We start from the raw sequence: 113,404 nt of genomic DNA on the forward strand, positions 1-113,404 counted from the left end.
TCCCGCAGCCGCGCTCGGTGCTGATCGGGCTTTGGACAAGGGCTTCGGCCTTCCTCAAGCGCGCGGGCACGACGATCTTCACCATGACCGTGGTGATCTGGGTTCTGGCAAGCTTCCCGCAACCGCCCGAGGGCGCCACCGAACCGGCGATCCTTTACAGCTTCGCCGCCGGGATCGGCAAACTGCTGGAGCCGATCCTGTCGCCGATCGGCTTCAACTGGCAGATGGCGGTGGCGATCGTGCCCGCCATGGCCGCGCGCGAGATCGCCGTGGCCGGGCTGGCCACCGTCTATGCGGTCTCCGAGGGCGGCGGCGAGGCGGTTCTGGGCACGCTTTTGTCGGCGCAATGGAGCCTGGCGACGGCGCTGTCCTTCCTCGTCTGGTTCATCTTCGCGCCGCAATGCCTCTCGACGCTCGCGGTGATCCGGCGCGAGACCGGATCGGGCAAATGGATGTGGGTGACGGTTGCCTACATGTTTGCGCTGGCCTGGGTGGCGTGCTTTCTGACCTATCACCTGGCGGTGGCGCTCGGCTGGGGCTGAGCCCTGATCTGACCGAGGCCATCGCCGAGGTCACGCGCGCCCTGTCCCCTTGTCCGGCCGCGGCCCAAAGGCCGCCGGCCAGCGCCCGCCCCGCCCTCGGCGGGCGCTTCTCGCCCGCCGGGTCAGGCGCTGGCCTCTGGCGCGCTTGCGGCAAGCGGTCCTGCCGCAGCCGGATCGCAACGGGCGGGGAAAGGCGGTGCCTTTCCTGATCCGCCCGAGACCGGCAGTCAGCCCTCGACCAGAAGCGGCACCGGCAACGGATATTCCTGCAAATTCGCCCCCGGCCCGATCCGGTCCACCACCGCATAGCGCCCCGGCGCACCGATCGGCGCCAGAACCCCGTGCCAGCAGTTGCGCAGGATGTTCACCCCCTGCCCCGGCGCGGTCAGAAACGCCCGAAACCGCACCGGCACGCCATCCGCATCCTCGGCCACGCAGACCAGAAACGGCACGCCATCAAGCGGCAAAAACGCCTGTGAGCCCAGCGGATGCCGTTCGACCAGATCCAGAACATGGGGCAGCGTCCGCGCCTGCGCGTCAAAGAGCGAAATCCCCGCCCGCCCCTCGGCGTCGAAATCAAGCCGCGCCAGATCGTGATGGCGCCCGCAAAGCCCCGCATTGATCAGCCGGTCAGGCGGGCCAAGCACGTCGATCAGATCGCCGAAGGGGGCAAAGGCCTCGGCCGTCAGAGGCTCTATCATCAGCCGTTCCATTCCATCCTCCGCAACCCGTCCCGCCCAGAAAAGACGCAAAATCAGGCAAGTGCAAGGGCGCGACACCGCCCCGTCGCTTTTGCGCTGGAGGCGGCGTCCCCGCCCCGCTAGCCTGAGCCCAAAGGAGACGATGGATGGATGCTGCACTGATCTGGGACTGGGCCACTTTTGCGATGCGCTGGCTGCATGTCGTGACCGCCATCGCCTGGATCGGCTCGTCCTTTTACTTCATCGCGCTCGATCTGGGGCTGCGGGCCGCCCCCGACCTGCCCAAGGGCGCGGCGGGCGAGGAATGGCAGGTGCATGGCGGCGGCTTTTATCACATCCGCAAATATCTGGTCGCGCCCGAACGCATGCCCGAGCATCTGACCTGGTTCAAATGGGAAAGCTATGCGACCTGGCTTTCGGGCGCGGCGATGCTGATCCTGGTCTATTGGCACCGCGCGGATCTGTTTCTGATCGATCCCGCCAAGATCGCCTGGGAGCCCTGGCAGGGCATGGCGCTTTCGGCGGCCTCGCTGACCCTGGGCTGGCTGATCTATGATGCCGCCTGCAAGTCGCCTCTGGGCAATTATCCGGCGGCTTTCATGGCGCTCTTGCTGGTCGCGCTGACAGCCATGGCCTGGGGCTATGGGCAGATCTTCACCGACCGGGCGGCCTTCCTGCATCTGGGCGCCTATACCGCCACGATCATGACGGCGAATGTGTTTCTGATCATCATTCCGAACCAGAAGATCGTCGTGGCCGACCTGCGCGCGGGGCGGGCGCCCGATCCGAAATACGGCAAGATCGCCAAGCTGCGCTCGATGCACAACAATTACCTGACGCTGCCGGTGGTGTTCTTCATGCTGTCGAACCATGCGCCGCTTGCTTTTGCGACGACCTGGGCCTGGGTCATCGCGGCGCTGGTTTTCCTGATGGGGGTGACGATCCGGCACTGGTTCAACAGCCGCCATGCGCGCAAGCCCGCGCCGTATTGGACGATCCCGGCGACGGTGCTGCTCTTTGGCCTCTGCGTCTGGCTCTCGATGCTGGGGCCGCGCGATGCGCCCGAGGAAGAGGCGGCGCTCTCCGGCACGGCGTTGCAGTTTGCGCAGGCCCCGGGGTTTGACGAGGTCGCAAGCCTTGTCACCGCGCATTGCGCCATGTGCCACACCCGCGACCCGGCCTACGAGGGGATCCTGGCCGCGCCGAAGGGGCTCCTTCTTGACACGCCCGAAGCGGTGGCGCGGGCGGCGGAACCGGTCTTCATCTTTGCCGGGCTGACGGCGGCGATGCCGCCCGGGGCGGCGAATTTCATGACGCCCGAGGACCGCGCGGCGATCCGCGCCTGGTATCGCGCCGGGGCGGAAGCGGAACTGGCACGGAACTGACGGGGTTTCGGGCGGCATTGCCTTGACCGAGGCCATCGCCGAGGTCATGCGGAGCATGTCCCCTTGTCCGGCCGCGGCCCAAAGGCCGTCGGCCAGCGCCCGCCCCGCCCCCGGCGGGCGCTTCTCGCCCGCCAGGACGGGCGCCGGCCTCTGTCACGCTTGCAGCAGGCGGTCTTTGCAACGCAGTGGCGACCCGGGCGGGCAAAGGCAGTGCCTTTGCCTCTCCGCCCGAAACCGGCCTATCCCGCGATCAGATGGAAGAAGCTGCCCGTCACATGGCCCCGCACGGAGCCCGTTTCCGCCACCGGAGCGCCCGCCGCATCGCAGACCTTTGCCAAGGGCGCATCGGGTTGCTCAAGGATCGTCGAATAATGGAACTCGTGCCCGTAAAGCCTTGATCCCGCACCATATCCCGGCAAAGGTGCCAGCAGATCGGCCGACCGGTAGCCCAGATGCAGCCGCCGCTTTTCATAGCTGGTGACCAGTCCCAGCAGCCCCGCCATCGCATGCGCCCGACCCTCGGCATCGACAAGCCTTGCCCCCAGAACCATGTAGCCGCCGCATTCGCCATGGACCGAGCGGGTTTCGGCAAAGGCGCGCAAGCCCGCCTTGAAGCGCGTGGCCGCGGCAATCCGCCCCGCGTGCAATTCGGGATAGCCGCCCGGCAGCCAGACCAGATCGGCCGACGGATCGGGCGCCTGATCGGCCAAGGGCGAGAACGGCAAGACCGTCACCCCCGCCCGCCGCCAGGCCTCCAGCATATGCGGATAGACGAAGGAAAAGGCGGCGTCGCGGGCGAGCGCAATCCGCCCCGCGGGCGGCACCGCCCAGGCCCCGGCCCCGGGCGCGGGGCCAGCGCCCGCAACGGACAAAAGCGCCTCCAGATCCACATGCGCGGCGACGAAATCGGCGAGCGCCTCCAGCGTCGCCTCAAGCCCCGCCTGTTCCTCGGCCTGCACCAGCCCCAGATGCCGCTCGGGCAGGCTCAGATCCGACCGGCGCGGCAGCGCGCCCAGAACGCGCAGGCCGAGCCGGTCCATCTCGGCGCGGATCATCGCCTCGTGCCGGGGGCTGGCGACATGGTTCAGGATCACCCCCGCCAGGGGCGGCGCCTCGGGGTGGCGGGCAAAGCCAAGCGCGGTTGCCGCCGCCGATTGCCCCTGCCCCTTGACATCGAGCACCAGAACGACGGGCCAGCCAAACATCCGCGCGATCTCGGCACTGGTGCCGCGCCCCGACCGGCCCGGATCGGCGGGCCCGTCATAAAGCCCCATCGCGCCTTCGAAAATCACCAGATCGGCGCCCGCCGCCTGGCCCGCCAGCGCATGCAGCTGCGGCCGGTCCATCGCCCAGCCATCCAGGTTGAAACTGGCCCGCCCGGCGGCGGCGGCGTGAAAGGCGGGGTCGATGTAATCGGGCCCGTTCTTGAACGGCTGCACGCGCAGCCCCCGCCGGGTCAGCGCCCGCAACAGCCCCAGCGTCAGCGTCGTCTTGCCCGAGCCCGAGGCCGGTGCGGCAATCGCAAGACCCTTCGGTCCCTCGCTCATCTTTCCCCTCCCGCCCGGTCGGGCCCTGATGCGGTCTTGCTGCGGGCCCTGTCAAGCCGGGCCCTGTCACGCTGCCGCGCCCGCGCCTCGGCCGCGGCGCGGATCAGCGAGATCAGCCGCCAGCCGCCATGGGACAGCTTGCTAAAGGGCAGGCCCAGCACCGCCCCCGCGACCGCCCCCAGATGCAGCGCCAGCAAAAGCCCCATCGCCGGGGTGTCGCGCAGCGCCAGAAGCGCCAGCCCCGTGCCTGCAAGCAAGGCCAGCTGCCCCCGCAAGAAACGGTCGGAGCGCGCCATCGCGGGCGTCTTCAGCGGATCGGGGCGCAAGGACATCAGCGCCAGCCCCGCCAGCATGGCCACGCCGCCCGAGGTGCCCAGGATCACCGGCGCGCTGAGCAGCGGATAGGGCGCGGGCTGGCCCAACTTGTGCAACACGAACCCGGCCACGGTGGCCAGAAAGGTCAGCCCGAAGCCGCCCGCCAAAAGATGATGCGCAATCCGGCGCAGCCGCCCGGCGGGGCCCGCGCGATCCTCGCAATCGGCAAGGTTGCGCAGGGTCAGCGCGTCGACAATCCCGGCCCGCAAGGCGGGCGCATCGACCGGCACCGGCCCGCGCCCGGCCCGCCAGAAGAGCGCCAGCCGCAGCGCCAGCCCCAGCGCGGCAAGGCCCATCACCGCCCCCGTCGCCCCGGCCATCACCGGATGCGGGATCAGCGCGTAAAAGGCGCCGGGGCCGGTGTGACTAGCGAAAACCCGTTCGAGCGGTTGCAGGGTCAGCAGCAGAAGCGGCGGCAGCACACAGCAAAGCGCAAACAGCGCCTGCGCCGGGCGCAAGGGCTCACGATACTCGGCGCGGCGCACGTCGGCCAGCGTCGCGGGCAGGTTGATGCCGAAGGCGTGCGGGGCGGCATATTGGCAATCATGCAGGCAGGACCGGCAATCGTGGCACAGATGCGCCAGATGGCGCAGATCGCCCCGGGTCAGATCGGGGCGGCCCTGCGCGGCGGGAAAGACGGCGCAAAGCCCGGTGCAAAAGCCGCAGCTGTTGCACAGGTTCAGCGCCCGTTTCGCCTCGGCGAAGGGGTCGGGCACGGGGTCGATGACAACGGGACGGGACGGCAACGGCTGCGACAGGGAACGGACCTTTGGCGCAAGCCTGGCCGCCGCGCGCCCGGCGATGCGGCCAAAGACGGCGGCGATGGTCAGCCCCGCGCCCGACAGATAGCCCTGTCCCAGAATCGCCCCGCACATATTTGTTCCGGCTGCGAAAAGTCTGGGGGCGACGGCATCGTTCAGACGCACCCGGGCAAAGGCGTCCACCACCAGCCCGTAGCGGGTGAAGCCGATGCCGGGGATCATCGGGATGGCGTGCAAGGGCACAACCAGCGGCATGATTTCGCCCGTGCGCGGCGGATCCGGCGGGCGGTTCAGCGTCTCGGCCAGCCCCCCGGGGTCGATGCCACAAAGCCCGGCCAAAGCCTCGGGCGTGTCGGCCGAAAGCGGCGGGCAGGCCATCGGCGGCAGCGTCTTTGCGGCGTCAGCCCCCAGAAGGATCCAGGCGCGCGGATCGGGGCGGGAAAGCAGCTGGCGCGCCCAGACCGAATGGCGCTCGGGGCCCCGGATCGCGCCTTCATCGGCAAAGCGGCGGCCATCGGCGCCGACGACGATCCCGTGCTGCATCCCGTCCACCCGGCTGACGATGCCCGCATCGTGAAAGGGTGCGCGCGGATCGACGGCGACGACATGGCCATCGCCGGGCAGCCCCGCCGCCTGCGCGCCCTCTGCCAGCGCCTGCAACAGCAGACCGCCCAGCTGTTCGGGCGTGCCGCGGTTGGCGATGTGATCGGCTCGGGGGCCGTGCGTCTTTGCCAGCCAGTCGCGGTTCGCCCCAAGACCGCCCGAGGCCAGAACCAGCGCCTGCGTGGTGATCCGATGCGTGCCGACCGTGACCGTCAGCGGGCCGTCATGCGCCGGATCGAAGGCCTCGGGCGGCAGGCGGTCGACGGCGATCCCGGCGCGGATCTCGACGCCCAGACGCCGCGCCCGGGACAGAAGCGCATTCGTCAGCGCCTGACCGCCGCCGCGCAAAAACACCGTGCGGCGGGAATAGGGCAGATTGCCCGCGGCCCAGGGTTCCAGCCGCACGCCCTGCGCCAAAAGCCAGTCCGCCAGATCGCGCGAGCCCTCGGCCAGCACCCGGGCGAGATCCGGATCGCCCGCGCCGACGCGGAGCAGATCGCGCTCGAACTCCTCGGCCGGGTAGCTGTCGCGCTGAAACGGCGTCTCGATGTCCGAAGCGACGCGGATGTTGCGCCCGTGCCGGGCATTGCCGCCCAGCCGCGCCGGGGGGGCGGCGTCGAGCACCAGCACCGAGGCGCCCGCCCGCGCCGCCTCGATCGCAGCGCAAAGCCCGGCCAGCCCCGCGCCGATGACAAGGACGCCGACCGAGGCGGGCAAAGGGGGTTGGGGGGCGGGCGTCTGATCCATGGCGGCAAGGTAACGCAAGGCGCGGGCAAGGAAAACCGGGCTAACGCCGGGTCCAGCCCGCCATCTGCGCCGCAAGCGCGTCGCGGGTCCGCGGCAGCGCGCTTCGGGGGCCAAAAGGCCGTGATCGCGCGCGCGAAAGCGCCAGATCGATCACCAGGGGCGGGCGCAGCCCACCCTGTGCCAGCGTCGCGCGGTCGGAGAGCACCGCCGCGGCCGCCCCCTCGGCCAGAACGCGGCCGGTGCGAAAGAGCGCCACCCGGTCCGCCAGAGCGGCGGCGAGTTCGACATCATGGGTGGAAAAGACCAGCGTCATGCCCGCGGCGCGCAGCCCGTGCAACAGGGTCAGAAGCTGCTCGGTCCCGGCCAGATCAAGCCCGGCGGTGGGTTCATCGAGCAACAGCACCTCGGGGCGCATCGCCACCGCGCCCGCAATCGCCACGCGCCGCTTCTGCCCGCCCGAGAGCATATGCGTGGGCCGGTCGCGCAGATCGGAAATCGAGAGCGCCGCAAGGGCCTCTTCAACCCGGGCGCGGGCCTCGGCCTCGGAGAGGCCAAGGTTCAAGGGCCCGAAAGAGACATCCTCGAAAACCGTCGCGGCGAAAAGCTGGTCGTCGGCATCCTGCAACACAAGACCGACGCGGCGGCGCCAGTCGGTCAGATCCTTGCGGGAATGGCCGGTGGCGGTGCCCCCCAGCAGCACCCGGCCCGATTGCGGGCGCAACGTGCCGTTCAGATGCAAAAGCAGCGTCGATTTTCCGGCGCCATTCGGGCCAAGGATGGCCAGGCTTTCGCCCTGCGGCACGGCAAGCGAGAGATCATCAAGCGCTTTCACGCCGCCCGGGAAAGCGTAAGTCAGGGCCTCGGCGGCCAGGATCGGGGTCACAGCAACACTCCGGCCGCAAGGATCGCGGCTTGCAAGGTCAGGATCAGGCCAAGCACAAGCGGCGAGGCCGCGGGCCGGGTCGAAAGTACCCGCATCTCGCCCTGCCAGTTGCGCGCCGCAAGCCCGGTTTCAAGACGCCGGGCGCGGTCGAGCGCGCGCGGCAGCAGCGCCGCGATCACCTGTGCGGTCGAGCGCAGCCAGCGCCGCCGGGTGGCATGGCCCAGACGCGCGCGCTGCGCGGTGGTCATCGCCGCCGCTTCCTCGGCCAGAATGAAAACAAAGCGATAGGTCAAAAGTGCAATCTCGATCAGTTCGGCGGGCACGCGCCAGCGGCGCAGACCGGAGAGCAGATCGGCGGCGGGCGTGGTGGTGGCGAGAAACAGAAGGCAGCAGGTCGCGGCGCTGGCCCGCATCACCAGCGCGGCGGCCTTGGCCGGGCCCTGAGGCGCAAGGCCGATGCCGTCGGGTCCGATCTGGATCAGCAGCACCGCGGCCCCGGTGGTCAGAAAGCCCAGCGGCAGCACCGCGACCGCGGCCCAGAAGCGCAAAGGCACCCGAGCGCCCAGAAAGGTGAAGGCCAGGATCGCGACCGTGACCAGAACCGCGCCCGGAAACGGCGGCACGGTCACGGCAAGCGCCAGAAAACCAAGACCGATCAGGCACTTCTCGGCCAGCGGGCGGTTGCGCCAGCGGCCTTGCGCGGCGACCCGATCGATCGAGGCGATACTCATTCCGCGGGGAAGGACCGGGGCGCGGGGGCGTTCTGCTCGCGGGTCTTTGCGGCACCCTGACGGCGGCCGATCACCAGCCCCACGACAAAGGCGCCAAGGGCCGCCTGCAGCGCGAAGAACAGGCTTTCAACCTCGCCGCTCGGCGGCTCCCAGAGCGGATCGGCCCAGGGGGCAAAGCCCGGCACGGTCGCCTCGATCAGCTCGGCCGCCTGCCCGTCGGCACCGCCGAATTCCCCGCCCATCAGAAGCGGCACCACCACCAGCGCCACGGTTCCGGCCAGCAGCCACAATGTCCGTTTGCTGCTCATCAGCGTGCCTCCCCGGCCAGAATGCGCAATTTGTCCTTGTCATCGACCTTGCCCGCCAGCGCATCGACGACGATCACGGTCAGGAAGCCCTCGGCAATCGCCAGCGGGATCTGCGTCAGCGCGAAGACCGAGCCGAATTTCAGCGCCGCGCCGAGGAAGCCCGAAACCGGATCGGGGTAAGCCAGCGCCAGCTGCAGCGAGGTGGTCACATAGGTCGCCAGATCGCCGAGGAAAGCGGCCAGAAACACCGCCACCGCCATCGAGGCCCCGGCCTTGCCCGCCAGTTTATAGACGCCCCAGGCCACCCAGGGCCCGACGATCGCCATCGAGAAGGCATTGGCGCCAAGCGTCGTCAGACCGCCATGCGCCAGCAAAAGCGCCTGAAACAGCAGCACGATCACCCCAAGCACTGCCATGACCGAGGGGCCGAAGACGACCGCGCCCAGCCCGGTGCCGGTCGGATGCGAGCACGAGCCGGTGACGGACGGAATTTTCAGCGCCGAGAGCACGAAGGCAAAGGCCCCCGAGGCGGCAAGGGTCATCCGGGCCTCGGGACGCTCGGCGACGATCTTGCGGATCTTCACCGCGCCCGCGACGACAAAGGGGCCGGCGGCAAGGGACCAGCCAATGGCATGGGTGACGGGCAGATAGCCCTCCATGATATGCATGCGAACAACTCCACATCGAACGCGCCGCTTTCGGATTGACCGGAGACACCCCGCCCCGGGAAGGCTTGCGACGCCAGAGCGATGGCAGGTCTCCTGACTTGCGGTTCGATCAACTCGGGTCACCTTCCCGGCCGTTCTCCCCGGTGGATCGGGGGGGCCAGTGGTCTTCGACCGTCGTCTCGCCGCTCACAGTTGCGGGGGCAGCCACGGATTAGGCCCCTGATGGGTAATCCTCACCGTGTTCCCTATTAATCCCGTCCAGTTGGGAACCATCGCCTGTTGGAGTAGCCGCGCCGCGGGGCGAGGTCAAGGCCGGGAAGCGTCACGCCGCGGGCACATTGCGACGCAGCAGGTAGATGTCCATCACCCAGCCGTGCCGGGCGCGCAGATCGGCGCGGGCCTGCAGGATTTCATCGGTGACCTCGGCCACGGGCCCCCTGATCAGCACCTCTTCGGGCATGGCCACACAGGCGCCCCAGAAGATCGTCAGCCCGTCGGGCGGCAGGCTTTGAAACGAGCATTCACCGTCCAGCATCGCCACCACCGTCTCGGTGCCCGCGGGCCAGCCGTGATCGCGCAATTGCCGCCCCGTCGTGATGACGACCGGCGCGCCGATGTCATTCAACGGAATCGCATGGGCGGCGCAAAGCGCCTGAATCGCGGTGATGCCGGGGATGACTTTCGTCGTGAGCGGCAGGCGGGATTTCAGCCGTTCGGCGATGCGCAAGGTGCTGTCATAAAGCGAGGGATCGCCCCAGACGAGCAGCGCCACCCGCCCCTCAAGCCCCGGAACATGCGCGGTGATTTCCGAAAGCCAGGTCTCGGCGATGGCATCGTGCCAGTCGTCCACCCCCTTGCGATAGGAGGGGTTCGACGCGTCGCGGACGGGCAGCGCGAAGTCGATGACCTTGGTGGCCGGGTTCGTCAGATGCGCGGCACAGATCTGGCGCCGCAGCCCGGCCAGATCGGATTTGTCGGCGCCCTTGAGCGGGATCAGGATCAGATCGGCGGCATTCATCGCATCGACCGCCTGCCCGGTGATGTGGCGCGGATTGCCGGTGCCGATGCCGATCAGGGAAAGCTCGATCATCTCAGGCCTCCGGCGCGTAAAGCGGACCATAAAGAATGAGCGCGGGCTTGTCGGAGCGTTCCGCGGCAAGGCTTGCGGCAAGATCGGTCACGGTCGAGCGGGTGACGCTTTGCCCGGGGTGGCCCACGGCCTCGGCCAGAAGCGCGGGCGTATCGGGGGCCAGCCCATGCGCGATCAGATCGGCGGCCAGTTTCGGAAAGGTGCGCTTGCCCATGAAGACGACGGTCGTCGCCCCCTTGTCGGCCAGCGCCGCCCAGTTCAGCCCCTCGGGCAGATCGCCCGTCACATCGGCGCCGGTGACGAATTGCACCCGCCGCGCGGTCAGACGGCGGGTCAGCGGCAGCCCGGACGCGGCGGCGGCGGCGCAGGCCGAGGGCACGCCGGGGATGATCTCGTAGCCGATGCCCGCGCCGGTCAGCGCGTCCAGTTCTTCCTCAAGCCGGCCGAAAAGCCCGGAATCGCCCGATTTCAGCCGCACCACCCGTTGCCCGGTCAGCGCATGATCGACGAGCAAGCGGCTCACATGATCCTGCTTCGGCGAGGGCCGCCCGGCCCGCTTGCCGACCGCGATGAGTTCGGCCCCCCGGGCGGGCATGGCCCCAGGATCGGCCCCGGCGGAAAGATCGTCGAACAGCACCACATCGGCCTTGGCGAGCCGGTCGGCAGCTTTCAGCGTCAGAAGCTCCGGATCGCCCGGGCCCGAGGAGACGAAAGAAACGAAACCGCTCATTCGCTGCCCTCCGGAAAGCGCGGATGCGTGCCAAGCGGCCGGTAGCGGCGGTCGTAATCGCCCGCGTAAAGACGGCTTTCGTCGAAATCCTCGGTCGCCAGCGACCGGCCGACCAGGATCAGCGCCGTGCGCTCCAGCTCGGCGCCAAGGCTGGTCTGCAGCGTGGCCAGCGTCGCCCGGACGACGCGCTGATCGGGCCAGCTTGCGCGCCAGACGATGGCGACCGGACAATCTTCGCCGTAATGCGGCACCAGTTTTTGCACAACCTCGTCAAGCACATGCACGGAGAGGTGAATGGCCAGAACCGCCCCGGTGCGGGCGAAATTCTCCAGCGTCTCGCCCGCGGGCATGGCCGAGGCCCGCCCCGAGGTGCGGGTCAGAATGACCGATTGCGCCACGCCCGGAAGCGTCAGCTCGGCCCCAAGGGTCGCGGCGGCGGCGGCAAAGGACGGCACACCGGGCGTCACATCATAGGGAATGTTCAGGGCGCGCAGGCGGCGCAGCTGCTCGCCCATCGCCGACCAGATCGACAGATCCCCCGAATGCAGCCGGGCGACATCCTGGCCCGCGGCATGGGCCTCGGCGATCGTGTCGATGATCGCATCAAGGCTCATCGGCGCGGTGTTGACGATCTTCGCGCCGGGCGGGCAATGGGCCAGCAGCGCTTCGGGCACCAGCGATCCGGCGTAAAGGCAGACCGGACAGGACGCGATCAGATCGCGGCCGCGGATCGTGATCAGATCCGCCGCCCCCGGCCCCGCGCCGATGAAATGCACCGTCATTCGTCCTCTCCCTCCGCCACGGCAAGGACCACCCCGCCGATCACCTGTCGGGGCAGCACCAGCCGCGCCCCCTTGCCCGCCGCGACCAAGGCCGCCGCCTCTGCGACCGAGCCGGTGCCTTTCAGCGCCCGGACCCGCTCCGATTGCGCGGGCGTGTCCACCCCCGCGACCATGACGCCGATCACCCGATACTCGGGCAGAGCGGCGGCAAGCTCTTCGGCTTTTTCGCGCGCCGTGGCAAGGGCATCCACCTCTCCCACGGTGGCGACCGCCTGACGCAGCGGTTTTGACCCGGTTCCCGGCCGAAAACCGACACCGGCCACCCTCATCTTTGCCCGCTCCATTGCAGCTGCGGACGGCTGGCCGACCAGCCGCGCATCCGGCCCAAGGGTTCGGCCTGCGCGATGTCGATGCGCAAAAGCTGACCGCCATGCCGGGCGTGGAGTTGCGTCAGCAGCGTTTCCGATTCCAGCGTCACCGCATTCGCCACGATCCGCGTTCCGGGGGCGAGCCACTCCCAAAGCCGGTCATAAAGTGCCTGCGACCCGCCGCCGCCGATGAAGACGGCCTCAGGCAGGGGCAGATCCGCCAGCGCCGCGGGGGCCGTGCCCTGCACCGCCCGCATCCGGGGCGAGAGCCCGTAAGTGTCTATGTTCTTTTGGATATTCTCGATCCGGTCGGCCCGCGGCTCGATCGTGATCGCGCGTCCCCCCGCCAGACACCATTCGACCGAGACCGAGCCCGAGCCGCCGCCGATATCCCACAACAACTCGCCGCGGCGCGGGGCGAGCGCGGCCAAGGTCAGCGCCCGCATCGGCGATTTGGTGATCTGCCCGTCATGGGCAAAGGCGCTTTCGGGCCGCCCGGGCACCTGCGAAAGCCCCGTGCCGGAGGCAAGATCCGCGCCATCCAGCGCCACCGCGACCAAAGCAGAAACATCAGTAAAATCATAGTCTTCCGCGGCAATGCTGCGCAGCATTTCGGCCGGACCGCCCAGCCGCTCGGCCACCGCCATCCGCACCGCGCCAAAGCCGTTTGCGACCAGCCAGCCCGCCAGATCCGCCACGGCGGCGCCGTCGCGCAGCGTCACGACCGCGCGTTGCCCGCGGCCGAGCACCGGCAGCAACCGCCCGAAAGGCGCGGCATGCAGGCCAAGCGCGGCGGTCTCCTCGACCCGCCAGCTCAGCCGCGCGCAGAGCAGCGACACCACCCCGGGCACCGGAAAGGCTTGCCATTCCCCGGGCGCCAAACGCTCTGCCAGCATGGACCCCGCCCCGAACCAGAACGGATCGCCCGAGGCCAGAACCACCGTCGCCCGGCCGCGGCAGTCCAAAACCGGAGCAATCTCAAAGGGAACGGGCCAGGCCCGACCGCGCCCGCCCGCCGCCACAAGGTCAAGATGCCGCGGCCCGCCAAAGATCACCTCGGCTGTTTCCAGCGCCCGACGGCTTGCCAAGGACAGCCCATCAAGGCCATCTTCGCCCAGACCCAGAATGCTCAACCACGGATCAGACATGACGCGCCTCCTTGTGCTTGGCGGCACCACCGAAGCCAGCCGCCTGGCGAAAACCCTTGCAGATCAGGGCTTTGAGGCGGTCTTTTCCTATGCGGGCCGCACCGGTGCCCCCGTCGCCCAGCCCTTGCCCACCCGCATCGGCGGCTTTGGCGGCGTCGCGGGGCTGGTCGATTACCTGACGCGCGAGGGCGTGAGCCATGTGATCGACGCCACCCATCCTTTCGCCGCGCAGATGAGCGCGAACGCGGTCGCCGCCTGCGCGCAAACCGGCGTGGCGCTGTGCGCTTTCGAACGTGCGCCCTGGACCGCGCAAGCGGGGGACCGCTGGACCCATGTGCCCGACCTTGCCGCCGCCGTCGCAGCCCTGCCGCAGGCGCCCGCGCGGGTGTTTCTGGCAATCGGCAAGCAGCACTTGCGCGACTTTTCCGCTGCACCGCAGCATCACTATTTGCTGCGCCTGGTGGACCCGCCCGAGGGGCCGCTGCCCCTGCCCGATGCGCGCGCGGTGATCGCCCGCGGACCCTTTACTGTTCAAGGGGATACGGAATTGCTGCGCAGCGAAACCATCACCCATGTCGTCGCCAAGAACGCCGGTGGCGCGGGGGCCGAGGCGAAATTGATCGCCGCCCGCAGCCTTGGCCTGCCGGTCATTCTGATCGACCGGCCCGCCGTCCCCGCGCGCGACATATGCGCCACGCTCGAGGGGGTGATGGGCTGGCTTGCCGATCACGGCGCGACGCCGCGCGGGGTATAGACCCAGGGCCCCACCCGGCGCGTCGCGGCATTGCCGACCAGAACCACGGTGCGCATGTCGGCCATCTCGGGCGTCGCGTCCCGCAGTTCGACCACGGAAATCGCCTGCTCGGGCGTCGTCACGGCGCGGGCGAACAGGATCAGCCGCCCGGGCTCGCATTCCTCGCGCAGGATCTCCAGCACGCGGGTGAACTGATGCGGGCGCGATTTCGAGCGCGGATTATAGAACGCCATCGCGAAGTCGCCGCGCGCCGCGTGCCGCAGCCGCTTTTCGAGAATTTCGAAAGGTTTGAGATTGTCCGAAAGATTGATGGCGCAGAAGTCGTGCCCCAAGGGCGCCCCGGCCGCCGCCGCCGCCGCCAGCATCGCGGTGATGCCGGGCAGGATGCGGATTTCCGTTCCGGCATGTTCGGGATGGGCCTCCAGCGCCTCGAACAGCGCCGAAGCCATGGCAAAGACCCCCGGATCGCCCGAAGACACCACCACCACGCGCCGACCTTCTGCCGCCATTTCAAGGGCATGGGTGGCGCGGTCCAGCTCCACCCGGTTGTCGGTCGGATGCAGGGTCAGGCCCTCGCGCGGGGCGATGCGGGCGACGTAAGGGATGTAGCCGACGATGTCGGTCGCCTCGGCCAGCGCCGCGGTGACTTCGGGCGTCACCAGATCTTCGCGCCCGGGCCCAAGCCCGGCAACCGTGACCCAACCGCTCATGCCTCGTCCCCCAGTTCCGGCCGCCGCCCCTGCCCGTGCACCAGCACGATGGCGAAATAGGGGCAATCTTCCGCGGCCACATCGACCAGACGCGCGATGCGTTGCGTCGGCATCGTGCCGCGCTCGACCAGCCAGGCGGCGTCAAGCCGCCCCGCAACCGCAAGCGCGCGCTTGATTTTCGGCAGGTTGCGCCCGGTCTTCATCACCACGATCGCATCCGACCGTTCCATATGCGCGACCAGATCCGCCTCGGGAAGCGTGCCTGCCATCACGGTCAGCACATCGTCGCCCCAGGTGATCGGCGTGCCCGTCGCCCACCAGCAGCCGACCATGCCGGGAATGCCGGGGATCACCTCGACCTCGGCGCGGCCCTGCAGGCGGGTGTAGAGATGCATGAACGAGCCATAAAGAAAGGGATCGCCCTCGCAAAGCACCACCACATCGCGGGTTTTCGAAAGTTCCGAAAGCCGCGACGCCCACTCGTCATAGAACCGCGCGAGCGCCTCGATATAGTCGGGACTGTCGAACGGAAGTTCGGTGGTGACCGGATATTCCATCGCATGTTCGACGACATCGGGGCGCAGCATCCCCTCGACGATCCGCCGCGCCTGACCGGCCCGCCCGGCCTTGCGGAAATGCGCAATGTCGGTGGCGGCACGAATGGCGCGATCGGATCGCACCGAAATCAGATCGGGGTCGCCCGGCCCAAGCCCGGCGCAAAGGATGCGTCCCATTGCCTATTCCTTCCGGCAGGCCAGCGCATTCACCGCGGCCACGGTGATCGCCGAGCCGCCCAGCCGTCCCTCGACAATCACCCAGGGCACCGGATTGGCCACGGCCAGCGCGGCTTTCGATTCCGCCGCGCCGATGAAGCCCACCGGACAGCCGATGATCGCCGCCGGGCGCGGGCAGGCCGGGTCTTCGAGCATGTTGAGAAGATGGAACAAAGCCGTCGGCGCATTGCCGATCGCCACCACCGCGCCTTCCAGCTTCGGCCGCCACAGCTCCAGCGCCGCGGCAGAGCGGGTGTTCCCCATCTCCTGCGCCAGCGCAGGCACGCGCGGGTCTTGCAGCGTGCAGATCACCTCGTTCTTCGCGGGCAGACGCGCGCGGGTGATGCCTTCGGAGACCATCCGCGCATCGCAGAGGATCGGCGCCCCCGCCTCCAGCGCCGCGCGGGCGGCAATCGCCATGCCGGGCGCGAAGCGGACGTGGTTTTCCAGCCCGACCATCCCGGCGGCATGGATCATGCGGACCACCACCACCTCTTCCTCGGGGGTGAAGCGGGCCAGATCGGCCTCGGCGCGGATCGTGGCAAAGGATTGCACGTAGATCTTCGCGCCGTCCTTTTCATACTCATGGGGCATCGGGGGTCATCCTTCGGGTTGGCGCGCTTCTAGCCTTTCCTCGAGGCTTGCCGCAATCGAATTGCGCCGCGTCAGCCAGAGGCCCGCCTCGGCCAGGCGTTGAAACAGATCGCGCATCGCCGCCAGCGCCTCGGGGTTTTCGCGGGCCAGAAAGTCGCGCACCTCGTCGCGGCCCAGCGTCGCCTCGTGGTAAAGGTCGAACAGATGCGCGGGCACGACTTGGGCCAGATGCGCGAAAGCCGCCATGTGGTCGAGCGTCGCGGCGATTTCCGCCCCGCCGCGGAAGCCGTGCCGCATCATCCCATCGGCCCAGGCCGGGTTCGCGGCGCGCGCGCGCACGACGCGGGCGATCTCCTCGGGCAGCGAGCGGGCGCGGGGCCGGGTCGGGTCGGTGGCGTCCAGATGATAAAGCGCCGGGGCCTCGGCGCCCAGACGCGCAAGGGCGGCGGCAAACCCGGCCTCATGCGCGGCGTAATCCGAGGCCAGCAGGATATCGCTTTCGGGCAGATCCTGGGCATGCACGAAACTGTCGGCCCCCATCAGGCGGGCTTCCAGCCCCGCCCGGTCGGAGCGGATTTCGCCTTTCTTGTCAATCGTGTAGGAGGAGGCCGCCAGCCAGGCCTCGCCGGCCCTTGCGCGGGCTTCGGGGGTAAAGGCCTCCAGCGCCGGGCCCATGTTCAGCCCGTATTGGCCGGGACGCGGCCCGAAGACGCGCGGGGCCGCAGCCCGGTAGGGGTTGTCCTCGGGCGTTTCCTCGCGCGTGGCCAGCGCCTCGGCGCCGGTCTCGAAGAGCTGCGCAAGGCCGGGGAAGATATCGCGGAAAAGGCCCGAAACGCGCAGGGTCACGTCGATGCGTGGGCGGCCCAGAAGCGCAAGCGCGATCACCTCGACCCCCGAAACCCGGGCGGCGCCCTCGTCCCAGACCGGTTTCAGACCGGCCAGATGCAGCGCCATGGCGAATTCCTCGCCCGCGGTGCGCATCGTGGCCGAGCCCCAAAGATCGACGACCAGACCGCGCGGCCAGTCGCCATGATCCTGCAGATGTTTTCGAAGCAGCTCCTCGGCCAGCTTCACGCCTTGGGCATGGGCGGCACGGCTGGGCACCGCCCGGGGATCGACGGAGAACAGGTTGCGCCCGGTCGGCAGCACGTCCGCGCGCCCGCGCGCCGGGCTGCCCGAGGGGCCGGGGGGCACGCGTTTGCCCGCCAAGGCCGCCGAAAGCCCCGCCTGTTCGGCAGCCCCGCAGGCGCCCTGCCCCAGCACATGCAGCCCGTCGCCAAACAGGCTTTCCTTGATATCGCAGACAAAACGGTCGATGCGGGTGATCGCTTCCGCGGCCGAGGCGGTGGCGGGAATGCCCAGATCGTCTTCGACGCCGCTCGCGCGGGCCTCGTCGCGGATGTCGGCGATCAGCCGGTCGCGCCGGGCCGGGTCCAACCCGTCGGCGGTGGAATATTCGTCCAAAAGCCGTTCGAGCCGCGCCATCCCCTCGGGCACGGCGGCTTGCGACAGGGGCGGCGGCAGATGGCCCAAAGTCACGGCCGAAAGGCGCCGTTTCGCCTGCGCCGCCTCGCCCGGGTCATTGACGATAAAGGGATAAATGACGGGCAGCGGGCAAAGCGCCTCAGGCCAGCAGCTTTCCGACAGCGCAACGGCCTTGCCCGGCAGCCATTCGAGCGTGCCATGCGCGCCCATATGCACCAGCGCGTCGAGGCCCAAGGCCCGCAGCCAGAGATAAAAGGCGACATAGCCATGCCGCGGCACGCGGGACAGGTCGTGATACTCGCCGTCGCGGGTTTGCACATCGCCGCGTTCGGGCTGCAGCGCGATCAGCGCGGCGCCGCGGCGCAGGGCGGCGAAGTGAAAGGCACCGTCGGCGCAGGCGGGGTCAGCCTCGGGCGGCCCCCAGGCCGCGGTCAGATCGGCGCGCAGCTTTTCAGGCAGGGTGTCCAGCGCGGTGAGATAATCCGAAAGCGGCCAGGTCAGACGCGCGGTCGTCAGTGTCTCAAGTGCGGCACCGGGGGCAATCGCATAGCCCTCGGTCGCAAGCTGGGCCAGCAAAGCCTCGGTCGAGGCGAGCGCATCCAGCCCCACCGCATGGGCCATCTGCCAGGACCGGCCGGGATAGGTGGACAGCACCACCGCCAGCTTGCGATCCGCCGCCGGGGTTTGCCGCAAGCGGTGCCAGCCGCAGATCCGGTCCAGCGCGGCCTCGACCCGCGCCGGATCGGGGCGATGGGCGAAGCGGGAAAATTCCAGATCGGGGTCGCGCGGCTCGGGCGCCTTGAAGGAGACGACACCGGCGAACAGACGGCCATCGACCTCGGGCAGCACGACATGCATGGCCAGATCGGCAGGCGAAAGGCCGCGGTCGGCCAAGGCCCAGTCGCGCTTGCGGGCGGTGGAGAGCGCGACCTGAAACACCGGCACATCATAGCGGTCAAAGGGCGTCGTGCCATCCGCGCCCTGCGCCGAAAAGGCGGTCGCGTTGACGACGAGCGCGGGGGCGCGGCCGTCCAGCCGGGCTTGCAGCGCATCGCCCAGCCCCTCGGATTTGAGCGAGGGCGCAAAGAGGCCGCAAGCCGCGAAACCGCGCGCGCGCAGGCCATGGATCAGCGCATCGATCGGCGCGGTATCGGCGGCGGTCAGATAAGAGCGGTAGAAGCTGACCAGCGCCAGGGGGCCGTCCCCCTCGGGCGCGGGGATCACGCCCGCGGCCGGGTCGTAAAACCCCCAGTCGGGCAGGCGCTTGTCGCCCGGCACCGGGGGGGCGTAAAGGCCGGAGGCCAGGGCCAGCTGCGCCAAGGCCGCCTGCGCCGCCACCGCGCCGCCCGCATCGCAAAGCTCCTTGAGCCGCCGCAGCGTCGAAACCGGCAGGGTCGAGAGCGCATCGAGCCGGTCATCGGCGCGGCCATCGGCGGGAAGGACGGCCAAGGCAATCCCCTTGCGGCGGCACAGATCCTGCACCGAGGCCAGACCATAGGGCCAGTAAGCCTCGCCGCCGATCAGCCGGATCAGGATCCCCTTCGCCCCCGACAGCGTGTTTTCAACGTAAGTATCGACCGAAATCGGATGTTTCAGCGCCACCAGATTGGCCAGCCGCAGCGAGGGCAGCCGCCCGCCCGCGCGTTTCCAGCCCGCCGCGAAAGCCCCCAGATCGCTGTCAGAGAGCGACAGCACCACAAGATCCGCCGGGCGCTGACCCAGATCGGTCGGCACCGCGGTTTCCTCGAGCCCGTGGCTTTCGCGGAAGACGACATGCATCAGGCGGCGACCCCACCCAGCAGCACGGCGCGGATCGCCGCCTCGTCGACATCGTGATGTTCCGCGATCACCACCAGCGCCGAGCGGCGGGCCTCCGTGCCCCAGGGCCGGTCATATTGATGCCGCACGCGTTCCCCCACGGCCTGCACCAAAAGCCGCATCGGCTTGCCCGCAACGGCGATGTGCCCCTTGACGCGCAGGATGTTCTGCTCGCGCGCCAGCCGTTCGATCGCGGCCACCAGCGCCGCCGGATCGGCGATTTCCGGGAGTTCGATCACCACCGTGTCGAAATCGTCATGCTCGTGATCGTCGTGATCGTCGTGATGGCTGGGCCGGGCAGCCAGATCATCCTCGGCGGCGGCGCCAAGGCCCAGGATCACCTTCGGATCGATCACGCCTTCGGTCAGCGGCAGGATCGGCAGCTTGCGCGGCAGTTCCGCCTCGATCAGCGCGCGGGCCGTGGCCAGACCCTCGGCCCCGGCCAGATCAGCTTTCGACAAAAGCACGATATCGGCGCAGGCGATCTGATCCTCGAAGACCTCGGAAAGGGGCGTTTCATGGTCGATGATGTCATCGGCCTGACGCTGGGCATCGACGGCGGCGACATCGGGGGCAAAGCGGCCCGCGGCGACGGCCTCGGCATCGGCCACAGCAATCACCCCGTCCACCGTGATCTTCGAGCGGATCGCGGGCCAGTCGAAGGCCTTCAGAAGCGGCTTCGGCAAAGCCAGCCCCGAGGTCTCGATCAGGATGTGATCGGGGCGGACGGGCCGGGCCATCAGCGCCTCGATCGTCGGGATGAATTCATCGGCGACGGTGCAGCAGATGCAGCCATTCGCCAGTTCGACGATGTTTTCATCGGGGCAGTTTTCATCGGCGCATTGGCGCAAGATCTCGCCATCGACGCCGACGGTGCCGAATTCATTGACCAGAACGGCGAGCTTGCGGCCCTCGGGATTGGCCATCAGATGGCGGATGAGCGTGGTCTTGCCCGCGCCCAGAAAGCCGGTGATCACGGTGACGGGGATTTTGGTCAGATCGGACATGGCTCACTCCTGAGACGGGACGATTTGCGGGGGGATACGGGCAAGGCATTGCTTGCGAAAGATTTCCGGGCGTTCGCGCCAGGGGATCAGGCCCTTCTCGGCGGCCTCGAACTGGGCGGCGCCGGTCAGGATCGTGTCGGCGTCGCGCGGATCGAGACGGCCATAGACATAGGACCATTTGCCCGGGCCCGAGAGCGCGACGGCGCAGCCCTGGGTGCAGGCGGAAAGGCATTCGACCGGCACCACCGTCACCCCCTCGGGCACGGGCAGCGCGGAAAGCGCATGGGCCAGAAGTTCGCCCGGACGGGGCCCGGCCTCCTCGGCCAGCGGCGCCGCGGCGGTGCCGCGACAGGTGGTGCAGACATGCAGCGTGGTGGCCATCGCCCCTCCTCTTGGGGTTGGGGGAACGGCCAGAGTGAGAGCGCAGCGCCCTGCCCCCGGTCGCGGAACACCCCGTCCGCCCGAAATCCATGCGCTGGCAGGTCTCCCGGCTTGCGGATGCGAGGGGGGGTCCCCTCACGGTCGCCCCGCCTTCCCGGCTGGTGCCAGTGGCCTCGGGGCGCCCTCTCCGGTCACGGTCGCGGGGGCGGCTGCGGTCGGGTTTCGCGGCAAAGCCGTCGCAATTCCCTTCACATTCCCTCTTCGCCTGTCATAGGACAGAAACCAGCGCCCGCCCTGAGTGGCCAAGACGCGATCTATTGTCAAGCGCGAGGACCGCCCCGATGACGCCCGAAAACGACAGCCCCGAGACCGGACCGGACGAACTGGCCCGGCATGCGGTGAAGATGGCGAAGAAGAAAGCCGCCCGCGACAAGATCATGGCGGGGAAATCGGGGGAAAAGGGGCTGATCATCGTTCATACCGGCTCGGGCAAGGGCAAAAGCTCGGCCGGGTTCGGGATGATTCTGCGCTGCATCGCGCATCAGATGCCCTGCGCGGTGGTGCAGTTCATCAAGGGCGCCTGGGACACCGGCGAGCGGCGGCTTCTGACCACGCATTTCGGCGATCTGTGCCAGTTCCATGCGATGGGCGAGGGCTTCACCTGGGAAACCCAGGACCGCGAGCGCGACATCGCGGCGGCCGTCGCGGGCTGGGAAAAGGCGAAGGAGCTGATCCGTGATCCCGAAATCCGGCTGGTGCTTCTGGACGAGATCAACATCGCGCTGCGCTATGGCTATCTCGATGTCGAGGAGGTGCTGGCGTTTTTGCGCGACGAGCGGCCCGAGAGGACGCATGTCGTGCTGACCGGCCGCAATGCCGCCGAAGCGCTGATCGAGGCGGCCGATCTAGTGACCGAGATGGGTCAGGTGAAGCACCCGTTCCGGGCAGGCATCAAGGGCCAGCCGGGGGTCGAGTTCTGATCTCAAAGGCCGGGCGCTGCCCCCGGACCCCCGGGATATTTGTGGCAAGATGAAACAGAGCGTTAGGGATTTGGTAACCATGATCGGGCAAGCTGGCAACACGGTACAGGGAGGGATCCCGATGACCGTGCAAGGTGAAAGCGGCGCGTCTTCCCCGCGCAAGCGGCCCAAGGCGCGTCGCCCACTTTCTTGCGACTGCGCTTTCATCTTGCCAATAAATATCCCCGCCGGAGGCTCCTGCAGGGTCCCCATGCGCGCCGGGAGGGTGTCATGACCGCCTTGATGATCCAGGGCGCGGGCTCGAATGTCGGCAAGTCGATGCTGGTCGCCGGTCTGTGCCGGGCGGCGCGGCGGCGGGGGCTGACGGTGGCGCCCTTCAAGCCGCAGAACATGTCGAACAATGCCGCCGTCACCGCAGATGGCGGCGAGATCGGCCGCGCGCAGGCGCTGCAGGCGCTGGCCTGCGGGCTGGAGCCCGTGACCGACATGAACCCGATCCTCTTGAAGCCCGAAAGTGACGTTGGTGCGCAGGTCGTGGTGCAGGGCAAGCGGCTCACCACCACCCGGGCGCGCGTTTATGCGACGCTGAAACCGCAGCTGATGGGGGCGGTTCTGGAAAGTTTCAACCGGCTCAAGGCGACCCATGATCTGGTGATCGTCGAGGGCGCGGGCAGCCCGGCCGAGGTCAATCTGCGCGCGGGCGACATTGCCAACATGGGCTTTGCGCGGGCGGCCGATGTGCCTGTGGTGCTGGTCGGCGACATCGACCGCGGCGGCGTCATCGCGCAGATCGTCGGCACGCAAGCGGTGCTTGACCCCGCTGATGCCGAGATGATTTCCGGCTTTCTGATCAACAAGTTCCGCGGCGATGTTACGCTTTTCGACGACGGCTACCGGCTGATCGGGGCCCGCACCGGCTGGCGCGGTTTCGGCACGCTGCCGTGGTTTCCGCTTGCCCACAAGCTGCCCGCCGAAGATGCGCTTGACATCGCCTCGGGCCCCGCGACCGGGGGAACGGTGATCGCCTGCCTGACGCTGTCGCGCATTGCCAATTTCGACGATCTCGACCCGCTTGCGGCCGAGCCCGGGGTGCGGATGGTGATGGTGCAGCCCGGCCAGCCGATCCCGGCCGAGGCGCGGCTGGTGATCCTTCCGGGGTCAAAATCCACCCGCGGCGATCTGGCCTTTCTGCGCGAACAGGGCTGGGACATCGACCTTGCCGCCCATGTCCGGCGCGGCGGCCATGTGCTCGGCATCTGCGGCGGCTATCAGATGCTGGGCCGGAGCGTCGCCGATCCCGAGGGGATCGAGGGGCCTGCGGGCACCACCCCCGGTCTGGGCCTGCTCGACGTCGAGACGGTGATGACGCCCGACAAGCGGCTGACGCGGGTGCGGGCCACCCATGCCGGGTCGGGGCTCGCGGTCGAAGGCTATGAAATCCACATCGGCCGCACCGAGGGGGCCGACCGCGCCCGGCCCTTTGCCATCGTCGAGGGCCAGAACGAAGGCGCGATGTCGGCCGATGGCCGGGTCATCGGCAGCTATCTGCACGGGCTTTTCGGCGCCGATGCGTTCCGCGCGGCCTTTCTGCGCGGGCTTGGCATCCGCGCCTCGGGGCAGAGCCATGCCGCGGGGGTCGAAGCGGCGCTCGACGCGCTCGCCGATCACCTCGAGACGCATCTCGACGTGACCGGGATTCTGGCCTTGGCGCGTTAGCGCCGCTCCCATTCGGTCGGCAGGTTTTCCTGCCAGCCCGCCCGGTGCAAAAGCGGCGTGTCATCGGTGAATTCGGGCACCCCGATGCAGAGCCAGGCGACGAAGTCCCAATCGGGCGGCGCATTCAGAAGCCGCTCGACCGCCTTCGGGTCCAGCACCGAGACCATGCCGAGGCCAAGGTTTTCCGCCCGCGCGGCAAGCCAGAGCGTGTGAATGGCCATCGCCGTCGATTGCTGCAGCGTCACCGGCATCGAGGCGCGGCCCAGCCCATGCCCCGCGGCCGGATCGCGATGGGTGAAGACGGCCAGCTGCAACGGCGCCTGATCGATGCCCTGCAGTTTCAAGGTCGCATAGGCCTCGGCCTGTTCGCCCGCGTAGGCAGATCCCGCCGCCGCGCGCGCGGCGTTGAAATTCGCCAGCACCTCGGCCCGCAGCGCCGGGCTGTCCACCCGGATCACCCGCCAGGGCCGCGCATTGCCGACCGAGGGGGCCATGTCCATCACCGCGCGCAGCCGGTCGATCACCGCCTCGTCGATCGGATCGGGGCGGAAATGGCGCACGTCGCGGCGCCAGCGCAACACCTCGGTCAACGCGTCGCGGTGGGTCTGTTCAAAGTTCATTCGTCAGGGCCTTTTCCAGTCGCATCCATTCGCTCTCGTTGCCGGGCAGACCCAGGCGCAGCCAGTCCGCCGCATAGGGAAAGACCCGCGACCAGATCCGGGCCCGGGCCAGATGGTCCTGGGCCGCTGCCGCATCGGGCGTGGCATAGGTGCGAAAGAGCGCCGTGCCCCCGACCAGCCGCCAGCCCGCCCGCGCCGCCAGCGCATCCATCCGCATCGTTTCCGCCCCCAGCCGCAGCGCCGTCGCCATCGCCCAGTTGCGGTCGAGAAGCGCCCGGCGGCCGATCTCCAGCGCCGGACCCGAGACCGGCCAGGGGCCCGCCATCTCGGACAGCGCCGCCACCGTCGCCGCATCGGCAAAGACAAAGCCCAGCCGCAGCCCGGCCAGCCCGTAGAACTTGCCGAACGAGCGCAGAACCAGCATCCGGCGGCTGGCCTTGGCGGTCACCGAAGCCGCGGGCGAGGCATCGGCGAAGCTTTCATCCACCACCAGCCGCCCGACCTGCAGCGACAGCGCCCGCAGCGCCGCCGCCGGATGGCGCTGGCCATCGGGGTTGTTGGGGTTCACCACCACCGCCAGATCGGCCCCCGCCAGCGCGCCAAGGGTGGACACTTCCTCGACCTGCCAGCCCGCCGCCCGCAGCGCCGCCGCATGTTCGTTGTAAGTCGGGCCCAGCACCCGCGCCCGCCCCGGGGCCCACAGACGCGGGATCAGCTGGATCGCCTGTTGCGCCCCGGCCAGCGCCACCCCGGGCGCCGGGGTGCCAAAGGCCGCAGCCGCGGCGTCCAGAAGCGCCGCCTTGGCCGTGGCGGTGGGCAGATCGGTCCAGACATGGGCGGGCAGATCGGGCACCGGCCAGGGCTGGCGGTTGATGCCGGTGGACAGATCGATCCAGTCCTCGCCGCCATATTGCGCCCGGGCCGCGTCGCTGTTGCCACCATGATCGCGCATCAAGAAACACTCCACAAAACGGCCACAAGGCCGATGACCAGCGTCATCCCTGCCATCGCGCGGCGGTAAAGCGCAAGCCCGCGGGCCAGGTCTGCGGGCCGCGGATCGGGGGCGGTGCCGTTCAGCCACGGTTCGTTTGCGACCCGGTCGGCATAGATGCGCGGCCCGGACAGGCGGACCGCCAGCGCGCCCGCCATCGCGGCTTCGGGCCAGCCCGCATTGGGCGAACGATGCGACCTTGCATCGCGCGCCATCACCGCCAGCGCCCGCGCCCGGCAGGGCGAGGCAAGCGCGAAGAAGAGCCCGGTCAGACGCGCCGGGATCAGGTTCACCAGATCGTCGATCCGCGCCGAGGCCCAGCCGAATTCCTCGTAGCGGTCGGTGCGGTGGCCGATCATCGAATCAAGCGTGTTGATCGCCTTGTACCCGGCAATGCCGGGCAGCCCCGCGACGCAGCCCCAGAACAGGGGCGCGACGATCCCGTCCGAGCTGTTCTCGGCCAGGCTTTCCAGCGCGGCACGGGCGACGCCCGGTTGATCCAGCTGGCTCGGATCGCGCCCGACGATCATCGAGACCGCCTGTCGCGCGCCGGGCAGATCACCCGCGATCAGCGGTTTCGCCACGGCAGCAACGTGATCATGCATCGAGCGCAGCGCGACGAAGGGCCAGGCAAGGATGCCGCCGATCAGCACCCCCGGCCAGCCCGCGGGCAGCCAGAGCTGGACCGCCAGTGCGATGACCACCGTGGTGCCGATCACCGCAAGCGCCACCAGCACCCCGCGCAGACGGCGCAGGCGGCCCTTGAAATTCCAGCCCTTTTCCAGCCGCGCGATCAGCGCGCCGATCCAGGTCACCGGATGGCCGATGCGCTTGTAAAGCGCGTCGGGCCAGCCAAGCGCCAGATCGATCCCGATCGCCACCACCATCATCGCGGCAAAGTTCATCGCCCGCCCCCCCTGATCCGCACAAGGCCCCGCCAGCCCGCCGCGCGCAAGACCGCCTCTGCCCCCGCGGGCACCTGCCCGGGCGCAAAGATCAGCCCGCGCGCCGCCCCGGTATGTGCCCGCAACCAGCCAAGCGCGCCCAGATCGGCGGCCAGCTGCGGCGCAACCTCGCCCGCGGGGCCGCGCAGCGCACTGCAGCGCGCGGCGCTTTCCGTGGCGATTGCGGCAAATTCGGCCAGCCCCTGCGCCCGCTGCCAGCGCGCCACAAGGTCGCCCACCTCGGGAAAGGCGCTGTCGGCGGCCTCGGTCCGGGCCGGGGCGCCCTGAAATCCGCCCAGGATCTCGTAGCGCGGCAGCGCTTGCAGCGCCGCCAGCGCCCGCCCCTGCCGCGAGGCCCAGAGCATCCGTTCCGGCGCCGCAAACATCAGCGGATCAGAGGCCCCCTCGGCCGCCACACAGGCCCGCGCCAGAAGCCCGGGCGCCCCGTCCCACCCGGCCAGCCGCGCCAAAGCCACCAGCGAAGCGGTGGAAACCCCGGTGCCAAGCCCCGGCGCCACCGCGGGACAAAGCACGATCCGCCCGCGCAAGGAAAGCCCGAGCAGCGCCAGAAACCGCCGCGCCCGCGCGGGAGTCAGCCCCGCCCCCCGCAGCGACAGCCCCGGGCCGGGCCGATAGCGCAGATCCAGCCCCAGAAGTGGCGCGGGCAGCGTCACCAGCACCACCGGACCCTCGGCCCCCAGCCGCCCCTGCAGCCACTCGCCGAAATGGCCGGGAATGTGCAGCGCGGGTCTCATCCGAAAACCCGGTTCACGCCCGCGATCGACCAAAGCCCGCCCGGCACCGCAACAAGCCGCGTCACCGAGAGCGGCGCCACCTGAAAGGCCAGCCCCGCAGGCACCGATCCAAGCGCCAGCGACAACGCCGCCCGCACAACCCCCGCATGGGCGACAACGGCGATCCGCCCGCCCTGCCCCGCCAGCTCGCGCAGCACCGGCGCGACGCGGGCGCATTGCTCGGCGTAGCTTTCGCCGCCGGGCGGGCGATGCGTGGCCACCTCGGCCAAAGGCATCAGCCCGATATCGGGCAATTCCGCAAAGGGGCGGTTTTCCCAGGCGCCGAAATCCTGCTCCCAGAGCCGCGCATCCAGCCGCGGCTCGACCCCGGGCCACAGCGCCGCCGCCGTCTGCTGACAGCGCGCCGCGGGCGAGCACACAAGGCTTGCCATCCCCACCGCGGCGCGAAGCGAGGCCAGCACCTCTTCGCCGGGCAGATCGCAGGGCACATCGCGCCGCCCCGCCAGCCGCCCCTCGTGACGCGCGGGCGCATGGCGGATCAGCCAAAGCTCGGTCGTGACATCCGCCTGCCCAGTTGCCTGCATCCTTGCATTTCTCCTTTCGGTCCGCCGCCGTTTCTGCTTTTTTCCGCCGCAAGGAACAAGAGGCAACGCGGCATGGCTTTCACCCTTCTCGTCACCGGCGGCGCCCGTTCGGGCAAAAGCAGCTATGCCGAGGCCCGCACGCTGGCGCTGGGTCAGCCCGCGCATTACATCGCCACCTCGGAAATCTGGGATGACGAAATGGCCGAGCGGATCGCCGCGCATCAGGCCCGGCGCGGCCCGGAATGGGTGACGCGGGCGGAACCTCTCGATCTTGTGACGGCCTTGCGCGAGACCGACGATGCGCCGCGGCTCATCGATTGCCTGACGCTGTGGCTGACCAATCTGATGCTGGGCGATCACGACTGGGAGGCTGCGGCAAAGCGGCTTCTTGCGGTCCTGCCCGAACTGACGGCACCGGTCGTCTTTGTCACCAACGAGGTGGGTCTGGGCATCGTGCCCGACAACCGTCTCGCCCGTGCGTTCCGCGACAATGCGGGCCATCTCAACCAATGGGTCGCAGCGGCGGCGGACGAAGTCGTCTTCACCGTCGCGGGCCTGCCAATGAAGGTGAAATAGGTATGCTGCAGCTCAATTCCTTTGCCGAGATTTCCACCCTGGCCGACCGGCTGCCCGTGGCCGACGAGGCCGCCCGTGCGGCGGCGCTTGCGCGGCAGAACAGCCTGACGAAGCCGGTGGGCTCGCTCGGCCGTCTGGAGGAGCTGGCGCTGCATTGGGCGGCCTGGCGGGCGACCGAACGCCCGACCATCACCAAGGCGCAGGCTTTGTGCTTTGCGGGCAATCACGGCGTCTGCGCGCAGGGCGTGAACGTCTTCCCGCAAGAAGTCACGCATCTGATGGTGAAGAATTTCGAGATGGGCGGCGCGGCGATCAACCAGCTGTGCCGGGCGGCGGGCGCCGATCTGCAGGTGATCTCGCTCGATCTGGACCGGCCGACGCAGGATTTCACCCAAGGCCCGGCGATGACCGAGGCCGAGACGGTGGCGGCGCTGAACGTGGGCGCGGGCGCGGTGGATGTGACGGCCGATGCGCTGATCATCGGCGAGATGGGGATCGGCAATTCGACCATCGCGGCGGCGCTGGCGGCCGCGATTTACGGCGGCACGGCCAAGGATTTCGTCGGCCCGGGCACCGGGTCCGATGCGGCCGGGATCGCGCGCAAGATTGCCGCGATCGACAAGGGGCTGGCGCTGCATGGCGGGCTTGGCGGGATGGAGACGCTCGCCGCGCTTGGCGGGCGCGAGATCGCCGCGATGTGCGGGGCTGTTCTGGGGGCGCGGGCGGCACGGATCCCGGTGATCCTCGACGGGTTCATCTCGACCGCGGCGGTTTCCACCCTCTTCAAGGTCGATCCGCGGCTTCTGGATCACTGCGTCGTCGGCCATACCTCGGCCGAGCCGGGACATCAGAAGGTGCTGACCACGATGGGCAAGCGCGCGCTGTTGCAAATGGAGATGCGGCTTGGCGAAGGCACCGGCGCGGCGCTGGCGCTGGGTGTGGTGCGCGCGGCGCTGGAATGTCACAACGGCATGGTGACCTATGCCGAAGCGGGCATCACCGCCTGATGGCGCGGGGCTGGATCAGGGCGCGGCTGAGCGAGGCGCATCTGGCGGTGCTTTTGCTCACCCGCCTGCCGATGCCGCGTCTGGCCGATCCGGCGCCGACGCTGGCGCAATCGGTCTGGGCCTATCCCTTGGCCGGGCTGGTGGTGGGGGCGATCTCCGCCCTTGCCCTTTTCGCCATGCTGGCGCTTGGCCTGCCGCCCGCTTTGGCGGCGGGTCTGGCGGTGACGCTGCAGGTCGTCATCACCGGCGCGCTGCATGAGGACGGTCTGGCCGATGTGGCGGACGGCTTCTGGGGCGGGCGCGAGGTGGCGCGCAGGCTCGAGATCATGCGCGACAGCCGGATCGGGTCCTATGGCGTCACGGCGCTGGTGCTCTCGCTCGGTCTGCGCTGGCAGGGGGTGGCGGCGCTGGCTGCGGCTTCGCCCGCGCTGGCGATGGCGGGGCTGATCGGGCTCGCGATCCTGTCGCGGGCGGCTTGCGGGGTGCTGATGGCGGGGCTGCCCGCGGCGCGGCCGGACGGGATGGGCCGCTATGCCTCGGGCGCGGCGTGGCAACGGGTGATCGCGGGCGGGGCGGTGGCGATCGGCGCCGCTTTCGGGCTGGGCCTGCCGGTCGTGCCGCTGCTGATCGTGCAGGGCGCGCTGGTGGCCGGTCTTGCGCTGGTGGCGCGGGCAAAGATCGGCGGGCAGACCGGCGACGTTCTGGGCACGGCGCAGCAGCTGGCCGAGATCGGCGGCTGGCTGGTGCTGGCGGCGGCGCTGAGCTGAGGCTCAGGCGACGCGCCGACGCGGCAGCGCCCCCGGATCGAGCAGCCGCAGGCCGCGCCGCAAGGCCAGCGGCCGCGCGGTCGGGCCATAGACCGCGGCGGCGTCCTCGGTCCCCAGCACCACCCCGGCCAGCCAGGGCTGCGCCAGCGCGATCGAGATCCGCGCCGCAGGCCCCAGCGCCGCCAGCGCCATCGGCCCGGGATAAAGCGACTCGCAGGCGAGCCCGTTTGCCGTGACGATGCCGTGCCGCTCCAGCAGGATATGGTGATAGCTGACGCGACGCTTGCCGCGCGCGATGCGAAAGCGCGGGTCGTTCAGCCCGGCCAGATGCCGCGCCCGCACCAGACGCTCGCCCTGATCGGTCAGCGCCAGCACCGCATGCTGCGGCGACAGAAGCAACGCCCCGTGCCGCCCCAGCGCATTTTCGCGGATCGCCACCGGCAGCAAGCCCGGTTCCGCCGCCAGATCGGCCGCCTCAAGCGACCGCCCCCCGGACCAGAGCACCGGCACCGCGCCGCGATCGCGCGTCACCACCAGATCGCCCGCGCGCAGGCTTTCGACCGGAACCGGGCCGCGCGGCGTCTCGATCAGGGTTCCGGCGGTGAAACAGGGCACCCCCATCGCATGCAGAAGCGGCCGGCTGATCTGGTCGAACGGGGTCCCGACAAGGGTGATCACCGGCCCGCCGGTCACCGTCGGAAAGGTGATCACCGCATTGCCATTGGCGTCCGAGCCGATCACCGCATCGTCCCAGTTCACCGGATTGCCCTGATCGTCGCGCAGCCCCGAGACGTCGATCTGGTCGCGGGTCTTGCCGCCGACCATCGTGAACTCGAAATCGGTGATGCTGTCGGCGCCGCTTTGCGCGTCCAGAACGAAAGTGTCGGCCCCGGCGCCGCCGCTCAGCGTGTCGGCGCCCGCGCCACCCGCAAGCGTGTCGTTGCCCGCATCGCCAAACAGCGAGTCGTCGCCGCTGCCGCCCAGAATCAGATCGTTGTCGTCGCCGCCGTAAAGGATGTCATTGCCGCCGCGCCCGTCGATCGTGTCGTCGCCGCCGCCGCCGTAAAAGATGTTCGTATAGACGTCGGAACCGCTGTAGACGGCATCGTCGAAGCCGATCAGACTGTCGCCGTAAGCCGAGCCGATCACCCCGTCGACACTGGTCAGCGTGTCCCCCGCCGCGTCGCCCCCCGCCGCGCTCCAGCGCGACAGATCGATCGTCACCGCCCCGGAACTGGCGGAATAATCGGCATAATCCATGCCCGAGCCGCCGGTGATGCTGTCCGCCCCGGCGCCGCCCGCCAGCGTGTCATCGCCCGCGCCGCCGTCCAGCGTGTCATTGCCCGCGCCGCCCAGGATCAGGTCGTTGCCGTCATTGCCCGACAGCCGGTCATTGCCCGCGCCGCCGTCGATCGTGTCGTTGCCCGCATTGCCGGTGACCGTGTCATTGCCCGCCCCGGCCCGGATCGAATCATTGCCCGCCCCCCCCACCAGCGCCGAGGACACCGTCGAGGCATAGCTCGTGCTGGCCAGGCCGCTGTAGGTTTGCCCGGTCGAGGTCGCCGAGGCGCTGCCGGTGACCGTCATCACCACGCCCGGCGTCAGCGCCGAGGTCGAGACATAGCCGACCAGCGTGTTGCCGACATAGACGTCATAGATCCGCGCCGTCGTGCCCGAAGCGGTGGTGAAACTGGTCGCCGTGCCCAGCCGCACCGCCCCCGAGGCCAGCACCGCGCCGCTGGCCGAGGTCACCACCGCGGTCTGGTTGCCGTCAAGCTGGCTGGTCGCCGAGCCGCTGAAATAGGCGTCATTGTCGGTGACGGTGATCGTCACTGCCTGGCTGGCCGATTCGTAGCCCGGATCCAGCGAGAAGCCCGAAGTGCCGTTCGAAGTGATCGACGCGGCGCTGTAACCACCGATCGTGTAAGTCGCCATTGCTCTGCCCGTGTGCAGGTCTGCGCCTGCCCTGCCTGTTGCGGGGCTTCGCCCCCCCGGGCCGTCCGCTGCTGCCGACCTGCCCGCCTTCAAGGTTAACAGGAACGCAAGAAATATGGCGAAAGTGCGGCAAAGACATGCAACGCCTTAGACAGGCGGGAAAATTCGCACAAACCCTGGTCAGGCGGGGTCAGACCGGCAGCGGGCGGCTCATCACCACGGCGGTGATCGGACAGACCGAACTGGCCTGTTTCGTCGCCAGAACCGGCGGCGGCACTTCGTAGCGGGCGCGGGCGCGGAAGCCGCGATGCGAAAAGAACGGCGCGGCATGTTTGGTGAAAAGCCAGGCCTCGCGCGCGCCGGCGGCCGTGACCTTGTCGAGCAGCGCCGCCAGAATCGCCGAACCAAGGCCGCGCCCGCGCGCCGTCTCGGGCACGACCATCGAGCGGATCAGCGCGTGACCGCCCGGCAACTCATAGCCGCCAAAACCGCAGATCGCCCCGGAAGCATCGGAAAAGACAAAGAAATACCGCCCGGGATCGGCCAGATCCTCGGTCGGAAGATGGGCCGCGGCCAGCGCCTCGGCCAGGGCCGGATCGGACCCGGCAATCGGTGTGGCAGTCAGTTCGGGCAGGACCATGACCTCGGGCATCGGGCGGCTCCTGTGAAAGGGGGGATGACGGCAACGGGGGTCGCGGCAAGGGGACGACTGGCGATGACACGAAGGCTTCGGTCGGGATCCATTTCGCAACACCCGTTCAGATTGTGCGATTGTGCGACCAGCCGCGGGCGCGGTCAAGCGGTCAAAAACTCACGCGCCCGCGGCGGTCAGCGCCAGCCCGTCCACCACCGCGGTAAAGGCATCGCCCTGTTCCTGCCGGGCCTGCGGAAAGGTCGCGGCGACGGCCTGCCCGACCAGCCCCATCAGGCTGGAGCCGCCGACCAGAACGGCGGTCTCGACCGAGGCCGGGGCGATGCCCGCCAGACGGCAGGTCTCCGCCAGCGCCGCCCCGAGATCCGCGCGCGCCCGCGCCAGCGCCGCCGCCATCGAGACCGCGTCGATCTCGGCGTAAAGGCCGCGTTCGATCTTGCCCATGCGGATCATCGCGCCGGGCTTGCCCGCATTCGCCTCGATCTTGCCGCGCTCGACCGCGAAGGCGAGATCATGGCCCAGCTCGTCCTCGATCACCCGCGCCAGACGCGCGATCGGCTGCGGCGCGACGGCGAATTTCGCCAGATGCGCCACGGCTTTGCGGGTGTCTTGCGTGTAAAGAAAGGGGATCTTCGCCCAGGTCGCCAGATCGACGAAGATCTCGTTCGGCATCGGCAGCAGACCGGGGCCGAATTCGCGCCTGAGCTGCCCGCCCTGCCCCAGCAGCGGCATGACGTGATCGAGCGCGATGGCGCGGTCGAAATCGGTGCCGCCCAGCCGGATGCCGTGGCTGGCAACGATCTCGACCCGGCCGCCGACCACCCGAAACAGCGAGAAATCCGAGGTGCCGCCGCCGATATCGACGATCAGACCAAGCCGCGTGCCGGTCAGATCGGCCGAGGCGCGGGCGGCGGCCTCGGGTTCGGGGCAAAAGCCGATCTCGGTGAAGCCCGCCGCCGAAAGGCAGCCGGTCAGATCGGCCAGCGCCCGGGCATCGCGGCCGGGATCGGCGTGGAAATGCACCGGACGGCCCGCCAGGACGCGGGAAAAGCGCAGGCCGGTCTGCGCCTCGGCGCGGGTTTTCGTTTCCGCAAGGAAGGCGGTGACGACCTCGGCCAGAGTGCGGCGGCGCCCGCCGATCGGGCGGGGTTCATGGAAAAGGGGCGTGCCCAGAACGCTTTTGAGCGCGCGCATGAAGCGCCCCTCCTCGCCCGCGACCAGCGCCGAAACGGCGGCGGAACCGATCCGCATCGGCCCCGGCTCGGCCGGAAAGAAGACCGCGGTGGGCAGGGTGTCGGCGGTGCCGTCCAGCGTCAGGCGGCGCAACCGGCCGTCCTGCACGAGGGCGGCGGCGGAATTCGACGTGCCAAAGTCGATCGCAAGCGCAAGGTCGGTCATCGCGGGCCCCTTCAGGAAAGACAGGCCCGCTACAGGGTTTCGGCGGCTCTGGCAAGAGGCTGCCTGGGGGGCGCCCGCCGTCCGGGTTAAAGCAGGAAATCCCCCGCCGACAAAGCGCCCAGCGTGACATTGTCGAGCGTGATCATCAGCCCGTCGACCTGGATCACCACGGCGCGGCCCGATTGCGTCATGTGGCCGGACAGATCGGCGAAACTGTCCAGCCCCGCCACCCCGCGCAGGTCGATGTCATCCACGCCGATGCGGAAATCGGTGATCCGGTCGGCGCCGTCGCCGGTCGCGAAGATGAAGACATCGTTGCCCAGCCCCCCGGTCATCAGGTCGTTGCCCGTGCCCGCCGTCAGCCGGTCGTTGCCCGCGCCCGCGGTCAGGCTGTCATTGCCCGCCTCGCCCAGCAGCAGGTCGTTGCCCGCCCCGGCCGAGATCCGGTCATTGCCCGCCCCGGCCGAGATCGTGTCGGCGCTTGCGGCACTGTCGCCGGTGGCGGTGAAGCTGTCGTCGCCCGCGCCCAGGCTGACCAGATCATTGCCGCCGGTGTCGGTCACGGCGTCGATCCCGGCGCCGCCCTGCAGCGTGTCATTGCCCAGCCCGCCCGCCAGCCGCGATCCCGCATCCGAGGCGGTCAGCCGGTCATTGCCCGCGCCGCCGTCCAGCGTGTCAAGGCCGCCAAGGCTGGTCAGCACCTCGTTGCCGAGCCCGCCCAGAACCGCATCGGCGCCCGCATCGGCGGTATCGGTGAAAATGTCGTCGCCCGCGCCCAGATCGATGCGGTCGGCACCGGCGCCGCCGCTGACATTGTCATTGCCCGCGCCCGCGGTGATCGAATCCTGCCCGGCACCGCCCAGGATCGTGTCATTGCCGTCATTGCCCGTCAGCCGGTCGTCGCCATTGCCGCCGTCCAGACTGTCGGCCCCCGCCGCACCGGAAAGCGCATCATTGCCCTCGCCGCCGCGCACGGTATCGGCATTTCCGGCGCTGTCGCCGCTGGCGATGTAGCTGTCGTTGCCCGCCCCCAGATCGACCAGATCGTTGCCGCCGCTGTCCGCCGCAACGTCGGCCCCGGCACCGCCCTGCAGCGTGTCATTGCCCAGACCGCCCTGCAGCGCGCCCCCCGCCGCCGAGGCGGTCAGGCTGTCATTGCCCTCGCCGCCATCCAGACTGTCGCGCCCGCCCAGGCTGGTCAGCACCTCGTTGCCAAGCCCGCCCAGAACCGTGTCGGCGCCCGTGTCGGCGGTGTCGGTGAAGATGTCGTCGCCCGCGCCCAGATCGATGCGGTCGGCATCGGCGCCGCCGGTCACGCTGTCATTGCCCGCCCCCGCGCTGATCGTGTCGCGCCCGGCCCCGCCAAGGATCGTGTCGACGCCCGCGCCGGTCTCGATCCGGTCGTTGCCGTCGCCGCCCGAGACGCTGTCGCCCCCGGTCGCCGCATCGCCGGTGCCGGTGTAGCTGTCGTTGCCCGCGCCGAGGCTGACCACATCGGCGCCGGCCGCTGTCGCTGACCCGGTCGGCGCGATCCCGCCTTGCAGCGTGTCATCGCCCAGCCCGCCCGAGAGGACGCAGCCCGACGGCCCGGCCACAAGAAGATCGTCGCCCGCCTCGCCATGCAGCGCGTCGGCGCCGCCGCGGCTGGTCAGCGTGTCATCGCCCGCCCCGCCCCAGACGACATCGGCGCCGCTGTCGCTGCCATCGGCGAAGATGTCGTCGCCCTCCTGCAGCGAGATCGTGTCATTGCCCGCGCCGCCGCTGACGCTGTCATTGCCCGCCCCGGCGGTGATGCTGTCATTGCCCGCGCCGCCGTCGATCGTGTCGGCGCCCTGCCCGCCCAGAAGCGTGTCGCGGCCGGCGGTGCCCGCCAGCGACAGCCCGTCGCCGCCGGACCCGCCCCCGCCCCCGGTTCCGCTGCCGCCCGCAAACAGGAAATGCGTCGGATCCAGCATCGAGATCGCAAGCCCCGAAAGCAGGATCGTGCCCTCGGCGGTGGCGATGCGCACGCCCGTAGCCGTGTCGGCCATCAGCGCCAGAAGCGCGCTCCAGTCGGCGATCGCGGCGATCGCGGTCAGATCGACGTAATCGATGCTGGCGACCAGATCCTCGATCGTGTCGGAGCCAAAGCCGGTGCCGAAAGCGAAGATGTCCGCCCCCGCGCCGCCGGTCAGCAGATCGTTGCCGCCCTCGCCCGCAAGCCGGTCGTCGCCTGCTTCGCCCGCAAGCGTGTCATCGCCCGCCCCGCCCGCAAGCGTGTCGTTGCCCGCCCCCGCGGCCAGCCGGTTGGCGGCGGTGTTGCCGGTGATCCGGTCCGCCCCGGCGCCGCTGCGGACATGTTCGATCACCGTTCCGGCATAGATCACCATGTTGCCGCGCTGCCCGAACAGATCCGAGATCGCCCCCGGCGTCAGGTCGATCCGCGCCGCCTCGGCGCGGGCGGAAAAATCAAGCGTGTCGATGCCGTCCGTGTCCATCAGGGTGAAGGCGACATTGGCGCGGTGGCTTGCGGTGGCCAGATAATCCAGCCCGTCGCCCGCGGTCGAGCCGCTGCCATAGGTGGTGTTGCCGCCATGCACCGCGGCGGGGGCGCCGTAAAGCGCCCGCATCGCCGCGATGTCAAAGGCCATCGGGGTCAGCAGATAGGCATGGGTTGCGCCGGTGTTCGGGTTGTCGGTCTGCGCGAAATAGGACATGACCGAGGTCTGCCAGCTGTCATTGGCATAAAGCGCATCGGTGGCGAAACGGGCGGAGCCGTTGTAATTGCCGGTATGGCCCAGCCCCAGCGCATGGCCGATCTCGTGGACATAGGTCTGGTAGCTGTAGCTGCCCAGCGTACCGCCGTAATTGCTGAACCAGGAGGAGGCCACATTGACCGTGGCCGAAACCATGTTCGTGCCGGTGCCGCTCATCGCGCAATAGGCCCCGGCGGCGCTGTTCTGAAAGCCGATCTGGCCGCCGCTGGCGACGCGGACAAAGGTGATGCCCGCGACCGCGGACCAGCTGTCCAGCGCGGTCTCGATCAGCGCGCGCTCGGCCGTGGTGACCGCGGCGGCGAAGGAATAGGTCAGCGTGCGGCTGGCATCGAGCGCCCAGCCATAGGTGTAGCCGCCGAAATAGCCGCGGATCAGCTGCTGGACCGCCTGGTCCTCGGTGAAGGTCGAAAGGGGCATCCGGGCACTCCTGAGCGGGCGCGTGCGGCACGCGGCACAAGGCGGACCGGCGGGCCGGTCGGCGACACGAGAACGGGAAAGCAGGGGCGCCTTTGGCACCGCGGGAAAGCAAGGGCGCCTTTGGCGCTGGGGGAAAGCAGAAACGCCTTTGGCGCCGGGGGGGAAGAACGGGCCTTCATGGCCACCGGAGGATCCGCTTCCCGGGATCGAAACTACCCGGTCCCCGGGCGCTGCGGCAAGCCGGAGCGCCCCGGGATTGCGGGTCAAGTTCGGCTCTATGGTGAACAAATCCTTGGCGCGGCCCGGCCCGGACCCGGCTTTGTTAATCGCTGCGGCGGCGGGGTGGCGCGGGCGCGTCGGGGCGGCGGCGGGGCGGCGGCGGAACCGTGCCCGGGGCCGGGCGGGCCCGCCGGGACGAGATCCGGGACAAGATCGGACGAGGTCGGGGCAGCACAGCGCGGGCCGGGCGCCGAATCAGCGGCGGGGCTCAGCCCCGGGCCTTGCGGATCGGGTCGGCCAGCAGCCGCAGCCCGTTGAGCACCACCAGCACCGTGCCGCCCTCGTGACCGATCACCGCCACCGGCAGCGGCAGCTCGAAGAACAGCCCCGAGAGCACCAGAACCGCCATCGCCCCCATGGCGAAGACAAGGTTCTGCCGGATGATCCGCGCCGTGCGGCCCGCCAGCCGGTGCGCTTCGGACAGCCGCGAGATGTCATCGGCCAGAAGCGCGACATCGGCGGCCTGCAGCGCCACCTCGGAGCCCGCAACCCCCATCGCGATGCCGACATCGGCGCGGGCCAGCGCGGCGGCGTCGTTCACCCCGTCGCCGACGAAGGCGACCCGGCCCCGCGCGGTCAGATCGGCAACGATCTTCACCTTGTCCTCGGGGCGCAGATCGGCGTGGATTTCATCCGCGCCGATGCCAAGTTCGGCGCCGATCCGCTCTGCCACCGCGCGCCGGTCGCCGGTCAGCATCGCGATCTGCCCGACCCCGCCCGCCCGCAGCGCCGCCAGCCCGGCCGGGGTGCTGTCGCGCGGGCGGTCCTCGCAGGTCACCCCGCCAAGGATCTTCGCGCCCCGCCCCAAAAGCACCAGCGTCCGCGGCGCGTTTTCCAAAACCGCAGGCAGCGCCAGCGTCTCGGCCGCCCGCGCGCCCATCCGCTGCGCCAGCCGCGCATTGCCCGCCCAGATCACCCCCTCGTCATCGACCGCCACCATGCCCTCGCCCGGCACGGCCCGCGCCTCGCGCACGGGCAGCGGAACGATGCCGCGGGCGGCGACGTGCTGGCGGATCGCCGTGGCGATCGGATGTTCGGATTGCGCCTCGATCCCGGCCAGACGGGCCAGAAACAGCGCCTCGTCGCCCTCGCAGTGGATATCGACGATCTCCTGCTTGCCGGTGGTCAGCGTGCCGGTCTTGTCAAAGGCAAAGGTCTCGACCTTGGCCAGCGTCTCCAAGGCCGCGCCGCCCTTGAACAGAACGCCCCCCCGCGCCGCCACCGACAGCGCCGAGAGGATCGCGGCGGGAACCGAAATCACGATGGCGCAGGGGCTGGCCGCCACCAGCAGCGTGGCGGCCTTGTAAAGCGCCGCGTTCCAGCCGTGCCCGATCGCCCAGAAGGCGGCAAAGGCCGAGACCGCGGCCAGCAGAACCGCCACGGTGTAGCGCTGCCCGAACCAGGCCGAGAACCGCTCCGAGGGCGAACGGGCCGCCTGCGCCTCGGTCACCAGCGCGATCATCCGCGCCACGGTGCTTTCGCCCAGTTCGCGCCGGACCTCGATTTCCAGCACGCCATGCAGGTTCACCGTGGCTTCAAAGACCTGCGCGCCGGGGGCCTTGTGCACCGGCACGGATTCGCCGGTGATCGTGCTTTCGTCGATCGCCCCCTCGCCCGCGACGATGACACCATCGACCGGCACCCGCGCGCCCGGACGCAAGATCACCACATCGCCCGGCACCAGCGTTTCCACCGCCACCTCGACCGTGTCCCCGCCCTGCCGTTTCAGCGCCCGGTCGGGGCGCAGCTCCATCAGCGCCTCGATCGCCCGGCGTGCCCGCCCCATCGCCCGGTGTTCAAGCGTGGTCGACAGGCTGAACAGCGTCAGCAGGACGGCCCCTTCCAGCGCCGCCCCCACGGCCGCCGCCGCCAGCGCCGCGACCACCATCAGCAGGTCGATGTCCAGCTGACGCTCCTCGATCAGCGCGCCAACCGCCCGATAGGCCGCCGGAACCCCGCCGGTCAGAAAGACCGACAAAAGCGCCAGCGTCTCGACCCAGCCACCGCCCAGCCCCGGAAAGATCCAGTGCCCCGCCGCGGCAAGCACCATCGCCGCAATCGTGGCCCAGGTCAGAACCAGCCTGCTCGTGTCCTCGGTCATCCCGTTCCTCCCGTGCTGCCGCTTTTCCGCGCCACGCGCGGGCGGGTGTCGCGCTCTCATAGCGCGATCGGCCCCGGTTCGGCCAGAGCCGCAAGAGGCGCATGGCGTCGCAACCGGACCCCGGCCAGCCCCCCGAAATCGCGATGGAATCTCTTTTGCAGAAAGAAGCTGTTAATCAAGCTGGCGTAGCTTGCCCGCATGACACATGCGCTTTCGCCCCGCCAACAGGAAGACATCGCCCTCGGCTCGCCGCAGATGACGGCGCTGCGGGGCCTGTTCCTGATCTGCCTGCACCACGGCGTCACCCTGCCGGTCACCGAAATCCCCGCGCTGGAAGAGGGCTCCATCGCCCCCCGGCTTGAAGCGACCTTTCAGCGCGCGGGCTTTCGCAGCCGCCAGATCAGCGGCGGCACTTGGCGCACGGCGAAGGGGCTCGGCTCGGCCTATCCGGCGCTGTGCGAGGGCAAGGACGGCCGCTGGTTCATCCTTGCCCATACCGTCGATCTGCCCGCCGGGCCGCATGCCGCCATCCTTGACCCCGCGCGCGAAGGCGAGGGCATCCTGTTCCTGCCGCAAGCGGAGTTCGAGGCGCGCTGGTCGGGGCGGCTGATCCTGGCGCGGCTGCGCAAGACCGAACTTTCGGCACGGCGTCCCTTTGGTCTGGGCTGGTTCATGCCGGCGCTGCTGGAGCAACGCGCGCTGTTTGGCGGCGTGGCGGTGGCGGTGGTGGCGGGCAACCTCATTGCCTTTGCCCTGCCCTTCCTGATGCAGGTGATGATTGACAGCGTGATTTCCTCGCATGCCTGGAACACGCTGGCGGCGGTGCTGTCGGTCTATGTGTTTCTGGTGCTGTTCGACGCGGCTTTCAGCTATGTGCGCCAGCGCCTGATGCAGATCTGCGGCGGGCGGCTCGATGCGCGGATCGGCGCGGCGGTGCATGCGCATCTGTTGTCGCTGCCCTTGTCGATGTTCGAGACGACGGCCGCGGGCGTTCTGGCCCGCAACATGCAACTGACTGAAAAGATAAGGCATTTTCTGGTCGGGCGGTTGTTTCAGACGATGCTGGATGCCGCGCTTTTGCCGGTTCTGCTGACGCTTCTGGCGCTTTTGTCGGGGCTGATGACGCTGGTCGTTCTGGGCTTTGCGCTGACCATCGCGGGGCTTCTGGCGGTGTTTTTGCCCGCGCTGCAGCGCCGTCTTTCGGCGCTTTACGACGCCGAGGCGGGGCGGCAGGCGCATCTGGTCGAGACGCTGCACAACATGCGCACGGTGAAGGCGCTGGTGCTGGAAGGCACGCGGCGCGGGCTTTGGGAAACCGCGCTGGCGCGCACGATCCGCAGCCAGTGGCAGGTGGGGGAACTTTCCGCCACCGTCAGCGCGCTAACCTCGCTGATGGAGCGGCTGATGCAGGTCGCGGTGCTGGGCCTTGGCGCCGAACAGGTGCTCTCGGGGCAGATCAGCGTCGGCACTTTGGTCGCCTTCATGATGCTTTCGGGGCGGGTCACCGGCCCCCTGGTGCAGATCGTCGGGCTGATCAACGAATGGCAGGAAGCGGCGCTGGCCGTGCGCACGCTCCGCGGCGTGATGGACCATCCGCCCGAACGCGGCCCCGAGGTGCGGCCGATCCGCCCGCCCCTGCGCGGGGCGATCCGGATCGAGGATCTGTGCTTCACCTATCCCGGCACCGCGACGCCCGCGCTCGATCATCTGACGCTCGACATCGCCGCCGGGCAGGTGATCGGCATTGTCGGGCGTTCGGGCTCGGGCAAGACGACGCTGACGCGGCTGCTGCAGGGCATCGGCTCGGCGCAATCGGGCCGCATCCTTTACGACGGCAATGACGCGCGCCACATCGACCTTGACCATCTGCGCCGTTCGGTCGGCATCGTGCTGCAGGAAAACGTGCTGTTCCGCGGCACCTTGCGCGAAAACATCGCGCTCGCCCGTCCCGATGCCAGCCACGAGGCGGTGCTGCGCGCCGCGACGCTGGCGGGGGCGGCGGAATTCATCGACCGGCTGCCGCAGGGGCTCGACACCCCGGTCGAGGAAGGCGGGGCGAACCTTTCGGGCGGGCAACGGCAACGCATCGCGCTCGCGCGCGCGCTGCTCGCCGATCCGCCGATCCTGATCCTGGACGAGGCGACCAGCGCGCTTGACCCCGAATCCGAGGCGGTGGTGAACCGCAACCTCGCCGCCATCGCGCAGGGGCGCACGGTGATCGTGGTCTCGCACCGGATGAGTTCGCTGGCGCATTCGGATGCGATCCTGGTGCTGGATCGCGGCCGGATCGAGGATTTCGCGCCCCATGCGGTGCTTCTGGCGCGCTCGCCGACCTATCGACATCTGTGGCTGCAACAGGCGGGGCAGACGGAATGATCCAGCTTGGCTCCATCGACCGCGAGGCCATCGCCTTTCAGGAAGAGCTTGACCGGGTGCAGGTCGAGCCGGTGCCGGTGCTGTTGCGGCTCTGGCCGTTTCTGGCGGCGGCGCTGCTGGCGGGGCTCGTCGGGCTTGCCGCCTTCCTGCGCGTCGATGTCGTGGTGACGGCCCCGGGCCAGCTGGCTGCGGCCGAACCGCCCCTGATGCTGCGCCCGGCCGCCAGCACCCGGCTTGACGCGCTTCTGGTGCGTCCGGGTGATGTGGTCGTGGCGGGGCAGCTGCTGGCGCGGCTCGATCCGACCCAGCCCGAGGCCGATCTGGCCGCGCTCGAGGCCGAACGCGATGCGCTTTCGGCCCGGATCGCGCGGCTGACGGCGGAACTTGAAGGCGGCGTGCTGGCCGAAACCGGCCCCGCGCTGGCCGCGGAAGCCGATGTGCTGACCGAGCGGCGGCTGGAAAGCCGCACCAAGGCCGAGGCGCTGCAGGCCGAGATCGCCTCGGCCGAGGCCCTGATCGAAGCGGAAACCCGCGATGGCGCGGGGCTGCGCGAGCAGCTCTCGATCCTGCGCGAGGTCGAGGCGATGCGCAACACCCTCGCCGAACGGCAGAGCGGCTCGCAACTGGCGGTGCTCGATGCGCGGCTGATGCGGCTGCGCGCCGAGGCCGATCAGCGCGCCCATGAAAGCCGCCTGGCCGAATTGCGCGACCGCCGCGACCGCGCCATCGCCGAACATCGGATGTTCCTGACCAGCCTGAAACGCACCGCGAGCGAGCAGCTGGCGGAAGCCGGGCCGCGGCTGCAGGTCGTCGAGGAGCAGATCGCCAAGGCCCGCGCGCTGCGGGAAATGGCCGATCTGGTCGCCCCCCGTCCGGGCGTGGTGCTGCGCGTCGCCGAGGGCGGCGTCGGCAGCCTGATCCCGGCGGGCAATCCGGTGGTGGTTCTGGTGCCAACCGATGTGCCGCTTCTGGCCGAGATCGGGCTGCGCTCGACCGATGCCGGGCGGGTGGTCGCGGGCGATCCGGTCTCGATCAAGATCGACGCCTTTCCCTGGCGCGAACACGGCCAGCTGACCGGCTCCCTGACCGAGGTCGGCCATGCCAGCTACCGCGCGCAGGGCGCTTCGGAGGCGCAACACCCCGCCCATGTCGCGCTTGATCCCGCCGCGGTGCTGGAGAACCTGCCGCCCGCGGCGACGCTGCTGCCCGGCATGACGCTTTCGGCCGAGATCCACACCGGCACCCGGTCGGTTCTCTCCACCTTCTTCGAGCCGATCCTGCGCGGACTGGCCGAAGCGCTGCGCGATCCGTGATCGCGATGACCCTTTCCCCCGTTTCAGATCGCCCCATGAAGGAGAATCCCATGACCGACGCGACCCCGATCGAAACCGCCGATGCGGTGCCGATGACCGCAACCAGGACCGTGCTGCATGTCGGCTGCGGGGTTGCCCATCCGGCGAAACTGCCCGAGGCCTATTTTCCGCTCTCCGACTGGCGCGAGGTGCGGCTTGACATCGATCCCGACGTCGCCCCCGATATCGTCGCCAGCCTGACCGACATGTCGGCCGTCGCCGATGCCAGCGTCGATGCGGTCTGGTCGTCGCACAATCTGGAACATCTGGCGCCGCATGAAGTTCCGGTGGCGCTGGCCGAATTCATCCGGGTGCTGAAACCGGGCGGTTTCGCGCTGGTGACCATGCCCGATCTTCAACAGGTCGCGACGCTGGTGGCCGAGGGGCAGCTTGAAGAGCCCGCCTACATGTCGAGCCTCGGCCCGATCTCGCCGCTCGACATCCTTTACGGCTATCGTCCCGCGCTGGCCGAGGGCAACATCTTCATGGGGCACCGCACCGGCTTCACCGCCCGGTCGCTGCGCGAGCACCTGACCCGTGCCGGTTTCGCCGGGGTGACCGTCGAACGCGACGGCCGCTTCGCGCTCTGGGGGGTCGGCACCCGGCTCGCCACGGCCTGATCCGGCCAGACCGGCGACAGCACCTCGGATTGCAAGGCTCAAAAGGTCCGGATCCCCCGATCCGGACCTTTTGGCATGCGGCTCCCCCTTGGCGATGGCCAAGACCGGGTCCGGCCCCCGGCCGTTGTCGCGTGCGGACAGGAAAACGGGGCTTCCAGACGGAAGCCCCGGATCGGGAAATCCGCTTCCGCCGAAGCGGAAGCGGCCGTTGTCGGATCGGATCAGAGCAGCAGGGCCGAGCGCTGTTCGTCGCTCAGATAGCCAAGCTGGGTCGTGCTGAACGCCGCCACCTGGACCGAGGTCAGCGCCGCGAGATCCGCCGTTTCCATCGCGCCGAGCATCCCGGCATCAAGCCCGGCCAGCTGGGCAGTGGTCAGGCCGATGACCTGCTTGGTGCCCAGCGCGGCAACGGCGCCCGCGGTCAGCTCGTTCAGCGACGCGATCGACATCGCCCCGATCTGCGCGCTCGTGAGGTTGGCGATCTGCGCCGTGGTGAAGCCCGCCCCCTGTTCCGAGGTCAGCGCCGCCAGCTGGACCGTGGTCAGGGCCTTCACCGCGGTGGAGCTCAGCGCGCCGAAGTCCTGGCTTTCAAGCGCACCGATCTGGGCCGTCGACAGCGTCGCCACCTGCGTGGCCGACAGCGTCGCCGCCTGCGCCGTGGTCAGGGCGTCGATCTGCCCCGTGCTCAGCGCGGTGATCTGGGTCGAGCTCAGCCCCTTGATCGCAGCCGTCGAGAGCGCGGCGAAATCCGCCGTCTGCAGCGCGGAGATCTGCGCCGTGCTGAGCGCCGCCACCTGCGTCGAGCTCAGCGCGGCGGCCTGACCGGTCGTCAGCGCCACGATGTCATCGGTGCCGAGCCCCGCCAGAGCCGCCGCCCCGAGCGCCTTGACCTGCGCCGTGGTCAGAACGGTGTTGATCTGCGTCGTGGTCAGGCCGGTCAGCTGCGCCGAACCGAGAACCGCGACCTGCGCCGTCGTCATCTTCGCCAGCGTGGCATTGGCCAGCGCGGCGATATCGGCGCTCTCCAGCCCCTTGATCGCCGCCGTGGTGATCTGCGCGATCTGATCGGTGCCGATCGCCCCCGCCTGCGCCGTGGTCAGCGCCGTGATCTGCGTCGACGAGAAGCCCTTGAAGGTCGCGGCCGAGAGCTTGGCAAGATCGGCCGTCTCCATCGCCGCAACCAGCGAGGTGCTCAGCGCGGCGATCTGGCTCGAGCTGAGCGCCGGTGCCTGGGTGGTGGTCAGCGCCACGATGTCGGCGGTTTCAAGGCCAAGAATGTTGCTTGCCGTCAGACCCTTGATCTGCGCCGTGCCAAGCGCCGCGATCTGCGCCGTGGTCATGGCGCGGATCTGCGAGGAGCTGAGCGCGGCGATCTGGGCCGAGGTCAGCGCCTGCGCTTCGGCCGTGGTCAGCCCCGCCATGTCGGCCGTGCTGAGCCCCTTGACCGCCGCGGTCGAGAGCAAGCCGATCTGGGTCGAGGTCAGCGCCCCCGCCTGCGCATCGGACAGCGCCGCGATCTGCGCCGAGGTCAGGCCCTTGACCGCCGTGGTGGTCAGGCTGGCGATATCCGCGCTTTCGATTCCGCCGACCTGGCCGGTCGTCATCGTCGCGATCTGCGCCGAGGTCAGACCGCCGATCTGCGTCGCCGTGAACGCCGTCATGTCCGCCGCGGAAAGCCCCTTGATCCCGGCGGTCGAGAGCAGGCCGATCTGCGTCGAGGTCAACTGGCCCAGCTGGGTCGTGGTCAGCGCATTGACCTGAACCGAGCCGAGGCCCTTGATCGCGCCGGTGCTCAGATCATCGATGGCGCCGGTGGCGATCGCCGCGATCTGACCCGTGCTCATGGCGGCCAGATGCTTGTCGGTCAGGCCCTTGACCTGCGCCGTGGTCAGGGCGGCAACGGTGGCGGTGGCGACACCGACGACACCGGTGGCGCTGATCGCGGCAATCTGCGTCGAGCTCAGCCCGGCCACGGTCGCGGTGCTCAGGCCCTGCAGCTGCGTCGAGGAGAGCGCGGCCAGCTGCGCGGTGGTCAGCGCGGCAACCTCGGTCGAGGTCAGGTTGGTGCTCAGATCCGCCGAGGAGAGGCCCTTGACGGCGGTGGCGCTGAGGTTGGCGATCTGCGCCGTGGTCAGCTCGCCGACCTGCGCGTCGGTCAGCCCACTCACCTGCGCCGAGCCGAGCCCCTTCACCGCAGCGGTGGTCAGGCTGGCAATCGCGGTGCTGGCGATGTCGTCGATCTGCGTCGAGGTCAGCGCGGCCACCTGTTTCGAGGAGAGCGCCGCCACCCGCGCGGTGTCAAGCGCCCCGAGGAAGCCCGAGGTCAGACCGGCGACCGAGGTCGCGTTCAGCGCGGCCACCTGCGCCGTGCTCAGCAGCGGCGCCTGCGTCGAGGTCAGATCGTCGAGCTGCGTCGAGGTCAGCGCGCCGATTTGCGCGGTGGAGAAACCGGCAAGCTGCGCCGAGGTGAAGGCGGCCAGTTCGTTCGCTTCCAGCCCCCGCACCGCCCCGGTGGTGAGGCCCGCAAGCTGTTCGGCCGTCAGCGCGGCGGCCGCGGCGCTGGTCAGCGCGGTGACCTGCGCCGAGGACAGGCCGGCGATGCCGGTGGCGGTCAGGCCCGCGATGACGGTCGTGGTGACGTTGGGGAGCTGCGTGGTGGTCAGCGCGGCAAGCTGCGTCGAGGTCAGGACCGCGGCCTGATCGGAGCTCAGCGCGCCGAGCGCGGCGCCGCTCAGCCCCTTGATGCCCGCGGTGGTCAGCACCGCGATCTGGGTGCCCAGCAGCGCCGGAACCTGGGTCGCGGTCAGCCCCGCAACCTGCGTCGAGGTCAGAACGCGCAGGTTTGCCGTGCCAAGCACCGGCAGCTGATCGGTGGTCAGCGCCCCGAGCTGGGCGGAAGACATCGAGGCGACATCCGCCGTCGTGAGAGCCGCGATTGCCGCCGTCTCCAGCGCGGCAATCTGGGTCGTCGTCATATTGGAAATGGCCGTCATGGTAGGTTCCCGGGTTGAAGGATCAACAAACTGCTCCACCGGGGCGTTCCCCCGACAGGCATCGGCCAGTTCTCGGCCACACATGACACCGGACGATGCGCGCAAGCGGTTACAGAGCCGTTAAATCCGCCCCTTCCGGGCCCTCGGACCCCGGGAAAATTAGCTCGAATTCAATTCAACCCGGGCTTTGGCGCCCGAAACCGGGCCGCGTTTACCGCGGATTTACCTTGCGATGCGAGGCTTGCGCCGAGGCCTCTGCGAAGGTCGGCATCCAGAAGGAGTTTGCCCTTGCCATCCGTCGTTCCGTTCCTGCCCCTGCCCGGCGACACCCAGACGATCGCTGCGGCGCTGCACCAGCCCGGCGGTTTCACGGCCCAGGGCGATCTGGCACCGCATCTGGCGCGCGCGGTGGCGGCGCTCGGGATCGAGGGGCTGGTCAGCATCGGCGAGGCCGCGGCTCCGGCGCAGGGGGTGGCGCTTTACCGCGCCTGGCTCTTGCAGCACGGCCAGAAAGGGGACTCGGCGGCGGCCTGGTACAATCTCGGTGTCGCGCTGCAGCGGATGGGCAAACATGCCGAGGCCACGGCGGCGCTTGAGACCGCGCAAAGGTTGCGGCCGGGCCTGTGGCAGGCCGGTCTCGGCCGCGGGCTGGCCTTCGAGGCGGCGGGCGCCCCCGACAGCGCGCTCAGCGTCTGGCGCGAGCTTCTGCCCCCCGCCGAGGCGCGACGGCAGATCCACATCCAGCTGGCGCGGCTTCTGGAAGACCGCGGCCGTCTGGGCGAGGCGATCGAAGAAGCACGGGCGGCGCTCCTGATCGACCCCGACCAGCCCGACGTGATCCAGCATCTGGTGCACAACCGTCAGCGCACCACCACCTGGCCGGTGACCGAGGTCGCGGTGCCCGGCATTTCCGAGGAGCTGGCGGCGCGGCATGCGGGCCCTCTCGCGGCGCTGGCGCTGGTCGACGATCCGGCGCGGCAGGCCGAGATCTGCGCCAGCTGGATCGGCCGCAAACTGCCCGCGGCACCGCAGCTTCTGGCGCCTGCGGGCGGCTATGCCCATGACCGCGTGCGCATCGGCTATCTGTCGTCGGATTTCTGCCGCCATGCGATGAGCTATCTGATCGCCGAGTTGCTGGAACGCCATGACCGCACCCGCTTCGAGATCTGGGGCTATGATGCCACCCGCGACGATGGCAGCGACGTGCGCGCCCGGGTTCTGGCGGCGCTCGACCATCACGTCCCGATCCAGGACATGACCGACGAGGCCGCCGCCGCGCGCATCCGCGCCGATGAGATCGACATCCTGATCGATCTGAACGGGCTGACCAAGGGCGCGCGTCCGGCGATCTTGCGGGCGAAACCGGCGCCGATGCAGGTCACCTATCTGGGCTATATCGGCCCGGTGCCGCTGCCCGAACTCGATTATCTGCTGTGCGACGCGGTCACCGTGCCGCCCGGGGCCGAGGCCGATTACAGCCCCCGCCCGCTGCGGATCGCGGGCTGCTATCAGGCCAATGACGGTGTCATGCCGCAGCTGCCCGCCGTCACCCGCGCCGAGGAAGGCCTGCCCGAGGATGCCGTGGTCTTCACCTGCGTCTCGCATCATTACAAGCTGACCGAGGCGGTCTGGGGCGCCTGGTGCCGCATCGTCGCCCGGGTGCCCGGTTCGGTGCTCTGGATCATCGACGACAACCCGGAGTCGCGCGCGGCGCTGACGGCGCGCTGGGGTGCGGCGGGGCTGGCGCCCGAACGGCTGATCTTTGCCGCCCGCACCGACCCCGCCCGCTACCGCGCCCGGCTGGCCTTGGCCGATCTTTTCCTCGACACCACGCCCTACAACGCGGGCACGATCGCCTCGGATGCCTTGCGGATGGGGCTGCCGCTGATCACCACGCGCGGCCGGGCCTTTGCCGCGCGGATGGGGGCAAGCCTGCTTACCGCGATCGGCCTGCCCGACTGCATCGCCGAGGATCTGGCGGGCTACGAGGATCTGGCGGTGGCGATCGGAACCGATCCGGCGCGGCTTGGGGCGCTCAAGGCGCATCTGGCGACCGGCGCCTGGGAACGCACGCTGGGCGATGCCGAGGATTTCACCCGCCGCTTCGAAGCTGCGCTGCTGGCGGGCCGGGCCGCGCTCTGACGCGCTCGGCCGCCTGCCCCCCCCCTGCCCCCGCAACGGGCGCAGTCTGCACAGTCCGGCGGCGCCTGTCGCCGGATTGTCATGAAAGCTTCACTGGACGGGGGGATTGCTTCCTGTATTCAGGAAGCATGGAAAACACTTGCCCCACCCCCGAGGCCGCCGCGGCCTTTGCCTGTCTTGGCCATCCCGGTCGCCTGTCGGTGTTCCGGATGCTCATGCGCTTTGCGCCGCAGGGCGTGCGGCCCACCGAAATCGCCGCGGCGCTGGGGCTGAAGCCAAACACCCTCTCGCATCATCTGGCGGATCTGACTGCTTGCGGGCTGGTCACAGTCACCCGGCAGGGGCGGTCGCTTTTCTACGCCGTCGATCTTCACAAAACCGAATCCCTGATCGGCTATCTCGCCCTCGATCTGGGCCGGGCCCGGCCCGACCTGATGCCCAAAGCTCTTCATGAAAAGGCAAATCCCATGCCCGACACGCCCTTCAACGTGCTTTTCATCTGCTCGGGCAATTCCGCCCGCTCGATCTTTGCCGAGGCGCTCCTGCGCGATCTGGGCGCGGGCAAGTTCACCGCCCATTCCGCCGGAACGCGGCCCGGGACCGCGATCAACCCTTTCGCGCTCGAGGTGCTGAGCCGCAACGGCCATGACACCGGGGGCCTGCGCGCCAAGCATCTGTCGGAGTTCCAGGGCCCCGCCGCGCCGCAGATGGAGTTCGTCTTCACCGTCTGCGATACGGCGGCGGCCGAGGACTGCCCGCCCTGGCCCGGTCAGCCGATCACCGGCCATTGGGGCCTGCCCGATCCGGTCAAGGCCACCGGCACCGAGGCCGAACGCGCGCTGGTTTTCGCCCAGACCTACGGGGCGCTGCGCCGCCGCATTGCCGCCTTTGTCGACCTGCCCTTTGCCACGCTCGACCGGCTGGCGCTGCAAACCCGCGTCGATGCGATCGGCGCCCTGCCCGAAAAGGCCTGAGCCATGGCGAGACTTGCGATCAACGGCTTGGGCCGGATGGGAAAACTGCTCTTGCGGCGGCTCATCGATCTGGGGCGCGGGCCCGAGATCGTGCTTTTGAACGACGCCATGGGCGACGCCGAAACCCATGCGCTGCTGCTCGAGTTCGACACGGTGCATGGCCGCTGGCCGACCCCGGTTGCCGCCACCGAAACCGGGCTTCAGATCGCGGGGCAGCGCATCCGGCTGACGCGGGAAAAGACCCTTGAAGCCCTGCCCCTGGCCGAGATCGGGGTCGATCTGGTGCTCGATTGCACCGGGCAGTTCAAGACCGCGGCCAAGGTCCAGCCCTATTTCGATGCAGGCGTGCGCAAGGTCGTCGTTTCGGCCCCGGTCAAGGATACGGGCGCGCTGAACCTCGTCTATGGCGTGAACCACGTGCTTTACGATGGCAGCCAGCGGCTGATCACGGCGGCGTCCTGCACCACCAACTGCCTGGCCCCCATCGTGAAGGTGATCCACGAAGCGCTTGGGATCAAACACGGATCCATCACCACACTGCATGACGTGACGAACACGCAAACGATCGTCGACCGCCCCGCGAAAGACCTGCGCCGGGCGCGGTCGGCGCTGATGAACCTCATTCCCACCACCACCGGCTCGGCCACGGCGATCACGCTGATCTATCCCGAGCTGAAAGGGCGGCTCAATGGCCATGCCGTCCGGGTGCCGCTTTTGAATGCCTCGCTGACCGATTGCGTCTTCGAACTTGACCGCCCGACCACGGTCGCAGAGGTGAACAGCCTTCTGCAGACCGCCGCCGAGGGAGGGCTGAACGGCATCCTCGGTTTCGAGACGCGGCCGCTGGTGTCGTCGGATTTCACCAACGACCCGCGCTCGGCGGTGATCGACGGCCCCTCGACGATGGTGGTCAATGGCACGCAGCTCAAGCTTTACGCCTGGTATGACAACGAATGGGGCTATGTCTGCCGGATGGCCGATATCGCCCGAATGGTGGCGGGGTCGTTGTGAGCGCCAATCCGATCCGCGCCTACGCTGCCGTCACCGCCGCCTATTGGGCCTTCATGCTCACCGATGGCGCGCTGCGGATGCTGGTGCTGTTGCAGTTCAACGGGCTGGGCTTCAGCCCGGTCGCGCTGGCCTGGCTGTTTCTGCTTTACGAAGTCGCGGGCATTGCCACCAATCTTGGCGCGGGCTGGCTGGCGGCGCGGTTCGGCCTGGCCGCCACGCTTTACGGCGGGCTTGGCCTGCAGGTCGCGGCGCTGGTCGCGCTGACGCAGCTGGACCCGGGCTGGTCGATCCCCGCCTCGGTCGCTTTCGTGATGGCGGTGCAGGGTGTCTCGGGCGTTGCCAAGGATCTGGCCAAGATGTCGTCGAAATCGGCGGTGAAACTGCTCGCCCCCAGCGGCGAGGGCGGGCTGTTTCGCTGGGTGGCGGCGCTGACCGGGTCAAAGAACGCGGTGAAGGGGCTCGGCTTCTTCCTTGGCGCGGCGCTTCTGGCGCTTGTCGGCTTCAAGCCGGCGATCTGGGGCATGGCGGGGCTTCTGGCGGCGATCCTGATCGCGGTCGTGGCCTTCCTGCCCAAGGGCCTGCCCGGGAAGATGAAATCCGACGAGGCCTGGGGCGGCTGGCGGTCGCAGGACCCGCAGGTGAACCGGCTTTCGCTGGCGCGGATGTTCCTTTTTGGCGCCCGCGATGTCTGGTTCGTCGTCGGGCTTCCGGTCTATTTCCAGGCGGTTCTCTCCGACGGCACCGCCGAGGGCCGCCGCGAGGCGTTCTTTCTGACCGGCGGTTTCATGGCGCTCTGGATCATCGCCTACGGCGCGGTGCAGGCCTTCGGGGGCAGCATTCGCAAGCACTCTCGCGCGGGTCTTCGTCAGCACGGCGGGCGGCAGCGGGTCGCGCTTCTCCGACGCCTTCTGTCCCTGTCCCTTCGCCACCCGCGCCACGGGCAAGCGGCTGAACGGGTTCGGCATCGTGTCGGGCATCCCGAACTCGACCTTGGCGAAGTTGACCACGGCGGACAGGATCGCCAACTCCCGCGACACCGTTGCCGCGCTGACCTTCGTCCCTGTCCCTTTGCCCGTCGCCTTCACCCGGTCAAGCATGTGATCGCGGACGGCGCGGGCGTCCTCTGGCGTGATGGCGGTCAACAGCGGATCGCGCCCGATGGCAGCGATTGCCGCCTCCACAACGCGGGTCGCAAGCCCCACAACGCGGCTGTCCGTCTCCGGGCTGTCCGCTTTCAGATGCTCTTTCAGATAGAGCCGCAGGGCGTCCCCCAAGGTCGGCTCCGGGGGCCTGCAGCGTTCCGGCCCAAGGCGCAGAAGGTTGACCGTGTGGCGATCCACCGGGGGCGCTCCGAGGGGTTCATAGCCCACTTGCGGGAAGCTCTCGGCCAGAGAATCGGCAGCGATTTCCAAGGCTTCCTCGGTCGCGCCACGCGCCACCAGATCGGCCCGACGCAGCCACCGCCCCGGCCATCCTTTTCTTCGCCGCCTCAATCTCGCGCTCCACCTGGGCGTGATACTGAGGACAGGCGGCAAGGGCTTCCTTCTGGGAATCGCCCGGCTTGCGCTTGAACTCGCGCTTGGGGATGACCTCGGAAACGTCCTTGGGAACCTGCGGCGGTATTGCCGGCTTCCCGATCTGGTTTGCTCAACGTGCTTCAAGACAAGCCCCGTATGTGCTCGAATGTGCACCGGAAGGGACGCAAGGGCCAGAAGATATTGAGAAATTTGACCCTAATAGGGTTCAGTTGGAGCGGGTGAAGGGAATCGAACCCTCGTCATCAGCTTGGGAAGCTGCGGCTCTACCATTGAGCTACACCCGCGTTGAGCGTCAGATAAGCGATGCCTCAGCCGCCGTCAAGCGCCGATCTGACCGCGGCGGCGGCGGCGACCGCCGCCCTCGCCCGAGCCGCCCGCGTTGAAATTCACCTCGGGCAGCGTGATCAGCGCCGTCAGATGCGGGAACGGATCGGTCGCATGCGGAATCGCATTGGCCGCCACGAAATGCTCCTGAAAACGCGGCTCGATCGCGGTCTCGATCTTCACGATCCGCCGCACCTGCGCCTCGATCCCCCGCCGCGCCGCCACCGAGCACAGCGCCATCCGCGCCCCGGTCCCGGCCGCATTGCCCGCCGAGCTGACCGCCTCCAGCGCCACATCGGGGATCATCCCCAGCACCATCGCATGTTTCGGACTGATATGGGCGCCAAAGGCCCCGGCCAGAACGACCCGGTCGACCCGGTCCACCCCCATCTCGTCCATGAGCAACCGCGCGCCCGCGTAAAGCGCGGATTTCGCAAGCTGAATCGCCCGGATATCGCCCTGTGTCACGGTGATGCGCGGCCCGCCCGCGGCGCTGGCGTCGTGGATCACGTATTCCTGCGTCCGCCCCATCGCGACGCAGCGCGCCGTGCCCACCTGCTCGGCCGAGCCGATCAGCCCCGAGGCATCAAGGATCCCCGCGATCCGCATCTCGGCCACCGCCTCGATGATGCCCGAGCCGCAGATGCCGGTGATCTCCGGCGTGCCGAAGGCCGGATCGTCCGACCAGTGGTCATTGCCGATAATGCGGAAGCGCGGCTCCTTCGTCGCCGGATCGATCTCGATGCGCTCGATCGCGCCCGGCGCTGCGCGCTGCCCGGAGGAAATCTGCGCCCCTTCAAAGGCCGGGCCGGTGGGCGAGGAACAGGCCAGAACCCGGGTGCTGTTGCCCAGAAGGATCTCGGCATTGGTGCCGACATCGACGATCAGCGACAGATCCTCGCGGGTTTCGGGCGCTTCCGAGAGCGCGACGGCCGCGCAATCGGCGCCGACATGGCCCGCAATCAAGGGCAGGATATAGGCCCGCGCCCCGGCGGCAATGGGCGTCAAGCCGAGCCCGGCGGCCGAGAGGGTCAGCCCCTGCCCCGTCGCCAGCGCGAAGGGCGCCTGCCCCAGTTCGACCGGATCGAGGCCGAGCAAAAGATGGTGCATGACCGGATTGCAGACGATCACCGCCTCGACCACCGCGGCGGCCTCGATCCCGGCCTCAAGCGCCAGCGCCTCGGCCAGCGTGGCCAGCGCCGCGCGCACCGCCGCGGTCATCTCGGCCGCGCCGCCCGGGTTCATCATCGCATAGCTGACGCGGCTCATCAGATCCTCGCCAAAGCGGATCTGCGGGTTCATCAGCCCCGAGGAGGCGAGCACCCGGCCGTCATCAAGCGCCACCAGATGCCCCGCGATCGTGGTCGAGCCAAGGTCGATCGCCAGGCCGTAAAGCGGCGCCTCGCGCAGGCCCGGAAACAGCGCGACAAGCTGCGGCGGGGTGCCGTCGCCCGCCTCCTGCACCGCCGCCGTGACCTGCCAGTTGCCTTTGCGCAAGACCGGCTGCAGCTGCGCCAGAACCGCAAGATCGGCCTGCAAACCCTTGATCTGCCATTGGCTTTCCAAAGCCGCCGCAAGGCGTTCGAAATCGCTTGAGGGTTCGTGCATCGAGGGCTCGGCGACTTCGACATAAAGCGGCCGGGTGGCCGGATCCATCTGCATCACCCGCTCGGAGGCGGATTTGCGGATCACCTGCTTGTGCACCTGGCTTTCGGCCGGAACGTCGATCACCACATCGCCCGTCACGCAGGCCTGACAGCCCAGCCGCCGTCCCGGTTTCAGGCCGCGGATACGGTCGTAACGCTCCTCGACCGCGTTGAGCGGGCTGAGCGCCCCGGCGCCGACGCTGACGCCATGTTTGGGAAAATCGCCATAGCCCGGAGAGATCTGACATTTCGAGCAGATGCCGCGCCCGCCGCAGACGGAATCGAGATCGACGCCCAGCGCGCGGGCGGCTGCCAGAACCGGCGTGCCCAGCGCCACCCGGCCGCGCTTGCCCGAGGGCGTGAAAATCACCAATGCATCGTCACTCATCGCGCTCTCCCTGATTCAGGATCCGTTCTAGGACAGCCCGCGCGCAAGGCAAAGCCCGGCTGCGACAGCAAGTCGCGGCTTTGCGGCATGCGGAAGGCGAAACGGCGGATCAGCGCTTCGCGACGGCGCCGAATTCGGTGCTGGCAAAGCGGCTCATCGCAGAGCCGATTTCCTCGGACAGGCGCAGGATCGTTTCCAGCCGGGTCTTGATTTCGGCATGGAACAGATCGAGCTGATCGATCGTCGCCGCCAGCCCGCCGCCATTGGCGCGCAACCGGCCGCATTCCACCCGCCCCATCACCCGGATCGTGTCGAGCCCCAGCATCAGACGGCGGATTTCCGAGCTGGACCGGGTCAGTTCCTCGGCATGGTCGACCGCGCTTTTCAGCGCCACGCGGCTGTCTTCGCGGCCGGAGGCGCGCAGCCGTTCCAGCCCCGCCCCCTCGGCCGCCCAGTCGATCCCCGCGACCGGCTCGGCGTGGCGGAAGCGGCTGATCATCTCGCCAAGGACGCGATCCGCCCCAAGCAGGAACAGCGCCCGCGCCGCCTGCCGCGAGACCCGGTCGCAGAGGTTGTCGCGGCCGGTGACGAAGCTGCGCAGCCGCTCCGAGATCACCAGCGAGGAGGCGCGGTAGTTTTCGGAAATCGCCGAGACCGGCCCGCCCGAAGGTTCCAGCCGCGAACGCACAAGGCGCATGTTGTTCGGGATCGACTGCAGCGATTCGAAGCTGCGCAGCAATTTGCGCTGCTCCTGCGTCACCTGTTCCAGCGCCACGTTCAGATCGATCAGGCGCTGGGTGCGCGGATCGACCGGGCGGCGCATGCGGATGTCGCGGGCGGCAAGTTCCTGGCCCAGCGCGCTGGCCATGAAGGTGGTGTAGCTGGTGAAGCCCGCCTCGGTCACGGCGTGCCACAGCATCCGGGCGCTGGCCTCGGGGTCGAGCCCTTCGACCCGTTCGCGGGTGCAAAGATCGGCATAAAGCGCCCGGACCTTGTCGAAGAGCGGCGAGGAGGGCTTGAGGCGGACCGACAGATAGCCGCCCTCCATCGGCAGGATCACCCCGAAGACCCAGTAATGATCGCCGTTGCGGGCCCGGTTCTTGACATAGCCGCCCATCGGATGGCCGTTGCCCAGCGCGTCCCAGAGGATGCGGAAAACCGCGCGCGGCGTGTCGGGATGGCGGATGATCTTGTGCGGCGCCCCCAGAAGGTCGCCCCAGCCATAGCCCGAGACGCGCTGGAACACGTCATTGCCCGCCAGAATGACGCCGCGCTTGTCGGTGCGCGAAAAGAACACCTCGTCGAAGCCAAAGTCAACCGCCCCTTCGGCATGGCGCGACGGATCATTCTGCAGGGTCACGGGGCCTCTCCGGTTCTTGAACGCCCCATTCTACCCTGGGCGGTGTTACCGGGAGCTTTATTTTCGGGCATTGACCGCCGATATTCGCGCGAGACGCGGCCTTTTCCGGGCCGACTCAGGCCGGATCGGGCCGCGGCCCCGCACCGGGCTTGATCCAGGCCGAAACCGGCGCCGGACGGCCGAAATGGTAGCCCTGCAGGAAATCGGCGCCGATCCGGCGCAAGAGCACCGCCTCGGCCTCGCTCTCGACCCCCTCGGCGACGATCGACAGCTCCATCGCCCGCGCCAGCCCGACGATCGAGCGCACCATCCGCATCCCCTGCTGGCCGTCCTCGATCGAGCGCACGAAGGAACGGTCGATCTTCAGCACGTCAAAGGGCATCTGCGTCAGATAGCCGATCGAGGCGAAGCCGGTGCCGAAATCGTCCAAAGCCAGGGTGAAGCCGTTGTGGCTGAGCGCGATCAGCTCGTGTTCGATCGTGGCATCGTCGCGCACGACGATCTGTTCGGTCACCTCGACCTCGATCCGCCAGGGCGCGATGCCATGCGACAGCACGACAGCGGTGAATTTCTCGGCAAAGCCGCGGCTCATCAGCTGCGCGGGCGAAATGTTGATGCTGACCCGGGCCTGATCCATGAGGCGCATGTCGGCGCAGACCAGATCGAGCAGCCGCCAGCCCAGCGGCATGATCAGCCCGCTCGCCTCCGCCACCTTGATGAAGCGGTCGGGCGCCACCGCGCCCAGCTCGGGCGAGGTCCAGCGCGCCAGCGCCTCGTAGCGGATCGGCGCGGCGCCAAGGCTTGCGGGCACGATCGGCTGGTAATGGATTTCCAGCCCCTCGCCCTCGGCAAGCGCGCGGCGCAATTCGCGTTCGATCCGCTTGTGATCGAGATCCTCGCTCTCCATGCGCTTGTCATAGCGCACGACCTCCAGCGTCTCGCGCAGCTTGGCCGAATACATCGCCCGGTCGGCGCGGCGCAAAAGCTCTTCCTGTTCCATGCCGCGCCGATCCTCGAAGGCCAGCCCCTTGGAGGACAGAACCTCGAAGCTGACCCCGTTGCACAGGATGGGCTGTTCGGACAAGCGGTTGATCTGACGGCATTTCTCTGCGACGATCCGGTCAAGGTCCCGGCTTGCGGAAAACACCACGAAGAATTCGTCGCCGCCGTAGCGGGCCAGAAAGGCGGTCTCGTCGGCGATGGCGCGCAGCCGCGCGGCGAATTCGACCAGAAAGGCGTCGCCGCCCAGATGCCCGACGGTGTCGTTGATCTGCTTGAAGCGCACCAGATCGATGGCCAGAACGGCGCAATCGACGTCGCTGCTGTCGCGCAGGCTGTCCAGATGCTCGCGCATCGCAAAGCGGTTGGGCAGGCTGGTCAGCGCGTCGATCCGCGCGCGGTCGAAGGAAATCGCCTCGCGTTCGATCAGCCCCGCCGCCTTCGAGCGCAGCAGCAGCGCCGCCGAATAGGAGATCACCACAAAGACGAAGCTGATCCCCGCCATGATCGGAAACATCTTCCAGAACAACAGCGTGCCCGGTTGCGGCGGGGTCCAGCGCAGCCAGGCGACCGGCTTTCCGTCCACCCCCGGCAGCGCCACCGAGATCGTCTGCGCGGCCTCGGGCGGGGTCATCGTCACGGCCAGCCCGGTGATCGAGAATTCGCTTTCCATGTCCCGCAGCCGCTGCGGCGCCATCACCTTGCCGATCGTGGCGATGCCGGCGCTGCCGGGCACGACGCGCGCCAGAAGCGCGGGGTTTTCGGGCAGCAGATAGGAGCTTGAAAACATCACCGGCTGGCCGTCGCGCATCTCGAAGTAATCATGCGTCTGGCGGTGCGACGGGTCGAGCCCGGGGGCGATCCTGCGCAGGATCTGCCGCGTCCGTTCGGTCAGCAACCCCGGCTGCGGCGCCAGCCCCGCCCCCTCGCGCCAGGACAGCGGCGCCGCGAACGGACCGTCGAAGACTTCGGCAAACTGGAACACCTCGCCGCGATGCGCCGTGATGCCGTAATTCGAGGCCAGCCGGTCGATCGCCAGCTCCTGGGCATCAAGATAAAGGTCTGTCCAGTTGTGGTAATCGCTTGCCAGAATCGACACCTGTTCGAGCAGGTTCTGCACCCGTCCGGCCACGCGCTTGGTCGATTCCTCGGCGGCGCTGTCGTCCATCGTGCCGCGCACCGAAAGGAGCGACATCCACAGCACCGCCAGCACCGCGAGCAGAACCGCGGTCACCAGGACCACGATCTGCCGCGGCAGGGTGTTTCCACTCATCAGGCGGCCGCCTCCAGCGGCGGCAGCACGGCATTTTCGTAGCCCAGAACGCAGACCTGCGCATAGTCGCAGGTCAGTTCGCTGCCCGCGGCCAGATCGCGGGCGGCGATCATCTCCTCGCCGCGGTCGATCAGGCTGGGGTCGTCGCTGTGGTTCATGAACATGTCCCCATCATTCCCAAGGCGGAAAATTCCGAGATGCGGAAGATATTCCGCGTGGTGCCGCACCGTCTGCGCCAGATCTTCGGGAAATTGTGCCAGCGTGGCGGCAGGTATGTCCACATCAAACATCGGATCATGGCGCCAGACCGTGGCCCCGGCGCGGATCGGCACCCGAGTGAAGACGCCAAGGCCGTGAATTTTGCTGCGGGCAACATAGTGACTTACAAGAAGCATGGAATGTCTCGTCTGTGCATCGGGAAGGGTCGTTCAGGCCTCGGCCTGCATCATCACGACGGAAAACAGCGCAGCGCCAATGCCTGCGATCTGCCGCGTCGAGAGGGTTTCTCCGAAAAAGACAACACCGACACCGGTCAGCAGCAGGATGGTGGCCGCGCTGTAGCGCACGGCGATCTGCGCCAGGCTCTGGCTTTGCATGAGCCACATCCAGCCAAGCGCGGTCAGCGCATAAAGCGCCGCCCCGGTGAAGAACCAGACCGAGGCATGCGGCACGGCGCGCAGGCTTGCGGATTTGAGCGCGTAATCGCCGACAATCGTCAGGACGACGATTGCCGCCAGAATGAGATAGGATCGCATCGCTTGGCACTCCTGATATCGTTGCCTATCGAAGACAGGCCCACGTTAAGGTTAAGATGATTTTCGAATTCTAAACGCGGGCGGTGGAAACCCGTAAAATTAACCAAATTCCGCGCAGGCGCGCAAAAACACGTCTGCGTGCGGGGACGGGGGGTGTGTTTTTCGGGGGCACAGGGCCCGCCCTGCGGCGGATCAGGCCCTGTCCGGCCGAGGTCGGGTCACATCCTGCAGCGGAAAGCACAAGGGCAGAATCACCCCTGGCAGGCATCTCCGCGGCGCCAGACAGCGCAAAGGCCCGTTGCGCCGCGTCCCCTCTGCGTGGACCGGATCAGACGTCCAGCTCCTCAACGAACCGCGCGTTCTCGGTGATGTACTGGAACCGCAGCTCGGGTTTCTTGCCCATCAGCCGTTCCACCAGATCGTCGGTCTCGCCCGCGAATTCGTCGTCGATGGTGACCCGGATCAGCTTGCGCGTCGCCGGGTTCATCGTCGTGTCCTTCAGGTCCTTGGCATCCATCTCGCCCAGACCCTTGAAGCGCTGCACGTCGATCTTGCCGCGCCCGCCCAGCCCCTTCGCCATCCAGACGTCCTTTTCGGCATCGTCGGCGACATAGATCCGCTTCGCCCCCTGCGTCAGCCGGTAAAGCGGCGGGCAGGCCAGATACAAATGGCCCTTGTCGATCAGCCCCCGCATCTGGGTGAAGAAAAACGTCATCAGCAGCGAGGCAATATGCGCGCCGTCGACATCGGCGTCGGTCATGATGATGATCTTGTCATAGCGCAGATCATCGACGCGGAACTTCGTGCCCAGACCCACCCCCAAAGCCTGCGCCAGATCGTTGATTTCCTGGTTCTGGCCCAGTTTCGAACTCGCCGCGCCCAGCACGTTCAGGATCTTGCCGCGCAAGGGCAAGAGCGCCTGCATCGTCCGGTCCCGCGCCATCTTGGCCGAGCCACCCGCCGAATCGCCCTCGACGATGAAAAGCTCCGTCCCCTCGCGGTTCGTGGCCGAGCAATCGACGAGCTTCCCGGGCAGGCGCAGCTTCTTCGTCGCCGATTTGCGCGAGGTTTCCTTTTCCGCCTTGCGCCGCAGCCGCTCCTCGGCCCGCAGGACAAGGAAATCAAGGATCGCCCCCGCGGCCTTGGTGTCGGTGGTCAGCCAGGTGTCGAAATAATCCCGCACCGCATTTTCCACCCAGCGCGCGGCCTCTTCCGTGCTCAGCCGGTCCTTGGTCTGGCCGACAAAGGACGGCTCACGGATGAAGATCGAGATCAGCGCGCAGCCACCCGTCAGCATGTCCTCGCGGGTGATCTGCGCCGCCTTCTTGTTGTTGATCCGCTCGCCATAGGCGCGGATGCCCTTGAGGATCGCCGCCCAAAACCCGGCTTCGTGCGTGCCGCCCTCGGGCGTGGGCACGGTGTTGCAATAGCTGTGGATGAAGCCGTCGCGCACCGGGGTCCAGTTGATCGCCCATTCGACCGAGCCGGGGATATTGTATTTTTCCTCGAAACTGACGCGGCCCGCAAAGGGCTTGTCGGAATAGGTCGAGGCCCCGGTCAGGGCTTCGGCCAGATAATCGGCAAGGCCATTGGGGAAATGGAAGGTCGCTTCCGTCGGCGTGTCACCATCGGCAATCGCCGTCTTCCAGCGGATCTCGACGCCCGAAAACAGGTAAGCCTTGGAACGCGTCATCTTGAAGAGCCGCGCGGGCTTGAGGCTCAGCGAGCCGAAAATCTCCGGATCGGGGTGAAAGGTCACGGTGGTGCCGCGCCGGTTCGGCGCCGCGCCCAGCTTCGCCACCGGCCCCTGCGGCACGCCGCGCGAAAAGCGCTGCTCGTAAAGCTCCTTGTTGCGCGCGACCTGCACCACCATCAGATCGGAGAGCGCATTCACCACCGAGGAGCCGACCCCGTTCAGACCGCCCGAGGTCGAATAGGCCTTGTTCGAAAACTTCCCCCCCGCATGCAGCGTGCACAGGATCACCTCCAGCGCCGATTTGCCGGGAAACTTCGGATGCGGATCGACGGGAATGCCGCGGCCATTGTCGCGCACGGTGACCGAACCATCGGCATTCACCTCGACCTCGATCCGGTTGGCGTGCCCCGCCACCGCCTCGTCCATGGCGTTGTCGAGAATCTCCGCCACCATGTGATGCAGCGCGCGCTCATCGGTGCCGCCGATATACATGCCCGGCCGCTTGCGCACCGGCTCCAGCCCTTCGAGCACCTCGATCGAGGACGCGTCATAAGTCTCGCTCGGGGTCGAGGACAGAAGATCGCCGGACATGGTGCTCGCTTTCATTGGTGTTCTTGAGATGCACAGATACCGCAGCTTGGGCACCCGGGGCAAGAAGGGGGCTCTGCCCCGTCCCGTGCCGGGACTCCCCCGGGATATTTGAGGCAAGATGAAGGGGGGCTTTCATCTTGCCGAAAATATCCCGGGGGGTGAATGGCGCAGCCAGAGGGGGGCAGCGCCCCCTTCGCGGGCGGCCGCGACGCGCGCCGCAACAGGTCGTGCCCCTTTGTCATTCTGTCGCACCCATGTCATAAGCTGGCCGCATCGATGTCCGAACCGTTCCGAAAGGCCCCCCATGACCCGCATCCTCCAGTCGCTCGCCGAAATCTCTGCCCGTTACGACGTGCTGCTGTGCGATCTCTGGGGCTGCGTGCATAATGGCGTCGCCCCCTTCCCCGCCGCCCTCGCCGCGCTGCAAGGCTTCCGCGCCCAGGGCGGCCGGGTGATCCTGATCACCAACGCGCCGCGCCCGGCCCGCTTCGTCGCCGAGGGGCTCGACCGCATGGGCGTCCCGCGCGAGGCCTGGGATGCCATCGTCACCTCGGGCGATGCGGCGCAGGACGCGATGTTCGCGGGCGCGGTCGGGCGCAGGCTCTGGCATCTCGGGCCGCAAAAGGACGACGGTTTCTTCACCGAGATCCCGCCGGAATGGCAGGGCCGCAGCCATGTCGAGCGCGTCCCCTTCGATCAGGCCGAGGGCATCGTCTGCACCGGCCCCTTTGACGAGCTGAACGAAGTGCCCGAAGACTACCGCCCCCGCTTCCTCGAGGCCAAGACCCGCGGCCTGCCGCTGCTTTGCGCCAATCCCGATGTGGTCGTCGACATGGGCGAAACCCGGATCTATTGCGCGGGCGCGCTGGCGGCGCTTTACGAGGAAATGGGCGGGCGCACGATGTATTTCGGCAAGCCGCATCCGCCGATCTATGACATGGCCCGGCGCCGCATGGCGGAATTCGGCCTGACCGATGACAGCCGCGTGCTGGCGGTGGGCGACGGCATCAACACCGATGTGGCCGGGGCGATCGGCGAAAATCTGGACGTGCTCTTCGTCTCGGGCGGGCTGGCCGCCGAGCAGTTCGGCGCCGATGTCGAAAATCCGAACGCGGATCTGCTCCGGGCCTGGCTGGATGCCCGCCAGCAGGATCCGCAATACACGATCGGCCGGCTGCGCTGAAACGACCCCGCAACTATCTTGCGCCCGACATTCGTCTTGGGTTCATAAGTTTCGCTGCGCTTGCATGGTGGCGGCCGCCGTGCTAAGCGGCGGCGCAGCATGACCCCAAGCCGGAGCGCCCCCATGACCGACCAAATCCAACGCGGCACGATCTGCATCGATCAGCTTGAACTCGGCATGATGCGCACGCTGACCAAGGAAATCACCGACCGCGACATCGAGTTGTTCGCCGAGGTCTCGACCGACCGCAACCCGGTGCATCTGGACGAGGATTTCGCCAGCACCACGCTGTTCAAGGGCCGGATCGCGCATGGGATGCTCTCGGCCGGGCTGATTTCGGCGGTGATCGGCGAGCAGCTGCCGGGCCATGGCACGATCTATCTGGGCCAGTCGCTGAAATTCCGCGCCCCGGTGCGGCCGGGCGATGTGGTGACGGCCGAAGTCACGGTGGCGGCGATCGATCCGGTGAAGCGTCGGGTCACCCTTGAAACCCGCTGCCGCGTGGGCGATACGGTGGTGATCGAGGGCGAAGCGCAGGTTCTGGCGCCCGCCTGCAAGCACTGACACGACCGGCGGCCTCGCCGGAGGCGGGACAAGACCGGGCATGCAGACCTATACCCACTGGACGGGGCTTTCGCCCGAGGCGCGCGGCGCCTCGGTGGCGATGGGCAATTTCGACGGGGTGCATCTGGGGCATCAATCGGTGATCGACCTGGCCCGCGGCCGCGAGCCTTTGGGCATCATCACCTTTGAACCCCATCCGCGCGAGGTCTTTGCCCCCGAGGCCGCGCCGTTCCGGCTGATGAATGCCGAAGCCCGCGAACACCGGCTGGCGAAACTGGGCGTGACGCGGCTTTACGAGCTGCCCTTCGGCCCCGAGCTGGCGGGGATGGACCCCGAGACCTTCGCAGGCAAGGTGCTGGCCGAGGGGCTGGGCGTCGCCCATGTCACGGTGGGGGGCGATTTCCGCTTTGGCAAGGGCCGCGCGGCGGGCACGGCCGAGCTGATCGCGCTGGGTCAACGCCTGGGCTTTGACGTCACGGTGGCGCCGCTTCTGCACATCGACGGGATCGAGGTCTCCTCGACCAATATCCGCAAGGCGCTGGCCGAGGGGCGGGTGCGCGATGCGGCGAAGATGCTCGGTCACCTGCACCGGATCGAGGGCGAGGTGATGCACGGCGACAAGCGCGGCCGCGACCTGGGCTTTCCGACCGCGAACATGTCGGTGGCGCGGCTGCATCTGCCCAAGCTCGGCGTCTATGCGGTCAAGGTCGATGTGCTGACCGGGCCGCAGGCGGGGGCATACTTTGGCGCGGCCAGCCTTGGCGTGCGGCCGATGTTTGGCGAAAACGCCCCCAATCTGGAGACTTTCCTGTTTGATTTCGAAGGCGATCTTTACGGCCAGCATCTTTCCGTCGCGCTGGTCGAGTATCTGCGCCCGGAAATGAAGTTCGACGGCCTGCCCGCCCTGATGAAACAGATGGCAGCCGATTGCGAAACCGCGCGCGAGATCCTGCGCACAGCCTGAAGTGACTTCCCTGATGCCCAAATCCGAGTCACCTTTCGCGCGATGAGTAGTAACTTGCGCCCCCTGTTCTGGACCCTGCCGCTGACCAGGCTGACCCCCGCCGAATGGGAGGCGCTTTGCGACGGCTGCGGCAAATGCTGTCTGAACAAGCTGGAATATGAAGACACCGGCGAGCTGGAATTCACCCGCGTCGCCTGTCGTCTGCTTGACGGCGAAAGCTGCCGCTGCCGCAACTACGAGATCCGGCATCAATTCGTGCCCGAATGCGTGCGGCTGACGCCGAAATCGCTGAAGAAAAGCGTCTATTGGATGCCCGCGACCTGCGCCTATCGGCTGCGCTACGAGGGCAGGCCGCTGGAGCCCTGGCATTATCTGATTTCGGGCGATCCCGAGACGGTGCATGATGCGGGGCAATCGGTGCGCGGCTGGACCGTCTCCGAGGCCGAGGTGCCGGAGGAAGACTGGCAGGACTACATCATCGAGGATCTCTGAATGCAGTTTGCGTCGGACAACACCGCGGGCGTCGCGCCCGAGATCATGGCGGCTTTGGCGGCGGCGAATGCGGGCCATGTGGCCTCTTATGGCGCCGATCCGCTCAGCGGCGCGGTGGTCGAGCATCTGCGCGAGATTTTCGAGGCGCCGCAGGCCGTGGTCTATCTGGTGGCGACGGGCACGGCGGCGAATGCGCTCTCCTGTGCGGTGCTGACCCAGCCCTGGGGGGCGATTTTCTGTCACCGCAACGCCCATATCGAGGAAGACGAATGCGGCGCCCCCGAATTCTACACCGGCGGCTCCAAGCTGGTGCTGGTCGACGGGCCCCATGCGAAGATGGACGCGGCCGGTCTGCGCGCGGCGATTGCGCATACCGCGCGGGCGGGCGTGCATAACGTGCAGCGCGGCATGGTCTCGCTGACCAATGCGACCGAGGCGGGCACGATCTACACCCCCGCCGAGGTGGCGGCGCTGACGGCGGTGGCGCGGGAGTACAAGCTGCCCGTGCACATGGATGGGGCGCGGTTTGCCAATGCGCTGGTCAGCCTGGGCTGCACCCCGGCCGAGGTGACCTGGAAGGCCGGGGTCGATGTGCTCAGCTTTGGCGGCACCAAGAACGGCTGCATGGGGGTCGAGGCGGTGGTGATCTTCGATCCCGCCCGCGCCTGGGAATTCGAGCTGCGCCGCAAGCGCGGCGGGCATCTGTTTTCGAAGCACCGCTTCCTTGCGGCGCAGATGGCGGCTTACCTCGAGGGCGATCTGTGGCTGCGGCTGGCCCGGCAGGCAAATGCGATGGCCACGCGGCTCTCGCAGGGCATTGCCGCTGTGCCCGGGGCCTCGCTGACCCATCCGACACAGGCGAACGAGGTCTTCGCCGCCTTCCCCCGCGCCGCCCATCGCGCAGTTCATGCGGCGGGGGCGTCCTATTACCTCTGGCCCTTCGATCAGTCGCTTGACGGCCCGGGCGAGGTACCGCTTGCCGCGCGGATGGTGACGACCTGGGACACGACCGAGGCCGAGATCGACGCGTTTTTGGCACATCTGCGCTGAACCGTGGCGGGGCGTCGGCGGGCCAGCCCCCTGCCCCATTCCGGTGCTTGACGGTTCCGCCCGTCCCGCCTAGACCTTGCCGCACTCTGGGGGCCTGTAGCTCAATGGTCAGAGCCGGGCGCTCATAACGCCTTGGTTGGGGGTTCGAGTCCTCCGGGCCTACCACATCCCCAAAACGGCATTGAAGTCATTCACTTTTTTGCCGTTTTTGTATCAGGGCTGCGGGGTGATACAACGTTCCCGCCTTGTTCCACCCCCATGACGAGTCGCCGACGATCTGCCGCGCGGGTGTAATGCTCGGCCTCGACCAGCGTCTGATGCCCGCCCCAGGCCATGATCGCATGCGCCGATCCACCCGCTTCCGCGATCGCGGTGAGGCGGTATTTGCGCAGGCCATGGGCGGATTTTTCGACTCCTGCCCCGCGCGCGGCCTCGCTGATCACATTGCCAAGCCCTTTCACCGATCGCACACGCCCGTTCGCCTCAAGGAAGGTGAAACCGCCCGAGAGACAGGCCAGCGCCGCCTTGACGGTCTCGCGCTCGGCCGCCCAGGCCGCAGCATAGCCCGGCAGCGGATTGGACCAGGGCACCATCGCCGGATTGGCGGTCTTGCTCTGCCGGTAGCTCAGCACGCCGCCGTGGTCGATGTTGCACGGGCCAAGGCGCACTGCGTCATTCGTCCGCGCGCCGGTCCAGCAGACCAGCTCGAAACAGGCGCGCTGCACGGTGCCGATCGGCCAGCGGGCGCGGAACTGTTCGACCTCGTCCTGCGTCCAGGCGGGAAAGCCCTCGGTCTTGACCTTGATGCGCCTGACCTCGATCGACGGGTCGGACTCGATCTCGCCGCGCCGCCGGGCGCCGCCCATCACCCGCCGCCACGCCTTGAGGCGCTTGTTCGCGGCATCGGCGGAAAGCTTGTCGAGATCGGCCTCGATATGGCGTGACCGCAGCCCCTTGAGCGGCGCCGTGCCATAGGCGGCTTCCATCGCGTCGAAATCCTTGCGCAGGATCGACTGATAAAGGCTCGACAGCTCGGCAAACGGACGGCTGGTTTTTTCGGCACGGATCGCGGCGGCAAGCGTTCCCGCGGCGACCGGCGCCTTGCGCGCAAGGGCGGCGGGGCCGGTCAGGCTGGCCTCGGCCGCTGCCCAAGCGGCGACGAAATCCGGGTGCGTCTCGGGCAGATCCGGCAAGCGGATGCCGCTGGCGCGGTGATATTTCACCACGCGCTCGCCGCGACGCTGGCGCCGGACGCCCTTCAACTGGACACCCCAAACAGGTGATCGCATGCCGTTTCCCCTTCGCTCTCGCCCTCAATGGGCAGCGCCGAGGCGAAGGCGTCAAGGTCGAAGCGGTCGTAAAGACGTTTCGCCCCCAGCTTTCGGCGCGGGATCTCCAGCAGTCGCAAGGTGCTTTCAGAGACGCCAAGGTAATGCGCCGCCTCGGGCGCGGTTGTGATCCGGCGCCAGGTCCGGCGGGCACAGATGCTGCTGTTCTTCTCGCGCCTTTCCCCATGCCTGATCGGCATGGAAGCCTGTGCCGGGGCGCATCATTGGGCGCGGCAGCTGACGAAGTTCGGCCATCAGGTGCGGCTGATCCCGCCCTCTTACGTCAAGCCCTTCGTCAAGCGGGGCAAAACCGACGCCGCCGATGCCGAGGCGATCTGCACTGCATTGACCCAGTGAAATCCTGCTCATGCTACAAAGGAGAACGTGGCCATGAGTATGACGATGGACGACAGCATCAAACGTTGGACGGCGAAGCGGAAGACCGCCTTGGTGACCGAGATCATTCAGGGCAAGACGACGGTGGCCGAGGCGAGCCGGTCGTTTGACCTGACACCTTCCGAGATCGAGGGCCGGGTCGAGGACGCGAAGCGGGGCATGGAGAATTCCTTGCGCGCCAACCCTCTCGACATTCGCGAGCACTACGAAAAGCAGCTCCAGGATCTGCAAGAAGCCTATGGCGAGGCGATGCTGGAATTGCGTGCCCGAAAAAAGCTGGCGGCCCTCATGGAGCGGGATGGAGTGAGGGGCGAGCGTGCCACCGGTTCAAGCGCCGCCCCGAACCAATGATCCGGACGCTCCATGAGGGCCTGCTGGCCGATGGTATTGCGGTGTTGATCGCCAAGCTTTGCACCTGGTTCGGCGTGCCGCGGCGCACGGTCTATGATAGGCCGACCAAAGCAGCGCCCAAAGTTGATGACCGGTTCGCGGTCCCGATCAAGGCGATGATCGAGGATGGAGGAGGATCAGAAAAGGCCCCAGTGGGGCGTTTTCCCGACGACACCCTCGTTCGGCTACCGCACCGTGGCGTGGTTGCTCGGGTGCAACAGTGAGGCCCCGAACGCCATTGGTCCGAGTGAGCGGGCCGAACGACGGTGCAGCGGATCTTTCAGATCAAGGGCTGGCAGGTGCGCAAGCGCGCCATCGGCATGCGGCCGCGGATCGAGGCGGTGCCTTCGGTCGCCACCGCACCGAACGAGCGCTGGTCGACGGATCAGGCGCGGGTCTGGACCGGCAAGGACGGCTGGGCGTCGCTCGCCTTGGTGATCGATTGCCACAGGCGCGAACTCCTGAGCTGGCACCTGTCGCGCTCCGGCAAGGCCACGACCGCCAGCGCCGCGCCTGAACATGCCCTGATCCGCCGGTTCGGAACGCTTGGCCGGGTCAACCGGGCGTTCCTGCTGCGGTCTGACAATGGTCTGATTTTTACCAGTCGCCACTTCACGGCTCTGGTGCGCAGCTATGGCCTGAAACAGGAGTTCATCACCCCGCATTGCCCGCAACAAAACGGCATGGTGGAGCGCGTCATCCGGACGCTCAAGGCGCAATGCATTCACCGCCACCGCTTCGAGAGCATCCAGCACGCCAACCGCGTCATCGGCGACTGGATCGTTCGGCCGCTCTCTCGGACCCATGGCGATCGCGGCCTCACTCAACAACCACCGCCGCCCTCATCAGGCCCTTGCCGGGCGACGCCTGTCGAGGCATTCAGATTAGCGGCTTAACTTGAGCAGATTCAGATGGGGCAATACACGCTCGGCATGTTGCCCGCCACGGCCCGGTGCTTAGGTGAAGGCCACCCCAGGCGGCGCCGTGCCGCCCCAAGGGCGGTCGTCGCGGGCCAGCGCCCAGAAGTATCCGGTTTTGGTTTTCCTGGCCCCCGGATCGAGCACCGGGGCACGCGTGTTCTTCGGGGCTTACGCGGCCCCATCAGGGCCACGGTCCCCTCGAACTCCATGAAGAGCTTGGTTGACCGCTTCAGATCGGCAATCAACGCGTCAAACACCGGCCGGAGTTCAAAGGCAGCCCGGCCGACCCAATCGGCCAGTGTGGAGCGGTCGAGATCGATGTCCTGCCGGGCGTAGATCTGCGCCTGGCGATACAATGGCAGGTGATCGGCGTATTTCGAGACCAGCACATGGGCAACCAGGGCCTCACTTGGCAGGCCCCCCGGGATCAGCCGATCCGGGGCGGGCGCCTGCACCACGCCATCGGTGCAGGACCGGCAGGCGTTCGGGCCCTCCTTCGAACCAATGGCAGTCAGGCCCTCACTTGGGCCGACGCGTGACGAGGACGCGGAACTGCGCGAGAATGATGTCGAGCCGTTCCGAGACATCTTCGCCGATGCGATGCAGAGCGAGCCAGGGTGCGCCACTGGTTCAAGAACCATGGCGAGCACCGCAGGCGCAGGTCAGGCTTACGGGCTCGATCATCTCCTCGATGCGCGGCAGGTGTTTCGGCAGCGCACCGCGATTGGCGGCCCGCGGCTTTTCCGGGCGCCTGGCCGATCGGTTGTCCGCGTCTTCCTCGGCGTGGATCACGGCGATGGCGGTTTCCAGATCCTCGAGCGCCAGCTCGAACTGATCCGGATCGCTCTTCTCGGAGCGTCGTCCAAGGGCCGCCTGCCGGAAGGCGGCGACCAGCTTTTCCAATCTGGCGATCCGCTCGTCCTTGCGCTGATCGCGTGCCTCCGCGGTGTTCAGACGCGCCCTCAGGGCAGCGATTTCCTCAAGCAGATCAGCGGTCTCGGGCATGGCAGAAACCTACCACGCCCCCCCCGCAAATGCCCGCGCAAAGCGCGGGGAGAGTCATCTGGCCGCAGCATTTGCGCCCTCATTCGACCGCCTCGGGCGCCCGCACATCAAGGGCCCGCACCCGCCGCCAGTCGAGCCCGGCAAACAGCGCCTCGAACTGGGCATGGCTCAGCATCATCATGCCGTCCTTGACCGCCGGCCAGGTAAAGCTGTGCTGCTCAAGCCGTTTGTAAGCCATCACCAGCCCATTCGCCATTGTCTCTCGGACCAATTGCGTTTCAATGGCTCATCGTCCCAGTAGAGCAGCTTCAGCCGATCGGCCTTGCGGGCGCGGAACACAAAACACGGTGCCCGTGAACGGGTCTTTCCGCAGCGCGTTCTTCACAAGTGCTGCCAGGCTGTCGTGGCCCTTGCGAAGCGAGCCATTGGCGCCATTGGTTCAAGCCCAATGGCGAGCGATCGGCTGCGTCGCCACCATGATCCGCACCCGGTTCGAAGGAAAGATCATGTCCCGGCGACCAGGGCGCGCACGACAGCGGCAATTCGCTCGACCGAAGCACCGGGTTCCAACCGGACGATGACCGCCCCCATCACGATCTCGGGGCCGGAGTTGCTCCCCGGCTGCGGAACATCGTTCTGCGGTGCCACCATCAGCGCCGCGAATTCCTCAGGATCTTCGGGGGCGGGCAAAACCAGCCGCCCCTGCCGGGCAAGTGTGTGCCACGATGACCTGCCCCCCGGTCGTCCCTCAGTCATAACGAGAGTCCTTGGGGTTGATAGTGGTCGGTTTCGGGTTGGGCAAGCGCGCCGGGCGCGGAGCCCTCAGATTGCTCAAGCGCTCGGCGCGCTTCTGCCGGGGTCTGATTGCCCAGCGAGGAATGCGGCCTGATGTGGTTGTAGTCGTAGCGCCACAAGGCCAAGGTGCGCCGGGCATCGGCGAGGCTGTCGAAGATCTCCTCGTTGAGGCATTCGTCGCGTAGACTGCCGTTGAAGCTCTCGATGAAGCCGTTTTGCTGCGGCTTGCCGGGGTCGATGTAGTGCCACTCCACCTTGTTGACGTTCGCCCATTTCAGGATGGCCTTGCTGGTAAACTCGGTGCCATAGCATGTTGGTAATGACGCGCCGTTGAAGGTTATGGCCGTCTGCGCAGCCTCCAAAATTGCGCGAGCCAGGCGGCCATAACCAGGGCTCAGGTCTCTATGGTGGTTTTGCGAACCACACCACAGAGGAGACCGGCTATGGCCAAGGTTGAGCATACTTCGGATGCCCGTGTTCTGGTAGGCATCGACATTTCCAAACACCGGCACGAGGTGCTGATTGCCGTCCCGGGCAAGACGCGGCGCCGCCGGATGACGGTGCTGAACACCGCCGAGGATTATCGCCGTCTGATCGCTGCTTTGCTTGATTATGGCCTACCGGTCACCATCGGCTTCGAGGCGACGGGCAACTACCACCGGGCGCTGATGTTCGCCCTCGGGGCCGCGGGATTCGATCTGAAGCTCGTCTCTTCCGTCGCTCTCGCCCGCACGCGAGAAGCGTTGCACAACAGCTGGGACAAGAACGATCCCAAGGATGCGCAGGTCATCCTGCGGATGCTGGAGATCGGGGCAGTTCAAGTCTTTCACGACCCGCTGGTCGTCGGCACTTGCGACATCCAGGAACTGTCAAAGACCTACGAGATGGTCGCGCGGTCGAAGACAGAACTGTGGCATCGTATCCTGACCCATTACCTGCCCCTGTATTTTCCCGAGGCGGACCGGTTCCATCGCAGTTCTCGTGGAGACTGGTTCTTGGCGTTACTTGAGGCCTTTCCATCTCCTTACATGATCACCGCCATGGACAAGGACGCCTTCATAGAGGCTGCCTGGCCGGTGATTGGTCGCCGCGTCGCCAAGGCGGCGCTATTGGCGGATATCTACGAGACATCAAAGACTTCCGTGGGTTTGCCCGTCGCGCCAGACTCCGATGCAATCCGGATGTTCCGTCTCGTTTTGGCGCAGGGACGCAGCCTTGTTCAGCAGCGCAACGCCATTGAGGACCGTGCGACAGAGCTGCTGGCCGACCATCCAGATTATCAACTGCTGCGCACGATACCCGGGATCGGGCCTGTCAATGCGCTGGCCGTTCTGGCCGAAGCCGGTGATCTGCGCCGCTTTCGCCATCACCGCCAGTTTCTGAAGTTCTGCGGCATGGACCTGGCGACGGTGCAATCCGGTGTGTTCCGCGGACGAAGCAAGATCTCGAAGTATGGCAACGCCCGCCTGCGTCGCACACTCTGGCTGGCCAGTCAGGCCGCCGTGCTAAAGCCCGCCAACAGCTTCCGCGACAAGTTCGAGCGATACATCGCGCAGGACCGGCACAACCCGGATCTTCGGCGCAAGGCCTATACTGCCATCGCCGCCAAGATGGCGCGCACCATTCACGCCGTGATCAAGTCCGGCGAACCCTATCGCCCCTTCTTCGAGGGGGCGAGCCCAGGCGGAAGGACCCCTCTCTGTAGAGCCGTGGAGGCAGCTTCCTGACCTCGTAGATAATGTTCGCCATCGTCGGGGAAACGATCCCCCGGATCGTTCCCTGATCCTCCTCTGTCCGCTTGGGATTTCGGATCTCGTCTTGAGGACGGTGAGGGCGGCAATCAGGCCGACCCTGTATTTGCTATGGAAGAGACCACTTCTTGACGGCGGAGCCCGCCTGGGCAACTATTCAACAGGTATCCGGTCGCTCGGATGCCCCGTGATCTGATGCCTCAAACGGCAAATCGTTCCCAACATAGGACGTTGTCAGAAACGATGCAGGCGGGTTTTCCATAGATCCGGACCAAGGCGTCCAATTCGCGTGCGACCCGTGCGCCGGAGATGCTGGTGTCGGCAATCAGGGCGAGGTTTTCGCGGCAGCAGTCGTCGTTCACGGCGAGGATGCGGAACTTTCGGCAGGCCCCGAACGTGTCGGACATCGAGCCATGGGAACGCCACCGGTCCGAGTGACCATGGCGAGGGTCCAGCGACCCGCGCTGGTTCGGCCGCAGCGGCACCGGCATTGGTGTGCGGCTGCCACGTGCCCGTTTGCGAGCACGACGGCGTCGCACCGACAGGCCTTCTTCCCGGTAAATCCGGTAGAGCCCTCCGCCCTACAAACGATCCCCCGGATCGTTTGCTTGACGGGCTACGATTTCGTTCATGATCATGCCCTTGCGCTCGAGCAGGATGCCGACGCGCCGATAGCCGAAGCGACGGCGCTTCTCGACGATCTCGTGCATCGCCTCACGGATTTCCGGCCTCGCCATTGGGCTTGAACCAATGGCGCCACAATGGCTCGATCCAGCATCACATCCGCCACCAGGCGCTTCAGCTTCGCGTTCTCGGCCTCGAGCTGCTTGAGCCGATTGGCGTCCGAAAGGTCCATCCCGCCATACTTGGCCTTCAGCTTGTAGAACGTCGCAGGGCTCAAACCGTGCTTACGGCAAAGCTCGGAGGTCGGCAAACCGGCCTGCTGCTCTTTGATCATCCCGATAATCTGTTCGTCGGGGCTTACGCGGCCCCATCAGGGGCCACGGTCCCCTCCTCATCGGTGAAACGGCTCTTTCGCATTCGTCTGCTCCTTAAGGTTGGGCAGACTCTACATCAGATTGAGGGAACTTCCGGGAGGCAGGTCACATCGAAAAGGAAATCCGCGGCCGTGACCCGGCCACGCGCGTGAAAATCCGGCAGAGGTTCTCCAGGCCGATCGTCGAGGCCCTGCGGCCTTGGCTCGAGGGCTGCCTGCAGCAGCTTTCCTCGACGAACGAACTGACGCGGCACATCCGATACGGTCTGAAACGTTGGGCGGGGCTGACCCGGTTCCTGGACGACGGTCGGCTCGAAATGGACACCAACGGCGTCGAAAACGCGATCCGTCCGATTCCGCTGACGAGGAAAAACGCGCTCTTTGCGGGCTCCGATGACGGGGCGAAAACCTGGGCCCGCATCGCCTCGCTGATCGGCACCTGCCGCCTCAATGGCATCAACCCCGAGGCCTATATCGCCGCCACGCTCCGCAAGATCCTAGACCAGCACATGCAAAGCGATATCGCCGCGCTGATGCCCTGGAACTTCCGAGAATAGTCAAGCCGCTAGGCAAAGGGTGATGAGCGGGCGCTTACGAACAGATACACCGCGCCATTGTAGGGATCGTGGCCGAGCACGTTCTGCACGACCAGCGCGAGCCCCGCGTGTTCCTCGGGCTTACGCGGCCCCACCGGGGCCACGGTCCCTCGTCATTGCGGAAGTCCACCGGACGCGTCGCCAGATAGGCGCGGGTGACCCCGCCCGGCAGGATCACGACGATGTCTCCCGCAGCGCCGCAACCACCCGGCCAAGATGCGCCGCGTCGAAGCCGGTCGGCACAAGGATCCGCACCCCGACAATCTCCAGCTGCAAGCTGGTCTCGGGCCGATCACCCGGTACGGCGCCCCCGCTCACCACGATCGGCACAAGCCCGAGGGCATCATCCTCCGGCATCGGCAAAAGCCCCTCGCGCGCAGCCCGACGCCAGGCATGCAATTGCGGCGCCGAAACCCCATGACGCCGCGCCACGTCGGCCACCGTCACCCCGTCCCGAAAGGTCTCGAGCACCATTGCCGCCTTCACATGTTCGGGCCAGCGACGGCGACCGGTCGGCCCCGTCACGATGTCGATACGCCCGGCGTATCCAGGATCATCACTGTGAGAACTTACGTAAGTTTGTATGTCGCTATCCATCGACGCCTCCGTTGTTACGGGCGTCATCTCGGATGACATCGAGCCTCAAGCAACGAGGGCGATGGCCGGGCGCTTACGGATCTCCGGATTGTCGGGCGGGTGTTCACGCCGCACCGTCTTCGGATCGACACCGATCAGGACGCAGGCCCGGCGTTGAGAGATCGGATGCCCCTTCATCGCCCGCAGCACCGCGTCCCGCCGTTGCATCGGCGTCGTCAGGGCTTTCCCAAGAGATCCTTCGGCACGACCCTCGCCATTGGGCTTGAACCAATGGCGCCACACTGGCTCGATCCAGCATCACATCCGCCACCAGGCGCTTCAGCTTGGCGTTCTCTTCCTCAAACTGCGTCAGCTGCTTGGCATCGGACAAATCCATCCCACCATACTTGGCCTTCAGCTTGTAGAAGGTCGCGGGGCTGAGCCCATGCTTCCGGCAAAGCTCGGAAGTCGGCAAACCGGCCTCCTGCTCTTTGATCATCCCGATGATCTGCGCCTCGGTGAACCGTCTTTTCCTCATTTAGTCTGCTCCTTCTCAGGTTGGGCAGACGCTACATCACGGCGAGGGAACTTCCGGGGGGCAGGTCACAAATTTTAGCAAAATCTCGACTCAGTAAAGGAACAAAGGACGCGGGTTATTTTTAAAAATTTTGACCCACCTAAATCACAAAAGCTGCCAGCCTAATTTACAAAGCTTTAACCTTTGCCATCAAAGATGAAGTGGAAGTGTTTGGACCATTGATGATCGCAAGCGCATCGGCGTTTTTGGTTCTATTTGGTATAAGAATTGTGCGGCGATCAATATAAACATCCTGAGCGTATCCTTCTGCTTTTATTACAACGACAATCGGCTCGACATGTTTTGTCAAACTCGCAGGAAGCCCCCGACGCAAGGCGCTGTACTGTCTTCCAGTTCCACTTTGTATGAAAAGTTTTCGCAATATAGTAAGCAAGACTTTAACTTCGTCTTTGAGCGGCGAGCGCATCACGGCATCATTCGTAGCGGTAAATGTCGCGTACTGCTCAACCGATGATGTGCCGGTCAAAATACCAGCAGGAACATCGCTCTGGGATGCCGCCCCCTCAATCTTTCCGATAAGACAGTCGTGGAACCGAGGGAAATTGCTTGCATCTTTTGCCGCACTCGATCGACCGAGCTCTATGGTGTCAAAAATACACCTCGCGAAGGATATCTTTGAGAAATCCAACTCGGGATCCACAGTTACAGTTCCAAAGTTCGCATCTTGGATAGTTAACGGTGCCCCGCTATAGCTAAGTTGGTGATCCATTAAGATCGAGATTAGGTCTGCGCATGTCGTCGCCAACTCAGAACGGTCACTTGCTTTAAGCAACGCAATCGAGACCCTGGAAATAGCATCATCTGTGCGCGACGCAACCATCTCCCTCCCGAGTTCGCGCAAAGCCACCGACACATTATCCAAAGATGATTTCATAACGAAAGGAGCTTCGATGTAACGGCTTAGATCACCACTCGCTGCTGCATCAGCAAAATCAGCATCAATAAACTCGCGGGCTCCGGGACGTCCAGGAACTGACCCTAGCCCAGGCAAACGACAAGTTAAAAGATTGGCGGGTTCATCCGTATCACGTCCAAAAACCTTCCTGAATACGCTTCGCAAATCGCTATCTTGCAGACCACGTCCATCTGGAGACTTGCGAGCACGTGTCGCCAAACCTTCAATGAAAAGACGGAGATCACTAGCTTCAAAGCCTACCCCCCATACTTGGCTAACTTCGCGAGCGCATACTCGATGAAGCATCTGCTCCCAGCCGCTACTGGGTGAAAGCGCTAACGCCTCGTCCTCTCCCTTTAGTAATCCGGCATTCGCTAGGTAGCCTAACAAGAGTGGGCGAGTAGGAAGCCAACCCGGCAACATAGTTCCTTTGGCCTTAAGAAATTTTTCAATATCACTATCTGTAAAGCCGGCGAGATCAAATACTTGCGAGGCTGAATTGTAACCAAGTGCACTCTTGGCTTCTTCACGTCCATCAAAGTAGCTTTCTCGTCCGGCAATGATAATAGGAGCCTCAGAAGGGGTTTGCTCTATAAACCTCCGAACGAGTTCAACTGCAAAGCGGCGCGCTTGTCGAAGCGTGAGAGCTGAAGATGCAAACTGAGGTGGCGTTAACTCGTCGAACCCATCGAGGAACAAAGTAACGAAGCCTGCACGCCAAGCGGATATCAAGCTGTGGGGTTCAGGGAAGCCGACTTTCTCTGCATGTCGGTAAAGTGCCTCATCAGGTTGAGTTTGCGCGATATGCTCCCGAAGATTCAAGTAAATTGGGCATCTGATAATATCTCCAGACGCAAATCTATCGCGAACTCTAAAATATATATCGCGCAGCGTCATGCTCTTTCCGGAACCGTAGTCTCCATAAATCACATACTGCCCACCACTTTCTATTCTTGCAGCTAGGTCCGATGCACGAATGGATTCTCCAGTATTTTCACGACTTAGCGCTGTAGGAATGTACTCAGAGGGTGGAACCCTGTGATCAGACTCGTTCGCTGGATTTCTAACGCTGCCGAACGAGTGATCGCCACGGATTCGAATGTAATGTCTGGCATCAAACAACCTTGAAAATAATGTCGTGAATGATATTATCTCTTTTGGGCAACCAGCCTTCGCTGACTTTACATGAGCAGCTTGATCTGCGGTGGGGTCTTCCGCGGTCACAAGCATGATACGGAAATTATATTCAGAAAAATTATTTGAACCTCGGAGTTTTTTGACGAGATCGATACTTTTGCTCAAGTCGTACTCAGTCTTCGATAGCTTTCTAGACTGCGTCGCCTCCACTACGATAAGTTCGGTTCCGGTGTCGATTATTTCATCACGTTCTCGCCCGTCGAGCTTGATGGAGCCAGTTGAATCGCTATGCCTATAAAGCTGTCGTGTGACCTGTCGGACCGACGCCTCAAATTCAGTGGAATTCTGTGTATCACATACAAAATCAGGCATCACACCTCCAAACTCTGCTGTTCAGCATGCATGATCTTCAAGTTGAACGCAATGAGTCTGTACTTCTATTCAAATTATTATAAACCCCACATAGAGGATTAAGTGGCGCTTTGTGTGTAACTTTTCAAGCGCAATGAAACACACTAATTAACCAATTACTACTCCGCGCAGATAGGATGATCTTGCAAACGTTCGGCGTAACGCAAGCCTCGGGGACCTTGCCCTGTACCTGCTGCTGATCTCTCCGGTCCGCTCTGACTAGAGGCCGCCAGTTCCAACGACAGCTCCGTCCCGCATCAGCGACATTCGCCCAAGATTTTGCTGCGCTGAATGCTAGCCGACCGCTGTGAGGAAGCCGCACCGCCGCATAAACCCATTCTCGACCAGTCGGCAAGGGCCGACGACCTGCGTTTCATCATGATGGGCCAGCTGACCAAGCTGACGCCGACGCCACAAACGGCCTGATGCTCTCATGCTGGATTGTCGGCAGTAAGCTCTGCGTCGAGATTCAGGGCGTACAGAAATCCGGCAAGGCCCGCTCAGGCAACATCACCCCGGACAGGGACAGGGCAATGATCGCAGTCGGCCCCGCAGTGTTGTCGCCCTCCGGCTTCGTCGGTAAGCGGATTTCCACCCTGGGCGCAAGGCCGGATCCCTCTGCCAAGGTCGAGAAGACATTGATCGATGCCGAGCCGGTGAAAGTCCGATTCCGATGCTTCCAGCCGCGATCCTGGACAAGTTCCAGAGCGACGCGCACCGAGGGTGCAATCCGGGTGGCCTCTCCGGCACCGGCGTGCAGCACATATCCGCCCGCGGTGTTCGCCGCGGCCCAGTCGAAGACGATCTCCTCCGTTCCCAGCGTCAGTTTACCCCAAGCTTCCTGCTCTTCGCGCAGCCCCGGGGGAACCTCCACCGTCACGGTAATGCTCCCCACGACCTGGGGACGCAGTTGGTCCGGATCGGCGGGGATCGCCTGTTCCATCCCTTCGACCCATGGGGCCAGCAGGTGGTCCCGAGCTTGCGCCCGCAACCCTTGCTCCAATGCCGCAACCTGTGCCGGAGACCGTGCCTGAAGGTTGTCCCGCATCCCGGTGTAGTGCACCAGCAGCGACCCGGCGGTCTTGCAGGCGAGTTGCCTGTCAGCATCCGCCAATTCGGACAGCGCGACCTCCCCCACCGCGACCTTCGCCGCGCTGCCACGCTCCTTCCCCCGCTCGGCCAGCATCGCTTCCAGCACCTTACGGGTCTCTGCCTTGTGCTCATCGATCAGGGCGCGCAGTTCCTTCTCGAAATCGTCGCGCTTGAGGTAATCCTCTAGCTTGATCATGGCGACATCCGTGCCGACCCAAGCGATCCCCGCCCCGATCAGGCCGCAGGCCGCCGCCCCAGGACCGGTCCAGGAACAGACGGCCGCACCGGTCCCGCCGCCGACCAACGTGGCCGCCCATTTCGTCCCGGTCTTGGCCGCCACTTTCGCCGCCAGCTTGACGCCCAGTTTCGTGGCGAAAACCTTGGTCATGCCCTTCAGCGCAACCGCTTCCAGCGCCACCATGCCCCCTGTCTTCGTGATCCGACTCTTGCTGTCCTTCAGCGCCCCGGCGACCACCGGCCCGAGTGCCTCGGCTCCACCCGGCAGTCCTGCCATCGCCCTGTCCACCACGCCTAAGTATCTTTGATCGAATTCCCGGCCCAGATCCGCCGCAACCGAGTCCAACCGCTTGTCCAAGCCGGCGAACATGTACTTGTCCAGACCGGAGGATATCTCCCCGATTGCCGCCGCGCCCAGTTCCAGCCATTCGCCCTTCAGCGAATAGTGGAAATCCATATAGGCCGGGATCCCCGCATAGACCGGCGCATAGGCCTTATCCAGCATCGGGTCGATCTCGGCCCGGACCTTGGCTGCTTCCTTCCCCGCCATGGCAAACCAGTGTTCCACCTGCGTCGCCTTGGCTTCGGCTTCGGCGGCGGTCTGGCTGGCGGCCTCGCCTTCACCCTCGGCGCGCTGCTTTCCCAGTTGCAAGCGGGCCGCGAAGTGCAGTGCCAGCGTGATCATCAGAAGGACCGCGATGGTTCCCCAGAACCAGTGCGACGCCTTCAGCCGCTTCGCGGCCGGCCTGCCGGAAGCTTGAGCTGGGTCTTTCGGGTTCGTGTCCATTATGCCTCTCTATCGTAATGCGTGTCTATGAAATTGGTGACAACCACGCCCGCCCGCGCGACAAGGAACCCGAACAATGCCGCATCGAGGTTGAACACCAGAGCAACCAGCGGATAGTCGCGCAACTGCACCACTAGCCACAGCTTCGCCGCCTTGACCGCATAGCAGAAGGCCAGGACCTCGGCGATCCAGCCCGGCCTTTCCGGAAGCGCATCAAACCCCGACTGCACCGCCTCGGAAAACGTGGCATCGAGCATCGAAAGGGGAACGCTCGTCGTCCGCCAGGAAACAAGGAACAGGACGATGGCGAAAGGGAGACCGACCAGCCAGGCACTGGACCCCAGGGTAAGTATCCGGTCGAACGGCGGCATGAAATGGCCACCGACGCCCCCCCTTGCCCAGAGAAACAGCCAGGCGCTCGAGTACACCAGCCCGAGCAGAATGGCTGCCTCGGCCGCCGACATGTTCAACACCTGCCAAGCCAGGAAGGGAACCAGCGCCCCCACCAGCAAGGTCGATGAGAAGAAGGCCAGGATCCGCCCGGACAACCAGCGCGACAGCCAGGACTCTGGCTTCAGCACGATCGCGCGTTCGGCCAGCCAGTGATCGATTACCAGCGACCAGTTCCCCAAGAAGATCATTGCGGCCAGTAGCAGAAGCCAAAGGACTGCCAGGTCCGAAAAGGCGTAACTTAAGCGCCAGAGGTAAAGCAGAAGCCCCGAAAGGAGAGATGTCGCCAAGGAGATGGAAAGGTTTCTCATTCAACCAATGACCCAATTGCTCCCAAGGCCCGGTCATTGGGAGATCTTACAATGCAGCTTACGCGCGAGCAAATTCGGCGCAATAGTCTCTTTGGCCTGCTGCCGGTTCTGTCGACACGGATATAGGTCCGTAATCAAGGAACTGGAGAGACAGAATGACGAGACGGAAGTATAGCCTTCAGTTCTAACCTTAGGCCGCCAGACTGGTGACGGACCGCGATCGGACCCTCATCGTCGCTGACCGCCAGCTTTTCCCGCCCAACTGATCTGCTTGCCGGGTATTTGCGACGGAGCAAGGCAAACGGCGGCATTCGGGAATGCGGCCACGCAGCATTCGCCGAGTCCGACCGTCTGCTTTGGGCCGGATACGTCCGCGCTCCCCCCCGCCGGTCCGCCAGAGGACAACGCGCGATCCGCGGCCGGACGCGCGCCGCTTCGCCCGGACCGGGCCGTTCGATCGTCGCGCGCACCAGGTCTCCTCCTGCCCGCAGGATCGGGCGCCCCGCAGGAATGTCACACCCGCAGGGCGCCGCAGTCACGGTCGCGTTCAGGCCGCGTCGTAGTGGGCAAAGATCCGGGTTTGCCCGTCCGCCGTGATCAGATGCACGTCATAGGCCTCGCGTTGATCCTCGGGGCCCATGCCGGGGGCGCCAAGCGGCATGCCCGGCACCGCCAGCCCCAGCGCCGCGGGGCGCTCGGCCAGCAGGCGACGGATGTCGGCGGGGGGAACGTGGCCCTCGATCACATAGCCCTCGACCCGGGCGGTGTGACACGAGCGCATCGGCTCGGGGATGCCGCTTTGCCCCTTGAGCGCCTGCAGCGCGTCATAGTCGATCACCTGTGTCGTCACGGCAAAGCCGTCGGCGCGCAGAATATCGATCCAGGCCTCGCAGCAGCCGCAATCGGGGTCCTTGACGACAGTGATCGCCACTGGCGCGGCGGCGCGCAGCGGTGCGCTGGCAAGGCACCCGGCGACAAGGGCCAGAACGGTGCGGCGGGACAGGTCATGCTTGGTCATATTCGTTTCCCCCTCAGGCGCTGACGACGAATTCGGTCATCATGCCGGTCGCAAGATGGCCCATGTGGTGACAATGCAGCATCCAGGGCGCGGCTTCCCCCGCATCCAGCGCCACCGTCACGCTGCCCATCGGCGGCACCGAAACGGTGTCGCGCAGCGCCCCCGCGATGCGGGTGCCGTTCACCGCGATCACCTGAAAGACATGGCCGTGCAGATGCATCGGATGCGCCATCATCGACATGTTGTGAAACATCATCTCGACCCGCTCGCCCGATTTCGCCCCGATCGGACGGCGGTTATCCCAGCTGCGCCCGTCGATCGTCCATTGATAGGGCAGCATCGACCCCGTCAGCATCACCATCGGCTGCGCCGTGGCAGGCCGGGGGGCGAGCGGCGTGACGGCGCGCAGCGCCATCTCCTGCGCCATGTCCCCCGAGACTGCCGGATGCGGCTCGTCAGAGACATCCGCGAGTTTCGGCACCGCGGCCCCTTTCGGCGCCAGGATCAGCCCGGTACGCTCGCGCGTGCCTTCACGCAGCGCAAGGATCGGCACGGCAGTGCCGTCTTCGACCAAGTCGATCTCGATGTCGAGCCGCTGGCCGGGCGAGATCGCAAACCGCCTGCCGGGCAGCGGCACCACCGGGTTGCCATCGACCGCGACAAGCCGTGCCGCAGCCGCGCCGGTGTCGATCCAGAAGGCCGTCATCGACGCCCCGTCGATCACCCGCAGCCGCAACCGGCCGCCGTTTTCGACCCTCACCACCTCGGGATCGGCGAGCGTCCGGTCGTTCGCCAGATAGGCGTCGAATTCGTAATCGTTCAGATCCATCGAGAGGCCGCCCTCCATCGCGGCGTGCATCTCGGCCATGCCGGGAAGCGACATCATGTCCGCCATGCCGTCCATGCCCTGCATGGGCGTGGCGGAATGGTCCATGGCGCCGTGATCCATCGCCGTGCCGCCACTGACCGTCTCGAGCACTTCCTGCGGGGTCGCAAAGGCGAAATCATGCAAGAGCATCACCACCTCCTGCCGGTCCTCGGCCAGCTCTTCGGGGCGGCGCACGATCAGGGGCGCGGCCAGAAGACCGATTTCCTGATCGGGGATGTGGCTGTGCATCCAGAACGTGCCCGGGCGGGCCTCGAAATCGAAGCTGCGGGTCTGGCCCGGTTTCAGCATCGGGTTGGTGTTCGGCACGCCATCCTGGGCATTGGGCGGGATCTGGCCGTGCCAATGCACGATGGTCTCGATGTCGAGGGCATTCGTCAGATCGGTGCGGAAGCGCTGGCCCGGATCAAGGCGCAGGCCGGACCGGCCCTGCGCATCCAAAAGGCCCATCACCGTGGCGGCGCGGCCATTCACCTCGATCACCCGCGTCGTGGCGGTGAGCGAAAAGCTGTCGGCCGCCGCCCGGGCGCGGGCAGGCACAAGGGGGAGCGCGGCAAAGGCCGCAGAAGCGGCCAGAAAGCCGCGGCGGGAAAGCTGAGTCATGATGATCTCCGGTTCAAGAATGGGAACGTGGCGAAGATCAGAGGCGGGGCGGCGGCCCCTCCGGTTCGGGGGAAAGCAGCGCCAGCCGCAACGGAACCGCAGGCGGAACAAGGCGCGAGATGCGCTCTGCCCTTGCGGCGGGCTGCATCGGTTCGGGCGTCAGCGAGGCGCCCAGACAATGCTGCAGGCAGCCTTCCGGCGCGAAGGTGGTGGTCTTGGGCGACGGTTTCGCATCGGGGACCATCGCATGATGGCCCGCGCCCCTGCCCTGCGCGCAATCGGCGCCGGGATGCGGACAGGCCTCCGGCGCGGCGACCACGGGCGCAACCGCGCCAAGCGCCGCCAGAAAGACGACGATCAGGCTGAGGCGAAGCAGGGCGCACAGAATCCGCATGGGAGGAGCATGGCACGGGGCGGGGCCGTTGTCAGGTGACGATTTCAGGAGCGATGCGTTGCGGCAATCCCGGTTCCCTTCAGCCATGACGCCGCGGCATCACGGTCAGCCCCGGATCTCGCGCTGGTGCTGACCGGGGCGAATGCGGGCAAGGCTTCCCGCCGCCGTTGCGCTTGCCTCCGCTGGGTCCCCGAAGCTGGCCCCGGACCGAAACGTCGCAGGGGTGGTCCAGCCCTTACCGATCCTGCCGAATTGTGCCTAGCTTCGCCCCAGCCTGCACTGAAAGGGATGCACAGCAATGCAACTGCACCGTGGCCGCCTGATCGATCATATTCAGCTTGTGGTGCGCGACCTGCCCACAAGCGAGAGCTTTTACACGGCGGTGATGTCCGTCCTGGGGATCCCGGTTCTGAGCACGGAGAACGGCTATTTCATCGCCGACGAGCTTGTCGTGTCTTCGGCCGACAGCCCGGCCGCTTCGGGCGCGTTGACGGGGCGGCACCATCTGGCCTTTCAGGCGCAGGATCGCGAAACCGTTGACGCGTTCTACCGCGCCGCCCTGGCGCATGGCGGGCGCGACAATGGCGCCCCCGGCCTCCGGGCCTATCATCCGGGATATTATGCCGCCTTCGTGCTGGACCCGGATGGCAACAACATCGAGGCGGTCTATCAGGGCGCGGCGCAGCGCAGCGCCCCCTCGGTCACCATCGCCTTCTAGGCCAGGTTGGTCAGGCATCCGAGAGCGGCGCGGAACCGGGCTGCGGCCCTGCCCGCTTCCGGCTCAGCGCGCCCGGTCGAGCATGCCGAACAGGTCGCGCGGGTCATCGGGGTCGGCCAGCATGTCGAGCGGCGCGAAGAAATCCGTGCCCCGGATGCGCTCATGCACGAAACGCAGCGCCGAGAAATCCTCGATCGCGAAGCCGACGGAATCGAAGAGCGTGATCTGGCGCGCATCGCGCCGCCCCGGCACCTCTCCGCGCATCACCTGCCACAGCTCGATCACCGGATGGTCGGGGTCCAGCTGCTGGATCTCGCCCTCGATCCGGGTTTGCGGCGGATATTCGACAAAGATATCCGCGCGCTTCAGGATGTCGGGATGCAGTTCCGTCTTGCCCGGACAATCGCCGCCGATCGCGTTGAGATGCACCCCGGCCCCCACCATGTTGTCGGTCAGGATCGTCGCGAATTGCTTGTCGGCGGTGCAGGTGGTGAGGATCTGCGCGCCTTCGACGGCCGTCTGGGTCGAGGCGCAGGCGGTCACCTCGAACCCCTGCGCGCGCAGGTTGCGCAGGGCCTTTTCGGTTGCCCGCGGGTCGATGTCGTAGAGCCGCAGTCGGTTGATGCCGCACAGCGCCCGGAACGCCAACGCCTGAAACTCGCATTGCGCGCCGTTGCCGATCAGCGCCATCACCTGCGCCCCCTCGGGCGCAAGATACCGCCCCACCAGCGCCGAGGTGGCAGCAGTGCGCAGCGCCGTCAGCAGCGTCATTTCGGTCAAAAGCAGCGGATAACCCGTGCTGACCGAAGAAAGCACGCCAAAGGCGGTGACCGTCTGATAGCCCGCGCGCATGTTGCCCGGATGGCCGTTCACATATTTGAACCCGTAGCTTTCCGCATCGGCGGTCGGCATCAGTTCGATCACGCCATCGCGCGAATGGCTAGCCACGCGGGGGGTCTTGTCGAATTCGGGCCAGCGGCGGAAATCGGCCTCGATATGGCCCGCCAGATCGGCGATGAACCGTTCGACGCCGATCGCATGCACAAGACGCATCATGTTCTCGACCGAGACGAAGGGCACGAAGGCCCGCTGCGAGGGTTGTGGGCGCAGCATCATGCGAAGCTCCGGGTCTGACGGTCCAGCACGCGGCGGCCGAACAGGCTGGCGGCCAGGTCGCAGATCAGCGAAGCGGTGCGGCCGCGCTCGTCCAGAAACGGGTTCAGCTCGACCAGATCGAGCGAGGTGACAACCCCGGCATCGCACAGATATTCCATGATCAGATGCGCCTCGCGGAAGGTGGCGCCGCCCGGCACGGTGGTGCCCACCGCGGGGGCGATGCCCGGGTCAAGGAAATCGACATCGAAGCTGACATGCAGCAGCCCGTTCGCCGCCTTGACCCGGTCGATGAAGGCCCGCAGCGGCGCGACGACGCCGGTCTCGTCGATGGCGCGCATGTCATGCACCTCGATCCCGTGCTCGAGAATGCGGCGATGCTCGGCCGGATCGACCGAACGAATGCCCATCATGCACAGCCGCGACGGGTCGATCGCATGGGCCAGCGGCGGATAGGCGGCGAAATCGCCAAGGCCGCAGGCATAGGCGACGGGCGTGCCATGCAGATTGCCGCTTTCGGTGGTATCAAGCGAATGCAGATCGGGATGCGCGTCAAGCCAGAGCACGAAGAGCGGACGGCCCAGCCGCGCGGCATGGGCGGCAACCCCCGCCATCGTGCCCGCCGACATGGAATGATCGCCGCCCAGAAACACCGGCAGATCGCTTTGCGCCGCGGCCGCCTCGGCGCGCGCGGCCAGAAGCGCGATCCAGGCGCGGGTCTCGGCCAGATGATGCACCGCGGGATTGGCATGGGCCACCGCCGCCTGCGGACCGATCGACAGATCGCCCTGATCCTCGATCCGCCATCCCAGCGCCGTCAGGCTGGCGATCAACCCCGCCGTGCGCAGGCTGGCCGGTCCCATCACGCAACCCGGCTGGTGGGTGCCGCTCTGGATCGGCGCCCCGAGAATGATACTGCTTCGCGTCATCTTTTGCTCCTGTAGAGGCGAAAGGCTCGCAAACCTCGTTGCAGGTTTCGCTGGCCATTCTGATCACCTTGGTATTTTATCTGCTCATCCTGACCAGCCATATGGACAATATGACCAGATGACCGACCTCAGCGCCACCGACCGGCGGATCATCGCCGCGCTGCGCCGGAATGCGCGGATGAGCATCACCGAACTGGCCCATGCCGCGCAGGTCTCGCGCACCACGGCCAAGCTGCGGCTCGATACCCTGCTGGCCGAGGGCCGGATCCGGCGCTTCACCATCGAGACCGATGTGGATGTCGAGGGCGAAGTGCGCGCGATCACACTGGTGGAATTGCAGGGCAAGCTCTCGCGGCAGGTGATCCGGACCCTGACCGGCCTGCCCGAGGTCAGCACCGTGCATGCCACCAACGGCGCCTGGGATCTGGTGGTGGAAATCCGCACCGGCTCGCTGGTCGATTTCGACCGGGTGCTGCGCGCGATCCGCGAAATTCCGGGGGTGATCAACAGCCAAAGCTGCCTGCTGCTCGCCCATGTGGCGGCCTGACCCGCGGCACCGGCCGGGCCCGCGGGGCGGCCGCCGCGGGGGAAGACGGCCCCGATCCCGGCAGGCCGGTCGCAATGCGCCTTGACGGCGGGGATCTTCGCGGGCACCTTCGCGGCAGATGGTTCCCGGCCAAGCCACGCGCGGCCGGGTGAAAAGGGAATACGGTGTGGTGTAGGCATCAGCCGCCAAATCCGTAACTGCCCCCGCAACTGTAAGCGGCGAGCACCCCCCGGCAACCACTGGCCCCGACCGCGGGGCCGGGAAGGTGGGGAAGCCACGACCCGCAAGTCAGGAGACCTGCCATCAGCGTCATCAACCGCCGGGCGGGGTGTCCCGGAAGGAGCATGCGATGGATCAGCGCAAGCGGCGGCCTTTGGCCGGGCCGCAGCATGTCGGGGCGCCGCCGGTGCCGCCCCCGGCTCCGGGCCGCGGGGCCGGGCCGGGGCGGGCTTGCGCGACGGCCCGGCCCTCGCCGCCCCGACACGGCCCCCCTCCCCTTTGCGAAAGGACGAAGCCGTGACCATGGTCGATCTCTCCGGGGTGTTCTGGGGGCCAAAGGGGCAGCCGGACCTTCTGTCGGATATTTCCTTTGCCGTGCCCGAGGGGCAGAGTCTCGCGATCTGCGGCGCGAAGGGGGCGGGGAAAACCGCGCTGTTGCGGCTGATCTGCCGCCAGATCGCGCCCAATCGCGGCACGGTGCGGCTGCTGGGGCGCGATCTGTGGCTGATGAGCGCGCCCGAGGCCGCCCGCGTGCTGGCCGCGGTGCTGCAGGAACAGCCGGGCGAATTCGGCCTGACGGTCCGGCAGATCGTCGCGCTGGGGCGGTTGCCGCATCGGCGCGGCTGGGGCGCGGGGCTGGCCACGCCCGACGGCGCCGATGCGACGCTTGTTCAGGCGGCGCTCGACCGGCTTGAGCTGACGGCGCTGGCGAGCCGCCCCTTTGCCACGCTGTCGGGGGGCGAACGGCAGCGCGTGATGATCGCGCGCGCGCTGGCGCAGGAACCCCGGGTGATCGTGCTTGACGAGCCGACGCCCCCTCTCGACATCCGTTCCCGGCTGGACCTGCTGGCCCTGCTCAAGGGGCTCGGGCTGACGGTGATCACGGCGCTGCACGACCTGACGCTTGCCGCCGATTTTGCCGACCGGGTGCTGGTGCTGCACGAGGGGCGGCTTCTGGCCGATGGCCCGCCCGACACCGCCCTGACCGAGACGGTTCTGGCCCGCGCCTTCCGGGTGCAGGCCCGGATCGACCGCAGCGGCGCCCGCCCCTGCTTTGCCTGCCATCTGTGAGCCTTCCGAAAGGCCCCCCCGGATGCGTGCCGCCTGTGCCTGACGGCCCCGGCCGGTTCCGCCTCAGGCCGCCCGGCTCTGCGCCGCCTCGTCCTCGACCCGGAACACGCCGCTGAGCTCCTTGAGGCTGCGCGCCTCGTTCAAAAGCCCCTGCGTCGCGGCCGAATTTTCCTCGAACATCGCGGCATTGTGCTGGGTGACCTGATCGAGCTGGTTCACCGCCGCGGTGACCTCGCTGATCCCCGCCGATTGCTCGGTCGCGGCATTGGCGATGCTGACCAGAAGCCCGTCCAGTTCGGTGACAAGGGTTTCGATCTGTTCCAGCGCCGTATCCGAGCGCGAGGCCAGCTCCACCCCCGAGGCCACCTGCCGCGACGAGGTATCGATCAAGGTCGCGATTTCCCGCGCCGCTTCCGAAGACCGCTGCGCCAGCGCCCGCACCTCCGAGGCGACGACGGCAAAGCCGCGCCCGCTCTCCCCCGCCCGCGCGGCCTCGACGCCCGCATTCAGCGCAAGCAGGTTGGTCTGGAAGGCGATGTCGTCGATGACGCTGGTGATGCGCGAGATCTGTTCCGAGCTGCGGGCAATGTCGTCCATCGCCTGCGCGGTCTGACGCACCACATCGCGCCCCGTTGCCGTGGTGGTCCGGGTCCGGCTGACCGCCTGCGCCGCGGTCCGCGCCCCGGCGACCGAATTTTCCACCGACGAGGCCATCTCGTTCATCGCCGCCGCGGTTTCCTCGAGCGAGGCCGCCTGCATCTCGGTGCGCCGTCCAAGCTCGCTTGACGCCGAGCTGAGATGGCGCGTTTCCAGTTCCACCACATCGGTCGCCCGCACGATCGAGGCGATCAGCCCCGACATCTTCGCCAGCGCGGCGTTGAAATCATGCCGCAGGTTTTCATAGGACTCGGGGAAGGACTGGGTGATCCGCCCGGTCAGATCGCCCGCAGACATCGCGCGCAGGCCCGCGGCAAGCGTGCCGACCACATGGTTTTGCTCGGCCATCTGCGCTTCACGCGCGGCCTCTTCGCGGCGGCGCTGCTCTTCGCGTTCGGTCAGGCGCCGCGCCTCCTCCTGAAGACGCTCGCGTTCCAGCTCGGCCTCGCGCAGGCGCATGGCTTCCTCGCGCTCGCGCGCTTCGGATTGCGCCCTGGCCAGCGCGGCTTCCTGCGCCTTGCGCTGCTCTTCCATCTGCGCCTTTTCATGCAGCGAGATCCGGAACACCTCGATCGCCTTGGCCATGTCGCCCACTTCGCTGCGCAGATCGGTGCAGGGCACCGCACTTTCGGCATCGCCCGCGGTCATCCGCTCCATCCGGCCATGCACCTGCGCCAGAGGTTTGGTGACACTGCGCGCAAGACCGGTCGCCGCCGCCACCAGCACCAGCGCCACCAGCCCCATCGAGATGAAGCTGACCTGCCGCAGATGCACGAGCGCCGCCGCGATGTCGCTGACATAGGACCCCGTGCCGACGATCCAGCCCCAGGGGGTGAAATCGCGCACGAAACCGATCTTTTCTTCGGGCGTGTCGGTGTCGGGCTTTTGGAACATGTAGCGGATCGACCCGGCGCCCTCGGACTCGGCGAGGGCGATCATTTCCTGATAGATCTTCGTGCCTTGCGGGTCGGTCAGGTCGATCTTCGAAGTGCCGACCCAATCGGGTTTGACCGGATGCGCCTGCACGGTCGCGCTGTGGTCGATGACGAAGAAATAGCCCGAGTCGTCAAACCGCAACCCGGAAATCCGTTTCGCGCCCTCGGCCTTTGCGGCGGCCAGATCCATTTCGCCCGCTTCGACCTGCTTTTGCAACTCTGCCAGAATGCTGACCGCGGTGTCCGTGACATCGCTCAGATGCTGCTGGCGCATTTCGTAGGCGTTCCCGACCGCGAAATGCAGCAGCGTCTCGGACAAAACGAGAAGCGAGAAAGAGGCAAGCGCCACAATGGCATAGATACGCGCCGAGATTCCCCAAAGTCGCATGTTTCTTGGTCCTTTCAAAAGCAATTCAGTCCACCCGGCGCAGGCCTGCAAGAAAGATCGCGGGCCCGGGTCCTAATGCCAGCCCCCGCCGCGATGCCGGATTTGCGCCCGTCACGGGCGCCTTGCCCGCCAGGAGAGATCCCGCAGGATCTGGGCGGCACGCGGTTGCGGTCTGTCATCTCACCCCTCGAGTCGAACTGTTCAACCGAGGTGAGTCTGCCGCGGGAAAGAAAACAACCGGTTTAGCGCCGCGGGCGATTCCCGCCGAAAGCCCTGTGATCGGCATCAAATCGGCGGTGTGACGCAGCGTCATATTCGAAAAAAAACAAGTCGAATTTGCGCGATCCGGCCCCGCCCTTCGGGCCGTTGCCTTTGCCGCGCAGCGATGGCTTCGGGCCGGGCCAGCTCGTCCTGCAGCCGTTACGGCGCGACGGCCTCCAACGCATCCAGCGCCCAGTCGATGTCGCGCGTCGCAAACTGGCGCAGCACCTTTCGTATCCGTTCCTCTTCCCAGGTCCACCATTTCAGCGCCAGAAAGCGGGCGATCTGCTCGTCGGTAAATCGCTTGCGCAGCGGCTTGGCGGGAATGCCGGCGGCGATCGTGTAGGGCTCGATATCCGACGTGACCAGAGCGCGCGTGCCGATGACCGCGCCGTGACCGATCCGGACCCCCGCCTGGATGATCGTGTCCCGGCCGATCCAGACATCCGAGCCGATCACGACGCTCAGGTCGCGTTCATATCCCGCCGGGCGTTCCGCCCCCGCCACGGGCCCGAAGACCATGCGCATCGGATAGGTCGAGACAAAATCAAGCGGATGAATGCCCTGCGTGCCGACATAAATCGACACCTCGGCGGCGATGGAACAAAAGGCGCCGATCTCGACGGAATGGGCGGTCTTTTCAGCCTCGTTCCATTTCAACGCGGGCGTTCCGTAGCTGTAGGCGCCGACAGAAATCCGAAACCCGCGATCGATCAGAGGTTTCAGGCCGAAGGCGGTGGTCGGCGGCATCCGCGGGTGGTGACGTTCAATGGGTTCAAAGGGTTCGTTCATGGAAAACTCGGACATGACTGCGGTTTTGGTTCACGATCAGCTGCGCTGCAGGAAAAGCACGATCTGACCCGGTTGCGCGACGCTGATATCCGTGGCCACAAGGGTCCAGCCCTTCCAGCGGTCGCGGACATATGCGATGCTGGTCGAAGTTTCTCCGAAGAAGGCCGACTTGTCCTTGGTTCCAAGATTGCCCCCGACAAGATGGGCAAACCCTTCGCTGCGGTGTTTCCGGATCATGGTTTCACGCGTGGCGGCATCAAAGCGCGGCCCCTGCCAGAAGATATCGCGGCGGATGGTCGCGGCCAGAACGCCCTTGGGGGCAATATAGTCGCGCAGCGTCTCGAGCACCTTGAATTGATAGGCTTCATTGAGGTGGGTGAAAACGCTGAAGACATTGATCAGGTCGAATTTCTGGCCGGGATCGGCGGGAAGCGAGTCGGGATAGGGGTCGCATTGGCGGAAGGTGCCCGGAACCTTGTCACGCGCGCAGATGGCGATCGATTCCGCCATCGGATCGAAGCCGTAGATCTGTTCGGCCGCAAGGAAGCGGGACAGAAAGCGCGGAATGCGCCCCCAGCCGCAGCCATGGTCAAGGAACATCATCTCGGTGGCGGGCTTGCCGCTGAGAAAGGAGGCATGGGCCAGCAAGGATTTGATGTAGCCGGAGGCGACGGTCACCATTTGCGACCCGTGGGTTCCGGTCCATTTGATTTGCTCGGCTTCCGCCGGTGTCCGGGGCAGCAGCTCGCCAAGTCGCCCGGCAGGACGGCCGACAAACTGCAAAAGGCCGTAAACCTCGAGGGGAATGTCCTGAAAAAGAATATTGAGGCGAGACTCATGTTTTGCGGCTTCCTCGGCACGGGCGACAAGTCCGCGGATATCGCCGTCATTCAGCAAATTGGGATCAATCATTTCCTGTCCAGCCCCTCGAATAAAATCGACGCCTGCAAGAGATCTGTCTCTTGTCGAAAACTCCCCGAATTCCACCCGCAGAACAAGACTTTTATTATTGCGGGGTCTACCGTAGATTGCGGGCGTGATTCCCCTTTGACCCGGCGCAATCCGCCCGGGGTGATTCGTTTTGTTCGGAACTTGTTATCTCAGCCCTTTGGGCAAGTTAAAGGCGACGCAGGACGCTCTGATTGACGCGCGTCCCTGCGGGCAAAGCGCCGCTTGAATGACATATCCGAAACTCTGCTTTTTCCAGGGGGGATGACCGGCGGTCTTGCACGGCATGATCTTCTTCAAGCGCAATGGCTTGCGCCGATGTGCCCGGCCGGAAACGGCGTCAGGACGCCGTCTCCGGCGCGGCGGCAAAGACCTGCACCGCCCCCGGGTCAAGCCGCAGACCGACCCGCCCCGGGGGGCGCGGCTGCCGGGTTGAGGGCAGGTCAAGCCGCAGCTCCACCCCGCCCGCCTCAAGCCGCAGGACCAGCCGCTCCTGCGCGCCCAGAAATTCGGCCCGTTCGATCCGCGCCGGGGCCCCCGCGGCCGGATCGCAAAGCGCAAGCGCCTGCGGGCGAAAGAAGGCCACCGCCGCCTGCCCCTCGGCCAGCCCCGGGGCGGCAAACCGGCCCAGCGGCGTCACCAGCGCGCCGCCCGCCACCTGCCCCGGCAGGGTGCTGCCCGGACCGAGAAAGCGCGCGGCGTAAAGCGTTGGCGGCGCGTGATAAAGGCTGCGCGGATCGGCCAAAGCCTCGATCTTGCCCGCCTGCATCACGGCCAGATGATCGGCCACCGCCAGCGCCTCGGCCGGGTCATGGGTGACAAGGATCGCCGCCACCCCGATCTGGCGCAACAGCGCCAGCGTCTCGGCCCGGACGCTGTCGCGCAGCCCCTGATCCAGGTTGGAAAACGGCTCGTCCATCAGCAAAAGCCCGGGCCTCGGCGCCAGCGCCCGCGCCAGCGCCACGCGCTGGCTTTCCCCGCCCGAAAGCTGGTGCGGATAGCGGTCCGCCAAAGCGCTTACCCCCGCCACCGCCAGAACCTCGGCCACCCGGGCCTTCAGCTCCGCAGAGGGCGCCCCGCGCAGGCCGAAGGCCACGTTTTCCGCCACGCTCAGATGCGGAAACAGCGCGTAATCCTGAAACATGAAGCCGATGCCGCGCGCCTCGGGGTCGACGAACCGCCCCGGCCCCGCCAGCACCCGCCCCGCCAGCACGATCTCGCCGCTGTCCGGGCGCTCGACCCCGGCGATCAGGCGCAGCAGCGTGGACTTGCCGCAGCCCGACGCGCCCAGCAGACACAGGATTTCGCCCTGACCAAGGTTGAAGGAAATCTCCGCAAGCGCCGTCACCGCACCGAAACGGCGGCTGACGCGATCAAGACGAAGCCAGGAAGCGGCGGGCAAGGGCGCAGGTGTCATCGGCCCAATCTAGGCAACCGCGGCCAAAAATCCATCCCGCACCAGCGGATTTGCCGCCTGCTGAGCGCCCCGGTTCAGGCGTTCATGTCGCGCATGAGGCGGCCGTGTTTTCGGACTTCGGTGAGGACGGCGCCGAAGGTGGTCAGGCCGCGGGCCTTGAGGGCGGGCAGCAGGCGCAGGAAGGCCTCGGCCGTGGCGACCGTGTCGCCAAGCGCGGTGTGGCGGGCTTCCTCGGGGATGGTGATGCCCAGCCGATGCGTCAGCGCGTCCAGGCTGTGGCCCTCGGCGGCGCCGAAGACCACCGCCGACAAAAGCACCGTGTCGAGCACCGGATTGTCGAAATTCTTGCCGATCAGCAATTCCTTGCGGCGCAGGAATTCCAGATCGAAGGGCGCGTTATGGGCGACCAGCACCGCGCCCTCGGCGAATTTGTGGAACCGCCGCCCGACCTCGGCGATCGCGGGCGCGGTTGCCACCATCGCCTCGGTGATGCCGTGAACCGCCGTCGAGGCCGCCGGGATCGGCCGCCCCGGGTTCACGAGCGTGTCAAAGACCTCGCCCGCCACCCGCCGCCCGTTGACGATCCGCACCGCCGCGATCTGCACGATCTCGTCGCCGCCGGTGGGAAAGAGCCCCGTCGTCTCGGTGTCGAAGACGACGAAGGTCAGCTTGTCGAGCGGGGTTTCGGCCAGCGCGCTTTCGCCGCCCCGCCCCAGCAGATCAAAGTCATAGACCACCTGGCGCGGCACCGGACGGGGCACCGGATGGGGATCCGGGCCGATCCGGCGTGCCTCGCGCAGCGGCAGGCAGAGCCGGTGCCGCCCCTCGTGCAGCCGCTCGGGCCACAGATCGGTCGCATGGACCGAGAGCACCCGCCGCCCGGTCACCTCGGCCTGGCCCACATCCAGCGGCTCGGAGAGCCACAGCTCCAGATCGGCAATCGCCACCGCCGCGCCGCGCCATTCGAGCGCGATCAGCGCCCCCGCGCCGTCTTCAAGCACCTCCAGCCGCTTCTCGGCCCGGCCCGGGCCCAGACGGCGCACCAGATGCGCGATCAGCGCCACCATCTCGAAGCCCTCCAGCCGCAGCAGCAGGGCCGCGGTCACCGGCAGCAGATCGCCCGCCCCCTCGGCCGCGACGCGGGCCTGCACGGCGGCGCCGAAATCCGAGGCGCGGATCATCGCAAGCGGCCACCAGTCGGCCCGCATCGCCTCGTGGCGGTCGTGCAGGCTGTGGATCGCCTGCGCAAGATGGCCCGCCTCGGCCCGGGCGGCCTCGCGCAGCTGCGCGCGGGCCTGCGGATCGGCGGGCCCGTCCTCGGCGATCAGCACGCCCATCAGCGATTGCAGCGCCGCGGCCGGACGGCGGATGCGGTCGAACAGCTCGTCCATCAGCGCCTCGCGCCCGGCATGGGCGCGCAGATCGGCCGAGACATCGCGCAAGGTCAGCACATAGCCCGCCAGGCGCCGCACCTGATGATCCTCCCCCTCCGAGATCAGCCGCATCCGCGCGGCGAGCGTGCGGCCATCGGCCACCGTCGCGCACAGAAGATCCGAGGCGGCATCGGGATCGGCCGTCGCCAGAAGCCGCGCATGGGCATGGCGGATCGGCGCCGGGTGCAGATAGTCGAAGACCCGCCGGTCGAGCCCCGGCGCATGCGCCCCGCCCAGCAGATCGACCGCCTGACCGTTGTAAAAGACCAGGGCATGATCGGCGGTGCACAAAAGCACCCCCACCGGCACGTCCGACAGCAGCGTCTCCAGCCGGTCCTTTTCGCGGGCAAGCCGGGTGGTCTCGCGCTGCACCGCCTCGGTCAGCGCCGAGCGGGTCTCGTTCAGATGCTGCGCGATCGCCGCCGCCGCCGGGGCCAGATCGCCCAGATAGCGCCCCGCGCTTTCATCCAGCGCGCTGTCGACCGCGGTCTGGGTGCGCGCCCGGATCGAGCCCGCCAGCCGCTCGATCGGCCGCGCCAGATTGGCGTCGAACAGCGCCCAGACCACCCCGATCAGGCCCAGGATGACCAGCCCCGCCACGGTGCCGCCGATCACGAAGCCCGAAAGCGCCTCGGGCCGGGCGAGCTTGTGAAAGCCGAAGACCAGCCCCGCGACCAGCGCCGCAAGATTGCCCATCGCCAGCGCGGCGAAGAACAGGAAGATCCGGAGGCGCAGGCTGAGCCGGGCCAGCCCCATCACGCCCCCTCCGGGTCCAGCAGCCGGTGCAATTCGTCGCGCAGCTCCTTCAGCTCGAAGGGTTTGGCGATGAACCCGTCGGCGCCAAGCGCCAGCGCCTTGCGCCGCTCCAGCGCCGAGCCGCGCGCCGTCATCATCACGATCCGCACCCCGGCCAGCGCGCCATCGGCCCGGACCTGCTGGCAGATCTCGTAGCCCGAGACCTCGGGCAGCATCACGTCGAGCAGCACCAGATCGGGGCGCTCGGCGCGGATGCGCTCGACCGCGCCCAGCCCGGTGGCCAGCCGCGCATGATCCAGCCCCTCGCGGCCCAGAAGATAATCAAGCGCAATGGCGATGTTGTCCTCGTCCTCGACGATCAGCACGCGCGGCCTGCCGCCGCTTTCCCCGGTCATTCCGTCCTCCCGCGCGGGGGCCATCTCTGCCCGCCGCCTCTCCGCCCGCTGCATGTCAGCCCACCACGGCCTTGCCATGACCCAGCGCCGATTGCATCGTGCGCACCACCACGAAAGCGTCGCGCAGATGCGCGCGTTCGAAATCGCTCAGATCCGAGGGCGCGAGGAAATTGTCCGGCGCCCGCCCGGAGCGGATCAGCCGGGCCTGGTTTTCCAGCCGCGTCGTCGCGATCAGGTCATAGGCCTCGATCAGATCGCGCGCCTCGCCGGGGGCGATCGTCCCGGCCTCCTCGGCGGCCTTCAGCCGGGCGCGGGTATTGGCGAGACCAAGCCGCCCGCGCAGCGCCTGCACCCGCGCCAGATCGATCACCGGCACCACCCCGTTCATCTTCAGATCGATGTGGTTGCGGTGCTCGCCCGAGCGGATCGTGGCAAAGCCGCGCAAGAGGCCCAGAGGCGGCGTGTGCTTGAGCGCATTGCCCAGCATATGCGCGATGAAGATCGGGCTTTGCGCCGCCAGCCGCAGGGTTTCTTCCTGCAGCGCGGTGAAGAGATCGGCGCCAGTGCCGCCGATCGGGCGCAGATCGAACATCACCGAGGCCAGCATCTGCGCCTCGGGGTTCGGCGTGTCGATCCAGTCGTGGAAATAGCGCCGCCAGACCCCGAGCGGCTGGCACCAGCGCGCGGCCGTGGCCATCATCTCGCCCGGGCAATGCACGTAACCGCAGGCGTCAAGCCCGTCGCAGACGATCTTCGCCAAAGCGCGGAAATACTCCATGTCTTCGGGCTTTGCCGCATCATCCAAAATCAGGCAATTGTCCTGATCGGACACGCCAGTCTGTTCCTGCCGCCCCTGAGAGCCGCAGGCGAGCCAGAGATAGGGCACCGGCGGCGGCCCGAGATCGCGTTCGGCCATCACCAGAAGCCTGCGCGTCACCGCATCGGCGATGTCGGTGATCAGCCGCGTCACCACGTCATGGGCGTGATGCGCGCCGACAAGCTGCACCAGCAGCTGCGGGATCCGCGCGGTGACCGCGGCCATCTCGGCCAGGGTCTCGGCCGAGACCACGTCGCGAATGAGCACCGCCGCCGAGACCGCCTGAAACCGCGTCAGATCGGTCTGGGTGATCATGCCGACGAAACGCCCCGCCTCGGTGATCGGCAGATGGCCGATGCGCCGCTCCAGCATGATATGCAGGATGTCGGAGCCGAGCGCGGTGGGCGGCAGGCTGACCGGATCCGCCGTCATCACCGCCGCCACCGGGGTTTCGGGCGCTTGCCCCTCGGCCAGGATCTTGTTCGACAGATCGCGCTGGGTGACGATGCCCAAAAGCGTCCCGTCCGCCGCGACGACGCCGAGCGAGGAAACATGCGCCGCGCGCATCTGCTGCGCCGCCGCGATCGCGGGGGTGTCGGGCGCGCAGGCAAGCGGCTTGCGCGCGATCAGATCGGCCACTTTCTGCGTCGCGATCTCGGTCGAGACCTTCTCGCCGCGCTTCCTGTTGAAGAAGCGCTCGAACGCCGGATAGGTCTCGATCAGCCGCTTGAAGCTGGGGGTGGGCAGCACAAGGCAGACCGTCTGCGCCGTCGCCCGCGCCTGGGTCGCGGCCAGCCCGTCGCGCAGAAGACCGCGCTCGCCAAAGGAATTGCGCGGACCCAGAAGCGAGACCAGCCCGCCATTGCCGTCGGTGATTTCCACCGCGCCCTGCTTGATCAGGTAAAGCCCGCCCAGGGGCGTCTGATGCACATAGATCAGCGCCTGGGCGCAAAATTCCATGCGGCGAAAGGAACGGGCCACCTCGGCCAGCTCGTCACGCGGCAGGGTATCATAGGGATGGACGGTTTCCAGAAAGGCAAGGACGGCCTGACGGTCGGGTTCCATGATCTCTCCTGTGCAGGCGGGGCCCGTGAAGGCGGGGGAACGGGCGGGGAGGACCCCGCCCGCCGCCGGATCAATGCGCCGAGGCTTCGGCGGCGCCGATGCCGGTTTCCGAACGGATCTCCTGCGCCAGATAGCCGTCCCGGTCCTGATCGCCGCGCCGGCTCTTGTCGGTGATCGAAAAGAGCCAGATCCCCGCAAAGCCCAGCACCATCGAGAAGAGCGCGGGCGAGGTATAGGGGAAGGGCGCCGAGCCCTTTTCAAAGCCGAGCGTGGCCTCCCAGACCGAGGGCGAGATCACGGTCAGCGCCACCGAGCTGATCAGCCCGAGGGAACCGCCGATCACCGCGCCGCGCGTCGTCATGCCCTTCCACAGAAGCGACATGAAGAGCACCGGGAAGTTCGCCGAAGCGGCGATGGCAAAGGCCAGCGACACCATGAAGGCGATGTTCTGCTTTTCAAACGCCAGACCCAGAACCACCGCGACGATGCCAAGGCAGATCGTGGTGATGCGCGAGACCCGCAGCTCCGAGGCGCTGTCGGCCTTGCCGTTCTTGAACACGGTCGAATAAAGGTCATGCGACACCGCCGAGGCGCCCGAGAGCGTCAGACCGGCGACCACGGCCAGGATCGTGGCAAAGGCCACCGCCGAGATGAAGCCGAGGAAGATGTTGCCGCCCACCGCCTGCGCCAGATGGATCGCCGCCATGTTGTTGCCGCCCACCAGCGTCAGCGCGCCCTTGGCATCATAGCTGACCAGACCCGGGTTGGTCAGGACATAGACGATGGCGCCAAAGCCGATGATGAAGGTCAGCATGTAGAAATAGCCGATCCAGACCGTCGCCCACATCACCGACTTGCGCGCTTCCTTGGCCGAAGGCACGGTGAAGAAGCGCATCAGGATATGCGGCAGACCGGCGGTGCCGAACATCAGCGCCATGCCGAAGGAAATCGCCGAGATCGGGTCTTTCACGAAGGTGCCCGGCCCCATGATCGAGATCCCCGCAGCCGCCGCCTCCTCGGGGGTCTTGCCCGCCGCCAGCGCCAGATCGGTCTTCACCTTGACCGAGTCCGCAAACAGGCTTTCCAGGCTGAAGCCGTAATGCACCATCACCATCAGCGCCATGAAGCTGGCCCCGCCCAGCAGCAGACAGGCCTTGATGATCTGCACCCAGGTCGTCGCGGTCATGCCGCCAAACAGCACATAGACCATCATCAGGATGCCGACGACGATCACCGCATAAAGATATTCCAGCCCGAACAGCAGCTTGATCAGCTGCCCCGCGCCCACCATCTGGGCGATCAGGTAAAAGGCCACGACGACCAGCGTCGACATCGCCGCAAAGACCCGCACCGGCGTCTGCGCGAACGGGAAGGCCGCCACATCGGCGAAGGTGAACTTGCCAAGGTTGCGCAGCCGCTCGGCCATCAGGAAGGTCAGGATCGGCCAGCCGACCAGAAAGCCGATCGAATAGATCAGCCCGTCATAGCCCTGCAGCATCACCGCCGCCGAAATCCCCAGAAAGGACGCCGCCGACATGTAATCGCCCGCGATCGCCAGCCCGTTCTGAAAGCCGGTGATGCCGCCGCCCGCGGTGTAGAAATCGGCCGCCGATTTCGTCCGCCCGGCCGCCCATTTCGTGATGAACAGCGTCGCCACCACGAAAAAGCCGAACATCGCGATCGCGGTCCAGTTCGTGGGCTGCTTTTGCACCGCCCCCTCGATCGCGCCCGCCGCAAGGGCAAGGCCGGGCGTCAGGCTCAGCGCCGAGACCGCCGCAAGGCGGGTGAAGGTCGTGACCGGGCTCATTTCAGCACCTCGCGCTTCACCTGGGCGGTCAGCTCGTCATAGTCGCTGTTGGCGCGGAAGACGTAGATCGCCGTCACCACGATGGTGAACAGGATCACCCCGAAGCCGACCGGGATCCCCCAGGTCATCACCCCCTCGCCCATCGGCACGGCCAGAAGGTCCTTGCGAAAGGCGATGACGGTGATGAAGCCGTAATAGACCAGCAGCATCGCGATGGTGAGCAGCCAGCCGAACCGCAAGCGCTTTGTCTTCAGCGCGTGGTAGGCCGGGCTCCTGGCGATGCGTTCCAGCATCGTGTCTTGCATGTGTTTTCCTCCTCGTTGAAGTCGTCCGCTCCGGCTTGCGCGGCGCGGTTTGGCCGTGTTGCCCCGGCCGTTGCTCTTGACCCGCCCGTAGCGGCGGGGGTTTCACACCCCCGCACCCCCGTGGCGTAGTTGCGCCAGGAAAAAGCACAGACTTTTGCCCGTTCACCCTGGCGCAAATCTCCCGGGGGGAGAGGTGGCGCGGGCAAGTCGGGGGGCGGCGCCCCCCGCCTCCGGTCAGGCCCGGTTCATCCGGTTGTCGATCAGCTCCTGCACCACGCCCGGATCGGCCAGCGTCGAGATGTCGCCAAGCGCGCCATAGTCGTTCTCGGCGATCTTGCGCAGGATCCGGCGCATGATCTTGCCCGAGCGCGTCTTCGGCAGGCCCGGCGCCCATTGGATCAGATCGGGCGAGGCGATCGGACCGATCTCGGTGCGCACCCACTTGACCAGATCCTTGCGCAGATCCTCGCTGGGCTCGATCCCGTTCATCAGGGTCACATAGGCGTAGATGCCCTGGCCCTTGATGTCATGCGGATAGCCCACCACCGCCGCCTCGGCCACCTGCGGATGCGCGACGAGCGCCGATTCCACCTCGGCCGTGCCCATCCGGTGCCCCGAGACGTTGATCACGTCATCGACCCGGCCGGTGATCCAGTAATAGCCGTCCTTGTCGCGCCGACAGCCGTCGCCGGTGAAGTAATAGCCGCGATACTGGCCGAAATAGGTCTCCTGGAAGCGGTCGTGATCGCCCCAGACCGTCCGCATCTGCCCGGGCCAGCTGTCGGAAATGCAGAGCACCCCCTCGCATTCGACCTCGCCGATCCGCACCGCGGTCTGCGGGTCCAGCACCACCGGCTTGACGCCAAAGAACGGGTTCGTCGCCGAGCCCGGTTTCGTCGGTGTCGCGCCGGGCAAGGGCGTGATCATGTGCCCGCCGGTCTCGGTCTGCCAGAAGGTGTCGACGATCGGACATTTCCCTTTTCCGACATATTTGTCGTACCAGACCCAGGCCTCGGGGTTGATCGGCTCGCCCACAGACCCCAGCACCCGAAGCGAGGAAAGGTCATATTTCTCAACCCATTCCGGGCCCTGACCCATCAGCGCGCGGATCGCCGTCGGCGCGGTGTAGAACTGATTGACCTTGTGCTTTTCGCACACCGCCCAGAACCGCCCCGCATCGGGGAAGGTCGGCACGCCCTCGAACATCAAGGTCGTCGCGCCATTCGCCAAGGGCCCGTAGATGATGTAGCTGTGCCCCGTCACCCAGCCCACATCGGCGGTGCACCAGAACACGTCGCCGTCCTTGTAATCAAACGTGTATTGGTGCGTCATCGCGGCATAGACGAGGTAGCCGCCGGTCGTATGCACGACGCCTTTGGGTTTGCCGGTCGAGCCCGAGGTGTAGAGGATGAAGAGCGGATCTTCCGCATTCATCGGGCGGGGCGGGCATTCCGGGCTGACGTGCTCCATCAGGTACAAAAGGTCGACATCGCGGCCATGCACCCAGCTGATCTGATCGCCGGTGTGCTTGACCACCAGGCAGCGCACCTTGTCCGAGCAGTGCAAGAGCGCCGCATCGGTGTTCGCTTTCAGCGGCGTGCGCCGCCCGCCGCGCGGCGCGGTGTCGGCGGTGATCACCAGTTTGGCGCCGCAATCATTGATCCGGTTCGCCAGCGCATCGGGCGAAAAGCCCGCGAAAACAATGGAATGGATCGCGCCGATCCGGGCGCAGGCCAGCATCGCATAGGCCGCCTCCGGGATCATCGGCAGATAGATCACCACCCGGTCGCCGCGCATGATGCCCTGGGACAGCAGCACATTCGCCATCCGGTTCACCTTTTCGGAGAGCTCCTTGTAGGTGATGTGGCGGGCCGGTTCCTTCGGGTCATCGGGCTCGAAGATGATCGCGGTTTGCAGCGCGCGGTCGCGCAGATGCCGGTCGATGCAGTTCACGGACGCGTTCAGCACCCCATCCTCGAACCATTTGATCGAGACCTTGCCGAAGGTGAAATCGGTATTCTTCACCTTGGTATAGGGCGTGATCCAGTCGAGCCGCTTGCCCTCGCGCCCCCAGAACGCATCCGGATTCTCGAGCGATTCCCGATACATCTCGAGATATTTCGCGCCATTCGCATGCGCAGTCTCAAACCCCGCCGGAACCTCCCGAAGCGCCGGTGCGACCGAGGGTTGTCCTTGAACTCCCATGAAATCCTCCTGTGTCGGCGACCAAGGCCACCAGATGCCGCGGCACATCCGCGGCAGCTCTCCCGAGAGGCATTGTAAACTGATTGTGTATCTTCCCGTAAACCCTTTTTTTGCCATGACAAAAATGTAAACGAATTTACGGAAACCAGATCCGGCCTGTAAATTAAATATCAAGGCGATTCAGCGCCTGAGGCATCTTGCGCCGATCGCAGGCCCGCCCCGGCCGCCGCCGGGCCTGCCCGAAAAACACGCCCAGGTTGCAGACCCTTCCGTCAGACCGGCGCCGGGGGGGACAGGACCCTAGTCCTGTGCCGGATCGCGGGGGGGCGGCGGCGCATCCTGGCGGTCGCGGTGCAACGCGGCGCGGCCGAGCAGCATCATCGTCACCGGCGTCGTCGCCATCACGCAGATGCCGATCACCAGCTCGTGGATGAAGACCCGGTCCTGCAGCCAGGACCAGGACAGAAGCGAGGCGATCAGGATCGCCGCCGCCCCCCAGCTGGTGCCAAGCGCGGGCGCATGCAGCCGGTCGTAAAAGCTTTTCAGCCGCACCAGCCCCACCGCCCCCAGCAGCGTCAGCGTCGAGCCGAGCAGCAGGAAGGCCGCCACCGGAGCCGCGATCCACCACGGCAGGCTTTCGGGCGCGCTCATTCGATCACCTCGCCGCGCAGCAGGAATTTCGCCGCCGAGACGGTGCTGACAAAGCCCGCCACCGCGATCACCAGCGCCGCCTCGAACAGGAAGGGCGTGCCCATCCGCATCCCGGTCACGATGAAAAGCAGCATCGTCGCGACATAAAGCGCCTCGAGCGCCAGAACCCGATCCTGCGCCCGCGGCCCCAGCAGGATCCGCAGCGCCGCCAGACAGGCCGCCAGCGCCAGGGCGAATTGGGCATAGGTCAGCGCAAATGCAAGCAGGGGGGTCATCCGAAAGCCTCCAGCAGCCGGGATTCGTAACGCGCGCGGATCTCGGCGCGCAGGGTCTCTGCGTCGTGCAGATCGAAGACATGCAGGACCAGCACCCCGGTTGCCGGGTCATACTCGATCCAGGCGGTGCCCGGCGTGGCGGCGACGACCAGCGCCAGCAGCGCCAGCGCCACCGGATCGCGCAGCCGCAGCGGGATCGCGACGAAGCCCGAGCGGCGCGGGCACCGCCCGCCATCGTGCAGCATCCGCCGCGCCACCGCCCAGTTCGAGCGCAGGATATCGACCGAGACCACCGCGGCCAGACGGATCAGCGGCCAGATCGCGCGCAGCCGCGGCGGTTCCGGCTCGAGCCGGGCAAAGGCCAGACCGGCCAGAATGGCGACCGCCGCGCCCAAGAGCAGATGGCCGAGCGAAAACCGCGTCAGCATGAGCCACATCAGCGTCAGGGCAAGGGTCAGCAGCGGATGGGGAAACAGCCGGGTCATGGCGCCACCTCCGGCGCGGTCACGGGGGCGACGGCGGGCACGACGACGGACTGCGGCGGCACCAGCGCGCGGGCGGTCTGCTGCATGTAGCCCAGCACCGGGGCGGCCTTGAGCGAGAGCAGCACCATAAGCCCGATCAGCGCCACCACCGGGGCGATTTCCAGCGCCAGCACCCGCGGCGGCGGCGCATCGGCGGCCCAGAAGCTTTGCACGCCGACCCGCACCAGACCGATCAACGTCGCCAGCCCCGCGCCCAGCAGCAGCGCCGCAAAGATCCAGTGCAGCGCAGCGCTTGCCGGGCCCGCCGCCAGAAGCCCCTGCAACATCCCGAGCTTGCCCAGAAACCCCGCCAGCGGCGGCAGCCCCGCCAGCGCCAGCGCACAGGCGCCAAAGGACAGGCCCAGCACCGTCAGCGTGCCCGGGATCGCCAGCCCGGCCCCGGGCGCGGCCTCTTCCTCGCGCTCGTCAAGACCGTAGGCATCGGCGGTCAGCGCCAGAAGCCCGGCAATGCCCCCCTCCTCGCGGCTCATCGGCTCGATCAGCAGGAACAGCGCGCTGGTCGCAAGGGTCGAATTGAGCAGGTAAAACAGCGCCGCCGCCAGGATCGCGCCGTCCGCCCCCGCCAGCACGACCCCCGCCGCGGTCAGGATCGTGCCCGAGGAGACCAGCACCAGATGCGCCGCGATCCGGCCCAGCCCCTGCGCCGCCAGAATGCCGATGACGCCAAAGAGGATCGTCGCCATGCCGCCCGCGATCAGCACCGGGGCGCCAAAGCCCGCCGAGGCCCCCGCCCCCGCGCCAAACAGCAGAAAGGAGAGCCGCAAGATCACATAGACGCCGACCTTGGTCATGATCGCGAAGATCGCCGCCACCGGCGCGGCGCTGGCCATATAGGCGGTGGGCAGCCAGAAGGACAAAGGCCAGATCCCGGCCTTGATTAGAAAGGCGAGCCCCATCAGCGCCGCCCCGGCCTGAAACAGCGCCCGCCGCCCCTCGGGCAGATCGGGCACAAGCCCCGCCAGCTGCGCCATGTTCAGCGTGCCGCTGGCGCCGTAGATCAGGCTGACCCCGATCAGGAACAGCGCCGATCCGGTCAGGTTGACGGCGATGTAATGCAGCCCCGCGCGCACCCGCAGCTGCCCGCCGCCATGCAGCAACAACCCGTAGGAGGCCGCCAGCAGCAGCTCGAAGAAGACGAAGAGGTTGAACAGATCGCCGGTCAGAAAGGCGCCGTTCAGCCCCATCAGCAGGAACTGGAACAGGCTGTGGAAATGCGGCCCCTGCCGGTGCCAGCCCGCCGCCGCATAGACCAGCGCGGGCAAAGCCAGCAGCCCGGTCAGCACCAGCATCAGCGCCGAAAGCCGGTCGTTCACCAAAACGATGCCCCAGGGCGCGACCCAGTCGCCCAGCCGGTAAAGCCCCGCCTCGGCCCCGCCCGGCCCCTGCGCCTTGGCCCGCGACAAAAGCTCGAGCGCGCAGACCAGCGTCGCGAAGGCCGAGACCAGGCTGATCGCCAGTTTCGCGCGGCGCTGCCGGTCGTCATAGATCAGCATCAAGGCCCCGGCAAAGAACGGGATCAGGATCGGCGCGATGATCAGATGTTCGGGCGCAGGGATCATGCCTCGGGCTCCTTGCCGTCGACATGGTCATTGCCGGTCAGCCCCCGCGCCGCGATCAGCACGACCAGAAACAGCGCCGTCGCGGCAAAGCCGATGACGATCGCCGTCAGGACCAGCGCCTGCGGCAGCGGATCGGCATAGGCGGTCGGATCGATGAACCCGCCGCGCGGCATGATCGGCGGCACCCCCACCATCAGCCGCCCCATCGCGAAGATGAACAGATTGACCGCATAGGACAAAAGGCAAAGTCCGACGATCACCTGAAACGTGCGCGGGCGCAGCAGCAGCCAGACCCCCGAGGCGGCCAGAATCCCGATCGCGGCAGAAAGAACGATTTCCATCACGCGGCCTCCCGTTCCTTTTGCGCGGCGCGGTCACGCTCGCGCAGGCGGGCGATGCGCAGCGACTGGTGCGCGAGCGCAATCAGCATCAGCACGGTCACCCCCAGCACCAGCGCAAAGACCCCGGCATCGAAGATCAGCGCCGTCGCCGCCGGAACCTGCCCGATCAGCGGCAGATCGACATACCGCGCATGCGCGGTCAGGAACGGATGGCCGAAGACAAAGGCGCCCAGCCCCGTGCCCCCCGCGATCAACAGCCCCACCCCCATCCAGCGGATCGGCAGCACGGTCAGCCGCGCCTCGACCCAGCGCAGGTCATGGCCCAGATATTGCAGCAAAATCGCGATCGACACCGTCACCCCGGCGGAAAAGCCGCCGCCCGGCAGGTCATGGCCGCGAAAGAACAGGATCGCCGCCAGCACGATCAGCACCGGGAACATCCAGCGCATGATCACCGAGGGCACCAAAAGCGCATGCGCCAGCGTCGGATCGCGCAGCCCGGCCTCTTCCTCGGTGCGGGTGGTGCTTTCGGGCGCGGGGCGGAAGCGGCGCAGCAGCGCAAAGACGGTGATGCCGACGATCGCCAGAACGGTGATTTCGCCAAAGGTGTCGAAGGCGCGGAAATCCACCAGGATCACGTTGACGACATTGGTGCCGCCGCCCTCGTGATAGGCGTTGCGCAGGAACCAGTCGCCGACATTGGGGATCAGCGGCCAGGTCATCATCACATGGGCGACGGCGGCCAGACCGATGCCGACGGTCCCCGCGATGACGAAATCGCGCGCCCGGCGCAGCCGTGCGGGCAAAAGCCGATCGGCGGCGATTTCCTCGCGCCGTTTCGGCAGCCAGCGCAGGCCCAGCAGCAACAGCACGGTGGTGACGATCTCGACCAGCAGCTGCGTCACCGCCAGATCGGGCGCCGACAGCCAGGCAAAGGTCAGGCAGGTCACCGCCCCCGCACCGCCAAGCAGGATCACCGCGGCGAAGCGGTGGTATTTCGCCAGCGCCGCCGCCCCCAGGGCACAGGCCGCCCCCGCCGCCCACATCGCCGCAAAGGCCGGGTTCAGCGGCACCGAAAGCGGATCTGCCGCGGGCGCCAGCACGCCCCAGAGCGGCACCGCCGCCGCCGCCAGCGCCAGAAGCACGATCAGCCGCAGCTGCGGTTGCAGCCGTTCCGTCCCGAAAAGCCGCAGCCCCAGCCGCGGCAAGGTCCAGGTCAAAAGGAACATCGTGCGCTCGAAAAGCTTCTGCGCCCGCAGCCGGTGCAAGAGCGGCGGCCCCTCGGGCCCGCGCGCGATCGCGGCGTGAAACAGCGCATGCAGCCCCACCCCCGCCACCAGCGCGACGCAGCTCATCGCGAGCGGCAGCGTCAGCCCGTGCCACAGCGCGATGTCGGTATAGGGCAGATCCGGCCCCAGCACCGAAACCGCCGCCAGATGCAGCACCGGGCCTAGCGTCAGACCGGGCAGGATGCCGACAAGAAGACAGATCAGCACCAGCGCCTCGACCGGGCGGCGCATCAGCGCGGGCGGCTCGTGCGGGCTGCGCGGCAGGTCGGTGGCGACGGGGCCAAAGAAGACGCTGGCGATGAAACGCAGCGAATAGGCGACGGAAAAGGCCCCCGCCAGCACCGCCCAATAGGGCAGCGCATTGTCCAGCCAGCTGCCGTTGTTCCAATCCGCCGCGGCGGCAAAGAACATCTCCTTGGACAAAAAGCCGTTGAGCAGCGGCACCCCCGCCATCGCAGCCGAGGCGACGATGGCCAGGCTTGCCGTCACCGGCATCGCGTGGCGCAGCCCGCCCAGACGGCGCATGTCGCGGGTGCCGGTCTCGTGGTCGATGATCCCCGCCGCCATGAACAGCGAGGCCTTGAAGACGGCGTGATTGAGCAGATGAAAGATCGCCGCCAGAATGGCGCCATCGCTGCCGATCCCCGCCAGCGCGGTGATCAGCCCCAGGTGGCTGATCGTCGAATAGGCCAGCAACCCCTTGAGATCATGTCGAAAGATCGCAAGGAACGCGCCCAGGACCAGGGTTGCCATGCCGGTCCCGGTGACCAGATGGAACCACAGATCGGTCTGCCCCAGCACCGGCGAGAAGCGCACGAGCAGGAACACCCCCGCCTTCACCATCGTCGCCGAATGCAGAAAGGCCGAGACCGGCGTCGGCGCCGCCATCGCGCCGGGCAGCCAGAAATGAAACGGCATCTGCGCCGATTTGGTGAAACAGCCGATCAGAAACAGCCCCAGCACCAGCGGATAAAGCGGATGCGCCCGCACCAGATCGCCCGAAGCCAGAACCCGGTCCAGATCATGGCTGCCGACGATCTGCCCCAGAAGGATCATCGCCAGCAGCAGGCACAGCCCCCCCGCCCCGGTGACGATCAGCGCCATCCGTGCCCCGTCCCGCGCCGCCTGCCCCTGATGCCAATAGCCGATCAAGAGGAAGGACAGGATCGAGGTCAGCTCCCAGAACACCACCAGCATCAGGATGTTGCCCGACAGCACCACGCCGACCATGGCCCCGGTGAAGGCCATCAGAAAGGCGTAAAACCGCGGCACCGGATCGGTTTTCGACAGGTAGTAGCGCGCATAGATCAGCACCAGACTGCCGATGCCGAAGATCAGCGAGACGAAGAGCCAGACGAAACCGTCCATGCGGAAGCTCAGATCCAGCCCGAGCGCGGGCACCCAGCCGATCTGGCCGCGCACCACCTGCCCCGCGCCGATCGCCCCGTGCAACAGCGCCAGCACGACGCCCCCCGCCGCCAGAAACAGCCCCGACACCCAGGCCGCCGCGTCATGCGCGCGCGGCGACATCGTGCTTGTCGCCAAAGCCGCCGCAAAGGGCAGCGCCACAAGGATCAGCAGCAGGTTCTCTTCGATCATGCGCCCGCAGCTGTCCTTTCCGGGTTTGAAATCATGGAGGAGCCCGTCGCGACACCGGCCCCGGCGGTCCGCGCAAGCAGGCTGCCGCGGGGCCGGGCCCCGGACGTTGGCAGGGCATATCTGTCTCATAAAGGGGTTGTTTACGCCATTTCAAGACGATGCCTTGCGTTTTTGCCCCGCGGCCCGCGCGGTCGTTTCGGGTGGCCCTTGGCGGCGGCGCGGTCTAATCTGGCGCCGTTCCGGCCCGCCTGCCCCCTCCAACCCACCCCGTTCCCGACCGCAACCGCGAAAGCCCCATGCGCATCCTGCACACCGCCGACTGGCATATCGGACAGACCCTGAACGGCTGGTCGCGCGAGGCCGAGCACCGCGCCTTCCTGGCCGATCTGGGCGAAATCCTGCTGGCGGAACAGGTGGATGCGCTGCTGGTGGCGGGGGATGTGTTTGACGGGCTCAACCCCTCGGGCGAGGCGCAGCGGCTGCTTTACGCGGCGCTGGCGGGCTATGTCCGGGCCAATCCGCGGCTGCAGATCGTGCTGACATCGGGCAATCACGACCCGGCGCAGCGGCTGGAAGCCCCCGAGGCGGTGCTGCGCGAGCTGGGCGTGCATGTCCTTGGCACGCTGAGCCGCGGCCCCGGGGGGATGGATCTTGACCGCCATCTGATCCCGCTGCGCGACCGGGCCGGGCAGATCCGCGCGCAGGTTCTGGCGCTGCCCTTCCTGCGTCAGGCCGATCTGCCGGGGCTGCGCCTGGGCGCCGAGGAGGGGACCGAGGGCGCCGTCACCGCCGCGCTGCGGGCGCTGCTGGCCGAGACGGTCGCGCGCGCCGCAGCGATCGCGGGCACGCTGCCGCTGATCGCGATGGCGCATCTGACCTGCGCGGGCGGGCTGGAAAGCGCGGGCGCCGAGCGGCGCATCCTGATCGGCGGCGATCATGCCGTGCCCCCCGATGTCTTTCCCCCCGCGCTGGCCCATGTCGCGCTCGGTCACCTGCACAGGCCGCAATCGCTCGACGGCGGGCGGGTGCGCTATTCCGGCGCGCCCTTTCCGCTTTCGGCCAGCGAGATCGGCTATGACCACGGCGTCACGCTGCTTGATCTGGCAGGCGGCGCCGCGCCGCGCCATATCCCGCTGCCGCGTCCGGTGCCGATGCTGCGCCTGCCCGCGCAGGGAACCGCCCCCCTGCCCGAGATCCTCGCCGCGCTCGACCGGCTCGCCCTGCCCGACCGCCCCCGCGCCGAGGGCCCCTTCCTCTATCTCGCGCTGCGGGCCGACCGCCCGGTGACCGAGATCACCGCGGCCCTTGATGCCGCGCTCGAGGCGTTGCCCCTGCGGCTGGCCGGGCTGACGATCACCCGCCCCGAAACCGCCCGCCCCGCGGCCGCCCCGCCGCAGGATCTGACCCGGACCACGCCCGAGGCGCTGTTTGCCGCGGCCTTTCGCGATCTGCACGGCACCGAGCCCGAGACCCGCCATCTGAGCGCCTTCCGCGACGCGCTGTCCGAGGTCTGAGCCCATGCGCATCCTGTCGATTTCCGGGCAGAACATCGCCAGCCTCGCGGCGCCCTTCCGCATCGATTTCACCACCGCGCCGCTGGCGGGCGCGGGGCTTTTCGCGATCACCGGGGAAACCGGGGCGGGCAAATCCTCGATCCTCGATGCAATGTGCCTCGCGCTTTACGGCGATGCGCCGCGGCTTTCGGCGGGGGCGCGGTCCGACAAGGTGCCCGATGCCGCGGGCGAGGAGATCAGCGCCGCCGACAGCCGCGCGATCTTGCGGCGGGGCGCGGCGACGGGCTGGGCCGAGGTGCGGTTCGCCGGCCGCGACGGGCTCGAGTATATCGCGCGCTGGCAGGCGCGGCGGGCCCGCGACAAGGTCGAGGGCAAGCTGCAAACGGTGGCGCGCAGCCTGGCCCGGGCCGAGGACGGGCAGGTTCTGGCGGCGCAGACCCAGGCGGTCAGCGAACAGGTCGCGGCGCTGACCGGCCTGTCCTACGAGGAATTCCGCCGCACCGTCCTTCTGGCGCAGGGCGATTTCGACGCCTTCTTGCGCGCCGACACCGGGGAACGCGCGACGCTTCTGGAAAAGGTCACCGGAACAGGGCTTTACCGGGCGGTCTCGATCCGGGTCTATGAACGCACCGAGATGGCCCGGGCGGAACATGCGCAGCTTCTGGCCCGCGCGGCCGAGCATCGGCTGCTGGACGACGCGGCCCGCGCGGCGCTGACCGAAGAGATCGCCGCCCGGACCGCGGCGACGGCGGCGGCAACGGCGGAACGGGCCGGGCTGAGCGAGGCGCTGGCGCGGCACCGCCGCCATGCAGAGGCGGTCCGGCAGGTGCAGGCCGCCGCCGCCGCGCTGGCCGGGGCCGAGGCGCTCCAGGCCGAAGCGGGTCCGGCCCGAGCGCAGCTTGACCGGCTGGAGCGGGCGGCGCCGCTGCATCTGCCCTGGCAAGCCGCCGCCGAGGCCCGCGCCCGTCTGGACGCGGCCCGAAGCGGCGCCGAAGCGGCCGCGGCTTCCCGCAGCCTGGCAGCGCAGGCGCTTGCGACACGCGCAGATGCCGCCGCCCGGGCGACGGCGGCGGGGACGGAAACGGAAGAGGCCTTCAAGGCCTTCGGCCGGATCTGGGACCGCGCCGCCGCGCTGGATGCGCAGATCGCGACTGCGGCGACCGAGGCGGAAGCCGCCCGGACCCGCGCCGCCGAGACCGCGCGCGCCGCCGCCGGGATCCGCCGTGCCGAAGCCGATCTGGCCGCGGCCGAGACCCGAGCGCAGCAGGCGCGTCAGGCCGCCGAGGCGCGGCTGGCAGAGCTTGCCGCGCAGGCGCCGCTTGCCGATGACTGGCCGCAGCTGCGCCGCGATCTGGCCGATCATCGCGCGGCCTGCGCGGCGCAAGCCGCGGCCGCGACCGCGGCACAGGCGGCGCAGGACCGGGCGCAGGCGCTGGCGCAGGAGGCCCGCGCAGCCGCCGCGGCCGAGGCCCGTGATCAGGCCGCCGACAGCGCCCTGGCGAAAGCGGCGGCGGCGCTGCAGCAGGCGCTTGCGCCGCTTGAAGCCGCGCATCCCCCCGCCCGGACCGCCGATCTGGCGCGGATCGAAACCGATCTGGCCGAGCTGACCCGGGCGCTGCGCGATGGCGCCGAAGCCGCGGCTCTGGGCGCGGCGGCGCAGCGGGCGGCCACCGCGGCCGCCACGGAGGCCGCCTTGGCACGGGCGCAGGAAAGCGCTGCCAAACAAGACCTTGACCGCGCCGAGACGCAGATCGCCGCGCTGACGGCGCCGCTTGAACAGGCCGATCTGGCGCTTTCCGACGCCGCCCGCAGCCTGCGGGCGCAGCTGAGCGCGGGCAGCCCCTGCCCGGTCTGCGGCGCGCTTGAGCATCCGACCCCGGCCGAGGCGGGGCTGGCGCATCTGGCCGAGCGGCTGCGCGCCGATCAAGCCGCCGCCCGCGGCGCGGCACAGGCGGCGCGCGACGCGCTGACCGCCGCGCAGGGCGCCCGCGCGACGGCCGAGGCCCGCGGCACACAGGCGGCCGAGGATCAGCGCCGCGCCCAAACCCGCGCCGAAGCCGCCCGCGCGGCCTGGGGCGACACACAGCCGCGCGTCTCGGCCCGGCCGCTGGCCCCCGCGCTGCCCGGGACCCCGGACCCGACCGCCCTTGCCGCGGCGCAGGACCGGCTTTGCGCCCTGCAAACCGCCGAAGCCGCCGCTCAGGCCGAGATTTCGGCGCTGCGCACCCGCCTGACCGAGGCCGAGCGCGACCGCGAGCGCCTGCGCCGCGCGCTTTTGGCGCATCGCGGCACGCGCGAGCGGCTGGCCGTGCAGCAGGCCGAAACCGCGCAGGAGGCAGCCCTGGCCGAGGCCCGCCGGACCGAGGCCGCGGCCCGGCGCGACGGGCTGGCGCTGGCGCTGGCCCCGGCGCTGGCACGGGCGGGCGAAGACGACCCGGCCGCGCCCGGGCTGGCCGAACGGCTTGCCGCGACGGTCTCGGCGGTCGGGGCGGCGCGGACGGGGCTGCAGGCGGCGCAGGAGGCGCTGAGCGCGCTGGCCCCGCAACTGGCCGCGGCGCGACGGGACAGCGAGACGGCGACGGCGCAGGCCCAAAGCGCGGCGCAGGCGGCGCGGGACCGGGACGGCGCATGGGCGGCGCTGCGCGCCGAACGGGCGCCGCTTCTGGACGGGCAGCCCACCGCCCTGCATCGCAGCCGCTTCAACGACCAGCGGCTGGCGGCGCAACGGGCGCAACAGGCCGCCGCCGCCGATCTGGCCACGGCGCAGGCGGCGCTGGCCGCGGCCGAAGCCCGCGCGGCGGAAACCGCCCGCGCGGCCTCCGAGGCCGCCACCGCGCAGCGCGCGGCCGAAGCCGACCTTGCCGCCGCGCTGGAGGCCGCCGCGATGAGCGCGGCAGAGCTTGCGGCGCTCATCGCCCTGCCGCCCGGCACGGCCGAGCGCCTGCGGGCCGATCTGCGCGGGCGTGACGATGCGGTGACGGCGGCGCGCTCGGCCCTTGGCGCGCGCAAGACCGACCTGCAAGAGATTGAGGATCAAGGAAATCCCGCCGAAGACCCCGAAGCGCTTTCGGCCCGTCTTGCGGCGCTCGAGGCCGAGGCCGAGCGCCGCGCGCAAGAGATCGGGCAGCTCTCGGCCGAGCTTGCGCGCGATGCGGCGACGCGGGCGGCGCTGGCCGGTCTGGCTGTGGAAACCGAAGCCGCGCGGGCCGAGCTGGAGGTCTGGGAGGCGGTGAACAAGGCGATCGGCGCGCGCTCGGGCGACCGCTTTGCGCGGATCGCGCAGGCGATCACGCTCGATGTGCTGGTCGAACATGCCAACCGCCATCTGGCCGATCTGAACCCGCGCTACCGGCTGCGCCGCGCCGCCGAACTGAGCCTGCAAGTCGAGGACCGCGACATGGGCGACACCGCCCGCGCCACCCGCAGCCTCTCGGGCGGGGAGCGATTTCTGGTCTCGCTGGCGCTGGCGCTGGCACTCTCGCAGATGGGCGGCAAGGGCACTTTCGCGGGCACCCTTTTCATCGACGAGGGCTTTGGCGCGCTGGATGCGGGCAGCCTTGATCTGGCGATCGACGCGCTCGAGACGCTGCAATCGCAGGGGCGGCAGGTCGGGGTGATCA

At 67.6% G+C, this 113,404-nt stretch carries 92 protein-coding genes, 2 tRNA genes, 7 pseudogenes and 3 riboswitches (2 of these 104 only partly in view); of the genes and pseudogenes, 33 read left to right on the top strand and 68 right to left on the bottom strand.

The window, feature by feature from the left end; translation table 11 throughout:
- Positions 1–542: the 3' portion of a ferrous iron transporter B gene (feoB, locus tag RCAP_RS10080; RefSeq protein WP_013067752.1), read on the top strand. It extends 1,330 nt beyond the left edge of the window; 542 of the gene's 1,872 nt are visible here — the last part of the coding sequence; its start codon lies off the left edge, out of view; the stop codon is at positions 540–542.
- A gap of 227 nt (positions 543–769) precedes the next feature.
- On the opposite strand, the gene RCAP_RS10085 is transcribed toward feoB, so the two are convergent.
- Positions 770–1,255, bottom strand: a complete 486-nt coding sequence (locus tag RCAP_RS10085) for an ureidoglycolate lyase (protein ID WP_013067753.1) — start codon at positions 1,253–1,255, stop codon at positions 770–772.
- 134 nt (positions 1,256–1,389) lie between these two features.
- Between RCAP_RS10085 and RCAP_RS10090 the strand changes: the two genes are divergently transcribed.
- Positions 1,390–2,628, top strand: coding sequence for a urate hydroxylase PuuD (locus RCAP_RS10090; RefSeq protein WP_013067754.1), 1,239 nt, complete (start codon positions 1,390–1,392; stop codon positions 2,626–2,628).
- 239 nt (positions 2,629–2,867) lie between these two features.
- On the opposite strand, the gene RCAP_RS10095 is transcribed toward RCAP_RS10090, so the two are convergent.
- The 11 genes from RCAP_RS10095 to RCAP_RS10145 form a co-directional block, all read right to left on the bottom strand.
- Positions 2,868–4,175, bottom strand: coding sequence for a cobyrinate a,c-diamide synthase (locus RCAP_RS10095; protein ID WP_013067755.1), 1,308 nt, complete (start codon positions 4,173–4,175; stop codon positions 2,868–2,870).
- A complete protein-coding gene (cobZ, locus tag RCAP_RS19315; protein WP_013067756.1) occupies positions 4,172–6,661 on the bottom strand; it encodes a precorrin-3B synthase CobZ in 2,490 nt (829 codons plus the stop codon). The genes RCAP_RS10095 and cobZ overlap by 4 nt, the downstream gene beginning before the upstream one ends.
- Positions 6,662–6,701: 40 nt before the next feature.
- Positions 6,702–7,544 carry an energy-coupling factor ABC transporter ATP-binding protein gene (locus RCAP_RS10105; protein ID WP_013067757.1) on the bottom strand — a complete coding sequence of 281 codons (843 nt, stop codon included), beginning with the start codon at positions 7,542–7,544 and terminating at the stop codon, positions 6,702–6,704.
- Positions 7,541–8,275 carry a cobalt ECF transporter T component CbiQ gene (gene cbiQ, locus RCAP_RS10110; protein ID WP_013067758.1) on the bottom strand — a complete coding sequence of 245 codons (735 nt, stop codon included), beginning with the start codon at positions 8,273–8,275 and terminating at the stop codon, positions 7,541–7,543. The genes RCAP_RS10105 and cbiQ overlap by 4 nt, the downstream gene beginning before the upstream one ends.
- Positions 8,272–8,583, bottom strand: a complete 312-nt coding sequence (locus RCAP_RS10115) for an energy-coupling factor ABC transporter substrate-binding protein (RefSeq protein WP_013067759.1) — start codon at positions 8,581–8,583, stop codon at positions 8,272–8,274. The genes cbiQ and RCAP_RS10115 overlap by 4 nt, the downstream gene beginning before the upstream one ends.
- Positions 8,583–9,251 (bottom strand): energy-coupling factor ABC transporter permease, encoded by a 669-nt coding sequence (locus RCAP_RS10120; RefSeq protein ID WP_013067760.1) that lies wholly within the window; start codon positions 9,249–9,251, stop codon positions 8,583–8,585. Before RCAP_RS10120 ends, RCAP_RS10115 begins: the two co-directional genes overlap by 1 nt.
- 66 nt (positions 9,252–9,317) lie before the next feature.
- Positions 9,318–9,539, bottom strand: a riboswitch (cobalamin riboswitch).
- Between the two features lie 34 nt (positions 9,540–9,573).
- Positions 9,574–10,341: a precorrin-6A synthase (deacetylating) gene (gene cobF, locus RCAP_RS10125; RefSeq protein WP_013067761.1), complete on the bottom strand. Its 768-nt coding sequence runs from the start codon at positions 10,339–10,341 to the stop codon at positions 9,574–9,576.
- A 1-nt stretch (position 10,342) separates the two neighbouring features.
- Positions 10,343–11,071, bottom strand: a complete 729-nt coding sequence (gene cobA / locus RCAP_RS10130) for a uroporphyrinogen-III C-methyltransferase (protein ID WP_013067762.1) — start codon at positions 11,069–11,071, stop codon at positions 10,343–10,345.
- A complete protein-coding gene (cobM, locus tag RCAP_RS10135) occupies positions 11,068–11,853 on the bottom strand; it encodes a precorrin-4 C(11)-methyltransferase (RefSeq protein ID WP_013067763.1) in 786 nt (261 codons plus the stop codon). Before cobM ends, cobA begins: the two co-directional genes overlap by 4 nt.
- Entirely contained in the window at positions 11,850–12,182 is a 333-nt protein-coding gene (locus RCAP_RS10140; RefSeq protein WP_013067764.1) for a cobalamin biosynthesis protein, read from the bottom strand. The genes cobM and RCAP_RS10140 overlap by 4 nt, the downstream gene beginning before the upstream one ends.
- On the bottom strand, positions 12,179–13,369 hold the full coding sequence (locus RCAP_RS10145; RefSeq protein WP_013067765.1) for a bifunctional cobalt-precorrin-7 (C(5))-methyltransferase/cobalt-precorrin-6B (C(15))-methyltransferase: 1,191 nt from the start codon (positions 13,367–13,369) through the stop codon (positions 12,179–12,181). Before RCAP_RS10145 ends, RCAP_RS10140 begins: the two co-directional genes overlap by 4 nt.
- On the opposite strand from RCAP_RS10145, the gene RCAP_RS10150 reads away from it, so the two are divergent.
- Positions 13,368–14,123: a cobalt-precorrin-6A reductase gene (locus RCAP_RS10150; protein ID WP_013067766.1), complete on the top strand. Its 756-nt coding sequence runs from the start codon at positions 13,368–13,370 to the stop codon at positions 14,121–14,123. The genes RCAP_RS10145 and RCAP_RS10150 overlap by 2 nt on opposite strands.
- Here the strand turns inward: RCAP_RS10150 and cobJ are convergent.
- Genes cobJ through RCAP_RS10180 form a run of 6 tightly spaced genes read right to left on the bottom strand, consistent with a single transcriptional unit; the run spans position 14,096 to position 20,891 of the window.
- Entirely contained in the window at positions 14,096–14,833 is a 738-nt protein-coding gene (gene cobJ, locus RCAP_RS10155) for a precorrin-3B C(17)-methyltransferase (RefSeq protein ID WP_013067767.1), read from the bottom strand. The genes RCAP_RS10150 and cobJ overlap by 28 nt on opposite strands.
- Positions 14,830–15,567 carry a precorrin-2 C(20)-methyltransferase gene (gene cobI / locus RCAP_RS10160; protein ID WP_013067768.1) on the bottom strand — a complete coding sequence of 246 codons (738 nt, stop codon included), beginning with the start codon at positions 15,565–15,567 and terminating at the stop codon, positions 14,830–14,832. The genes cobJ and cobI overlap by 4 nt, the downstream gene beginning before the upstream one ends.
- Before the next feature lie 3 nt (positions 15,568–15,570).
- A complete protein-coding gene (locus RCAP_RS10165; RefSeq protein WP_013067769.1) occupies positions 15,571–16,200 on the bottom strand; it encodes a precorrin-8X methylmutase in 630 nt (209 codons plus the stop codon).
- A 6-nt stretch (positions 16,201–16,206) separates the two neighbouring features.
- Positions 16,207–19,464, bottom strand: coding sequence for a cobaltochelatase subunit CobN (gene cobN / locus RCAP_RS10170; protein ID WP_013067770.1), 3,258 nt, complete (start codon positions 19,462–19,464; stop codon positions 16,207–16,209).
- Positions 19,464–20,510: a cobalamin biosynthesis protein CobW gene (gene cobW, locus RCAP_RS10175; RefSeq protein ID WP_013067771.1), complete on the bottom strand. Its 1,047-nt coding sequence runs from the start codon at positions 20,508–20,510 to the stop codon at positions 19,464–19,466. The genes cobN and cobW overlap by 1 nt, the downstream gene beginning before the upstream one ends.
- Positions 20,511–20,513: 3 nt before the next feature.
- On the bottom strand, positions 20,514–20,891 hold the full coding sequence (locus RCAP_RS10180) for a DUF1636 family protein (RefSeq protein WP_013067772.1): 378 nt from the start codon (positions 20,889–20,891) through the stop codon (positions 20,514–20,516).
- A 79-nt stretch (positions 20,892–20,970) separates the two neighbouring features.
- Positions 20,971–21,193: riboswitch (cobalamin riboswitch) on the bottom strand.
- 39 nt (positions 21,194–21,232) lie between these two features.
- On the opposite strand from RCAP_RS10180, the gene cobO reads away from it, so the two are divergent.
- Together cobO and RCAP_RS10190 are read left to right on the top strand one after the other, a co-directional pair.
- Positions 21,233–21,871, top strand: coding sequence for a cob(I)yrinic acid a,c-diamide adenosyltransferase (gene cobO, locus RCAP_RS10185; protein WP_013067773.1), 639 nt, complete (start codon positions 21,233–21,235; stop codon positions 21,869–21,871).
- Between the two features lie 270 nt (positions 21,872–22,141).
- The gene (locus RCAP_RS10190; RefSeq protein WP_013067774.1) at positions 22,142–23,587 is read left to right on the top strand and encodes a cobyric acid synthase; all 1,446 of its coding nucleotides are present in this window, start codon (positions 22,142–22,144) and stop codon (positions 23,585–23,587) included.
- On the opposite strand, the gene bluB is transcribed toward RCAP_RS10190, so the two are convergent.
- From bluB to RCAP_RS10215, 5 genes are read right to left on the bottom strand one after another with little or no spacing between them, the layout of a single operon-like run.
- Entirely contained in the window at positions 23,584–24,207 is a 624-nt protein-coding gene (bluB, locus tag RCAP_RS10195; protein ID WP_013067775.1) for a 5,6-dimethylbenzimidazole synthase, read from the bottom strand. The two genes, RCAP_RS10190 and bluB, sit on opposite strands and share 4 nt — an antisense overlap.
- The gene (gene cobD, locus RCAP_RS10200) at positions 24,197–25,159 is read right to left on the bottom strand and encodes a threonine-phosphate decarboxylase CobD (RefSeq protein ID WP_013067776.1); all 963 of its coding nucleotides are present in this window, start codon (positions 25,157–25,159) and stop codon (positions 24,197–24,199) included. Before cobD ends, bluB begins: the two co-directional genes overlap by 11 nt.
- The gene (gene cbiB / locus RCAP_RS10205; RefSeq protein WP_013067777.1) at positions 25,159–26,103 is read right to left on the bottom strand and encodes an adenosylcobinamide-phosphate synthase CbiB; all 945 of its coding nucleotides are present in this window, start codon (positions 26,101–26,103) and stop codon (positions 25,159–25,161) included. The genes cobD and cbiB overlap by 1 nt, the downstream gene beginning before the upstream one ends.
- The gene (locus RCAP_RS10210; RefSeq protein WP_013067778.1) at positions 26,100–26,897 is read right to left on the bottom strand and encodes a hypothetical protein; all 798 of its coding nucleotides are present in this window, start codon (positions 26,895–26,897) and stop codon (positions 26,100–26,102) included. The genes cbiB and RCAP_RS10210 overlap by 4 nt, the downstream gene beginning before the upstream one ends.
- Entirely contained in the window at positions 26,894–27,481 is a 588-nt protein-coding gene (locus RCAP_RS10215; protein WP_013067779.1) for a histidine phosphatase family protein, read from the bottom strand. The genes RCAP_RS10210 and RCAP_RS10215 overlap by 4 nt, the downstream gene beginning before the upstream one ends.
- A 72-nt stretch (positions 27,482–27,553) precedes the next feature.
- Between RCAP_RS10215 and cobU the strand changes: the two genes are divergently transcribed.
- Genes cobU through RCAP_RS10230 form a run of 3 tightly spaced genes read left to right on the top strand, consistent with a single transcriptional unit; the run spans position 27,554 to position 29,831 of the window.
- Complete coding sequence (gene cobU, locus RCAP_RS10220) at positions 27,554–28,057, top strand: bifunctional adenosylcobinamide kinase/adenosylcobinamide-phosphate guanylyltransferase (protein ID WP_013067780.1); 504 nt, start codon at positions 27,554–27,556, stop codon at positions 28,055–28,057.
- A gap of 2 nt (positions 28,058–28,059) precedes the next feature.
- Complete coding sequence (gene cobT / locus RCAP_RS10225; RefSeq protein WP_013067781.1) at positions 28,060–29,064, top strand: nicotinate-nucleotide--dimethylbenzimidazole phosphoribosyltransferase; 1,005 nt, start codon at positions 28,060–28,062, stop codon at positions 29,062–29,064.
- Entirely contained in the window at positions 29,064–29,831 is a 768-nt protein-coding gene (locus RCAP_RS10230) for an adenosylcobinamide-GDP ribazoletransferase (RefSeq protein WP_013067782.1), read from the top strand. The genes cobT and RCAP_RS10230 overlap by 1 nt, the downstream gene beginning before the upstream one ends.
- 3 nt (positions 29,832–29,834) lie before the next feature.
- On the opposite strand, the gene RCAP_RS10235 is transcribed toward RCAP_RS10230, so the two are convergent.
- The 5 genes from RCAP_RS10235 to RCAP_RS10255 form a co-directional block, all read right to left on the bottom strand.
- Entirely contained in the window at positions 29,835–31,766 is a 1,932-nt protein-coding gene (locus RCAP_RS10235) for a Hint domain-containing protein (protein WP_013067783.1), read from the bottom strand.
- 190 nt (positions 31,767–31,956) lie between these two features.
- Positions 31,957–32,418, bottom strand: coding sequence for an arsenic resistance N-acetyltransferase ArsN2 (gene arsN2, locus RCAP_RS10240; RefSeq protein ID WP_013067784.1), 462 nt, complete (start codon positions 32,416–32,418; stop codon positions 31,957–31,959).
- Between the two features lie 159 nt (positions 32,419–32,577).
- Complete coding sequence (locus RCAP_RS10245) at positions 32,578–33,816, bottom strand: Hsp70 family protein (RefSeq protein ID WP_013067785.1); 1,239 nt, start codon at positions 33,814–33,816, stop codon at positions 32,578–32,580.
- A gap of 86 nt (positions 33,817–33,902) precedes the next feature.
- Entirely contained in the window at positions 33,903–36,989 is a 3,087-nt protein-coding gene (locus RCAP_RS10250) for a M10 family metallopeptidase (RefSeq protein ID WP_013067786.1), read from the bottom strand.
- 487 nt (positions 36,990–37,476) lie between these two features.
- Positions 37,477–39,318 (bottom strand): cation-translocating P-type ATPase, encoded by a 1,842-nt coding sequence (locus RCAP_RS10255; protein ID WP_375295173.1) that lies wholly within the window; start codon positions 39,316–39,318, stop codon positions 37,477–37,479.
- A 249-nt stretch (positions 39,319–39,567) separates the two neighbouring features.
- Here RCAP_RS10255 and RCAP_RS10260 point away from each other — a divergent pair, with 249 nt between their 5' ends.
- From RCAP_RS10260 to RCAP_RS10270, 3 genes are read left to right on the top strand one after another with little or no spacing between them, the layout of a single operon-like run.
- Positions 39,568–41,745 (top strand): peptidase domain-containing ABC transporter, encoded by a 2,178-nt coding sequence (locus RCAP_RS10260; protein ID WP_013067788.1) that lies wholly within the window; start codon positions 39,568–39,570, stop codon positions 41,743–41,745.
- Entirely contained in the window at positions 41,742–43,058 is a 1,317-nt protein-coding gene (locus RCAP_RS10265) for an HlyD family type I secretion periplasmic adaptor subunit (RefSeq protein ID WP_013067789.1), read from the top strand. Before RCAP_RS10260 ends, RCAP_RS10265 begins: the two co-directional genes overlap by 4 nt.
- Before the next feature lie 50 nt (positions 43,059–43,108).
- Entirely contained in the window at positions 43,109–43,717 is a 609-nt protein-coding gene (locus tag RCAP_RS10270) for a class I SAM-dependent methyltransferase (RefSeq protein ID WP_013067790.1), read from the top strand.
- Between the two features lie 221 nt (positions 43,718–43,938).
- Here the strand turns inward: RCAP_RS10270 and RCAP_RS10275 are convergent, their stop codons facing one another.
- A complete protein-coding gene (locus RCAP_RS10275) occupies positions 43,939–46,710 on the bottom strand; it encodes a beta strand repeat-containing protein (protein WP_013067791.1) in 2,772 nt (923 codons plus the stop codon).
- A gap of 288 nt (positions 46,711–46,998) precedes the next feature.
- Between RCAP_RS10275 and RCAP_RS10280 the strand changes: the two genes are divergently transcribed.
- From RCAP_RS10280 to RCAP_RS19320, 4 genes and pseudogenes are all read left to right on the top strand, one after another.
- Positions 46,999–48,852 carry an O-linked N-acetylglucosamine transferase, SPINDLY family protein gene (locus RCAP_RS10280; RefSeq protein WP_013067792.1) on the top strand — a complete coding sequence of 618 codons (1,854 nt, stop codon included), beginning with the start codon at positions 46,999–47,001 and terminating at the stop codon, positions 48,850–48,852.
- A 128-nt stretch (positions 48,853–48,980) separates the two neighbouring features.
- On the top strand, positions 48,981–49,826 hold the full coding sequence (locus RCAP_RS10285) for a metalloregulator ArsR/SmtB family transcription factor (RefSeq protein ID WP_013067793.1): 846 nt from the start codon (positions 48,981–48,983) through the stop codon (positions 49,824–49,826).
- A gap of 3 nt (positions 49,827–49,829) precedes the next feature.
- The gene (locus RCAP_RS10290; RefSeq protein ID WP_013067794.1) at positions 49,830–50,837 is read left to right on the top strand and encodes an ArsJ-associated glyceraldehyde-3-phosphate dehydrogenase; all 1,008 of its coding nucleotides are present in this window, start codon (positions 49,830–49,832) and stop codon (positions 50,835–50,837) included.
- A 53-nt stretch (positions 50,838–50,890) separates the two neighbouring features.
- Positions 50,891–51,676, top strand: a pseudogene (locus tag RCAP_RS19320) (organoarsenical effux MFS transporter ArsJ); the annotation flags it as partial.
- Between the two features lie 909 nt (positions 51,677–52,585).
- Here RCAP_RS19320 and RCAP_RS10300 read toward each other — a convergent pair.
- The 7 genes from RCAP_RS10300 to parE form a co-directional block, all read right to left on the bottom strand.
- Positions 52,586–52,659 (bottom strand) — tRNA-Gly (locus RCAP_RS10300).
- A 34-nt stretch (positions 52,660–52,693) separates the two neighbouring features.
- Positions 52,694–54,733, bottom strand: coding sequence for an ASKHA domain-containing protein (locus tag RCAP_RS10305; RefSeq protein WP_013067796.1), 2,040 nt, complete (start codon positions 54,731–54,733; stop codon positions 52,694–52,696).
- 109 nt (positions 54,734–54,842) lie between these two features.
- Positions 54,843–56,093 carry a PAS domain-containing protein gene (locus tag RCAP_RS10310; protein WP_013067797.1) on the bottom strand — a complete coding sequence of 417 codons (1,251 nt, stop codon included), beginning with the start codon at positions 56,091–56,093 and terminating at the stop codon, positions 54,843–54,845.
- Between the two features lie 115 nt (positions 56,094–56,208).
- Positions 56,209–58,365 carry a putative bifunctional diguanylate cyclase/phosphodiesterase gene (locus RCAP_RS10315; RefSeq protein WP_013067798.1) on the bottom strand — a complete coding sequence of 719 codons (2,157 nt, stop codon included), beginning with the start codon at positions 58,363–58,365 and terminating at the stop codon, positions 56,209–56,211.
- The gene (locus tag RCAP_RS10320; RefSeq protein WP_013067799.1) at positions 58,365–58,760 is read right to left on the bottom strand and encodes an SET domain-containing protein; all 396 of its coding nucleotides are present in this window, start codon (positions 58,758–58,760) and stop codon (positions 58,365–58,367) included. Before RCAP_RS10320 ends, RCAP_RS10315 begins: the two co-directional genes overlap by 1 nt.
- A 33-nt stretch (positions 58,761–58,793) precedes the next feature.
- Positions 58,794–59,120: a hypothetical protein gene (locus RCAP_RS10325; protein WP_013067800.1), complete on the bottom strand. Its 327-nt coding sequence runs from the start codon at positions 59,118–59,120 to the stop codon at positions 58,794–58,796.
- A gap of 328 nt (positions 59,121–59,448) precedes the next feature.
- The gene (gene parE / locus RCAP_RS10330; protein WP_013067801.1) at positions 59,449–61,407 is read right to left on the bottom strand and encodes a DNA topoisomerase IV subunit B; all 1,959 of its coding nucleotides are present in this window, start codon (positions 61,405–61,407) and stop codon (positions 59,449–59,451) included.
- 304 nt (positions 61,408–61,711) lie between these two features.
- Here parE and RCAP_RS10335 point away from each other — a divergent pair, with 304 nt between their 5' ends.
- The 6 genes from RCAP_RS10335 to RCAP_RS10360 all read left to right on the top strand — a co-directional run bounded on the left by RCAP_RS10335 (position 61,712) and on the right by RCAP_RS10360 (position 65,825).
- Positions 61,712–62,590 (top strand): TIGR01459 family HAD-type hydrolase, encoded by an 879-nt coding sequence (locus tag RCAP_RS10335; RefSeq protein WP_013067802.1) that lies wholly within the window; start codon positions 61,712–61,714, stop codon positions 62,588–62,590.
- A gap of 123 nt (positions 62,591–62,713) precedes the next feature.
- On the top strand, positions 62,714–63,154 hold the full coding sequence (locus RCAP_RS10340; RefSeq protein WP_013067803.1) for a MaoC family dehydratase: 441 nt from the start codon (positions 62,714–62,716) through the stop codon (positions 63,152–63,154).
- A gap of 40 nt (positions 63,155–63,194) precedes the next feature.
- Positions 63,195–64,118, top strand: coding sequence for a bifunctional riboflavin kinase/FAD synthetase (locus RCAP_RS10345; protein ID WP_013067804.1), 924 nt, complete (start codon positions 63,195–63,197; stop codon positions 64,116–64,118).
- Between the two features lie 42 nt (positions 64,119–64,160).
- A complete protein-coding gene (locus RCAP_RS10350) occupies positions 64,161–64,610 on the top strand; it encodes a YcgN family cysteine cluster protein (protein ID WP_013067805.1) in 450 nt (149 codons plus the stop codon).
- Positions 64,611–65,660 carry a threonine aldolase family protein gene (locus RCAP_RS10355; protein ID WP_013067806.1) on the top strand — a complete coding sequence of 350 codons (1,050 nt, stop codon included), beginning with the start codon at positions 64,611–64,613 and terminating at the stop codon, positions 65,658–65,660.
- A gap of 90 nt (positions 65,661–65,750) precedes the next feature.
- A tRNA-Ile gene (locus RCAP_RS10360) sits at positions 65,751–65,825 on the top strand.
- 26 nt (positions 65,826–65,851) lie between these two features.
- Here RCAP_RS10360 and RCAP_RS10365 read toward each other — a convergent pair.
- Positions 65,852–66,949: a tyrosine-type recombinase/integrase gene (locus RCAP_RS10365; RefSeq protein WP_037091491.1), complete on the bottom strand. Its 1,098-nt coding sequence runs from the start codon at positions 66,947–66,949 to the stop codon at positions 65,852–65,854.
- Between the two features lie 150 nt (positions 66,950–67,099).
- Here RCAP_RS10365 and RCAP_RS18520 point away from each other — a divergent pair.
- From RCAP_RS18520 to RCAP_RS19325, 4 genes and pseudogenes are all read left to right on the top strand, one after another.
- Positions 67,100–67,342, top strand: a pseudogene (locus RCAP_RS18520) (IS110 family transposase); the annotation flags it as partial.
- A 36-nt stretch (positions 67,343–67,378) separates the two neighbouring features.
- Positions 67,379–67,735: a DUF1153 domain-containing protein gene (locus RCAP_RS10380; protein ID WP_013067809.1), complete on the top strand. Its 357-nt coding sequence runs from the start codon at positions 67,379–67,381 to the stop codon at positions 67,733–67,735.
- Positions 67,732–67,998: a hypothetical protein gene (locus RCAP_RS19620; protein ID WP_157834370.1), complete on the top strand. Its 267-nt coding sequence runs from the start codon at positions 67,732–67,734 to the stop codon at positions 67,996–67,998. Before RCAP_RS10380 ends, RCAP_RS19620 begins: the two co-directional genes overlap by 4 nt.
- A gap of 42 nt (positions 67,999–68,040) precedes the next feature.
- Entirely contained in the window at positions 68,041–68,670 is a 630-nt protein-coding gene (locus RCAP_RS19325) for a DDE-type integrase/transposase/recombinase (RefSeq protein WP_202944286.1), read from the top strand.
- Between the two features lie 63 nt (positions 68,671–68,733).
- Here RCAP_RS19325 and RCAP_RS10390 read toward each other — a convergent pair.
- The 4 genes and pseudogenes from RCAP_RS10390 to RCAP_RS10405 all read right to left on the bottom strand — a co-directional run.
- A pseudogene (locus RCAP_RS10390) lies at positions 68,734–69,699 on the bottom strand (transposase); the annotation flags it as partial.
- A 79-nt stretch (positions 69,700–69,778) separates the two neighbouring features.
- Entirely contained in the window at positions 69,779–69,955 is a 177-nt protein-coding gene (tnpB, locus tag RCAP_RS19800) for an IS66 family insertion sequence element accessory protein TnpB (protein WP_080514609.1), read from the bottom strand.
- 248 nt (positions 69,956–70,203) lie between these two features.
- Positions 70,204–70,389, bottom strand: coding sequence for a hypothetical protein (locus RCAP_RS10400; RefSeq protein WP_013067810.1), 186 nt, complete (start codon positions 70,387–70,389; stop codon positions 70,204–70,206).
- Positions 70,390–70,451: 62 nt separating this feature from the next.
- Positions 70,452–70,802: pseudogene (locus RCAP_RS10405) on the bottom strand (integrase core domain-containing protein); the annotation flags it as partial.
- Between the two features lie 135 nt (positions 70,803–70,937).
- On the opposite strand from RCAP_RS10405, the gene RCAP_RS10410 reads away from it, so the two are divergent.
- Entirely contained in the window at positions 70,938–72,221 is a 1,284-nt protein-coding gene (locus tag RCAP_RS10410; protein ID WP_013067811.1) for an IS110 family RNA-guided transposase, read from the top strand.
- A gap of 254 nt (positions 72,222–72,475) precedes the next feature.
- Here the strand turns inward: RCAP_RS10410 and RCAP_RS10415 are convergent.
- Positions 72,476–73,203, bottom strand: a pseudogene (locus tag RCAP_RS10415) (transposase); the annotation flags it as partial.
- A 149-nt stretch (positions 73,204–73,352) separates the two neighbouring features.
- Here RCAP_RS10415 and RCAP_RS10420 point away from each other — a divergent pair.
- Positions 73,353–73,799: pseudogene (locus tag RCAP_RS10420) on the top strand (IS66 family transposase); the annotation flags it as partial.
- A gap of 213 nt (positions 73,800–74,012) precedes the next feature.
- Here RCAP_RS10420 and tnpA read toward each other — a convergent pair.
- The 3 genes and pseudogenes from tnpA to RCAP_RS20220 form a co-directional block, all read right to left on the bottom strand.
- Entirely contained in the window at positions 74,013–74,363 is a 351-nt protein-coding gene (gene tnpA / locus RCAP_RS10425; protein ID WP_238530193.1) for an IS66-like element accessory protein TnpA, read from the bottom strand.
- Positions 74,364–74,507: 144 nt separating this feature from the next.
- Positions 74,508–74,952: pseudogene (locus RCAP_RS18955) on the bottom strand (transposase); the annotation flags it as partial.
- A gap of 166 nt (positions 74,953–75,118) precedes the next feature.
- Positions 75,119–77,416: an NACHT domain-containing protein gene (locus RCAP_RS20220; protein ID WP_013067815.1), complete on the bottom strand. Its 2,298-nt coding sequence runs from the start codon at positions 77,414–77,416 to the stop codon at positions 75,119–75,121.
- Between the two features lie 330 nt (positions 77,417–77,746).
- Here RCAP_RS20220 and RCAP_RS20055 point away from each other — a divergent pair, with 330 nt between their 5' ends.
- Positions 77,747–77,881, top strand: coding sequence for a hypothetical protein (locus RCAP_RS20055; RefSeq protein ID WP_023911561.1), 135 nt, complete (start codon positions 77,747–77,749; stop codon positions 77,879–77,881).
- 43 nt (positions 77,882–77,924) lie between these two features.
- On the opposite strand, the gene RCAP_RS10435 is transcribed toward RCAP_RS20055, so the two are convergent.
- From RCAP_RS10435 to RCAP_RS10455, 5 genes are all read right to left on the bottom strand, one after another.
- Positions 77,925–79,571, bottom strand: a complete 1,647-nt coding sequence (locus RCAP_RS10435; protein WP_013067816.1) for a hypothetical protein — start codon at positions 79,569–79,571, stop codon at positions 77,925–77,927.
- Complete coding sequence (locus tag RCAP_RS10440) at positions 79,571–80,332, bottom strand: hypothetical protein (protein WP_013067817.1); 762 nt, start codon at positions 80,330–80,332, stop codon at positions 79,571–79,573. The genes RCAP_RS10435 and RCAP_RS10440 overlap by 1 nt, the downstream gene beginning before the upstream one ends.
- A gap of 547 nt (positions 80,333–80,879) precedes the next feature.
- Entirely contained in the window at positions 80,880–81,350 is a 471-nt protein-coding gene (locus RCAP_RS10445; RefSeq protein WP_013067818.1) for a DUF411 domain-containing protein, read from the bottom strand.
- A gap of 13 nt (positions 81,351–81,363) precedes the next feature.
- Positions 81,364–82,839: a multicopper oxidase family protein gene (locus RCAP_RS10450; RefSeq protein WP_013067819.1), complete on the bottom strand. Its 1,476-nt coding sequence runs from the start codon at positions 82,837–82,839 to the stop codon at positions 81,364–81,366.
- A 37-nt stretch (positions 82,840–82,876) separates the two neighbouring features.
- Complete coding sequence (locus RCAP_RS10455) at positions 82,877–83,233, bottom strand: hypothetical protein (RefSeq protein WP_013067820.1); 357 nt, start codon at positions 83,231–83,233, stop codon at positions 82,877–82,879.
- Positions 83,234–83,531: 298 nt separating this feature from the next.
- Between RCAP_RS10455 and RCAP_RS10460 the strand changes: the two genes are divergently transcribed.
- On the top strand, positions 83,532–83,951 hold the full coding sequence (locus RCAP_RS10460) for a VOC family protein (protein ID WP_013067821.1): 420 nt from the start codon (positions 83,532–83,534) through the stop codon (positions 83,949–83,951).
- 63 nt (positions 83,952–84,014) lie between these two features.
- Here the strand turns inward: RCAP_RS10460 and RCAP_RS10465 are convergent, their stop codons facing one another.
- The gene (locus RCAP_RS10465) at positions 84,015–85,064 is read right to left on the bottom strand and encodes an ornithine cyclodeaminase (protein WP_031321306.1); all 1,050 of its coding nucleotides are present in this window, start codon (positions 85,062–85,064) and stop codon (positions 84,015–84,017) included.
- A complete protein-coding gene (gene rocF, locus RCAP_RS10470; RefSeq protein WP_013067823.1) occupies positions 85,064–85,993 on the bottom strand; it encodes an arginase in 930 nt (309 codons plus the stop codon). Before rocF ends, RCAP_RS10465 begins: the two co-directional genes overlap by 1 nt.
- A gap of 118 nt (positions 85,994–86,111) precedes the next feature.
- Between rocF and RCAP_RS10475 the strand changes: the two genes are divergently transcribed.
- Complete coding sequence (locus tag RCAP_RS10475) at positions 86,112–86,540, top strand: Lrp/AsnC family transcriptional regulator (RefSeq protein WP_013067824.1); 429 nt, start codon at positions 86,112–86,114, stop codon at positions 86,538–86,540.
- A gap of 102 nt (positions 86,541–86,642) precedes the next feature.
- Positions 86,643–86,859: riboswitch (cobalamin riboswitch) on the top strand.
- Between the two features lie 203 nt (positions 86,860–87,062).
- On the top strand, positions 87,063–87,830 hold the full coding sequence (locus RCAP_RS10480; RefSeq protein WP_023911562.1) for an ABC transporter ATP-binding protein: 768 nt from the start codon (positions 87,063–87,065) through the stop codon (positions 87,828–87,830).
- A 63-nt stretch (positions 87,831–87,893) separates the two neighbouring features.
- On the opposite strand, the gene RCAP_RS10485 is transcribed toward RCAP_RS10480, so the two are convergent.
- From RCAP_RS10485 to RCAP_RS10560, 16 genes are all read right to left on the bottom strand, one after another.
- Positions 87,894–89,810, bottom strand: a complete 1,917-nt coding sequence (locus RCAP_RS10485) for a methyl-accepting chemotaxis protein (RefSeq protein ID WP_013067826.1) — start codon at positions 89,808–89,810, stop codon at positions 87,894–87,896.
- 420 nt (positions 89,811–90,230) lie between these two features.
- Positions 90,231–90,878 (bottom strand): CatB-related O-acetyltransferase, encoded by a 648-nt coding sequence (locus RCAP_RS10490; RefSeq protein WP_013067827.1) that lies wholly within the window; start codon positions 90,876–90,878, stop codon positions 90,231–90,233.
- Positions 90,879–90,899: 21 nt separating this feature from the next.
- A complete protein-coding gene (locus tag RCAP_RS10495; protein WP_023911565.1) occupies positions 90,900–91,775 on the bottom strand; it encodes a class I SAM-dependent methyltransferase in 876 nt (291 codons plus the stop codon).
- A gap of 376 nt (positions 91,776–92,151) precedes the next feature.
- Positions 92,152–93,228 carry an ABC transporter ATP-binding protein gene (locus RCAP_RS10500; protein ID WP_013067829.1) on the bottom strand — a complete coding sequence of 359 codons (1,077 nt, stop codon included), beginning with the start codon at positions 93,226–93,228 and terminating at the stop codon, positions 92,152–92,154.
- A gap of 74 nt (positions 93,229–93,302) precedes the next feature.
- Positions 93,303–95,417, bottom strand: a complete 2,115-nt coding sequence (locus tag RCAP_RS10505; RefSeq protein ID WP_013067830.1) for a 3'-5' exonuclease — start codon at positions 95,415–95,417, stop codon at positions 93,303–93,305.
- Entirely contained in the window at positions 95,417–95,812 is a 396-nt protein-coding gene (locus tag RCAP_RS10510) for a response regulator transcription factor (protein WP_013067831.1), read from the bottom strand. The genes RCAP_RS10505 and RCAP_RS10510 overlap by 1 nt, the downstream gene beginning before the upstream one ends.
- Positions 95,813–95,867: 55 nt before the next feature.
- On the bottom strand, positions 95,868–97,694 hold the full coding sequence (locus RCAP_RS10515; RefSeq protein WP_013067832.1) for a DUF294 nucleotidyltransferase-like domain-containing protein: 1,827 nt from the start codon (positions 97,692–97,694) through the stop codon (positions 95,868–95,870).
- A 70-nt stretch (positions 97,695–97,764) separates the two neighbouring features.
- Entirely contained in the window at positions 97,765–99,501 is a 1,737-nt protein-coding gene (locus tag RCAP_RS10520) for a cation acetate symporter (protein WP_013067833.1), read from the bottom strand.
- The gene (locus tag RCAP_RS10525; protein WP_013067834.1) at positions 99,498–99,806 is read right to left on the bottom strand and encodes a DUF485 domain-containing protein; all 309 of its coding nucleotides are present in this window, start codon (positions 99,804–99,806) and stop codon (positions 99,498–99,500) included. Before RCAP_RS10525 ends, RCAP_RS10520 begins: the two co-directional genes overlap by 4 nt.
- 234 nt (positions 99,807–100,040) lie before the next feature.
- Positions 100,041–102,011 (bottom strand): acetate--CoA ligase, encoded by a 1,971-nt coding sequence (gene acs, locus RCAP_RS10530; protein ID WP_013067835.1) that lies wholly within the window; start codon positions 102,009–102,011, stop codon positions 100,041–100,043.
- A 300-nt stretch (positions 102,012–102,311) separates the two neighbouring features.
- Entirely contained in the window at positions 102,312–102,662 is a 351-nt protein-coding gene (mnhG, locus tag RCAP_RS10535) for a monovalent cation/H(+) antiporter subunit G (RefSeq protein WP_013067836.1), read from the bottom strand.
- Complete coding sequence (locus tag RCAP_RS10540) at positions 102,659–102,937, bottom strand: K+/H+ antiporter subunit F (RefSeq protein WP_013067837.1); 279 nt, start codon at positions 102,935–102,937, stop codon at positions 102,659–102,661. The genes mnhG and RCAP_RS10540 overlap by 4 nt, the downstream gene beginning before the upstream one ends.
- Positions 102,934–103,422: a Na+/H+ antiporter subunit E gene (locus RCAP_RS10545; RefSeq protein WP_013067838.1), complete on the bottom strand. Its 489-nt coding sequence runs from the start codon at positions 103,420–103,422 to the stop codon at positions 102,934–102,936. Before RCAP_RS10545 ends, RCAP_RS10540 begins: the two co-directional genes overlap by 4 nt.
- Positions 103,419–105,041 (bottom strand): monovalent cation/H+ antiporter subunit D, encoded by a 1,623-nt coding sequence (locus tag RCAP_RS10550; protein WP_013067839.1) that lies wholly within the window; start codon positions 105,039–105,041, stop codon positions 103,419–103,421. Before RCAP_RS10550 ends, RCAP_RS10545 begins: the two co-directional genes overlap by 4 nt.
- A complete protein-coding gene (locus tag RCAP_RS10555; protein ID WP_013067840.1) occupies positions 105,038–105,382 on the bottom strand; it encodes a Na+/H+ antiporter subunit C in 345 nt (114 codons plus the stop codon). The genes RCAP_RS10550 and RCAP_RS10555 overlap by 4 nt, the downstream gene beginning before the upstream one ends.
- A complete protein-coding gene (locus RCAP_RS10560; RefSeq protein WP_013067841.1) occupies positions 105,382–108,270 on the bottom strand; it encodes a monovalent cation/H+ antiporter subunit A in 2,889 nt (962 codons plus the stop codon). Before RCAP_RS10560 ends, RCAP_RS10555 begins: the two co-directional genes overlap by 1 nt.
- A gap of 296 nt (positions 108,271–108,566) precedes the next feature.
- Here RCAP_RS10560 and RCAP_RS10565 point away from each other — a divergent pair, with 296 nt between their 5' ends.
- Both RCAP_RS10565 and RCAP_RS20060 read left to right on the top strand, forming a co-directional pair.
- Entirely contained in the window at positions 108,567–109,784 is a 1,218-nt protein-coding gene (locus tag RCAP_RS10565) for an exonuclease SbcCD subunit D (protein WP_013067842.1), read from the top strand.
- Between the two features lie 4 nt (positions 109,785–109,788).
- Positions 109,789–113,404, top strand: the 5' portion of a protein-coding gene (locus tag RCAP_RS20060) for an AAA family ATPase (RefSeq protein ID WP_013067843.1). It continues 101 nt past the right edge of the window; only the first 3,616 of its 3,717 coding nucleotides appear in the window; the start codon lies at positions 109,789–109,791; its stop codon lies beyond the right edge, outside the window.

The organism is Rhodobacter capsulatus SB 1003, from assembly GCF_000021865.1.
Lineage (GTDB): Bacteria > Pseudomonadota > Alphaproteobacteria > Rhodobacterales > Rhodobacteraceae > Rhodobacter > Rhodobacter capsulatus_B.

What these genes read in the sequence shown, in the direction of transcription:
- RCAP_RS10485 (WP_013067826.1), bottom strand. Translation starts at nt 89,810, where the DNA reads ATGCGACTTTGGGGAATCTCGGCGCGTATCTATGCCATTGTGGCGCTT.
- RCAP_RS10465 (WP_031321306.1), bottom strand. Translation starts at nt 85,064, where the DNA reads ATGCTGCGCCCACAACCCTCGCAGCGGGCCTTCGTGCCCTTCGTCTCG.
- RCAP_RS10565 (WP_013067842.1), top strand. Translation starts at nt 108,567, where the DNA reads ATGCGCATCCTGCACACCGCCGACTGGCATATCGGACAGACCCTGAAC.
- cobZ (WP_013067756.1), bottom strand. Translation starts at nt 6,661, where the DNA reads ATGGATCAGACGCCCGCCCCCCAACCCCCTTTGCCCGCCTCGGTCGGC.
- rocF (WP_013067823.1), bottom strand. Translation starts at nt 85,993, where the DNA reads ATGACGCGAAGCAGTATCATTCTCGGGGCGCCGATCCAGAGCGGCACC.
- RCAP_RS10460 (WP_013067821.1), top strand. Translation starts at nt 83,532, where the DNA reads ATGCAACTGCACCGTGGCCGCCTGATCGATCATATTCAGCTTGTGGTG.
- RCAP_RS10550 (WP_013067839.1), bottom strand. Translation starts at nt 105,041, where the DNA reads ATGATCCCTGCGCCCGAACATCTGATCATCGCGCCGATCCTGATCCCG.
- RCAP_RS10325 (WP_013067800.1), bottom strand. Translation starts at nt 59,120, where the DNA reads ATGCGATCCTATCTCATTCTGGCGGCAATCGTCGTCCTGACGATTGTC.
- cobM (WP_013067763.1), bottom strand. Translation starts at nt 11,853, where the DNA reads ATGACGGTGCATTTCATCGGCGCGGGGCCGGGGGCGGCGGATCTGATC.
- RCAP_RS10450 (WP_013067819.1), bottom strand. Translation starts at nt 82,839, where the DNA reads ATGACTCAGCTTTCCCGCCGCGGCTTTCTGGCCGCTTCTGCGGCCTTT.
- RCAP_RS10215 (WP_013067779.1), bottom strand. Translation starts at nt 27,481, where the DNA reads ATGCAGGCAACTGGGCAGGCGGATGTCACGACCGAGCTTTGGCTGATC.
- cobO (WP_013067773.1), top strand. Translation starts at nt 21,233, where the DNA reads ATGACGCCCGAAAACGACAGCCCCGAGACCGGACCGGACGAACTGGCC.
- RCAP_RS10560 (WP_013067841.1), bottom strand. Translation starts at nt 108,270, where the DNA reads ATGATCGAAGAGAACCTGCTGCTGATCCTTGTGGCGCTGCCCTTTGCG.
- RCAP_RS10545 (WP_013067838.1), bottom strand. Translation starts at nt 103,422, where the DNA reads ATGACCCGGCTGTTTCCCCATCCGCTGCTGACCCTTGCCCTGACGCTG.
- RCAP_RS10145 (WP_013067765.1), bottom strand. Translation starts at nt 13,369, where the DNA reads ATGTCTGATCCGTGGTTGAGCATTCTGGGTCTGGGCGAAGATGGCCTT.
- RCAP_RS10475 (WP_013067824.1), top strand. Translation starts at nt 86,112, where the DNA reads ATGACCGACCTCAGCGCCACCGACCGGCGGATCATCGCCGCGCTGCGC.
- RCAP_RS19620 (WP_157834370.1), top strand. Translation starts at nt 67,732, where the DNA reads ATGATCCGGACGCTCCATGAGGGCCTGCTGGCCGATGGTATTGCGGTG.
- RCAP_RS20220 (WP_013067815.1), bottom strand. Translation starts at nt 77,416, where the DNA reads ATGCCTGATTTTGTATGTGATACACAGAATTCCACTGAATTTGAGGCG.
- RCAP_RS10540 (WP_013067837.1), bottom strand. Translation starts at nt 102,937, where the DNA reads ATGACCCCCCTGCTTGCATTTGCGCTGACCTATGCCCAATTCGCCCTG.
- RCAP_RS10410 (WP_013067811.1), top strand. Translation starts at nt 70,938, where the DNA reads ATGGCCAAGGTTGAGCATACTTCGGATGCCCGTGTTCTGGTAGGCATC.
- RCAP_RS10140 (WP_013067764.1), bottom strand. Translation starts at nt 12,182, where the DNA reads ATGAGGGTGGCCGGTGTCGGTTTTCGGCCGGGAACCGGGTCAAAACCG.
- RCAP_RS10265 (WP_013067789.1), top strand. Translation starts at nt 41,742, where the DNA reads ATGATCCAGCTTGGCTCCATCGACCGCGAGGCCATCGCCTTTCAGGAA.
- RCAP_RS10180 (WP_013067772.1), bottom strand. Translation starts at nt 20,891, where the DNA reads ATGGCCACCACGCTGCATGTCTGCACCACCTGTCGCGGCACCGCCGCG.
- RCAP_RS10455 (WP_013067820.1), bottom strand. Translation starts at nt 83,233, where the DNA reads ATGCGGATTCTGTGCGCCCTGCTTCGCCTCAGCCTGATCGTCGTCTTT.
- parE (WP_013067801.1), bottom strand. Translation starts at nt 61,407, where the DNA reads ATGTCCGGCGATCTTCTGTCCTCGACCCCGAGCGAGACTTATGACGCG.
- RCAP_RS10245 (WP_013067785.1), bottom strand. Translation starts at nt 33,816, where the DNA reads ATGACCGACCTTGCGCTTGCGATCGACTTTGGCACGTCGAATTCCGCC.
- RCAP_RS10365 (WP_037091491.1), bottom strand. Translation starts at nt 66,949, where the DNA reads ATGCGATCACCTGTTTGGGGTGTCCAGTTGAAGGGCGTCCGGCGCCAG.
- RCAP_RS10090 (WP_013067754.1), top strand. Translation starts at nt 1,390, where the DNA reads ATGGATGCTGCACTGATCTGGGACTGGGCCACTTTTGCGATGCGCTGG.
- RCAP_RS10270 (WP_013067790.1), top strand. Translation starts at nt 43,109, where the DNA reads ATGACCGACGCGACCCCGATCGAAACCGCCGATGCGGTGCCGATGACC.
- cobJ (WP_013067767.1), bottom strand. Translation starts at nt 14,833, where the DNA reads ATGAGCGGTTGGGTCACGGTTGCCGGGCTTGGGCCCGGGCGCGAAGAT.
- RCAP_RS10230 (WP_013067782.1), top strand. Translation starts at nt 29,064, where the DNA reads ATGGCGCGGGGCTGGATCAGGGCGCGGCTGAGCGAGGCGCATCTGGCG.
- RCAP_RS10120 (WP_013067760.1), bottom strand. Translation starts at nt 9,251, where the DNA reads ATGCATATCATGGAGGGCTATCTGCCCGTCACCCATGCCATTGGCTGG.
- RCAP_RS10435 (WP_013067816.1), bottom strand. Translation starts at nt 79,571, where the DNA reads ATGGACACGAACCCGAAAGACCCAGCTCAAGCTTCCGGCAGGCCGGCC.
- cbiQ (WP_013067758.1), bottom strand. Translation starts at nt 8,275, where the DNA reads ATGAGTATCGCCTCGATCGATCGGGTCGCCGCGCAAGGCCGCTGGCGC.
- cobW (WP_013067771.1), bottom strand. Translation starts at nt 20,510, where the DNA reads ATGTCCGATCTGACCAAAATCCCCGTCACCGTGATCACCGGCTTTCTG.
- RCAP_RS10320 (WP_013067799.1), bottom strand. Translation starts at nt 58,760, where the DNA reads ATGCTTCTTGTAAGTCACTATGTTGCCCGCAGCAAAATTCACGGCCTT.
- RCAP_RS10085 (WP_013067753.1), bottom strand. Translation starts at nt 1,255, where the DNA reads ATGGAACGGCTGATGATAGAGCCTCTGACGGCCGAGGCCTTTGCCCCC.
- RCAP_RS10490 (WP_013067827.1), bottom strand. Translation starts at nt 90,878, where the DNA reads ATGTCCGAGTTTTCCATGAACGAACCCTTTGAACCCATTGAACGTCAC.
- RCAP_RS10555 (WP_013067840.1), bottom strand. Translation starts at nt 105,382, where the DNA reads ATGGAAATCGTTCTTTCTGCCGCGATCGGGATTCTGGCCGCCTCGGGG.
- RCAP_RS10355 (WP_013067806.1), top strand. Translation starts at nt 64,611, where the DNA reads ATGCAGTTTGCGTCGGACAACACCGCGGGCGTCGCGCCCGAGATCATG.
- RCAP_RS10510 (WP_013067831.1), bottom strand. Translation starts at nt 95,812, where the DNA reads ATGACCGGGGAAAGCGGCGGCAGGCCGCGCGTGCTGATCGTCGAGGAC.
- RCAP_RS10380 (WP_013067809.1), top strand. Translation starts at nt 67,379, where the DNA reads ATGAGTATGACGATGGACGACAGCATCAAACGTTGGACGGCGAAGCGG.
- RCAP_RS10250 (WP_013067786.1), bottom strand. Translation starts at nt 36,989, where the DNA reads ATGCCCCTTTCGACCTTCACCGAGGACCAGGCGGTCCAGCAGCTGATC.
- RCAP_RS10275 (WP_013067791.1), bottom strand. Translation starts at nt 46,710, where the DNA reads ATGACGGCCATTTCCAATATGACGACGACCCAGATTGCCGCGCTGGAG.
- RCAP_RS10210 (WP_013067778.1), bottom strand. Translation starts at nt 26,897, where the DNA reads ATGAGACCCGCGCTGCACATTCCCGGCCATTTCGGCGAGTGGCTGCAG.
- cobI (WP_013067768.1), bottom strand. Translation starts at nt 15,567, where the DNA reads ATGGGACGCATCCTTTGCGCCGGGCTTGGGCCGGGCGACCCCGATCTG.
- cobT (WP_013067781.1), top strand. Translation starts at nt 28,060, where the DNA reads ATGCTGCAGCTCAATTCCTTTGCCGAGATTTCCACCCTGGCCGACCGG.
- RCAP_RS10345 (WP_013067804.1), top strand. Translation starts at nt 63,195, where the DNA reads ATGCAGACCTATACCCACTGGACGGGGCTTTCGCCCGAGGCGCGCGGC.
- RCAP_RS10525 (WP_013067834.1), bottom strand. Translation starts at nt 99,806, where the DNA reads ATGCAAGACACGATGCTGGAACGCATCGCCAGGAGCCCGGCCTACCAC.
- RCAP_RS10505 (WP_013067830.1), bottom strand. Translation starts at nt 95,417, where the DNA reads ATGGGGCTGGCCCGGCTCAGCCTGCGCCTCCGGATCTTCCTGTTCTTC.
- cobU (WP_013067780.1), top strand. Translation starts at nt 27,554, where the DNA reads ATGGCTTTCACCCTTCTCGTCACCGGCGGCGCCCGTTCGGGCAAAAGC.
- RCAP_RS10285 (WP_013067793.1), top strand. Translation starts at nt 48,981, where the DNA reads ATGGAAAACACTTGCCCCACCCCCGAGGCCGCCGCGGCCTTTGCCTGT.
- arsN2 (WP_013067784.1), bottom strand. Translation starts at nt 32,418, where the DNA reads ATGCCCGAGGTCATGGTCCTGCCCGAACTGACTGCCACACCGATTGCC.
- RCAP_RS10305 (WP_013067796.1), bottom strand. Translation starts at nt 54,733, where the DNA reads ATGAGTGACGATGCATTGGTGATTTTCACGCCCTCGGGCAAGCGCGGC.
- RCAP_RS10335 (WP_013067802.1), top strand. Translation starts at nt 61,712, where the DNA reads ATGACCCGCATCCTCCAGTCGCTCGCCGAAATCTCTGCCCGTTACGAC.
- RCAP_RS10340 (WP_013067803.1), top strand. Translation starts at nt 62,714, where the DNA reads ATGACCGACCAAATCCAACGCGGCACGATCTGCATCGATCAGCTTGAA.
- RCAP_RS10495 (WP_023911565.1), bottom strand. Translation starts at nt 91,775, where the DNA reads ATGATTGATCCCAATTTGCTGAATGACGGCGATATCCGCGGACTTGTC.
- mnhG (WP_013067836.1), bottom strand. Translation starts at nt 102,662, where the DNA reads ATGAGCGCGCCCGAAAGCCTGCCGTGGTGGATCGCGGCTCCGGTGGCG.
- RCAP_RS20055 (WP_023911561.1), top strand. Translation starts at nt 77,747, where the DNA reads ATGCTAGCCGACCGCTGTGAGGAAGCCGCACCGCCGCATAAACCCATT.
- tnpB (WP_080514609.1), bottom strand. Translation starts at nt 69,955, where the DNA reads ATGGCGAATGGGCTGGTGATGGCTTACAAACGGCTTGAGCAGCACAGC.
- RCAP_RS10290 (WP_013067794.1), top strand. Translation starts at nt 49,830, where the DNA reads ATGGCGAGACTTGCGATCAACGGCTTGGGCCGGATGGGAAAACTGCTC.
- cobF (WP_013067761.1), bottom strand. Translation starts at nt 10,341, where the DNA reads ATGATCGAGCTTTCCCTGATCGGCATCGGCACCGGCAATCCGCGCCAC.
- cobN (WP_013067770.1), bottom strand. Translation starts at nt 19,464, where the DNA reads ATGCATGTCGTCTTCCGCGAAAGCCACGGGCTCGAGGAAACCGCGGTG.
- RCAP_RS10350 (WP_013067805.1), top strand. Translation starts at nt 64,161, where the DNA reads ATGAGTAGTAACTTGCGCCCCCTGTTCTGGACCCTGCCGCTGACCAGG.
- RCAP_RS10115 (WP_013067759.1), bottom strand. Translation starts at nt 8,583, where the DNA reads ATGAGCAGCAAACGGACATTGTGGCTGCTGGCCGGAACCGTGGCGCTG.
- RCAP_RS10440 (WP_013067817.1), bottom strand. Translation starts at nt 80,332, where the DNA reads ATGAGAAACCTTTCCATCTCCTTGGCGACATCTCTCCTTTCGGGGCTT.
- bluB (WP_013067775.1), bottom strand. Translation starts at nt 24,207, where the DNA reads ATGAACTTTGAACAGACCCACCGCGACGCGTTGACCGAGGTGTTGCGC.
- RCAP_RS10190 (WP_013067774.1), top strand. Translation starts at nt 22,142, where the DNA reads ATGACCGCCTTGATGATCCAGGGCGCGGGCTCGAATGTCGGCAAGTCG.
- RCAP_RS10315 (WP_013067798.1), bottom strand. Translation starts at nt 58,365, where the DNA reads ATGAGTGGAAACACCCTGCCGCGGCAGATCGTGGTCCTGGTGACCGCG.
- RCAP_RS10165 (WP_013067769.1), bottom strand. Translation starts at nt 16,200, where the DNA reads ATGCCCCATGAGTATGAAAAGGACGGCGCGAAGATCTACGTGCAATCC.
- RCAP_RS10515 (WP_013067832.1), bottom strand. Translation starts at nt 97,694, where the DNA reads ATGGAACCCGACCGTCAGGCCGTCCTTGCCTTTCTGGAAACCGTCCAT.
- RCAP_RS10150 (WP_013067766.1), top strand. Translation starts at nt 13,368, where the DNA reads ATGACGCGCCTCCTTGTGCTTGGCGGCACCACCGAAGCCAGCCGCCTG.
- acs (WP_013067835.1), bottom strand. Translation starts at nt 102,011, where the DNA reads ATGGGAGTTCAAGGACAACCCTCGGTCGCACCGGCGCTTCGGGAGGTT.
- RCAP_RS10445 (WP_013067818.1), bottom strand. Translation starts at nt 81,350, where the DNA reads ATGACCAAGCATGACCTGTCCCGCCGCACCGTTCTGGCCCTTGTCGCC.
- RCAP_RS10500 (WP_013067829.1), bottom strand. Translation starts at nt 93,228, where the DNA reads ATGACACCTGCGCCCTTGCCCGCCGCTTCCTGGCTTCGTCTTGATCGC.
- cobA (WP_013067762.1), bottom strand. Translation starts at nt 11,071, where the DNA reads ATGAGCGGTTTCGTTTCTTTCGTCTCCTCGGGCCCGGGCGATCCGGAG.
- RCAP_RS10255 (WP_375295173.1), bottom strand. Translation starts at nt 39,318, where the DNA reads ATGGTGCTTGCCGCGGCGGGGCACTGGATCTTTCCGGGGCTGGGCGGT.
- cbiB (WP_013067777.1), bottom strand. Translation starts at nt 26,103, where the DNA reads ATGAACTTTGCCGCGATGATGGTGGTGGCGATCGGGATCGATCTGGCG.
- cobD (WP_013067776.1), bottom strand. Translation starts at nt 25,159, where the DNA reads ATGCGCGATCATGGTGGCAACAGCGACGCGGCCCGGGCGCAATATGGC.
- RCAP_RS10520 (WP_013067833.1), bottom strand. Translation starts at nt 99,501, where the DNA reads ATGAGCCCGGTCACGACCTTCACCCGCCTTGCGGCGGTCTCGGCGCTG.
- RCAP_RS10235 (WP_013067783.1), bottom strand. Translation starts at nt 31,766, where the DNA reads ATGGCGACTTACACGATCGGTGGTTACAGCGCCGCGTCGATCACTTCG.
- RCAP_RS10095 (WP_013067755.1), bottom strand. Translation starts at nt 4,175, where the DNA reads ATGAGCGAGGGACCGAAGGGTCTTGCGATTGCCGCACCGGCCTCGGGC.
- RCAP_RS10480 (WP_023911562.1), top strand. Translation starts at nt 87,063, where the DNA reads ATGGTCGATCTCTCCGGGGTGTTCTGGGGGCCAAAGGGGCAGCCGGAC.
- RCAP_RS10260 (WP_013067788.1), top strand. Translation starts at nt 39,568, where the DNA reads ATGACACATGCGCTTTCGCCCCGCCAACAGGAAGACATCGCCCTCGGC.